At 63.6% G+C, this 111491-nt stretch carries 109 protein-coding genes, 2 tRNA genes and 2 pseudogenes (2 of these 113 only partly in view); 55 read left to right on the top strand and 58 right to left on the bottom strand.

The window, feature by feature from the left end:
- Window positions 1-756: the final stretch of a double-strand break repair helicase AddA gene (gene addA / locus SSA02_RS08740; RefSeq protein ID WP_147093668.1), read on the top strand. Its footprint begins 2802 nt before the window's first position; the window shows 756 of its 3558 coding nt (coding positions 2803-3558); its start codon lies off the left edge, out of view; the stop codon is at window positions 754-756.
- A gap of 82 nt (window positions 757-838) precedes the next feature.
- Here the strand turns inward: addA and SSA02_RS08735 are convergent, their stop codons facing one another.
- Both SSA02_RS08735 and SSA02_RS08730 read right to left on the bottom strand, forming a co-directional pair.
- Window positions 839-1228 (bottom strand): hypothetical protein, encoded by a 390-nt coding sequence (locus SSA02_RS08735; protein WP_147093667.1) that lies wholly within the window; start codon window positions 1226-1228, stop codon window positions 839-841.
- Window positions 1225-2178 (bottom strand): VOC family protein, encoded by a 954-nt coding sequence (locus tag SSA02_RS08730; RefSeq protein WP_147093666.1) that lies wholly within the window; start codon window positions 2176-2178, stop codon window positions 1225-1227. Before SSA02_RS08730 ends, SSA02_RS08735 begins: the two co-directional genes overlap by 4 nt.
- A 211-nt stretch (window positions 2179-2389) precedes the next feature.
- Here SSA02_RS08730 and trxA point away from each other — a divergent pair, with 211 nt between their 5' ends.
- Window positions 2390-2716, top strand: a complete 327-nt coding sequence (trxA, locus tag SSA02_RS08725) for a thioredoxin TrxA (protein ID WP_147093665.1) — start codon at window positions 2390-2392, stop codon at window positions 2714-2716.
- 21 nt (window positions 2717-2737) lie between these two features.
- Here the strand turns inward: trxA and hpnK are convergent, their stop codons facing one another.
- The 4 genes from hpnK to SSA02_RS08705 form a co-directional block, all read right to left on the bottom strand.
- Window positions 2738-3604, bottom strand: a complete 867-nt coding sequence (hpnK, locus tag SSA02_RS08720; protein WP_147093664.1) for a hopanoid biosynthesis-associated protein HpnK — start codon at window positions 3602-3604, stop codon at window positions 2738-2740.
- Window positions 3605-3610: 6 nt separating this feature from the next.
- Window positions 3611-5035: a hopanoid biosynthesis associated radical SAM protein HpnJ gene (gene hpnJ, locus SSA02_RS08715; protein WP_147093663.1), complete on the bottom strand. Its 1425-nt coding sequence runs from the start codon at window positions 5033-5035 to the stop codon at window positions 3611-3613.
- Between the two features lie 112 nt (window positions 5036-5147).
- Window positions 5148-6398 carry a bacteriohopanetetrol glucosamine biosynthesis glycosyltransferase HpnI gene (gene hpnI / locus SSA02_RS08710; RefSeq protein WP_246103757.1) on the bottom strand — a complete coding sequence of 417 codons (1251 nt, stop codon included), beginning with the start codon at window positions 6396-6398 and terminating at the stop codon, window positions 5148-5150.
- 54 nt (window positions 6399-6452) lie between these two features.
- A complete protein-coding gene (locus tag SSA02_RS08705) occupies window positions 6453-7160 on the bottom strand; it encodes an ABC transporter substrate-binding protein (RefSeq protein ID WP_147093662.1) in 708 nt (235 codons plus the stop codon).
- Between the two features lie 530 nt (window positions 7161-7690).
- On the opposite strand from SSA02_RS08705, the gene hpnH reads away from it, so the two are divergent.
- Both hpnH and SSA02_RS08695 read left to right on the top strand, forming a co-directional pair.
- Complete coding sequence (gene hpnH / locus SSA02_RS08700; RefSeq protein WP_147093661.1) at window positions 7691-8878, top strand: adenosyl-hopene transferase HpnH; 1188 nt, start codon at window positions 7691-7693, stop codon at window positions 8876-8878.
- A gap of 182 nt (window positions 8879-9060) precedes the next feature.
- Window positions 9061-10353, top strand: coding sequence for a hemolysin family protein (locus tag SSA02_RS08695; RefSeq protein ID WP_147093660.1), 1293 nt, complete (start codon window positions 9061-9063; stop codon window positions 10351-10353).
- A gap of 118 nt (window positions 10354-10471) precedes the next feature.
- Here SSA02_RS08695 and SSA02_RS08690 read toward each other — a convergent pair whose 3' ends face one another.
- Window positions 10472-11365: an SDR family oxidoreductase gene (locus tag SSA02_RS08690; RefSeq protein WP_147093659.1), complete on the bottom strand. Its 894-nt coding sequence runs from the start codon at window positions 11363-11365 to the stop codon at window positions 10472-10474.
- 94 nt (window positions 11366-11459) lie between these two features.
- Between SSA02_RS08690 and SSA02_RS08685 the strand changes: the two genes are divergently transcribed.
- Window positions 11460-12362: a helix-turn-helix transcriptional regulator gene (locus SSA02_RS08685; RefSeq protein WP_147093658.1), complete on the top strand. Its 903-nt coding sequence runs from the start codon at window positions 11460-11462 to the stop codon at window positions 12360-12362.
- A gap of 95 nt (window positions 12363-12457) precedes the next feature.
- Here the strand turns inward: SSA02_RS08685 and SSA02_RS08680 are convergent, their stop codons facing one another.
- Complete coding sequence (locus SSA02_RS08680; RefSeq protein ID WP_147093657.1) at window positions 12458-14452, bottom strand: lytic transglycosylase domain-containing protein; 1995 nt, start codon at window positions 14450-14452, stop codon at window positions 12458-12460.
- A 241-nt stretch (window positions 14453-14693) separates the two neighbouring features.
- A complete protein-coding gene (locus tag SSA02_RS08675; RefSeq protein ID WP_147093656.1) occupies window positions 14694-15554 on the bottom strand; it encodes a uracil-DNA glycosylase in 861 nt (286 codons plus the stop codon).
- A 51-nt stretch (window positions 15555-15605) separates the two neighbouring features.
- On the opposite strand from SSA02_RS08675, the gene SSA02_RS08670 reads away from it, so the two are divergent.
- Genes SSA02_RS08670 through SSA02_RS08660 form a run of 3 tightly spaced genes read left to right on the top strand, consistent with a single transcriptional unit; the run spans window position 15606 to window position 18861 of the window.
- On the top strand, window positions 15606-17513 hold the full coding sequence (locus tag SSA02_RS08670; RefSeq protein WP_147093655.1) for a tetratricopeptide repeat protein: 1908 nt from the start codon (window positions 15606-15608) through the stop codon (window positions 17511-17513).
- Between the two features lie 8 nt (window positions 17514-17521).
- Complete coding sequence (locus SSA02_RS08665) at window positions 17522-18421, top strand: 4-(cytidine 5'-diphospho)-2-C-methyl-D-erythritol kinase (protein ID WP_147093654.1); 900 nt, start codon at window positions 17522-17524, stop codon at window positions 18419-18421.
- Between the two features lie 53 nt (window positions 18422-18474).
- Window positions 18475-18861 (top strand): hypothetical protein, encoded by a 387-nt coding sequence (locus SSA02_RS08660; protein ID WP_246103756.1) that lies wholly within the window; start codon window positions 18475-18477, stop codon window positions 18859-18861.
- Between the two features lie 91 nt (window positions 18862-18952).
- On the opposite strand, the gene SSA02_RS08655 is transcribed toward SSA02_RS08660, so the two are convergent.
- The 5 genes from SSA02_RS08655 to SSA02_RS08635 form a co-directional block, all read right to left on the bottom strand.
- Complete coding sequence (locus SSA02_RS08655) at window positions 18953-19957, bottom strand: SDR family oxidoreductase (protein ID WP_147093653.1); 1005 nt, start codon at window positions 19955-19957, stop codon at window positions 18953-18955.
- A 20-nt stretch (window positions 19958-19977) separates the two neighbouring features.
- Window positions 19978-20556, bottom strand: a complete 579-nt coding sequence (locus SSA02_RS08650; protein ID WP_147093711.1) for a YqaA family protein — start codon at window positions 20554-20556, stop codon at window positions 19978-19980.
- 191 nt (window positions 20557-20747) lie between these two features.
- On the bottom strand, window positions 20748-22367 hold the full coding sequence (locus SSA02_RS08645; RefSeq protein ID WP_246103755.1) for an ATP-binding protein: 1620 nt from the start codon (window positions 22365-22367) through the stop codon (window positions 20748-20750).
- Window positions 22351-23070 carry a response regulator gene (locus tag SSA02_RS08640; protein WP_147093652.1) on the bottom strand — a complete coding sequence of 240 codons (720 nt, stop codon included), beginning with the start codon at window positions 23068-23070 and terminating at the stop codon, window positions 22351-22353. The genes SSA02_RS08645 and SSA02_RS08640 overlap by 17 nt, the downstream gene beginning before the upstream one ends.
- A gap of 76 nt (window positions 23071-23146) precedes the next feature.
- Window positions 23147-24190, bottom strand: a complete 1044-nt coding sequence (locus tag SSA02_RS08635) for a cysteine synthase A (RefSeq protein WP_147093651.1) — start codon at window positions 24188-24190, stop codon at window positions 23147-23149.
- 72 nt (window positions 24191-24262) lie between these two features.
- On the opposite strand from SSA02_RS08635, the gene SSA02_RS08630 reads away from it, so the two are divergent.
- Window positions 24263-24694, top strand: a complete 432-nt coding sequence (locus SSA02_RS08630) for a rhodanese-like domain-containing protein (RefSeq protein ID WP_222591066.1) — start codon at window positions 24263-24265, stop codon at window positions 24692-24694.
- Window positions 24695-24698: 4 nt separating this feature from the next.
- On the opposite strand, the gene bioD is transcribed toward SSA02_RS08630, so the two are convergent.
- The 5 genes from bioD to SSA02_RS08605 all read right to left on the bottom strand — a co-directional run bounded on the left by bioD (window position 24699) and on the right by SSA02_RS08605 (window position 30184).
- Complete coding sequence (gene bioD, locus SSA02_RS12740) at window positions 24699-26132, bottom strand: dethiobiotin synthase (protein WP_186807736.1); 1434 nt, start codon at window positions 26130-26132, stop codon at window positions 24699-24701.
- Window positions 26129-26809 (bottom strand): alpha/beta fold hydrolase, encoded by a 681-nt coding sequence (locus SSA02_RS08620; protein WP_147093649.1) that lies wholly within the window; start codon window positions 26807-26809, stop codon window positions 26129-26131. The genes bioD and SSA02_RS08620 overlap by 4 nt, the downstream gene beginning before the upstream one ends.
- The gene (locus tag SSA02_RS08615; protein ID WP_147093648.1) at window positions 26806-28002 is read right to left on the bottom strand and encodes an aminotransferase class I/II-fold pyridoxal phosphate-dependent enzyme; all 1197 of its coding nucleotides are present in this window, start codon (window positions 28000-28002) and stop codon (window positions 26806-26808) included. Before SSA02_RS08615 ends, SSA02_RS08620 begins: the two co-directional genes overlap by 4 nt.
- Window positions 28003-28144: 142 nt before the next feature.
- Window positions 28145-28975, bottom strand: a complete 831-nt coding sequence (locus tag SSA02_RS08610; RefSeq protein ID WP_246103753.1) for an SDR family NAD(P)-dependent oxidoreductase — start codon at window positions 28973-28975, stop codon at window positions 28145-28147.
- A 228-nt stretch (window positions 28976-29203) separates the two neighbouring features.
- Window positions 29204-30184 carry a SphA family protein gene (locus tag SSA02_RS08605; protein WP_147093647.1) on the bottom strand — a complete coding sequence of 327 codons (981 nt, stop codon included), beginning with the start codon at window positions 30182-30184 and terminating at the stop codon, window positions 29204-29206.
- Between the two features lie 194 nt (window positions 30185-30378).
- On the opposite strand from SSA02_RS08605, the gene SSA02_RS08600 reads away from it, so the two are divergent.
- The 3 genes from SSA02_RS08600 (at window position 30379) to SSA02_RS08590 (ending at window position 33565) form a co-directional block, all read left to right on the top strand.
- Entirely contained in the window at window positions 30379-31344 is a 966-nt protein-coding gene (locus SSA02_RS08600) for an AraC-like ligand-binding domain-containing protein (protein WP_147093646.1), read from the top strand.
- Window positions 31345-31479: 135 nt separating this feature from the next.
- Window positions 31480-32508 (top strand): carbon-nitrogen hydrolase family protein, encoded by a 1029-nt coding sequence (locus SSA02_RS08595; protein WP_147093645.1) that lies wholly within the window; start codon window positions 31480-31482, stop codon window positions 32506-32508.
- A 4-nt stretch (window positions 32509-32512) separates the two neighbouring features.
- Window positions 32513-33565 (top strand): phenylacetaldoxime dehydratase family protein, encoded by a 1053-nt coding sequence (locus SSA02_RS08590; RefSeq protein WP_147093644.1) that lies wholly within the window; start codon window positions 32513-32515, stop codon window positions 33563-33565.
- 267 nt (window positions 33566-33832) lie between these two features.
- Here SSA02_RS08590 and SSA02_RS08585 read toward each other — a convergent pair whose 3' ends face one another.
- From SSA02_RS08585 to SSA02_RS08575, 3 genes are all read right to left on the bottom strand, one after another.
- The gene (locus tag SSA02_RS08585; RefSeq protein WP_147093643.1) at window positions 33833-34261 is read right to left on the bottom strand and encodes a hypothetical protein; all 429 of its coding nucleotides are present in this window, start codon (window positions 34259-34261) and stop codon (window positions 33833-33835) included.
- Between the two features lie 71 nt (window positions 34262-34332).
- The gene (locus SSA02_RS08580; RefSeq protein WP_246103751.1) at window positions 34333-35409 is read right to left on the bottom strand and encodes a glycosyltransferase family 4 protein; all 1077 of its coding nucleotides are present in this window, start codon (window positions 35407-35409) and stop codon (window positions 34333-34335) included.
- Window positions 35410-35423: 14 nt separating this feature from the next.
- Window positions 35424-36056 carry an NUDIX hydrolase gene (locus SSA02_RS08575; protein WP_147093641.1) on the bottom strand — a complete coding sequence of 211 codons (633 nt, stop codon included), beginning with the start codon at window positions 36054-36056 and terminating at the stop codon, window positions 35424-35426.
- 243 nt (window positions 36057-36299) lie between these two features.
- Here SSA02_RS08575 and mtnA point away from each other — a divergent pair, with 243 nt between their 5' ends.
- The 4 genes from mtnA (at window position 36300) to SSA02_RS08555 (ending at window position 40541) form a co-directional block, all read left to right on the top strand.
- Window positions 36300-37403 carry an S-methyl-5-thioribose-1-phosphate isomerase gene (gene mtnA / locus SSA02_RS08570; RefSeq protein WP_147093640.1) on the top strand — a complete coding sequence of 368 codons (1104 nt, stop codon included), beginning with the start codon at window positions 36300-36302 and terminating at the stop codon, window positions 37401-37403.
- Window positions 37404-37668: 265 nt separating this feature from the next.
- On the top strand, window positions 37669-38532 hold the full coding sequence (locus tag SSA02_RS08565) for a DUF2272 domain-containing protein (RefSeq protein ID WP_246103772.1): 864 nt from the start codon (window positions 37669-37671) through the stop codon (window positions 38530-38532).
- Between the two features lie 159 nt (window positions 38533-38691).
- Window positions 38692-40080, top strand: a complete 1389-nt coding sequence (locus SSA02_RS08560) for an adenosylmethionine--8-amino-7-oxononanoate transaminase (protein ID WP_246103749.1) — start codon at window positions 38692-38694, stop codon at window positions 40078-40080.
- The gene (locus SSA02_RS08555; RefSeq protein WP_147093638.1) at window positions 40077-40541 is read left to right on the top strand and encodes a nuclear transport factor 2 family protein; all 465 of its coding nucleotides are present in this window, start codon (window positions 40077-40079) and stop codon (window positions 40539-40541) included. Before SSA02_RS08560 ends, SSA02_RS08555 begins: the two co-directional genes overlap by 4 nt.
- Before the next feature lie 103 nt (window positions 40542-40644).
- Here SSA02_RS08555 and sodC read toward each other — a convergent pair whose 3' ends face one another.
- The 3 genes from sodC to SSA02_RS08540 form a co-directional block, all read right to left on the bottom strand.
- On the bottom strand, window positions 40645-41184 hold the full coding sequence (gene sodC, locus SSA02_RS08550) for a superoxide dismutase[Cu-Zn] (RefSeq protein WP_147093637.1): 540 nt from the start codon (window positions 41182-41184) through the stop codon (window positions 40645-40647).
- Window positions 41185-41575: 391 nt separating this feature from the next.
- Window positions 41576-42043 carry a hypothetical protein gene (locus SSA02_RS08545; protein WP_147093636.1) on the bottom strand — a complete coding sequence of 156 codons (468 nt, stop codon included), beginning with the start codon at window positions 42041-42043 and terminating at the stop codon, window positions 41576-41578.
- A gap of 218 nt (window positions 42044-42261) precedes the next feature.
- Entirely contained in the window at window positions 42262-43254 is a 993-nt protein-coding gene (locus SSA02_RS08540) for an aldo/keto reductase (protein WP_147093635.1), read from the bottom strand.
- A 238-nt stretch (window positions 43255-43492) separates the two neighbouring features.
- Between SSA02_RS08540 and SSA02_RS08535 the strand changes: the two genes are divergently transcribed.
- Genes SSA02_RS08535 through SSA02_RS08525 form a run of 3 tightly spaced genes read left to right on the top strand, consistent with a single transcriptional unit; the run spans window position 43493 to window position 46886 of the window.
- Window positions 43493-44863 carry an O-antigen ligase family protein gene (locus SSA02_RS08535; protein WP_147093634.1) on the top strand — a complete coding sequence of 457 codons (1371 nt, stop codon included), beginning with the start codon at window positions 43493-43495 and terminating at the stop codon, window positions 44861-44863.
- 17 nt (window positions 44864-44880) lie between these two features.
- Complete coding sequence (locus tag SSA02_RS08530; protein ID WP_147093633.1) at window positions 44881-45843, top strand: CobW family GTP-binding protein; 963 nt, start codon at window positions 44881-44883, stop codon at window positions 45841-45843.
- Complete coding sequence (locus SSA02_RS08525; RefSeq protein WP_371859202.1) at window positions 45840-46886, top strand: WD40 repeat domain-containing protein; 1047 nt, start codon at window positions 45840-45842, stop codon at window positions 46884-46886. The genes SSA02_RS08530 and SSA02_RS08525 overlap by 4 nt, the downstream gene beginning before the upstream one ends.
- A gap of 94 nt (window positions 46887-46980) precedes the next feature.
- On the opposite strand, the gene SSA02_RS08520 is transcribed toward SSA02_RS08525, so the two are convergent.
- From SSA02_RS08520 to SSA02_RS08510, 3 genes are all read right to left on the bottom strand, one after another.
- The gene (locus SSA02_RS08520) at window positions 46981-48303 is read right to left on the bottom strand and encodes a glycosyltransferase family 4 protein (protein ID WP_147093632.1); all 1323 of its coding nucleotides are present in this window, start codon (window positions 48301-48303) and stop codon (window positions 46981-46983) included.
- 96 nt (window positions 48304-48399) lie between these two features.
- Complete coding sequence (locus tag SSA02_RS08515) at window positions 48400-49173, bottom strand: adenosylcobinamide-GDP ribazoletransferase (protein WP_147093631.1); 774 nt, start codon at window positions 49171-49173, stop codon at window positions 48400-48402.
- Window positions 49174-50196, bottom strand: coding sequence for a nicotinate-nucleotide--dimethylbenzimidazole phosphoribosyltransferase (locus SSA02_RS08510; protein WP_246103747.1), 1023 nt, complete (start codon window positions 50194-50196; stop codon window positions 49174-49176).
- 48 nt (window positions 50197-50244) lie between these two features.
- Between SSA02_RS08510 and cobU the strand changes: the two genes are divergently transcribed.
- From cobU to SSA02_RS08495, 3 genes are read left to right on the top strand one after another with little or no spacing between them, the layout of a single operon-like run.
- Window positions 50245-50739 (top strand): bifunctional adenosylcobinamide kinase/adenosylcobinamide-phosphate guanylyltransferase, encoded by a 495-nt coding sequence (gene cobU / locus SSA02_RS08505; RefSeq protein ID WP_147093630.1) that lies wholly within the window; start codon window positions 50245-50247, stop codon window positions 50737-50739.
- Entirely contained in the window at window positions 50736-51338 is a 603-nt protein-coding gene (gene cobO / locus SSA02_RS08500; RefSeq protein WP_147093629.1) for a cob(I)yrinic acid a,c-diamide adenosyltransferase, read from the top strand. The genes cobU and cobO overlap by 4 nt, the downstream gene beginning before the upstream one ends.
- A 14-nt stretch (window positions 51339-51352) precedes the next feature.
- Entirely contained in the window at window positions 51353-52798 is a 1446-nt protein-coding gene (locus SSA02_RS08495) for a cobyric acid synthase (protein WP_147093628.1), read from the top strand.
- A 5-nt stretch (window positions 52799-52803) separates the two neighbouring features.
- On the opposite strand, the gene SSA02_RS08490 is transcribed toward SSA02_RS08495, so the two are convergent.
- Window positions 52804-53280 (bottom strand): hypothetical protein, encoded by a 477-nt coding sequence (locus SSA02_RS08490; protein ID WP_147093627.1) that lies wholly within the window; start codon window positions 53278-53280, stop codon window positions 52804-52806.
- 233 nt (window positions 53281-53513) lie between these two features.
- Here SSA02_RS08490 and SSA02_RS08485 point away from each other — a divergent pair, with 233 nt between their 5' ends.
- Window positions 53514-54491 carry a LysR family transcriptional regulator gene (locus SSA02_RS08485; RefSeq protein WP_147093626.1) on the top strand — a complete coding sequence of 326 codons (978 nt, stop codon included), beginning with the start codon at window positions 53514-53516 and terminating at the stop codon, window positions 54489-54491.
- A 175-nt stretch (window positions 54492-54666) separates the two neighbouring features.
- Here SSA02_RS08485 and bluB read toward each other — a convergent pair whose 3' ends face one another.
- Together bluB and cbiB are read right to left on the bottom strand one after the other, a co-directional pair.
- The gene (gene bluB, locus SSA02_RS08480; RefSeq protein WP_147093625.1) at window positions 54667-55305 is read right to left on the bottom strand and encodes a 5,6-dimethylbenzimidazole synthase; all 639 of its coding nucleotides are present in this window, start codon (window positions 55303-55305) and stop codon (window positions 54667-54669) included.
- Complete coding sequence (cbiB, locus tag SSA02_RS08475) at window positions 55302-56267, bottom strand: adenosylcobinamide-phosphate synthase CbiB (protein ID WP_147093624.1); 966 nt, start codon at window positions 56265-56267, stop codon at window positions 55302-55304. The genes bluB and cbiB overlap by 4 nt, the downstream gene beginning before the upstream one ends.
- Window positions 56268-56593: 326 nt before the next feature.
- Between cbiB and SSA02_RS08470 the strand changes: the two genes are divergently transcribed.
- The 9 genes from SSA02_RS08470 to SSA02_RS08430 all read left to right on the top strand — a co-directional run bounded on the left by SSA02_RS08470 (window position 56594) and on the right by SSA02_RS08430 (window position 67063).
- Window positions 56594-57694, top strand: a complete 1101-nt coding sequence (locus SSA02_RS08470; RefSeq protein WP_186807734.1) for an aminotransferase class I/II-fold pyridoxal phosphate-dependent enzyme — start codon at window positions 56594-56596, stop codon at window positions 57692-57694.
- A 114-nt stretch (window positions 57695-57808) separates the two neighbouring features.
- Window positions 57809-58903 carry a tRNA dihydrouridine synthase DusB gene (gene dusB / locus SSA02_RS08465; protein ID WP_147093622.1) on the top strand — a complete coding sequence of 365 codons (1095 nt, stop codon included), beginning with the start codon at window positions 57809-57811 and terminating at the stop codon, window positions 58901-58903.
- A gap of 62 nt (window positions 58904-58965) precedes the next feature.
- A complete protein-coding gene (locus tag SSA02_RS08460; protein ID WP_147093621.1) occupies window positions 58966-59895 on the top strand; it encodes a helix-turn-helix domain-containing protein in 930 nt (309 codons plus the stop codon).
- Window positions 59892-62291: a sensor histidine kinase NtrY-like gene (locus SSA02_RS08455; RefSeq protein WP_147093620.1), complete on the top strand. Its 2400-nt coding sequence runs from the start codon at window positions 59892-59894 to the stop codon at window positions 62289-62291. The genes SSA02_RS08460 and SSA02_RS08455 overlap by 4 nt, the downstream gene beginning before the upstream one ends.
- A 20-nt stretch (window positions 62292-62311) precedes the next feature.
- Window positions 62312-63697: a nitrogen assimilation response regulator NtrX gene (gene ntrX / locus SSA02_RS08450; protein ID WP_147093619.1), complete on the top strand. Its 1386-nt coding sequence runs from the start codon at window positions 62312-62314 to the stop codon at window positions 63695-63697.
- 291 nt (window positions 63698-63988) lie between these two features.
- Window positions 63989-64219 carry an RNA chaperone Hfq gene (gene hfq / locus SSA02_RS12925; RefSeq protein WP_246103771.1) on the top strand — a complete coding sequence of 77 codons (231 nt, stop codon included), beginning with the start codon at window positions 63989-63991 and terminating at the stop codon, window positions 64217-64219.
- Window positions 64220-64240: 21 nt separating this feature from the next.
- Entirely contained in the window at window positions 64241-65551 is a 1311-nt protein-coding gene (gene hflX / locus SSA02_RS08440) for a GTPase HflX (RefSeq protein WP_147093618.1), read from the top strand.
- 139 nt (window positions 65552-65690) lie between these two features.
- The gene (locus tag SSA02_RS08435; protein WP_147093617.1) at window positions 65691-66560 is read left to right on the top strand and encodes an inositol monophosphatase family protein; all 870 of its coding nucleotides are present in this window, start codon (window positions 65691-65693) and stop codon (window positions 66558-66560) included.
- A gap of 77 nt (window positions 66561-66637) precedes the next feature.
- Window positions 66638-67063, top strand: coding sequence for a host attachment protein (locus SSA02_RS08430; protein ID WP_147093616.1), 426 nt, complete (start codon window positions 66638-66640; stop codon window positions 67061-67063).
- Between the two features lie 218 nt (window positions 67064-67281).
- On the opposite strand, the gene hmpA is transcribed toward SSA02_RS08430, so the two are convergent.
- Window positions 67282-68484: an NO-inducible flavohemoprotein gene (gene hmpA, locus SSA02_RS08425; RefSeq protein ID WP_186807733.1), complete on the bottom strand. Its 1203-nt coding sequence runs from the start codon at window positions 68482-68484 to the stop codon at window positions 67282-67284.
- 145 nt (window positions 68485-68629) lie between these two features.
- Between hmpA and SSA02_RS08420 the strand changes: the two are divergent.
- Window positions 68630-69000: pseudogene (locus SSA02_RS08420) on the top strand (RrF2 family transcriptional regulator); the annotation flags it as partial.
- Here the strand turns inward: SSA02_RS08420 and SSA02_RS08415 are convergent.
- Window positions 69001-70455: a SulP family inorganic anion transporter gene (locus SSA02_RS08415; RefSeq protein ID WP_147093614.1), complete on the bottom strand. Its 1455-nt coding sequence runs from the start codon at window positions 70453-70455 to the stop codon at window positions 69001-69003.
- 249 nt (window positions 70456-70704) lie between these two features.
- Here SSA02_RS08415 and SSA02_RS08410 point away from each other — a divergent pair.
- Window positions 70705-70780: transfer RNA gene (locus SSA02_RS08410), tRNA-His, on the top strand.
- A gap of 69 nt (window positions 70781-70849) precedes the next feature.
- Here SSA02_RS08410 and SSA02_RS08405 read toward each other — a convergent pair.
- The 5 genes from SSA02_RS08405 to SSA02_RS08385 all read right to left on the bottom strand — a co-directional run bounded on the left by SSA02_RS08405 (window position 70850) and on the right by SSA02_RS08385 (window position 76764).
- On the bottom strand, window positions 70850-72301 hold the full coding sequence (locus tag SSA02_RS08405; protein WP_147093613.1) for a mannose-1-phosphate guanylyltransferase/mannose-6-phosphate isomerase: 1452 nt from the start codon (window positions 72299-72301) through the stop codon (window positions 70850-70852).
- 122 nt (window positions 72302-72423) lie between these two features.
- The gene (locus tag SSA02_RS08400; protein WP_147093612.1) at window positions 72424-73890 is read right to left on the bottom strand and encodes a phosphomannomutase; all 1467 of its coding nucleotides are present in this window, start codon (window positions 73888-73890) and stop codon (window positions 72424-72426) included.
- Window positions 73891-73947: 57 nt separating this feature from the next.
- A complete protein-coding gene (locus SSA02_RS08395) occupies window positions 73948-74421 on the bottom strand; it encodes a hypothetical protein (protein WP_147093611.1) in 474 nt (157 codons plus the stop codon).
- A 10-nt stretch (window positions 74422-74431) separates the two neighbouring features.
- Window positions 74432-75331: an NAD(P)H-binding protein gene (locus SSA02_RS08390; RefSeq protein ID WP_246103744.1), complete on the bottom strand. Its 900-nt coding sequence runs from the start codon at window positions 75329-75331 to the stop codon at window positions 74432-74434.
- A complete protein-coding gene (locus SSA02_RS08385; RefSeq protein WP_147093609.1) occupies window positions 75328-76764 on the bottom strand; it encodes a hypothetical protein in 1437 nt (478 codons plus the stop codon). Before SSA02_RS08385 ends, SSA02_RS08390 begins: the two co-directional genes overlap by 4 nt.
- Before the next feature lie 235 nt (window positions 76765-76999).
- Between SSA02_RS08385 and rplM the strand changes: the two genes are divergently transcribed.
- A complete protein-coding gene (gene rplM / locus SSA02_RS08380; protein WP_147093608.1) occupies window positions 77000-77476 on the top strand; it encodes a 50S ribosomal protein L13 in 477 nt (158 codons plus the stop codon).
- Window positions 77477-77481: 5 nt separating this feature from the next.
- Window positions 77482-77967 (top strand): 30S ribosomal protein S9, encoded by a 486-nt coding sequence (gene rpsI, locus SSA02_RS08375; protein WP_147093607.1) that lies wholly within the window; start codon window positions 77482-77484, stop codon window positions 77965-77967.
- Between the two features lie 90 nt (window positions 77968-78057).
- On the opposite strand, the gene SSA02_RS08370 is transcribed toward rpsI, so the two are convergent.
- Entirely contained in the window at window positions 78058-78252 is a 195-nt protein-coding gene (locus SSA02_RS08370; protein WP_147093606.1) for a DUF2256 domain-containing protein, read from the bottom strand.
- 173 nt (window positions 78253-78425) lie between these two features.
- On the opposite strand from SSA02_RS08370, the gene SSA02_RS08365 reads away from it, so the two are divergent.
- Window positions 78426-79235: an alpha/beta fold hydrolase gene (locus tag SSA02_RS08365; protein WP_147093605.1), complete on the top strand. Its 810-nt coding sequence runs from the start codon at window positions 78426-78428 to the stop codon at window positions 79233-79235.
- On the top strand, window positions 79232-80083 hold the full coding sequence (locus tag SSA02_RS08360) for a sugar phosphate isomerase/epimerase family protein (RefSeq protein ID WP_147093604.1): 852 nt from the start codon (window positions 79232-79234) through the stop codon (window positions 80081-80083). The genes SSA02_RS08365 and SSA02_RS08360 overlap by 4 nt, the downstream gene beginning before the upstream one ends.
- 79 nt (window positions 80084-80162) lie before the next feature.
- Here SSA02_RS08360 and SSA02_RS08355 read toward each other — a convergent pair whose 3' ends face one another.
- On the bottom strand, window positions 80163-80918 hold the full coding sequence (locus SSA02_RS08355) for a class I SAM-dependent methyltransferase (RefSeq protein ID WP_147093603.1): 756 nt from the start codon (window positions 80916-80918) through the stop codon (window positions 80163-80165).
- On the opposite strand from SSA02_RS08355, the pseudogene SSA02_RS12920 reads away from it, so the two are divergent.
- Together SSA02_RS12920 and SSA02_RS12915 are read left to right on the top strand one after the other, a co-directional pair.
- Window positions 80917-81294 (top strand): annotated as a pseudogene (locus SSA02_RS12920) (helix-turn-helix domain-containing protein); the annotation flags it as partial. The gene SSA02_RS08355 and the pseudogene SSA02_RS12920 overlap by 2 nt on opposite strands.
- Window positions 81295-81366: 72 nt before the next feature.
- On the top strand, window positions 81367-81834 hold the full coding sequence (locus SSA02_RS12915) for an MmyB family transcriptional regulator (RefSeq protein ID WP_246103770.1): 468 nt from the start codon (window positions 81367-81369) through the stop codon (window positions 81832-81834).
- Window positions 81835-81973: 139 nt separating this feature from the next.
- Here SSA02_RS12915 and arsH read toward each other — a convergent pair whose 3' ends face one another.
- From arsH to SSA02_RS08325, 5 genes are all read right to left on the bottom strand, one after another.
- On the bottom strand, window positions 81974-82666 hold the full coding sequence (arsH, locus tag SSA02_RS08345) for an arsenical resistance protein ArsH (RefSeq protein ID WP_281287515.1): 693 nt from the start codon (window positions 82664-82666) through the stop codon (window positions 81974-81976).
- Window positions 82663-83007: an ArsR/SmtB family transcription factor gene (locus SSA02_RS08340; protein ID WP_147093601.1), complete on the bottom strand. Its 345-nt coding sequence runs from the start codon at window positions 83005-83007 to the stop codon at window positions 82663-82665. The genes arsH and SSA02_RS08340 overlap by 4 nt, the downstream gene beginning before the upstream one ends.
- A gap of 161 nt (window positions 83008-83168) precedes the next feature.
- Window positions 83169-84311, bottom strand: a complete 1143-nt coding sequence (locus SSA02_RS08335; RefSeq protein ID WP_147093600.1) for an acetoin dehydrogenase dihydrolipoyllysine-residue acetyltransferase subunit — start codon at window positions 84309-84311, stop codon at window positions 83169-83171.
- Between the two features lie 3 nt (window positions 84312-84314).
- Window positions 84315-85343: an alpha-ketoacid dehydrogenase subunit beta gene (locus SSA02_RS08330; RefSeq protein WP_147093599.1), complete on the bottom strand. Its 1029-nt coding sequence runs from the start codon at window positions 85341-85343 to the stop codon at window positions 84315-84317.
- Between the two features lie 32 nt (window positions 85344-85375).
- Window positions 85376-86341, bottom strand: coding sequence for a thiamine pyrophosphate-dependent dehydrogenase E1 component subunit alpha (locus SSA02_RS08325; protein ID WP_147093598.1), 966 nt, complete (start codon window positions 86339-86341; stop codon window positions 85376-85378).
- A gap of 243 nt (window positions 86342-86584) precedes the next feature.
- Between SSA02_RS08325 and SSA02_RS08320 the strand changes: the two genes are divergently transcribed.
- Both SSA02_RS08320 and SSA02_RS08315 read left to right on the top strand, forming a co-directional pair.
- Window positions 86585-87580 (top strand): GAF domain-containing protein, encoded by a 996-nt coding sequence (locus tag SSA02_RS08320; RefSeq protein WP_147093597.1) that lies wholly within the window; start codon window positions 86585-86587, stop codon window positions 87578-87580.
- 337 nt (window positions 87581-87917) lie between these two features.
- Complete coding sequence (locus SSA02_RS08315) at window positions 87918-89774, top strand: Hint domain-containing protein (protein WP_147093596.1); 1857 nt, start codon at window positions 87918-87920, stop codon at window positions 89772-89774.
- Window positions 89775-89832: 58 nt separating this feature from the next.
- Here SSA02_RS08315 and SSA02_RS08310 read toward each other — a convergent pair whose 3' ends face one another.
- The 3 genes from SSA02_RS08310 to panB form a co-directional block, all read right to left on the bottom strand.
- On the bottom strand, window positions 89833-90561 hold the full coding sequence (locus SSA02_RS08310) for an SDR family oxidoreductase (protein WP_147093595.1): 729 nt from the start codon (window positions 90559-90561) through the stop codon (window positions 89833-89835).
- An 81-nt stretch (window positions 90562-90642) separates the two neighbouring features.
- Complete coding sequence (gene panC, locus SSA02_RS08305) at window positions 90643-91485, bottom strand: pantoate--beta-alanine ligase (protein WP_147093594.1); 843 nt, start codon at window positions 91483-91485, stop codon at window positions 90643-90645.
- A complete protein-coding gene (panB, locus tag SSA02_RS08300; RefSeq protein WP_147093593.1) occupies window positions 91482-92300 on the bottom strand; it encodes a 3-methyl-2-oxobutanoate hydroxymethyltransferase in 819 nt (272 codons plus the stop codon). The genes panC and panB overlap by 4 nt, the downstream gene beginning before the upstream one ends.
- A 191-nt stretch (window positions 92301-92491) precedes the next feature.
- Between panB and SSA02_RS08295 the strand changes: the two genes are divergently transcribed.
- Window positions 92492-93589, top strand: a complete 1098-nt coding sequence (locus SSA02_RS08295) for a branched-chain amino acid aminotransferase (protein ID WP_147093592.1) — start codon at window positions 92492-92494, stop codon at window positions 93587-93589.
- A 126-nt stretch (window positions 93590-93715) separates the two neighbouring features.
- Here SSA02_RS08295 and SSA02_RS12735 read toward each other — a convergent pair whose 3' ends face one another.
- Window positions 93716-94027: a hypothetical protein gene (locus tag SSA02_RS12735; RefSeq protein WP_186807732.1), complete on the bottom strand. Its 312-nt coding sequence runs from the start codon at window positions 94025-94027 to the stop codon at window positions 93716-93718.
- Between the two features lie 121 nt (window positions 94028-94148).
- On the opposite strand from SSA02_RS12735, the gene folP reads away from it, so the two are divergent.
- The 4 genes from folP (at window position 94149) to SSA02_RS08270 (ending at window position 97915) form a co-directional block, all read left to right on the top strand.
- Window positions 94149-95054: a dihydropteroate synthase gene (gene folP / locus SSA02_RS08285; RefSeq protein WP_222591065.1), complete on the top strand. Its 906-nt coding sequence runs from the start codon at window positions 94149-94151 to the stop codon at window positions 95052-95054.
- Window positions 95051-95968, top strand: coding sequence for a 2-amino-4-hydroxy-6-hydroxymethyldihydropteridine diphosphokinase (gene folK, locus SSA02_RS08280; protein ID WP_246103742.1), 918 nt, complete (start codon window positions 95051-95053; stop codon window positions 95966-95968). The genes folP and folK overlap by 4 nt, the downstream gene beginning before the upstream one ends.
- Entirely contained in the window at window positions 95965-96621 is a 657-nt protein-coding gene (folE, locus tag SSA02_RS08275) for a GTP cyclohydrolase I FolE (protein ID WP_147093591.1), read from the top strand. Before folK ends, folE begins: the two co-directional genes overlap by 4 nt.
- A 67-nt stretch (window positions 96622-96688) precedes the next feature.
- A complete protein-coding gene (locus SSA02_RS08270) occupies window positions 96689-97915 on the top strand; it encodes an SMP-30/gluconolactonase/LRE family protein (RefSeq protein ID WP_147093590.1) in 1227 nt (408 codons plus the stop codon).
- A 312-nt stretch (window positions 97916-98227) separates the two neighbouring features.
- On the opposite strand, the gene SSA02_RS08265 is transcribed toward SSA02_RS08270, so the two are convergent.
- Window positions 98228-98944 carry an MgtC/SapB family protein gene (locus SSA02_RS08265; protein WP_147093589.1) on the bottom strand — a complete coding sequence of 239 codons (717 nt, stop codon included), beginning with the start codon at window positions 98942-98944 and terminating at the stop codon, window positions 98228-98230.
- Window positions 98945-99124: 180 nt separating this feature from the next.
- Between SSA02_RS08265 and SSA02_RS08260 the strand changes: the two genes are divergently transcribed.
- The gene (locus SSA02_RS08260) at window positions 99125-99703 is read left to right on the top strand and encodes a hypothetical protein (protein WP_186807731.1); all 579 of its coding nucleotides are present in this window, start codon (window positions 99125-99127) and stop codon (window positions 99701-99703) included.
- 237 nt (window positions 99704-99940) lie between these two features.
- The gene (locus SSA02_RS08255; RefSeq protein ID WP_147093588.1) at window positions 99941-102307 is read left to right on the top strand and encodes a Hint domain-containing protein; all 2367 of its coding nucleotides are present in this window, start codon (window positions 99941-99943) and stop codon (window positions 102305-102307) included.
- A 74-nt stretch (window positions 102308-102381) separates the two neighbouring features.
- On the opposite strand, the gene SSA02_RS08250 is transcribed toward SSA02_RS08255, so the two are convergent.
- Window positions 102382-103017 (bottom strand): 3'-5' exonuclease, encoded by a 636-nt coding sequence (locus SSA02_RS08250; RefSeq protein ID WP_147093587.1) that lies wholly within the window; start codon window positions 103015-103017, stop codon window positions 102382-102384.
- Window positions 103018-103314: 297 nt separating this feature from the next.
- Between SSA02_RS08250 and SSA02_RS12730 the strand changes: the two genes are divergently transcribed.
- Complete coding sequence (locus SSA02_RS12730) at window positions 103315-103467, top strand: hypothetical protein (RefSeq protein WP_186807730.1); 153 nt, start codon at window positions 103315-103317, stop codon at window positions 103465-103467.
- A 68-nt stretch (window positions 103468-103535) separates the two neighbouring features.
- On the opposite strand, the gene SSA02_RS08245 is transcribed toward SSA02_RS12730, so the two are convergent.
- The 3 genes from SSA02_RS08245 to queE are packed head-to-tail and all read right to left on the bottom strand — an operon-like array spanning window position 103536 to window position 105425.
- On the bottom strand, window positions 103536-104090 hold the full coding sequence (locus SSA02_RS08245; RefSeq protein WP_147093586.1) for a 6-pyruvoyl trahydropterin synthase family protein: 555 nt from the start codon (window positions 104088-104090) through the stop codon (window positions 103536-103538).
- Window positions 104083-104784 (bottom strand): 7-cyano-7-deazaguanine synthase QueC, encoded by a 702-nt coding sequence (gene queC / locus SSA02_RS08240; protein WP_147093585.1) that lies wholly within the window; start codon window positions 104782-104784, stop codon window positions 104083-104085. The genes SSA02_RS08245 and queC overlap by 8 nt, the downstream gene beginning before the upstream one ends.
- Complete coding sequence (gene queE, locus SSA02_RS08235; RefSeq protein WP_147093584.1) at window positions 104784-105425, bottom strand: 7-carboxy-7-deazaguanine synthase; 642 nt, start codon at window positions 105423-105425, stop codon at window positions 104784-104786. The genes queC and queE overlap by 1 nt, the downstream gene beginning before the upstream one ends.
- A gap of 220 nt (window positions 105426-105645) precedes the next feature.
- Between queE and SSA02_RS12725 the strand changes: the two genes are divergently transcribed.
- Together SSA02_RS12725 and SSA02_RS08225 are read left to right on the top strand one after the other, a co-directional pair.
- Window positions 105646-106173: a hypothetical protein gene (locus SSA02_RS12725; RefSeq protein WP_222591064.1), complete on the top strand. Its 528-nt coding sequence runs from the start codon at window positions 105646-105648 to the stop codon at window positions 106171-106173.
- Between the two features lie 5 nt (window positions 106174-106178).
- Window positions 106179-106745, top strand: a complete 567-nt coding sequence (locus SSA02_RS08225; RefSeq protein WP_147093582.1) for a DUF5384 family protein — start codon at window positions 106179-106181, stop codon at window positions 106743-106745.
- A 146-nt stretch (window positions 106746-106891) separates the two neighbouring features.
- On the opposite strand, the gene SSA02_RS08220 is transcribed toward SSA02_RS08225, so the two are convergent.
- Window positions 106892-107902, bottom strand: coding sequence for an aspartyl protease family protein (locus tag SSA02_RS08220; protein WP_186807729.1), 1011 nt, complete (start codon window positions 107900-107902; stop codon window positions 106892-106894).
- Between the two features lie 128 nt (window positions 107903-108030).
- Here SSA02_RS08220 and SSA02_RS08215 point away from each other — a divergent pair, with 128 nt between their 5' ends.
- Entirely contained in the window at window positions 108031-109059 is a 1029-nt protein-coding gene (locus SSA02_RS08215) for an MBL fold metallo-hydrolase (protein ID WP_246103741.1), read from the top strand.
- A 36-nt stretch (window positions 109060-109095) separates the two neighbouring features.
- Here the strand turns inward: SSA02_RS08215 and SSA02_RS12720 are convergent, their stop codons facing one another.
- Complete coding sequence (locus tag SSA02_RS12720) at window positions 109096-109239, bottom strand: hypothetical protein (protein ID WP_186807728.1); 144 nt, start codon at window positions 109237-109239, stop codon at window positions 109096-109098.
- Between the two features lie 180 nt (window positions 109240-109419).
- Between SSA02_RS12720 and SSA02_RS08210 the strand changes: the two genes are divergently transcribed.
- Both SSA02_RS08210 and SSA02_RS08205 read left to right on the top strand, forming a co-directional pair.
- Window positions 109420-110322: an ABC transporter permease gene (locus tag SSA02_RS08210; protein ID WP_147093580.1), complete on the top strand. Its 903-nt coding sequence runs from the start codon at window positions 109420-109422 to the stop codon at window positions 110320-110322.
- A 2-nt stretch (window positions 110323-110324) separates the two neighbouring features.
- Window positions 110325-111089: an ABC transporter ATP-binding protein gene (locus tag SSA02_RS08205; protein ID WP_147093579.1), complete on the top strand. Its 765-nt coding sequence runs from the start codon at window positions 110325-110327 to the stop codon at window positions 111087-111089.
- A 95-nt stretch (window positions 111090-111184) separates the two neighbouring features.
- On the opposite strand, the gene SSA02_RS08200 is transcribed toward SSA02_RS08205, so the two are convergent.
- Window positions 111185-111261: transfer RNA gene (locus tag SSA02_RS08200), tRNA-Asp, on the bottom strand.
- A gap of 176 nt (window positions 111262-111437) precedes the next feature.
- A protein-coding gene (locus SSA02_RS08195) for a phosphatidylinositol-specific phospholipase C1-like protein (RefSeq protein WP_147093578.1) crosses the window boundary here: on the bottom strand, window positions 111438-111491 show its 3' end. 1140 nt of this gene lie beyond the right edge of the window; only the last 54 of its 1194 coding nucleotides appear in the window; the start codon falls outside the window, past its right edge; its stop codon occupies window positions 111438-111440.

The following is a 111491-nucleotide window of genomic DNA, read 5'->3' as shown; positions in this document are numbered from 1 at the left end:
GAACGGGTGCCGTTCGAGGGCGGCTGGCCGGGCGAGATGCTCAAGATCGAAACTCCGCCCGAGCAGCAGGATCTGGTGCGCCCCTCCGCACAGCCGGGCGTGTTCGTCCCCGTCCCCGACTGTTTCGGCAAACCGCCCGCATGGCGCGCGCTTCCGGCACCGCACGAGGATGCCCTGACCCGTCCTCTGGCGCCGAGCCGCCCGGAATCCGCCCGGTTCGGGATCGATCCTCCGGGGGTGTCGCCCCTGCTTCGTCACGCGGGGCAGAACACGCCGCGGGCGCAGGCGCTCGCCCGCGGTACGCTGGTGCATCGTCTGCTGCAATGGCTGCCCGATCGTCCGCCGCAAGCATGGGCAGGCCTTGCGCGCGAATGGCTGATGCGGCCCGCGCATGGGTTCTCCACCGGGGAGGCAGACCGTCTTGCCCGTCAGATCGTCGATCTGCTCACCCTGCCCGCGCTTGCCCCGCTTTTCGAGCCGGGCAGCCTCGCGGAACAACCCGTGACCGGACTGGCGGAAGGGCAGGTTGTTCTGGGGCAGGTGGATCGGATGCGCGTTGCGGCGGATACGGTCTATTTCTGCGATTTCAAGACCAACCAGTCGCCGCCGCGCGGTGGACAGGTCCCTGCGACGTACCGGCGCCAGATGGCGGCTTATGGGGCCGTGCTGGGACAGCTCTATCCCGAACACAGGCGTGTTGCGGTTCTGGTCTGGACGGAGGGGCCTTCGGCGACGATCCTCGAGGGGGAACTCTAGGACGGACCGGCGCGCGATGCCGGGACGACGCCCGGAACGACGTGAGTCGGCATCCCCGGTCGTTCGGTATGCTCCGTCCCTGTCAGGGGCGTATCGGGCGCGCTCCCGCCGGTCCGGCCGGGCGCGGCCCGAGCGGTCTCGTCGGGCGCGGGGTCAGCCTCCGGCGATAGCCCGGGCCACCCCAGCCACGGCCCGTATAATGCGGCCCGACCGTATAGCCCCCGTTCCATCCATGGCGCCCCCAGCCTCCCGGATAGCCGTAATACTGGCCACCATAGGTGCCATAGGGCCCGGCGCAGCCGCTCAGGGACAGGATCGCGCCGAGGCCGAACACGGCCAGCATCCGGCCGAACCCGCTGCGCGACAGCAGCCCGTGAGGGGGCAAAGGTCGATACGCGATCGCCCCTCTTCGGGACGCTTCCTGCCGGGTCGTTTCCTGCCGGGCAGATCCGGGGCGCTCGATGCGGCTCATCGGGATTTTTCCTCCGTTCCGGGTTCGATCGCTCCGAAAACCGCGCCTGTCGGGTCGGAGAAAATGGCGAGCATGGCGCCGTCGCGATCCATATGGGGCGGAACGAGGATCCTCCCGCCCAGACGGGCCACCTGTTCTGCCGTGCTGGCGCAATTGTCGACACGCATGAACTGGACCCAGCGCGCCTTGTCGGGGCGTTCATCGCCCGGCGGAAGCCCGGCGATACCCGCGCGTTCCTGACCCTGCGAGACGAGAAAGAACTGCCCCGGTGCGTTTTCATGCGGGAGAGGACGTCCGATGACGGGGTCGGCGACGCGCTTCACGTCATAGTCGAAGAGGGTCTTGTAGAATGCAGCGGACCGGTCCGGGGCGGGCGACAGAAGGGAAGACCAGGCCCAGTCGCCCGACGTCGTTTCCCCCTCGTCGCCGGGATCGCCGGAGGCGGAGCTGAATGCGGCGAAGAGGCCCTTCTGCGGGTCGGAAATGACCGCTTCCTGACCCAGACCGGGAACGGCGCGCGGACCGAACAGGACCTTCCCTCCCTGTCTGCGTGCCTCCCGGGCGAGCGCCGCCGTGTCGGATGTCGAGAGGAAAGGCAGCCAGAAGGGCGTGTCCCGCTCCGGATGACGCAGGACGCGCGGCACGATCATGCCGATGGGACGACCGCGATGGATGATCTCGAGATTGCCCGAGTCCTTCCTGCCGACGGATCTGAAATGCCAGTCGAACAGTGGCCCGTAGAACGACCGGGCCGATGCTGCATCGGGGGTGACCAGAAGGGCAAAGACGATCTTTCCGGGCAGGATGCGATGCGTCGCGGGTGCGGTGAGAGGCTGGAACGACAATGCGGCAGGTGCGGCGTGGGCCTTCTGCCTCAGTGACTCCGGGAGCGGTGAGGTCGGGGCCAGAGGGGCTACCGAAAGGCCGAGCAGGGCAGCGAGACAGCCCATCCGAGGCCGGAGGATGCGACGAACCGGACGCAATGACACAGGACAGACCCCCTAACACCATGACAACACGACAGAAAACTGTTCACCAGGGTGGGCGTTCCCGCAATGGCAGCGATTCCTCCTTCACCAGCTCTTGAACGTGTCGGCTTTCCTGCTGATATGTCGCTCTCGGGTCGGCCCTGCGGTCGCCCCCCCGATTGAGGAGAGTGAAATGAGCGAAAACACGGTTGCCGTCAGCGACAGCGGCTTCGAAAAGGACGTTCTGAAGGCTGAAGGCCCGGTTCTGGTCGATTTCTGGGCGGAGTGGTGCGGCCCGTGCAAGATGATCGGCCCGGCGCTCGAAGAGATCGGCGGTGAATTCAAGGGACGCCTGACCGTCGCCAAGATCAATATCGACGAGAATCCCGAAGTGCCGACACGATTCGGCGTTCGCAGCATTCCGACACTGATGCTGTTCAGGAATGGCGAGGTCGTCGCGCAGAAGACGGGCGCCCTGCCCAAGAGCCAGCTCAAGGCCTGGGTCGAATCCAGCCTCTGATCCCGGCCCGGGGCCGCAGGTTCAGGCGGCCCTCCCCGGAGGCAGGCTTCTGCCTGACCAGTCCGTCAGGGTAACCCCCGAGGCGCGGACGGCCTCACGCATTTCCGTGCTGACCAGCGCGTCGAATTCCCCACGCTGGTCGTATTCCGGCATGAGACGACGCAGCAGGGTGTTCTGCTCGAGTGCCGGGTGAAAATACATCTCGGACAGACCTTCGGGCAGGGCGCGGACCAGTCCCGCGACACGTCCGGGAAGCATCTGGCCGCTCCAGGCGAGGCCGAAACAGGACTCGTTGGTCGTCATCCCGGCCCGGGCGATCTGGGCCCGCAGGACCGCGCACCAGCGGCGCAGGGCCGCCGCACCGAAAGAATCGAAATGCAGCTCCGCCTCGGATAATGGCCCGGGCGGTTCCATCGGGGTGCGGACGTGACGCAACCCGTAATGCAGCCCCGTTTCGACGAGCATCCTGCCGACGGTCGGGTGCAGATGCATGTGCTTGTGGGCATTGGCGTGATCGAGAGGCAGGCCGGATGAGAGAAAGGCCCGGAACTGGGCCTCGATCTCGCGGGCCAGAGCGCGCCGGGCAGCGGGGCGAAAGAAATAGGAAACGCCCAGACCGAGCTGACTGGTGCCGAAGCGGTCATCGGGTGTCGCAATCGCCGGGATGGTCGCGCCGGGCAGCGCCGAATCCCCTTCGATGACGACGAGATGCAGGCCGACACGCAGATCGGGCAGCTTCTTCGCCCTGCGAACGGCGTCGGCACTGGCGGGACCGGCAACCATGAGGCTGGCCGTCGAGAGCAGCCCGTCGCGATGGGCGATCTCGATGGCCTCGTTCACCTCCTCGCTCAGGCCGAAATCATCGGCCGAGACTATCAGACGACGCATGAAGGATCAGGCGGCGTTGCGGTCTTTGAGGAACTGGAAGAATTCCACGCCCTCGCGCAGGCGACGCTTCATCATCTGCGGGCTGCGAACCATCTCGTTGACGATCGAGGCGATCTTCGGCGCGCGGAAGTAGAACTTGCGATAGAATTCCTCGACCGAGTTGAAGATCTCCTCATGCGACAGATGGGGGTAGTGCAACGGTGCGATCTGCACGCCGTTCTCGTCGATCAGCTCGGCCTCCGCCTCGTTGAACCAGCCATTCTCGGTGGCCTGCTTGTGCAGCGCCGTGCCGGGATAGGGGGCTGCCAGGGATACCTGCAGCGTGTGCGGGTTGATCTCGCGGGCGAACCGGATGGTTTCCTGAATGGTCTCCTTCGTCTCGCCCGGCAGGCCGACGATGAAGGTGCCGTGGATCTTGATGCCCAGCTTGTGGCAGTTCCTGGTGAACTCGCGTGCCACTTCGACGCGCATACCCTTCTTGATGTTGTGAAGGATCTGCTGGTTGCCGCTTTCATAGCCGACCAGAAGCAGGCGCAGCCCGTTTTCCTTCATGATCTTGAGCGTTTCATAGGGCACGTTCGCCTTGGCGTTGCACGACCAGGTGACACCCAGCTTGCCCATTTCACGCGCAATGGCTTCCGCACGGGGCAGATCGTCGGTGAAGGTATCGTCATCGAACATGAACTCCTTCACCTGCGGGAAATACTGCTTGGCGAGGCGGATTTCCGCAGCCACATGCTCGGGGCTGCGCGTGCGGTAGCGATGGCCACCGACCGTCTGCGGCCACAGGCAGAAGGTGCAGCGCGACTTGCAGCCACGGCCCGTATAGATCGAGATATACGGGTGCATCAGATACCCGATGAAGTAGTCCTCGATCTTCAGGTCGCGCTTGTAGACTTCCGTGACGAAGGGCAGGGAGTCCATGTCCTCGATCATGGCGCGATCGCGATTGGCGATGATCTCGCCATCCTTGTTGCGCCAGGTGATGCCGTCCACATCCTTCAGCTCGCGGCCTTCGGCGATTTCCTTGATTGTGAAATCGAATTCGTTGCGGGCGACGAAGTCGATCGGGCTGCCCTTGGCCATCGATTCGTCGGGCTGCACGGCAACCTTCGCGCCGACCATGCCGATCATCAGGTTGGGATTCGCGTCCTTCAGCATCTGCGCCACACGCACGTCGGACGCAAAGGACGGGGTCGAGGTGTGCATCACCACGAGGTCGCGATTCATCACGTCCTTCAGGATCGGCTCCATGCCCATGCCGGCCGGAGGCGCATCGATCAGACGCGAGCCTTCGACCATGGCGGCCGGCTGGGCCAACCAGGTCGGGAACCAGAAGGAACGGATCTCGCGCTTGGCCTGGTAGCGCGAACCGGCGCCGCCGTCGAAACCGTCGAAGGAAGGGGGCTGAAGGAACAGCGTGCGCATCATGGTGAAGTGCTTCCTTGGTCAAAAACCTCCCGGGTCGTTGAACCCGGCAAAGGTGGGAATTCAGGGTGCTCTGGCAGTTTCCGGAGCATATGGGGTCGAAACGTCGAAAAGTCTAATCGCCCGGCTCCACCGGATGGGCCGGAGGGGCAATGCCGGAGGAAGCGCGACGGATATGCAGCGTCTGGCCACGCCATTCCACGCGCTGTCCGCGGGCGCTGCCGACCATGATCGCCGCCGACAGCCATTCGCGCAGGGGGAAGAGACCGTACACGACCGGGGTCACGCGTCCGAGCAGGATATCCACGATCAGGGCCGCTGTCGCGCGTACGGCCCAGATCCCGAGGAAGAACCAGAGCGCCCAGCTGCTCTGCCAGCAGCAGACGAGCGTGACGCTGGCCCAGAACAGGGGAAGCTGGATGGCCGAGAGACCGTAGCCGACGGGTTCGACATTCTTGACCGTCCGTCCCCAGCGGAGCTCGTGCTCGATCATCGCGCGCGCCGAATCTTCCGCAACGGTCGTCCAGGTCATGCAGGGTGCAAGCGCAATGGTCTGCCCGAGGCCACGGACGCGCTGCCCGAGTACGGCATCGTCTGCGACATGATCGGCCAGAGCGGTCAACCCGCCGATACGCGCGAGGGTGGACCGGTGCAGGGCCATGGTGGCGCCCAGACAGTCGCGTCGTCCGAGCAGGCGCGACATCATGACGCCGGGCATGAAATTGTGATTGATCTGACAGGCTGCGAATTGTCGCACGAGCGACGCGCTGGCAGGCAGTCCTGCATAGAGCGTCGTCACGAGGCCGACACCCGGCGTGAGCAGACCCCGGACCACGTCCCGCAAATAATTCGGAGGAACATGGATATCGGAATCGGAGATGACGAACAGATCGTGTCTGGCACGGGGGGCCATGTTGATCAGGTTGGCAACCTTGCGATTCGTGCCATGAGGGGTCGGGTCGATGACCAGATCGATCTGACATGACGGAAAGGCGCCGCGCAGCCTCTCGACGACGGCGATCGCCGGATCGTCCTTGCGCTGCACGCCGCATACGATCTGGAAGGCGGGATAATCCTGCATGCAGAAACTGCGCAGGGCCGCCTCCAGCATCGGTTCGTCGCCGTGAAGCGGCTTGAAGATCGTGACCGGCGGAAGCGTGTCTGCGCCCGTCCCGTTCGTGCCATTCTCGTATGCGCCATTCTCATATGCGCCGGTATTGGGCGCGCCGGTTTCAGGCGCGCGCCTCTCCCGGCGCTCGTTGCGCCGGAACGCGGCGATCAGGGCCGCGCCGATCAGGGACTGCGCACACCCGGCGACGGCGAGCCCGGCCGAGGCATAGCCCAGCCAGCTCAGAATGCCGGGCACGCGTATTCCTCCTCCCCTGTCAGGAAGGAACACTGGAAGGGTCCGGCTGGCATCTCAGTCGTTCAGGAACTTGGCGGTCTTGCGGTTCAGAAGGGTCACCAGACCGTCAACCCCGCCGCGCGCGAGAGTCGAGCTGAAATCGGCACGCTGCGCGGCGACCTGACTGATATGACCGTTGAGAAGAATATCGACGATCCGGTATCCGCCGCCCGACGGCATCATCACGTAATTGATCGTCGTGGCCGAATCACTGCCACCTCCGATCGTGGTGTTGACGATGGTGCTGCCGCCCGTCGGTGCGGGACGGGTCACGGGATTGACCGTGAACCGGGCATCGCCCCCTTTCTTGAAGCTCGAGACATAGCGCGCGACGGTGAATTTCCGGAACGCGGCAAGAAGCTTCGTCTGCTCGTCGGAGGACAGGGTCGTGTACCGCATCCCGATCGAGTTGTGCAGGACGGTCGAGAGATCGAAGATCCGGTCGATCACGGGAGCGACCATGGCGGCGCGGGCATCGGGCGTTCCGCTCGTGGGTGCCTGGATCTGGCGCAGAACGGCATAGAGACTGTCGATCGGTGCAACGGCTGCCGAACTGGCGGCACCGCCCGTCGCGGCACCGGTCTGGGCCATGGCGGGGGAGACGAGGGCGGCAGCCCCCGGCGCCATCAGCGCAGCGAGGGCGAGGGACGCGCACAGGGTCCGTCTTGCGGCGGACCGTCTTTCATTGGTGGCACGCGAAGTTCTGGCGGTAACTGATGTCATGCTGCGTCCTCAAATCTGCCCTGATGCGGGATAGACATATGACTGGAGACCCACCCGGAAAAGTGGGGTGAGTCGCATCCCGACCAGATCATCTCCTGCCCGACCTCGACCGGCACCCCTTTTCGAAGCACCCGGCCTTGTCCGGCATATGTCGGATATAACGCTGAAAAGTGCAAATAGGGTGCCGTAACCGGATGGCGAAGGCAGCGAATGCGCGCATCGCCCCATATGTTGCAACAGATTTCAGCTTAAAAATAGGTTAGTTATCCGAAAGACATGTCACTAAAATGACACAGCCTGTTCGCCGAAAAAGATGCGTTGTTGAGAAGTCGTGCCGCGCCGGTGTATAGGCCACGCTTTATCATCCCGTTTGTGTCATTTTGAGTCTTGCACGCCGAACAGTCTTCCGGTGTTGTTTTCCAGAGATTTTCTGATCAACGGGTCTTACGTTTGACGTCGAGGCGGCCTGTCTGCCGGGCCCGATCTGGCTCCGCGATCGCACGTCATCTGGTGTAGGAGCAAAGAGATACATGGCCGTTCCATTGATGCAGGCCGTCCGTGTCGGACGTTATGTGGTCAAGCAGCATCTTCTGGGTCGCAAGCGCTATCCCCTTGTCCTGATGCTCGAACCGCTGTTCCGCTGCAACCTTGCCTGCGCCGGTTGCGGCAAGATCGACTATCCCGCCCAGATCCTGAACCAGCGTCTGAGCGTGCAGGATTGTCTGGATGCGGATGCCGAAGCCGATGCCCCCGTCATTGCGATCGCAGGCGGTGAGCCGCTCCTTCACAAGGAGATGCCCGAAATCGTCAAGGGTCTGACGGCGCGCAAGAAATACGTCTATCTGTGCACCAACGGGCTCCTGCTCGAGAAGAAGCTCGACGATTACGAGCCCAATCCCTTCTTCTCCTGGGATATCCATCTCGATGGCGACAAGGCGATGCACGATTCGTCCGTCTGCCAGGAAGGTGTGTACGAGCGTGCCGTTTCCGCCATTCGCAAGGCGAAGGAACGCGGATTCCGGGTCTCGATCAACTGCACGCTGTTCGACGGTGCGCAGCCCGAGCGCGTGGCGCGGTTCTTCGACGAGGTCATGGCGCTCGGCGTCGATGGCGTCATGACGGCACCGGGTTACGCCTATGAGCGTGCGCCCGATCAGGAGCACTTCCTGAACCGCCAGAAGACCAAGCAGCTCTTCCGCGACATCTTCCGTCTGGGCAAGGGCAAGAAGTGGCGCTTCACCCAGTCGCCGCTCTTCCTGAACTTCCTCGCGGGCAACGAGAATTATCACTGCACGCCCTGGGGCAAGCCTCTGCGTACCGTGTTCGGCTGGCAGCGTCCCTGCTATCTGCTCGGCGAAGGCTATGCCAAGACGTTCAGGGAGCTGATGGACGACACCGCCTGGGAACAGTACGGCACCGGCGCCTATGAGAAATGCGCCGATTGCATGGTCCATTCGGGTTACGAATCCACGGCCGTCATGGATGCCGTCAAGCGTCCCTGGCATATCGCGAAGGTGGCCCTGTTCGGACCCGAGACCGAAAAGCCGATGGTCCCGGAGATCTCTCTCGAGAACCAGCGTCCCGCAGAATACAAATACGAGACGCAGGTGGCCGAGCAGGTCACGTTGCTCGAATCGCGCAAACCCGCCCGCGGGCCGCGCGTGCGTGTCCACAAGGCCGAGACCAAGACGGTCGAGGTTGCCGACGCAGCCGACTGAGTGCGAAAAATGAGGGGCTTCCTCACCCGATGCGCTTCGCTATGCCCGGTGATCGGGGCATAGCGGTCGATGCGCCCTCCCCGGCCGGGGATGTCAGGTTTTCTGCCGGGGTCGCTCTATTCCGGAAAGGCGGGCATACAATGCGTATGTCCGCCTTTTTCCGTTTCTGAACGAAGGACCTCATGCTCACCCCGATCCTGGTCATCTGTCTTCTGATTGCGCTGAACAGCATCTTCGCCATGGGCGAGATGGCGCTCATCTCGGCCAAGCGCCCGCGGCTGGCCGCGCTGGTGAAGCGTCAGGTCAGGGGTGCCGAGCGGGCCTTGCGTCTTGCCGACGAGCCGCATTCCTTCCTGCCGACCGTGCAGATCGGCATGACGCTCGTCTCGATTCTCGAAGGCGCGTTCGGCGGTAGCCAGATCGAAGAGGACCTTACACATCTGATCGTGCGTGTTTCCTGGCTCAGGCCTTTCGCCAACGAGCTCTCGATCGGGATCGTCGTCGTTGCGATCACCTTCACGATGCTCGTCTTCGGCGAGCTGGTGCCCAAGCAGATCGCGCTCCAGCAGCCGGAAAAGATCGCGGCGCGTCTCTCTTTCGTGTTGCTGGCGCTCCTCACCGTTTCCCGTCCGGTCGTGGCCCTTCTGAGCGGTACGTCATCGATCGTGCTGCGTCTTCTCGGCGTGGGCGGGCTGACGCGCGCTGCGATCACCGAGGAGGAGCTGCGTGCCATGCTGGCCGAAGGCGCGCAGGCCGGTGTGCTCGAGAGTGAGGAGCGCGTCATGATCGAGCGTCTTCTGCGGCTCGCCGATCGTCCCGTGCGCGCCATCATGACGCCGCGAAACGAGCTTTTCTGGGTGGAGCGCCATGCCAGCCGCGATGCGCTGATCGTCAAGCTGCGACAATCCACCTATACGCGCATCCTGGTCTGCGAAGGGGATGTCGATCACCCGGTCGGGGTCGTGCTCGCGAAGGATCTGATGGATCGTCTGCTGCAGGGGCTGCCGATCTCGATCGAGGCGGCGCTCAGACAGCCGATCGTCGTGCCCGACAGTCTGACGGCACAGGACATGATCGAGCGTATGCGGGGCGAACGTCTGGGAATCGCCTTCGTCCTCGATGAATACGGGTCCTTCGAGGGCATCGTGACCCCTTCGGATATCTTCGAGGCGATCGTGGGCGACGAGACCTCGGAAAAGAGCAAGACCGAGCGGGCCGATGCCCGCAGGAAGGACGACTATCTTCTCGATGGCTTCATGCCTGCCGACGAGGTGCGCTCGGTGCTCGATCTGCCGGACCTTCCCGCGGCGGGCAGTTATCACACCCTGGCCGGGGCCATTCTGGCGTTGCTGCGCCGCGTCCCGGCCAAGGGAGACAAGGTCGTCTTCGCAGGATGGCTGTTCGAAGTGGTCGAGATGGAACAGCGCCGCGTCACGAAGGTGCGGGCAAGCCGTCAGGTTCTCGCCGAGAACTGAGGCGTTCCGGCGGGGTGCGCCGACCGGGTGGCGCATGGCCCGGCCGGGTCACGCAAGCGCACGGACACAAGCGCAAGGACAAACGCGCAAGGACAAACGCGAGAGGCAGAGCGACACCTCAGGCCGGCCCGGTCGCAAGCCGGGAAATATCATCGAGCAGACCCGGGCCGTCCGGCGACCATGCCAGACGCTGCCGCGTCTTGTCGCTCGATGCCAGCATGTCTTTCGAGACGAATCCGTAAAGCCATCCGAAATGCGCGATGGCCTCGCTCCGGGGCAGAGCCATGACGGGCAGGTTCAGCCGTTTCCCGATCGCCTCGGCAATCGCGCGTACGCAGACCCCTTCCTCCGATGTTGCATGATAGCGTGCGCCGACCGCCCCTTTTTCCAGAGCGAGACGATAGAGCCGGGTCGTGTCGGAGACATGTGCGGCAGACCAGCGGCGCGGCATGCCCTCGATATAGGCGGAGCATCCCTTCTGCTGTGCGAGCCGGATCAGAAAGCTCACCAGACCCTGACGACAGGTGTCGTGAATCTGCGACAGGCGCAGAAGGGAGACGGACATACCGCGCTCGATCATGGTCATGGCGGCGATTTCGGAAAGGGCGCGGGGATTGGGATGCTCCGGATTGAAGACGTCCTCATCCGCGCGTCGACCCGGAACCGCCTCTCCGAACAACGTCGTGGAGGTGATCACGAAAGGTCGGTCCGAGCCGCGCAGGACCTCGCCCAGGGCCGCGATCGCACGTTCGTCCTGCGCGCAATTGACGGCATAACGGGTGAAATCGTGGTCGAACGCCGTATGAATGACGCCATCGCATTTCTCTGCGCCCTGACGCAGGGTGCGCAGCGCCCCGAGGTCGCCCCGATGCTCCTCGGCTCCGGCGGCACGCAGTTTCTCCGCGCCCGCATCCGAGCGCGTGAGGCCCAGAACGCGATGTCCGGCACCGATGAGTTCGGAGACGAGCCGGGCGCCTATGAACCCGTTCGCCCCGGTAAGAAAAATCCGCATCCCTCACATCTCCCCGATTGTCTTCCTCCCTCTCATGAACCTAGGCTGGTTCCTGTTACAGCAGTGACCTTATCCCGGTATGGAAACCAACAGGATGACTTCGGCCCGCTCGGCATCCCTCGGTGCCTATCTCAGGGACAGGCGATCGCGTCTCGACCCGGTTGCGCTCGGTTTTCCCGCAACCCGTCGGCGTACGCCGGGGCTGCGGCGGGAAGAGGTCGCCCAGCGCGCCAATATAAGCCCGACCTGGTACACCTGGCTCGAGCAGGGGCGGGGCGGGGCGCCGTCTCCGGATGTGCTCGACCGCCTCGCGAAAGGGCTGCTTCTGACCGCGCCCGAACGCGAGCATCTGTTCATGCTCGCACTCGGTCATCCTCCCGAGGTGAAATACAGCGCATCGGAGGGAATCACGGCGCGTCTGCAACGCATGCTCGATGCGCTCGCCTTCAGCCCGGCCATCGTGAAGACGCCTCTGTGGGATGTCGTGGCGTGGAACGACGCGGCCGCAGCGGTCCTGACCGATTACGGTCGGCTGGCACCGGAGCAGCGCAACATTCTCCGGATCGTGTTCTGCACACCCCAGATACGGGAGATGCAGCTCGACTGGCCCCGTATGTCCCGATCTGTGGTTGCCGCCTTCCGGGCCGATGCGGTGCGCGCCGGTGCGCCGGAAGACGTTCATCGGCTGATATCGGAGCTGAGTGCGTGCAGCCCCGAATTTCTCGCCTTGTGGCAGGAGAGCGATGTCGGGTTTCATGGCGAGGGGACAAAACGCCTGAACCATCCGGTCGCCGGTATGATCGCGCTCGAATATTCCGGGTTCACCGTGGAGGGACGACCCGATCTCGGGCTGATCGTCTATAATCCCTCGACCCCGGAAGACCTGCTGCGGATCCAGCGATTGATGGATCCGGAGAGGAGGGACCTGGACGCAGGAGGCCGGGCGTTTACGGGACGGAGATCGACGGGCGGATTACCACCCGAAACCGCCCTGTAGGGCGTTTTCCCGCGACGCGCGCCCCTGCGATGCATTGCGCCCCGGCGAGCCGGACCGGACTGATCCGGTCCGGGTGTCGCCACCCGGATGCGGTTCTAGTGATAGGTGACGGCGTGGGTCGACGCGATGGCCCGTTCGTCGGCGAAGCACGGCCATTCTGCATGAGAGAGCGCGCGCAGCGAAGGCGCCGGGAGATCGAGCTTGTCCGCATAGATCCAGAGATAGGCCAGGGCGTGATGAACATAGTCGCGCGTCTCGCCATTCGGGAGCAGCTCCATGAAGAGCAGCGGATCCCTGATGAGGTCGCTCTCTTTCTGGGAGGCGTTTTCCCAGCGCGCGATCGCACCCGGCCCCGCATTGTACGACGCGAGCGTATGGATCAGATCCCCCCCTCTGGGAGCGGTTTCCGAGCGTTCCGACAGGCCTGCGAGATACTGGACATAGAGCTGGCCGATCTCGAGATTCACGGCCGGATTGTGCAGCCGCCCGATCATGTCGGGGGGCACGTTGATGATGGCAACCCCATGCGCGTCCAGGCTCGGTTTCGGACCGCTGACGAAGCTTGCGGTCAGAGGCCGGATCTGCATGAGACCATGCGCCCCGGCGCTGGACGACGCTTTCGGATCGAAATTGGATTCCAGCCGGGTCAGGGCGTAGACGAGTGCGGGATCCATCTTGAACCCGTGACGCGGCGCGAGATGCGGGGTCGGAAATCCGGCCAGATGGGCCGGGCGTCCGTCGCGTGCTGCCAGAATCGTTGCAATCTGTTCGGAAAGGTCATGCAGACCTGCCGCCGCGGCCACGAGCTGGACAGAGTGACACAGGGCCGGATCGGAGACGATATCGGGCCACATGCGCCGGAGCAGCGCTTCGGCCCGGGCTGCCTCGCCGATCTGGAGCAGGGCGAAAAGCCGTCGCCCCTGCGGGGTTGCGGCGACGGCCTCGACATCGATCTCGCCCATGACGGGAATGGGATTGTTCAGGGCCGTCTCGTCATCGGCAGAGAGTCCACCGGCCATGTCGGCATGTTCGGGGGTGGCGCCGGCATGGCGCACGCCGAGCGTCTGGCGAGCCAGTATACCGTAAAATGTCCCGGTTTCCGAAGCGGCGCGCTGGAACCAGTTTTGCGCAAGACCGTGGCGATCGTCCAGACGACGATGAGCGCGCCCCGCCCAGTAGGAGGCAGCCGCCCTCGTTTCGTTCGTGATCGTGCGTGCCCGCGAGGCCTGTTCGAAAAAGCCGAGCGCTTCCCGGATACGGCCCTGTCGCCAGGCAGCCAGTCCGGCCACATACCCGGCATAGCCGAGCTGATGCTTGCTCCGGATAAAGCCGGTCCGCGCGGTTTCGAGCGCAAAGCCGGCCTCGCCGGTGCTGAGCATGCCCAGCGCGATTTCCGCCCTGAGCTGGGCGGCATAGAGGGGGGTCATGCCGGGTGTGGCATCCACCAGACGGACGGCGCTCTGTCCTCCCTTTAGTCCCCAGGAGATACGCTCGTTGACCGTGCGGTCCAGAAGCGGGTTGCGGTTGAGGATTCTGGCCAGAGGGTCCGGGGCGGCGTGCCAGGGGGTGGCGCCGAAATCGGTCGGGGCCAGAGGGGTGGGGAAATTCTGGGAGGGAACGCTGCCCCGGGGGCTGAGGGATACGAGCAGGGCGTGGATGGCTCCGGCATCTGCCAGACCCGAAAAGGTTTTCAGCCACAGGCGGAGCTGGGCAGGCTGGGGATGGTAGGCCGGGTTGAGATAGCGTTCGGCCAGAAGATCGCCCGTCAGCACGCTGTCATGCGCGCTGCGGGCGCGGGAAATGGCGGTTTCGAAATCGCCGGCGCGCTGGGCGCGGAAGGCCTCCTTGAGGAGGGCGGCATCCGAAGCGGATAGCGGATGGGGAAGGCCGTTCGGACCGCCCGGAGACGCGGAATGCGGCGTTGCAAACGCCGTTTCCTCGCTCTGGGCATTGTCGTGATCGGCAGGGGAGAGCGTCGATTTGCTTTCCTGGGCACGGAGCGGATTGAACGTCGCTCCCGCCACCAGCATGGCACACAGCATGAACGCCCGTGCGCTATTGCTCGACGCGAAATAGGAAATTCCTCGCATGATGGAGTTGCTCCTACCCCCTCCTGCGAAGGAAGGCAAGAGAGGAGGAGGTGCACATAGCTGAGGTGATCGCTATGATAAGAGTATTTTATAAGTTCTACCAGAGGGATATCCGCGGAAAACCGCTTTTTTTATCGAGAAAATCACTTTTTTCCGGCTACGTATTATTCATCTCCGCCCTCACCTCGTTTCCGGATCCGTTTTCCGACTCCGGCGTCGATTTCTGGCCCGGTTCCGACCTTCACTCCGGCCCCGGTTCCGATCCCGTTCCAGGCCCCAATTCACGTGCGGATCCGGGCGCCGGGCCGAGCGCCTCGGCCAGAAGAAGCAGGTCTTTCCACATCTCCCGCCGGGCGCGAGGACTCGTGCGGAGCTGTTCGGGGTGCTGCATCGGCAGCAGCGACACGCGCGAGCCGTCGTCGAGCGTGAGCGCGGTCCATTTTCCGCGCGCGCGGGCAAGCGTCGCCTGCTCTCCGAGAAGAAGCCTCAGAGGGGTGAGACCGAACAGCACGAGACGTGTCGGGCGGGCCTGTCCGATTGCCGAGAGGAGCAGGGGGCGGCAGTCGCGCATCTCCAGCGCGGATACGGCCCGCCCGCCCGGGGGGCGCCAGGGAATGGCCGGCGCCTGCGAAAGCTGCGCCCGTGAGAGGCCGATACTCGGGAGGATCATGTCGAGCAGGCGTCCCGTTTCCCCCGCAAAGACGAGACCCGAACGGTCCTCCTCCGCATCCGGGGCGTCGCCGATCAGCATGAGCGACGCGCCCGGGACGAAAACCGGTCGGACGGTCTGTGTGGCGGTACGGGCGAGGGCGCAATCGGGCAGCGTCTCCACCCCCCAGCTCCGCGCCGCCTCGGGATCGACGGGTGCCGGACGGGAAGCGCCGGGAGAGGTCGTATGGAGGGGCGAAATCTCGCGGGACCGTTGTGCGCCCGATGTGGCCCGCTCCCGGGTGACGGGACGGATGGGCGCCATCCGGTCGAGCCTCGCCGGAGGCGTCTCGTCGAGGCAGCAATCGACTCCCCAGTCCCGGTAGAGGTCCAGCAGGGCGATCAGGGAAGCGCGATCCCGGTCGGAGAGCGAACCGGAGGGGGGGAGGGGCATGATCTCTTATCAGTTTGGTGTCTGAACCGGTTCAGTCTAGATTGCCGGACGATGCAAACCAAGCACTCTCCGTCCCTGTACGCGCTTCTCGTCTGTTCCGTCCTCGCGTCCGGATGGAGCACGGCGCGCGCCGCACCGTCTTCCGATTCTTCGCCTTCCGTTTCCTCCCCGGCCGTTTCCTCCCCTTCCGTTTCCTCCCCTTCCGGCGCCGCCATGCACGGCGCATCGGCGGGCACGCATCCGCACGATGCGGGTTCCGGACATTCCGGCCCGGCAGGCGCGCATTTCGATCCTTCCGCCTATTCCCTGACGGGCGGGCTGCTCGGCAGTATCGTCTCGGTCCAGCGCAACAATATCCCCGATGCGGATCGCGCCCTGTACGGGGTCGTGACCCATGGCTATCGCGCGCCCGACCTCATGCTGATGGCCCTGCGTTATGCGGCCATGGATGCGGGGACGGATGCGGCACGTCGGGCCCGGACGCTCGCGCAGCTCCAGCCGAAGGAGAGCCTTGCGCGTATCGTGCTCGGTGTCGCTGCCTTCCATGCGCGCGCATGGCGCAAGGCGGAGAGGTATTTCTCCCTCCACGCCAAGGCGCCCCAGAGTTTCCTGCGTCTCGCCGGTCAGGGCCTGCGTGACTGGTGCCAGTTCGGGGCACATCCCGGCACGGGCAGGCAGGGTACGGGTCGTCCCGCCCTACCGCATGACGCCGTGGGCTATCTCGCTTTGATGCAGGAGGCCAGGATCGCCTCCCTGCGCGACGAGAAACGGACGGAAAAGCTGTTCGCCCTGCTGGATGCGAACGCGCAGGCGGTTCCGCCGCTGCTGCGACTCCAGACGCTGCAATTCGAAGCCGACTGGCTCGCCGCTCATCGCCACGCGGACGAAGCGAGGCAGAAACTCGCTCAGGCGGGCGCCGTGCTTCCGGCCTTCCAGCTCGTCGCCTCCCGGCTGGTTCCCCAGCAGATCGGCTTGTCCTTCCCGCCCGATCAGGGGCTTGCGGAATTCTTCATCAGCGTCACGGCCCTGCTCGGCGATACCACCCCTCATGAGGGCGGCCCCGGGGAGGAGACGCTCAAGGATGTGCGTCAGCTCAAGATCCTTCTGCTGCGTCAGGCGCTCTATCTCGATCCGCATATGACCCTCGCCCGCATTCTGCTCTCGGAAGAGTTGCGGGCCGACGGACAGCTCGACATGGCGCAATCCGCGCTCGATGGTGTCGAGGAGGCCGATCCCCTTGCGCCGCTTTCCGATCATGCCCAGGCGCAGATCGCCCTCAAGCGCGAGGATGTCAAAGCCGCCCTGCATGCGCTCACCCGGGTGGCGCGGGCCAATCCGGACAATCCCGATATCCTCAGCGAACTCGGCATGACCCAGAACCAGCTCGGTCTTGCGAAAGAGGCGGTCGCGACCTTCACCCGCGCGATCGATCATGTCAGCGTCATGCAGGCCCATATCTGGCCCCTTCTTCTCGGCCGGGCCATGGCCTGGGATCATCTCGGCGCCCGTGCGAAGGCCCAGTCCGATCTCGATCGCGCTCTCGCCCTCGCCCCGTCCGAACCCGTCCTGCTCAACTATGCCGGTTATTCCGATGTCGAGCACGACGAGCGACCGGAACAGGCGCTCGCGCTTCTCGGACATGCTATGGTGCTGGCGCCCGACGATGCCGAGATCCGCGACAGTTATGGCTGGGCGCTCCTGAAGCAGAACGGGGACCTCGCCAAGGCGCTTCCCCTTCTGCTTTCCGCCGTCAATGCAGCGCCCGGCGATGCCGAGATCGCCTATCATCTCGGTGTTGCCTACTGGTACCAGGGGCGCCAGCTCGAGGCGCGGGACCAGTGGAATCAGGCACTCAACAACAAGCCCGAACCTGCGACGAAAGCCCTGATCGAGGCCGCGCTCGCGCATGGTCCCGACCTTCCGGTCATGCGCGGACGGCCTATTCCCGCTGCCAGATGAGACCCGAAATGATATCCACTGCCCCCCCCGATCATGCTCCCGCCCATGCCCATGCCAAAATCAATCTTTTCCTGCATGTAACAGGACGGCGGGCCGACGGTTATCACGAGCTCGACTCGCTGGCGGTTTTCGCGGCGAGCCATGACAGCCTCCGCCCCGAGGAGAGATTTGCCGAAGGCCGCGCCGTGACGCTCGCCATCGAGGGGCCATTCGCAGAAGGTCTGGACGCGGGGGGCGACAATCTCGTTCTCAGGGCTGCGTCGGCGCTTGCGGCGGCGGCGGGCAGGCCCGTGCCGGGAGGGCGGTTGCGTCTGACCAAGTCGCTCCCCGTCGCTTCGGGCATAGGCGGCGGCTCGGCCGATGCGGCGGCGGCCCTGCGTCTTCTTGCGGCGCTGTGGCATCTGCCCGACATCGATCTGCCTGCCCTTGCCGCCACTCTCGGCGCGGACGTGCCTGTCTGCGTCGCGCAGGAAGCACGCCGTATGCAGGGCGTCGGGGAGATCCTGTCTCCCGCACCCCGTATGCCGCCTCTGGCGATGCTGCTGGTCAATCCGGGCATCGCAGTGCCGACGCCTGCCGTGTTTCGCGCCTGGAAGGAATCGGGTGCGGCATTTCGTCCCGCAGCAACACTGCCGCGCGCCTGGAACGATGTGGAATCGCTGGTCGATACGCTTGGGTCGACGTCGAATGATCTGGAGCTTCCGGCGATTGCCCTTTATCCTCTCATCGGTGAGGTCCTGAACGATCTGAGACAGGCCCGGACCTGTCTTTTCGCGCGGATGAGCGGCTCGGGTGCGACCTGTTTCGGTCTCTATCCCGATCTCGATGCCGCCGAGTCGGAAGCCCGGCGCATGCGCGCGCGCGGATACTGGGCGGAAGCCGGCCAGGTCGGATCCGGAGCGGACTGAGGCCGGAGCGGACTGAGAAACGAAAGAAACCCCGACAAGAGGGAGGAGCGGTCATGAGTGCGAGAATGCAGGTGATCCAGAAGGAGGACGGTTCCGGAGCGACGCTGCGCTTTCTCGAGGGGAGCGGCCTCGAGGGAGAGATCGACCTTACCCTCGGGCAGCTGAGCCAGCTTATTGCAAGCCTCGGTCGCGTACGCTTCGCCCTGACGAACAACCAGCCTCAGCCCCCGATCGGCAATGCGCCTTTCCTGCCTGTTTACAGCACGAACTGGGCGCTTCAGATCGATGCCCTGACCGAGGGGTCGACCCTTGCATTCCAGCATCCGGCTTTCGGCCCCGTAGGCGTAGTCTTCCCGCCCGGGGATGTCGAAACCCTGATCAAGGGGCTGAAACAGCATCGTGCGCTCATGGCAGCCAATACCAGCCGCAAACCGAGCTGAAGCCTTTTCCTGCTCCCGGCATGGCCGGTTTGCCGCCCCGCGCGAGGCAGCGCGCGCGGGGGATCAGCGAAGCGGACCGGGCGAAGCGGAATCAGGATCTGCGTGCAGGGCGGTACATGACCGCCATGAGGACGGAGAATGTGATGGCGGCGGCGCCGAGACCGACGCGCAGTTTCTTCGTCAGCAGGAGCGGCTTGCGTCCCTGGTCGCGCAGGGGAATGCCCTCATAGGGCCCATGCGCGGCATAGGCTCCGGTCAGCGTCTCGTCGAGGATATCCGCGTCGTCGGGGGCTGCCGCGTCCTTTGTGAATTGTGCGGCGAAACCGCGTCGCGCCAGAAGGCGATCGCGCAATGTGGGCGTGAAGGCGGAAAGCAGGCTGGACAGGATGGAAGACGCGCCCACCCAGATATCGCGGTGATGCCCGAGCACGGCCTGACATATGGCATGGGCTGCGACCTCGGGTTCGTAGATCCGGCCGGCTGGCTTGAGGGCATGACCCGAACGGTTCCGGCTCCATCCCAGACGCGGCGTATTGATCGAGGGGAGATAGACCATCGTCAGGTCGATCCTGTCCGAAAGCGCCCGGATCTCGGGCCGGACGCTGTCGCAGAATGCGGCAATCGCCGCATGGGCTCCGTTGACGGCCGCCTGCATCGGAAGCCCGCGCAGCGGATAGGCGATCCCCAGATTGACGATGGTGCCGCATCCCCGGCGTCTCATGCAGGCAAGAGCCGCCTGCGTTCCGAAAACCGAGCCGAGATAGGTCACCTCGGTGACGCGTCGCAGCGTGCTCGCGTCGAGAGACAGAACGGGGCCGATCGCTGCGATTCCCGCCGCATTGATCCAGACCGTGATTGCGCCGAGTTCGCGCTCGACGCGTTCTGCCGCGGCAGAGACGGCATCGGCATCGGAGACGTCCAGCTCGACGATCAGCGTTCTGATCCGGCTTTCTTCCAGCTCTGCCGCCGCATCGTGCAATCTCTGCCGGTTCCGCCCCAGAAGGGCGATGTCGAACCCGTAGGAGGCGAGCATACGGACGGTGGCCCGACCGATCCCGGCTCCCGCGCCGGTGACGACGGCAATCTGGTTCGGCATGACACAATCCTCGTTCAGTCTCAGAGATAACGAAGGGCGAGAATGCCAGCGATGACGAGAAAGAGAAAGCCTGTCATCACCAGTGTCAGGCGGCGCTCCAGAAAGTCGCGAATGGAGGCGCCATAGAGACGCAGGAGGCCCGCGACGAGAAAGAACCGCGCCGCGCGCGTGACGAGACAGGCACCGAGAAAGGGCAGGATCGGAAAATGGGACGCGCCTGCCGCAAGCGTGACGATCTTGAAGGGAATGGGCGTCAGTCCCTTCAGAAGAATGATCATCACGCCGTAATGCCGGAATTTTTCCTGCAGGACCGCCAGGCTGTGCTCTGCGTGATAGAACTGGACGATCGGCAAGGCGACATGCATCAGCAGGAACGCCCCGATGATCCAGCCGAAAAGCGCTCCTGCGACCGATCCGGCCGTGCAGATCGTCGCGAGCCTGAAGGCATGTTCGCGCTGCGCCAGCACCATCGGGATCAGGAGCAGATCGACCGGCACGGGAAAGAAGGACGCCTCGGCAAAGGCGATACCGAACAGCCACCAGCCCGCATGGCGCGATGCCGCCAGCGCGAGGGTGCGACGATAAAGCGGCTGGAACACCTGGCGGATCTCCGAGATGGACGAACGCCGCGACAGACGAACGCCCCGATAGACGAATGCCACAGTCCATGACCGATCTCCGCACGCATGTCGAGCGCGCGGGGCGGGAGGTCTGTTCAGGTGACGGTCATCCGTTCTGACATTGTCACCGGTATCGATCCGGGCGCGAACCCGTGATCCAGGCCCGGTCATCAGGCCGGAAGGGTGACGATTGCCCTCAGTCCCTTTCCGGGGCGATTGCGCAACAGGACCTCGCCCCCCTGCCCGCGAATGGTGGAGCGGGCGATGGCCAGACCGAGGCCGGTGCCGCCTGTTTCCCGGTTGCGGCTCGTCTCTGCACGGGTGAAGGGTTCGAACATCCGTTCGAGATCGTCCTCCGGAAGGCCGGGACCGCTGTCATCGACCACGATCCGGATCATGTTCTCGGACTCGCCGCCACGGTCGAACGAGACGCTGATCGTTGCCGAGCCGCCATATTTGAGGGCGTTCATCACAAGATTGGTCAGAGCGCGTTTGAGGGCGAGGGACCGCGCCTTTATCCGTATCGCGCTATCCGGAGCGTGATAGGCGATCCGCTCCGCCAGATCCGGCATGGCCTCCGCGGCTTCGTCTGCGATGGTCTGGAGCAGGGCGCCGAGATCGAGAGCCCCCATGGGTTCCTGCATCGCGCTGTCGCGACCGAAGGCCAGGGTCGCTGCGACCATGGTCTCCATTTCGTCCAGATCGGAAAGAAACTTGAGACGCAGCTCGTCGTCGTCGATGAACTCCGCGCGCAGTTTCAGCCGTGTGATGGGGGTACGCAGATCGTGGCCGATCGCCGTCAGCATAAGCGTACGGTCGGTCACGAAGCGGCGGATACGGGCGGCCATCGTGTTGAAGGCCAATGCGGCCTTGCGGATCTCTGTCGGGCCCGTTTCGGGCAGGGGCTGGGTGTTCACGTCCCGGCCGAGCGCCGTCGCCGCATGAGCGAGGGTCGAGACAGGGGCGATCAGACGATGCGACCCCCAGAGAATCAGCCCTCCTCCGGAAATCGTCATGATCGCGAAGGCAATCAGGAATGTCGGCGAACCCAGAGGGTTGGGCGGCCTGATCTTGAAATGCATCACCAGCCAGCGCCGGTCATCCGGCATCTGGAGGGAAAGCGCATAATGCCGTGTTCCCGGCTTATGTCCCGCAAGGATACGCAGCGGCTTCAGGCGGGGGGGGAACATGCCCATTCCCGAAAAACCCGGCGGCATGAAACCGGGCATCCCGGACGCATCGCGCGGGAAACGGCCTGTTCGTTCTTCCGGTGGCTCGGGAGGGAGCCGTCCGCCGAAACCGAAACCCGGAGGGGGAGGGCGGCCTTCTTCCCCCGGGCCGCCCGGCATCGCGCCGAAAGGGCCGTTTCCGGGGCCATTCTCGGGGCCAACTTCGGGACCGCCCTCTGGACTGCCCTCGGGACCGCCGGGAGGCGGAGGCGCCTCGCGCATCAAAGCCCTGACGCCGAGCGGGACCGGGATGAAGCCGCCCGGATAATGCGTATCGGGTCTCGAGGCGAAACGGGCGGAAAAATGCCCCGGTTTGTCTATCGCGGCCAGTCCGGCATCGCGATCCCCCGGCGGCAGCTCCACCAGAGTGCGATAGATCGAAAAGGCGCGATGCAGGGTCTCGTGCATCTCCGCCCGATCGGCGATATTCAGATGATCGAGCGCATGGATCGTGAGCCCGACGGCCTGGATGACGCAGAGCCCGGCAATCAGAAGCAGGTTCGTACGTGCCCTCAGAGAGCGGGGCAGGACATGCATGATCGCGTCAGAGACGTTCGACATCGGCGGCGAGCACATAGCCTCCGCCGCGGACGGTCTTGATCATCTGGGCATTGCGTCCGTCGTCCTCGAGCTTGCGTCTCAGACGGCTGACCGCCACGTCGATGGCACGATCGAAGGGACCTGCCTGACGCCCCCGGAGCAGCTCGAGCAGCATGTCGCGCGTAAGCACGCGGTTCGCGCGCTCCAGAAAGGCGAGCAGCATGTCGTATTCCCCGCCCGTCAGGGACACTTCGGTCCCGTCGGGATTGGTCAGACGGCGCCGGGCGGGTTCGAGCAACCAGCCTGAAAAACGGATCATGCGCGTATCGGAGGCGAACTTCTTTTCGGTGCTGTCCGCGGTGCGACGGAGAACGGCGCGGATGCGCGCCAGCAGCTCGCGCGGATTGAAGGGCTTGGCCACATAGTCATCCGCACCGAATTCGAGACCGATGATCCGGTCCGTCTCGTCGCTCATCGCGGTCAGCATGATGATGGGGACATTGTCCTGGCTGCGCAGCCAGCGCGCGATATCGAGACCGCTTTCTCCCGGCAGCATCAGATCGAGCACGACCAGCTGATAATGCCCCGCCGACCAGGCGCGACGGGCTTCGCGCCCGTCGCGTGCCGAGGTCACGCGGAAATGGTTGCGTTCGAGAAAGCGGCTGAGCAGCTCGCGGATTTCTCGATCATCGTCAACGATGAGAAGATGCGGGGTCGTTTCCATGAATGTAACAATGGTCCGGATCTTCTTCGCGCTTCAAGAGGATGTTTCACTCCGTTGCAAGTTGCGATGCAGCGTCTCAATCCAGCCAGGGAGGTGTCGGCAGGCCCTTTCCTTGCAGAAAGGCCGGATTGAAGAGCTTCGACTGATATCGTGCCCCGCCATCGCAGAGGATCGTTACAATCCGGTGCCCCGGCCCGAGCCGTTTGGCGATGCGAATCGCTGCGGCGACGTTGATCCCCGCCGATCCGCCGAGCGAGATACCCTCGCGATCCTGCAGGGCGAAGATCTGTTCGAGGGCCTCGGCATCCGGAATGCGCTCGGCATCGTCGATGGCGATCCCCTCGAGATTGCCGGTCACGCGCGACTGGCCGATCCCTTCCGTGATCGAACTGCCGGACACGCTCAGATCATTGGCTTTCACCCAGCCATACAGACCCGATCCCTCCGGATCGGCAAGCACGATCTCGGGGCGTGCGCGTCCGTCGCGCGCGGCGCATTCCCCGAGCCCCATCGCAACCCCTGCCAGGGTGCCGCCCGTACCGCAGGCACAGGTGAAGGCATCAACCCGCCCGTCGAGCTGGCTCCAGATCTCCCGTGCCGTCGTGGTGCGATGCCCTTCGCGATTGGCCGTGTTGTCGAACTGGTTTGCCCAGACGGCATTTTCGGTCTCTTCCGCCAGACGGCGCGAGACATGGACATAATTGCCCGGATCGCGAAAGGGTTTGGCCGGGACGAGGCGCAGATCCGCGCCGATCATGCGCAGGAAATCGATCTTTTCCCGGCTCTGCGTCTCGGGCATGACGATGATCGTGCGATAGCCGCGTGCCTTGGCGACGAGGGTGAGGCCGATTCCCGTATTGCCCGCCGTGCCCTCGACGATCGTCCCTCCGGGGCGCAGGGTGCCGCGCCGCTCCGCATCGAGAATGATCGCAAGCGCCGCGCGGTCCTTGACCGAACCGCCCGGATTCATGAACTCGGCCTTGCCGTAGATCGCGCATCCGGTTGCGTCCGACGCTTCGCGCAGACGGATCAGCGGCGTGCCTCCGATCGCGCCGATCATGCCTTCGGAAGGGGTTTGCCAGCCGGTCGGCGATGAGGCTTGCGTGTTCTGGTCGGTCATCTGCATTCCATCCTATACGTCCGGGTTTTGCGAGTTTAACGTCCTTCGATGCAGGATAAAGGAGGAAAAACGATGGTGGAATGTATTTCGGCGCGCGATGCCTGGACGCGTCTCGCCTCCGACCCGCGCGCCATCCTGATCGATGTCCGGACGGAAGGAGAATGGCAGGCCGTCGGTCTGCCCGATCTTTCGACACTGGGTCGCGTCGTCATGGCCCTGAGCTGGGATCCCTACGATGCGCAGGGTTTCGCCGATCGCCTCCGGGCCGAGGTCCCGCAACGGGATATCCCGCTCCTGTTCCTGTGTCGGTCCGGAATGCGTTCTCAGCAGACAGCGGAGCTTGCCGCCCATCTCGGTTATACGCAGAGCGCCAATATCGTCGAAGGCTATGAGGGGCCGCCCGATTCCAGCGGTCGTCGCGGGCGTGTCTGCGGCTGGCAGTTCGAGGCCCTCCCCTGCACCACGCCGGCAGAACGCGCAGGCGCGCAGCCCGGGGAGAAATGAGCGGTCAGAAGCCGAGACCGGTCAGGGTATGGGCGAGCTGGCGCGCCTGAGCGGCCACCCAGGCCGGGTCGGGTGTCGGGACTTCGGGAATCTCGGCCAGGACCGGAATGCCTGACAGGCGTGTCAGGGTCTCGCGGTTATCCGGATTGGGCGGCCCGTTCAGCACCAGTCCCGCAACCCGTATGTTGCGGCTGGCAAGGGCTTCGAGGCTGAGCAGGGTGTGATTGAGCGTCCCCAGCCCGCTCCGCGCGACCAGCAGCACCGGCAGCCCAAGCGTGCGCAGCCAGTCGATCAGGAGAAGATCGCCTGCTAGCGGCACCATGAGTCCGCCCGCGCCCTCGACCACGAGCGGCGCATTGCATTCCGGCAGGGTTACGGTGGCAATATCGATCTGCCTGCCCTCGCGCCGTGCCGCGGCATCGGGAGAGAGCGGCGCCCGGAGCGCATAGGCCGGTGCGACGATGCGCGTGTCATCCAGCGCGGCAAGGGTCCTCACCGTGTCGGTATCGCCGGTTTCATCGGCAAGCCCGGTCTGGAAAGGCTTCCAGTAGTGGGCATCGAGCGCCCGGACAACGATGGCCGAAACCAGGGTCTTGCCGATCCCCGTATCGGTACCGGCCACGAAGAGCCCGCGTGATTTTTGCGCCGCGCCGAAGGCGATCTCATAGGTCATGCTGTTCGCGTTCCTGTCGAAGGTTTCGATCGCCCGCCGGAGGGCGGCGGGCGTTGCGGGGCGGATGTCCGCGGTGCGTGCCGTCGCACCGATCGTCTTGAGGCCGCGCAGGAAATCGCGGCCCGAACCCACCGGATCGTGCAGGGTTTCGCACTGCCACTGCCCGGCGAGGGAGACCGGCCAGTCCTGTTGCAGTCTGTCCGGTCCGGGATAGTCGGGAATGGCGCAGGGCAGGTCCGTCTCGGCGCAGGCGGCACGCCATTCGGCAAAGCTGCCCCGGGCGAGGGTGGTGATCTCCATGCGTCCGTCAGGCACGAGGCAATGCGCCAGCCGGGCGAAGGCCGCCTTGCGGTTCGAGAACCACTGGATGCAGAAATTCGAGCAGATGAGATCGAAGGACTCGTCGAGGGTCGGCCGCTCCGCATCCATGACATGGAAGATCGCATCCGGAACGCGCGCCCGGGCCCGGGCGATCATGCGCGGAGACAGATCGATCGCCACGATCCGCGCCTCGGGATATCTGTCTCTCAGACAGGCGGTCAGCAGGCCGGTGCCGCAACCGAGCTCCAGAATGCGCCTCGGTGCGTCGTCCCGGGAGAAGCGTCCGGCCAGAACGAGGTCCAGACGACGGGCCGCGATCTGCTGCATGCGGGCGGCTTCGTCGTAATGCGATGCCCGATCGAAGGCGGACCCGATCCGGTGTCCGATCGTACGCCCGCGCGTCCCGCGCTTTCCGGTTCTGCGGCCCGTTTCGCCCCCGGTCATGACACGCGATCCAGCGTATCGCGGATGATTCTGGCGCAGGATTCCGGATCGGTCAGGGGCAGGAGATGCCCTCCCGGCAGGATCCTGCGGTCTGCCTCGGGGAACGCCTCGTCGCGCATCGCTGCGCAGAGGAGGGGATCCTCCTCTCCCTCGACGGAGACGAGGCGTCTGCCCAGTGAGCGGGCCGCCGGACGTCCGTCATGCTCCAGAAGCCCCTGCAATCCGGCGCGCAGCGCATCCGGAGCGGGTTCGGGAAGGGGGAAGAGAGGGCACATGATGCTTTTCCTGAAACGCCTCACCGTTGCCGCCGGATCGCTGTCGAGCTGACGGATCATCCGTTCGACGAGCCGGGGTTCGATTCCGTTCTCGAAATCGGGCGCTTTGCAGAAGCGGGAAAAGCCGTTGATCGCGACCACTCCCCGGCATTGCGGGGCTGCGCGGTTGAGGAACCACAACGCGCCGGCGGAATGGCCGACCGCGAGAAAAGGCTCATCCGGAATCCGGTCGGGACATGGCGCGTCCATGTGACTGGGATTCGTCTGACTGGGATCTGTGTGAGCGAGATCCGTGTGACCGAGATCGAGAAACACGGCGCCGTCCGGGTCGGGAAGTGCTTCGCGCACGGATGCCCAGACCCCGCTATCGTAGCTCCACCCGTGCAGGAAAACGGTTTTCACAGGCCCGGCCCGGCGGGATCGGCGGCCCGGCCAGAAGCGAGGCTCGCGGTCAGACGCGCGAGCGCCTCCTGCCCGTGTGCGGCGCTCAGGGCCAGACGCAGCCGTGCCGTGCCCGACGGGACGGTCGGGGGCCGGATCGCCACGGTCAGGATTCCGTCACGCTCGAGTTCTTGTGCGGCCTCGAGCGTCGCTTCCGTATCGCCGAGTATGACGGGCACGATCTGGGTGGAAGACGGACCGACATCCAGCCCCGCGGCGGTCAGGGCGCTGCGCAGGGTTGCGGCGCTCTGCAGGAGATATTGCCGCTCTGCGGCCATGCCGGGCACGAGCTCGAGCGCGGCATCGATGGCGCCGAGCATCGGCGGAGACGGCGCGGTGCTGTAGATGAAGCCCGAGCAGGCAGTCACGATCCAGTCGCACAACGCGCGCGAGCCCGCGATATAGGCTCCCATGCTCCCCAGCCCCTTGCTGAAGGTTCCCATCACGCAATCGACCGCGTGACCGTGCGACAGACCGCGCCCCTGCGGTCCCAGAACGCCGGTTGCATGCGCCTCGTCGAGATAGAGAAAAGCCCCGTGACGCCGGGCGAGCGCATCGAGTGCCGCGATGTCGGCGCGGTCGCCATCCATGGAGAAGACGCTCTCCGTCACGATGAAGCGCATGCCGGGATTCTCCGCATGACGGAGGAGCAGGGAGTCGAGATGGTCCAGATCGTTGTGTCGGAAGCGGATCTGCGTGACACCGGCAGCGGCACAGCCGTGATGCATGCTCGCATGGTTGAGCCGGTCGGTGAAGACGAGAGGTGTCGCACCGTCATGATCTTTCGCCATGCGGAACAGGGCAGGCAGGACCGCGGCATTTGCCTGCCAGCCCGAGGCGAAGACGAGCGCGGCCTCGGTGCCCTTGAAGGCGGCGAGACGGGCCTCGACCTGCTCGTGCAGATCGAGCGTGCCGGAGACGAGCCGGGAAGCGCAGGCGCCCGCACCATAGGACATGGCCCAGTCTGCGGCACGCTCCCGCAACAGGGGATGACCGGAGAGACCCAGATAGTCGTTCGACGAGAAATCGAGCATGTCCTGCCCGTTGCGACGGACGACGCCCGATGCGCGGCGAACGGGACGCAGGGTGCGACGCAGGGATTTCGCGGCCAGACGGTCGAGTGAATCCTGGAAGAATGGGTCGAAACGCGTCATGAGCTGTCCCTGCCGCCGGGCGCGGGGCTTGTCAATGATCCCGGTTCCCTCGTGTCCCGGTCCCTGTGGTTCGGCCCCCTCCTGTACCGGCCCCTGTTACCGGCCCCTGTGGTCCGGACAGGATTTCCGGTTCGTCGGGGGTCTAGAGGCGGCGTGTCGCCCTGCGATAGCCCCTGCGCCCCAGAAAGGTCAGAAGCGGCAGCGTGTAATGCAGAAGACGGGGCGACAACATGCAGAGCCGCCCGAACACACCGTCGATCGCGGGCAGGAAACGCTCCGCACGCGGCCGTGCCAGCAGGCGGATCACGGCGTCGGCCACGCATTCCGGCGCAAGCGGCGTGCTGACGAAATTGAGCATGGAGCCGCCTTCCTCCATCTCACGCTGTAACATGCCGGTCTGGACGGCGCCCGGAAATACGGAGCAGACCGCGATGTTCTCGCTCTGGAGTTCCTGGGCGAGAGAAAGGGCGAAACTGCGCAGCCCTGCCTTGGTCGCGGCATAGACGCTGCTCCCCGCGAGAGGCATGGCGGCTGCCATCGAATTGACGAAGACGAGCCGTGCTCCGTCACGCCGGTTCCTCATGAGCGGCAGCATCCGGCGGGTCAGCAGCATCGGGGCTTCGAGATTGACCGCGATCTGTCGGGAAATTGCCCTGTCGCATGAGGCGGAGAGGGGAGAGGGGACGATGGTCCCCGCGCAATGGATCACGGCATAGATCGAAGGACAGGCGTCTTCTATCGTCGCACAGGCTTCGGCGAGCGCCCCTGTCTCTCCCAGATCGCAGGCAACATGTCTCAGATCGGGAGATTCGAAGGGCGGCGGCGTACGGCACAGGGCGACGACGATATGATTCTGAGCGACGAGACGCTGTGCGATCAGGGCGCCGATCCCCCCCGATGCGCCGGTCAGGATCACGATCTTCCGGGATGCATCGCGGGAAGGGGGCATCGATGAGGGGGATGAAGACGTCATGAGACCGTCTTAACCCCGTTGCCGGGCGCGCCCTAGACGGATTTGCATTTTTCTCGAATCTCCATGTCTCGGGGTCGGGCAGCTGGCACTCCCTTGGCAAGGGGTGTGGAGGGGGGAGTCTCTTCGAGGACGTGGCCGCCGCATGAGCAATGCTTCCAGGCAATGCTTCCATTGCGGCCATGTCCTCAAATCATCCCGCTCACTGAAAGTGCCAAAGTGGTGCCAGGCTCACAGCGGTATCTGGAACTGGACCCAGTACCGGTCGCCGCGTGTGCTGTTCTGCACGCCCATCTCGTGCTGCCATTTGAAGGCAACCGCGTAAGGTGATTTGAAGAACCAGATAAGCTGTGGGCCAAGACCGTATTTGGCCAGTCGGTTGCCATCGCCGACTCGCCGCCCGTTCTGCACGTCATTGGTGAATTGCGACGTCACGAAGCCGTTCAGTCCGAGGCGAAGCCGGGGCAGGGCGGGGGTGAGCATGTAATTCGCGCCGAAATCGATATCGATCACATTGCCTGATTTGTAATCGGTGGTCCCGTTCTTGGCATTTATCTGCAATTGGCCCGCGGCTGAGACATCGAAGCGCTTCGTAGGCATCCAGGTCAGGGCGGCCTCATGACAGAAGGTGAAGACATGGGTCGATTCACTGACGACATCGGTCTTGCTGAAGGAGCCGATGGGAAGAAACGCTCCTTCACCGAGATAAACATGCAGCTTGGGCGTGTGCCATGAGAGATAGAGCGGCGCGAGATAGAACCAGTTGGCGCCGAAAGCCGTGCCGCCTCGTCCCTCCGCGCGCAGTGTCAGGCTGTTGACCGCCAGAATGGCGCTGCTCGAGATCGTGGCGCCAAGAAGCTTGCCGTGCCAGCTGTGAAACAGCCGGGCGGCATTGGCGATGGCGGTTGCCCGGAAGCCCGGCACGGCAGATTTCCGGCGTGTGCCCGAATAGGCGCCGTTCGGATTGACCACAAAGTAATCCTGCCACAGCGTCTGACCGGGCGCTGGTGTCAGGGCAGGATAGATTGTCTGTACGCCGGAGGCCCAGTTTGTCTGACCGCCTTCAGTTGCGGTCGCTTGCGTCACGATGCCCGGACAGAAGGCGCCAATGGAGAGCACGGCTGCGGCAAGCGTGCCTGTGGAGAATGTCGACCAGGAAAGCGCCTTCAGACGGAGTGTGAGGGCCACGCCGGTTTTCAGAATCTGTTGCATCTCATCCCCGCTTGAAATCGAGCGGAAATGTCAGCATGTCGGAGGCAAGCAACTCTTGTCCGGGCGAGAGTTTTCTTTTGTCCGGAGGCTCCGGATTGTTTCAGTGCGGAACAATAACGATACCGCAATGTTCGGCGCTGTGCTAACCGCTGGGTCACGCGGTCGGATGACAGCATTGACGGAGGCAGGATGACATGCCGCTTGTACTGCAGAGCTACGATATTGCCGGTCTTCCGCCTCGGGCGGGGGTCGAGTTCTGGCACGATATCGTCTGCCGGTCTTTTGTGCCGCTTGAGTGCAAGCCGGAGCAGGCCGGGTTTCAGGGGGCTGTCACACGTCTGGCGCTCGACAACTGCAGTGTCTCGACCGTGCGTTCCAGCGCGCAGTCGGTATCGCGCACGCGCCGCCTGATCAGCGCGTCAGAGAAGACCCATTATCTGCTGAGCCTCGGCGTCAGTGGCAGGGGGCAGGTATTGCAGGATGGCCGTGAGGCCATCGTCCAGCCGGGTACGTTTGCGCTCTATCACACGAACCGCCCCTATACGCTGCGTTTCGACCGGGATTTCGAGCAGATCGTCTTCATGCTTCCTACCGATGCCCTGGACGAGCGCTTCGGTCATGCCGAATATCTTACCGCGACCCTGATCGATACTTCCAACCCGCTCGCAGATCTGACCCGTCATTTCCTGACGGGGTTGATGGCCACGACGCGGACCATGCCTGACATGCTCGTATCCAGGCTCACCGCCCAGGCCGCCGAACTGGTGGCGACCATGCTGATCGCCTCAGGCAATCGCTCAGGGGCGCCGACATCCCATCGCATGGCCATGGGGTTACAGATACGCAACGCCATCGAGATGCGCCTGCGCGACCCGGATCTCGGGCGCAGGACGCTTGCCGAACAATTCCGTATCTCCACGCGCCATCTCGATGATCTCTTTGCCGATGGGGGCATGGGGGTGGCGGAATATATCATGAAACGTCGACTCGAATGGGCGCGGGATGCGCTGTCTGACCCGAGCCGTGACCGTTACCAGATCGGCGAGATTGCGCGCATGAGCGGCTTTGTCAGCCAGGCCCATTTCAGTCGGGTTTTTTCTGCGGCCCATGGCTGCGCGCCTCGCGACTATCGCAACAACCGCCAGGACAGGCGCGTCTGAGGGTTCTGCGACGGAGAAACGAGGCAGGCATGTTTTGCTTCCCTCCCGGACAAGACGGAAATCCGTTCGGACCTAAGATCGATGTCGTTCCGGGCATTTCCCGCCCGATCAGACATCAACGGACGGAGCAGGCAAGTGAGTCTCACGCACCCCCGATACAAGGTCGCTGTCGTGCAGGCAGCCCCGGTCTTTCTTGACCTCGATGCCACCATCGACAAGACGATTGCCCTGATCAGGGAAGCCGCCGCCTCGGGCGCCGCGCTGATCGCTTTTCCCGAAACCTTCATTCCCGGCTATCCGTGGCATGTCTGGCTCGACAGTCCGGCCTGGTCGATCGGCAGGGGCTTCACCAGCCGCTACTTCGACAATTCGCTCGCTTATGACAGCCCCGAAGCCGACCGTCTGCGCAAGGCCGTCAGAGAGGCAGGCATCACGGCTGTGCTGGGGCTGTCGGAGCGTTTCGAAGGCTCGCTCTATATCGCCCAGTGGATTCTCGGCCCCGATGGCGAAACCATCGCCACCCGTCGCAAGCTGCGCGTCACCCATGTGGAGCGCACTGTCTATGGCGAGGGGGATGGCAGCGATCTTGCCGTGCATGACGTGCCGGGCCTTGGCCGGGTCGGAGCGCTCTGTTGCTGGGAGCATATCCAGCCCCTGACGAAATACGCGATGTATGCCCAGAACGAGCAGGTGCATGTCGGCGCCTGGCCCAGCTTCTCGCTCTACGAGCCTTTTGCCCATGCGTTGAGCGCCGAGGTCAATACGGCGGCGTCACGCGTGTATGCGGTCGAGGGCGGATGCTTCGTGCTGGCGCCATGCGCCATCGTTTCCGAAACCATGCTCGACGAACTGTGCGACACGCCGAACAAGCGCGAGCTTTTGCGTGCAGGTGGCGCTGCGGCGCGCATTTTCGGCCCGGATGGGCGCGAACTGGCGGCACCGCTCGCACCGGATGAAGAGGGACTGCTTTACGCAGAGATCGATCTAGCGGCGATTCCGATCGCCAAGGCTTCGGCCGATCCGGTCGGACATTATTCGCGCCCCGATGTCACCCGTCTTCTGTTCAACCCGACCAGGGCGCGACGCGTGGAGTATGTGCGACCGGCCGAGCCTGAGCCGGTGGAAAGCGCCTCCTTCTCCTTCCCGCTCTCCGGCGAGGTCTGAGTCCATGGAAAGCGCCATTGCTCCCCATCTCCGCTGCCCGCGAACCCGGGAACGGCGGAGTGCCGATGACTTTCAGCCGGCCTTTCCTGCCTGGACCGCACGCGACAACACAGGGTCTTCCCAGCTCGTCATGGGGTATTTCGGGGTGCAATGGCGCGGGGATGCCGAGGAGGAAAAGGCGGAGGCGCTCCTGTCTGAACTCGTCAGGCAACTCGGCACGGGTGTGTCGGCCCGGAATGTCGAGCGCGCCACGTTCGTGGATGGTGCAGGCTGGGACAATGAGGTGGCCATCGGCTACTGGCCGGATGAGGCCGCCTATCGCGCCTGGTGGCAGCAGCATCAGGCCTGGTGGGCCGATCCGGCACGGGAGAATGATGGGGTCGGATTATATCGCGAGATCTTCCTGCCACGCATGACCCATCTCGAAACGCTGTTCAGTGCCTCCGACCGGCTGGAAGGCGTCGGTGTCATGTTCGGAGAGAGAAGCGCCGAGCCGATACGGGAACATGGCTACTGGGGCGGGATGCGCGATCGTCTGCCTGCCAGTCAGACAGAGGCTCTTGCCTCGTCCGGCGCAAGAAAAGTCGTTTCGGAGACACCCCGACGGCGATGTGTGATCAGCCATGAAGGGGTGGCCCTGATCCGATCCGGTCAGGACTGGACCGATGTCACAGGGGAGGAGCTGGCTCTTTATCAGGACCGTATCGAACCGACGCTGCGTGCCGGCATGGACTTCCTGCGAGATGAAGGTCTTGCCACAGGCTGTCATTTCAATCGCTATATGCATGTCAGTATGGCAGATGGCGGCAAGTCCTGTCGCAGTTTCGGCATGAGTGCCTGGCGCGATCTGGCCGCCATGGAGAGCTGGGCCGAGCATCACCCGACCCATAAGGCCATTTTCGGCGATTTCCTGCAGGTGGTGCAGGCCTTGCAGGGGCGGCTCGATCTGCGCCTGTTTCATGAGGTCGCGGTGTTGCAGGCCGATGCCCAGATTTTCGAATATATCGGCTGCCACGACCGGACCGGCATGTTGAACGGCGCGGTCCAGCATTGCTGAAGGTGATCGCTGATTCACCGGAGGCTGGTTTTGGCTGAGCCGGTTTTGACGGGGCTGGCGATGGACGGGGGCTGGATAAAAACCATTACCGGCCCACCGCTCCAGCCCGGTCCGCCAGCTGTGTTCGCCCGGCCCGGGGCAATCCGGCCCTCGCGACAAACGCGATTGCGTCCCGTCTGTCCGGACCACCGGTCCCGCCGGCGGTCACATCCGGGCCGTATCCTCCGGGTGGTTACGCGCCGGTCATGTCCTGACCGGCTGCGATTCTCACTGGCCGTTACGGAAATTGGTGAAGTCCTGACGCGTCTTGTCCGAGAGGGACTTCAGGCGGTTCTTCTGGTCCTGCTGCTTGTTCCGCCACTGGTCGAGCTTGTCGGTCTGGTTCTTCCTCATCTCCGCAAGCTTGTTCTTCTGGTTGTCGATCTTGTCCTGGATTTTCTGACGCTCGCGCGCCGGGGCATTCGCATATTTGTCGCGCAGGTCGTCGATCTTCTTCTGGCGGGCCTCCTGCGAAGCCTTGTTTTTTTCCTGCCAGGCCTTCATGCGGTCGTTGACGCAGTTTTCGCTATTTGCAAGACGACCGATCATATCGGTCCCGGAAGTATTCTTGTTGCAACCGGAAGTCTGCGCATGGGCGATCGGCGCTGCGAGCAGTGTCGCGAGGGCAAAGGCGGGCACAAAACGGATCTTGGACATATCTTCTCTCGATCGAATACTGATGATCACACTTAGAGATACATAATGTGTCGAGAGTGCGGCGGGTTCCCCTATCTGCGGATATTTCCTGTTTTCGCCGATTTCTCCCGTGCCATGCGCAAGGCGGCTTTCGCCTGGCCGAGCTCGAATTTCCGGGCCTGTCTGAAACCCCGTTCGACGCATTCCGCGCGAAGCGCCGCATCCTCTATGAGGGACAGGAGCGCCTTCTCGAGTGCGCCCGGCGCGTCCGGCAGGGCGAGAAGGGCAGCCTCCCCGACGACCTCGGGCAATCCGCCGCGTGGGGAGGCGATAACCGCAGCGCCGCTCGCCATGGCCTCGAGGGCAGTCAGACCGAAAGGCTCCGGCCACCGGCTCGGAACGACGACGATGGAGGCGCGCGCCATGGCTTCGAGCACCTGCTCGTGCATCTGGTAGCCGCACAGCGTGATTCCTGCCGCATTGGCCGCGGTTTCCACCCGGTCGAGAAAGGTGGTACGCGGCGAGTCGAAACGGAACCGGTCGGCACCGATCATCGCGGCATGCCAGCCGGGCGCCTTCTGGCTGACGGCCGCCCAGGCCCTGACGAAGGCATCCGCGCCCTTGTCGGCCACCATGCGTCCGGCAAAGAGAACGAGCTTCGCTTTCTCCCCGGGGCGCGGGGGCAGGGAGGAAAGATCGAGACAGTTCGGCATGACCGTGACCGGGCCGTCATCGAGATCCTCGAGGAACCGGCGTCTCAGCCAGAAAGAAACGGTGAACACCTTCAGATGCTGCATCAGCGCCAGACGCTGGCGTGGACGCCGCGCACCGTACATGTCCTGCGGATCGTTATGCAGGATCAGATGTACGGGAACGCCACAGCGCGCGAGAGCTTTTGCCAGAGCGGGCCTGTTATGAACCTCGATGAGATCGGGCCGGTGACGCCGGATCTCGCGCTGGCATGCGATACGATAGCGCGTGCCCTCCCGGCGCCAGCGATGAAGTCCGCCCGGCTCGCTCACGGCGACGAATCGCCCCCCCGGCAGCGGGTTTCCCTCGATTTGCGTGCCCAGCACGATGTCTTCCGGCTCGGCAAGCCGCGAGACGAGCAGGGCGATCGCCCCCGCCCGGTCGGGCGCATAGCCCTCGCGACGGGGAAGGATGGTCATGACCTTCATGGGAGTCAGTCGTAATCGGTCGGAAGGCCGGGTCTGTCGTAATGGTCGAACATCCGGCGAAGCTGTGAGGGAAGAAGGCGCGTGAGCGACAGATCGACCGGCAGGCTGTCCCGGTCGAACCAGCCCGTTCCCGATGTTTCCGTCGTTTGCTCATGCGCGACGCCGCCGGTCAGGGTGCAGAGATAGAAAACCTTGGCGCAGCTGAATACATCGGGCGGATGACCCTGACGGGTCCGGTCCCATAATGCCGCCAGCTTGACGATCTCCGCGCGATATCCGCTTTCCTCGAAAATCTCCTTCAGCGTGTTCTCTGCCGTGGTGAGATTCACGTCGGCCCAGCCGCCGGGCAGGGTCCAGCGTCCCTGATCGATGGTCTCGCGGACCATGAGGATCTGCCCCTGCGCGTTGAAGACGGCGCCGCGAACGTCGATCTTGGGGGTCGCATAGCCCATCTCCCCCGCAAACAGGGCCTCGACCGTGGCGGGTTCGGTCTCTCCCAGCGCGCCCATCATCCGCGCGGAAAGGGCACGAAGCTGCTCGTAACGCTCGCGGTCATAGGGGTTGTGGCAGAAGGTGAGGCCATTCTGGGCGATAGCCTGCACATCCCGCGCCCAGGTCAGCCATTGCGGTTCGCTCATTCTCGGGTCCTTCTGCTGGTCGCGAGCATAAACCGGATCGGCCCGGAGGGAAAAGGGAGCCGCACGCGCCTCTGCCCATCACGCGTCTTTATCCATCGTATGTCTCTCGTGCGTCTCTGGTCACCATGTGCTCTGGCCATCATGTGCCATCGACCGGTGCGCGCCGTTGTCCGGTCTTGAGTCCGGGATGCGGATTTGCCACATGATAGCCAGTTTCTTGACGCTCGGAAGACGGATCCTCACGTGAAAATCAATGGTACGCCCTATCGCAGCGTCTGGCGCGACGCTCAGGACCCGAATCTGGTCCATATATTCGACCAGACGAAGCTGCCCTGGACCCTCGATATCCTGGGCCTGAGGGACGAGGCGCAGGTAGCGCACGCCATTCGTACCATGCAGGTGCGCGGCGCGCCGCTGATCGGCGCCGTAGCCGCCTATGGTCTGGCCTTCGCGCTCCGGAAGGATGCCAGCGATCCGGGACTGACGGAGTCCGCCGCCATGCTGGTGGAGACGCGCCCGACCGCAATCAATCTGCGCTGGGCCATCGAGCGCATGGTCGCGCATCTGCGCCCGCTCGCGCCGGAGATGCGGGTCGAGGCCGCCTATCGCGAGGCGGATGCGATCTGCGATGAGGACGTGCAGGTCAATGAATCGATCGGCCGCCACGGTCTCGCCCTGTTGCGCGAACTCTGGGAGAAGCGGCGTCCCGGGCAGGAGCGTCTGAATATCCTGACCCATTGCAATGCCGGATGGATTGCCACGGTGGATTGGGGCACGGCGCTCGCGCCGATCTATATGGCGCACGATTCCGGATTGCCCGTGCATGTCTGGGTGGACGAGACGCGCCCGCGCAACCAGGGCGCCCTGCTGACCGCGTGGGAGCTGGGCGCGCATGGCGTGCCGCATACGCTTGTCGCCGATAATGCGGGCGGGCATCTCATGCAGCATGGCGATGTCGATCTCGTGATCGTGGGAACCGACCGGGTGACGCGCCAGGGCGATGTCGCCAACAAGATCGGCACCTATCTCAAGGCACTCGCCGCGCAGGATAACGATGTTCCCTTCTGGGTGGCGCTTCCCTCCTCGACCATCGACTGGCGCGTGACCGACGGGGTGCAGGAAATCCCGATCGAGGAGCGGGCGGGTGACGAGGTCACCCATGTGCACGGTCTCGACGATCAGGGACAGGCGACGCGTCTGAGGGTGACGCCCCACGCGACCCAGGCGGCGAATCCGGCTTTCGACGTTACGCCCGCACGCCTCGTTTCGGGGCTGATTACCGAGCGCGGGTGCTGTGCGGCCAATGCCGGATCGCTCTCGGCGCTTTTTCCCGATCTGGCGGACTGACCGCCCCCTTTCAGGCGTTTCACGAAGTCCGGCCCGGGTCGTGCGGGCCTGACCGTGCGGGCAGGAACATTTCAGCCTCTTGACCGGAGGCCCGCTCTCGTTCCTATCTCGTTACCATAAAACCGGCGCTGTTCGGCGCCCGTTACGACGCGCAAGGGAGAAAGACCACGTCATGGGCGCCGAACCGTACTCACCAATATCGAACCCTGTGAGCCGAATCGGGCGCATGACCGCCGCGCCGCTTGCGGCCTTCGGGGCAGCGGCGATGCTCGCCGGTTGCACGCCGGCTCCGGTATCCGGGCAGGCTCCCGCCCGTACGCCAGTGGCGCAATATGCCAACGGCGCGACCGGCCCCTACGGTTATGACAGTCATGTTCCCGATTTTGCGACACGCAATTTCGTGCCCTTCAACCGTCAGGATGTCGTGGCCATCGCCATGCGGGAATGGCGCATGTTCGGCAGCCCGGTCAGCGACGACGACCCGGAGGACAGGCCGGAAGCGAGCACGCCAGCCCTCAAGCCGGAACGTTTCCCCGGGCTGTGGCAACGGGTGGGAGAATACTGGTGGATCGGTCAGGACCCCTACGAAACCGAAATCGCCTGGAGCGGGAAATACAACGCGGAAGGCAGGCTGTTCCGCCCGGAGAATGACGGGCATTACGCATGGTCGGCCGCCTTCATTTCCTATGTGATGCGTGTGGCTGGTGCGAACAGCCGTTTTCCGTACTCGCCCAACCATTCCACCTATATCAATGCCGCTGCGTCGGGTCAGTCTTCCGGCCTGCGGGCGCGCGATCCGAAAAGCTATCATCCCCGTATCGGCGATCTGCTCTGCGTCGGGCGCGGCAGAAGCCGCAGCGTGACATTCGCGATGCTGCCGACCTCTTACGGGTTTCCCTCCCATTGCGGGATCGTCGTGGCCACGAACCAGAATGCAGCGCCTTTCGGCCATGAGCTGAGCATCATCGGCGGCAATGTGGACGATTCCGTTTCGCTCACCCATGTGCCGACCGATGCCTCGGGCGCGCTCGCCACGCCCGAGGGGCAGTTCTACGATACGCGTTATCCCTGGTGCGCCGTGCTCGAGGTTCTCTACGATGCCGATCGCGAACCCGATAGCGGACAATAGGTTCGGCCCGGTCATGGCCTTCTCGTTTCAGGAAGCGGTCGCACAGGGGCGCGGTGCGAAGAATACCGGTGAGGGCCTCGTCGTGACGTTCGGTCGGGCATGAGCGGGATGCAGGACGATCCGCCTGCACAGGGTTTCTCACCTGCGCAGGATCTTTCCATGCGGGACCGTTCCGGTCGGGCCATGCGGGACCGCTCCGGTCGGGAGCCATCGACGGTATGGCTCCCCTATACCCAGATGCAGACGGCATCGCCTCCTCTGGTGGCCGCCTCGACCCGGGGGACGCGCATTTTGCTCGAGGACGGACGCGCGCTCGTCGATGGCTGTGCATCCTGGTGGACGGCCTGTCACGGCTACAATCATCCTCACATACGCCAGCGCGTGGCCGGGCAGCTCGACCGGATGCCGCACGTCATGCTGGGTGGCCTCGTCCATGCTCCGGTGCTGGAACTTTCCTCCCGGCTCGCGGCCCTGCTGCCGGGCGATCTCGATCACTGCTTCTTCACCGATAGCGGTTCCGTCGCCGTCGAGGTGGGCATCAAGATGGCCATCCAGTACTGGCTCAATCGCGGTGTGAGCGGGCGTACGCGGCTTCTCGCCTTCAGGGGCGGCTATCACGGGGACACGCTTGCGACCATGTCGGTCTGCGATCCCGAGGAGGGGATGCATCATCTCTTCGCCGGTGTCTTTCCCGAGCAGGTGATCGCAGATCTGCCGACGGACGAGGCGCGCACCGCCGCGCTCGATGCGGTTCTCTCGGCCCGGCGCAACGAGATCGCGGCAATCGTGATGGAGCCTCTGGTTCAGGGGGCCGGTGGAATGATCTTCCATATGCCGGAGGTCGTCGCGCGTGTCAGGGATCTTGCCGACAAACACGGCGTTCTGCTGATCCTCGATGAGATCTTTACCGGGTTCGGACGCACCGGAACGATGTTCGCCTGCGAGCAGGCCGGAATCGTGCCCGATATCGTCACCCTGTCCAAGGCACTCACCGGCGGCACCATGGCGCTCGCTGCGACCGTTGCCCGGCGTCACGTCTATGAGGCGTTCTTGTCCGAATCTCCGCGTCATGCGCTGATGCACGGACCCACTTTCATGGCAAATCCGCTGGCCTGCGCGGCGGCCTGCGCATCGCTGGACCTGTTCGAGACCGAGCCGAGACTGGAACAGGTCGCCGCCCTGTCGGGCTGGCTGGCAGAGGGGCTCGAACCCTGCCGCGCCATGCCGGGCGTACGCGACGTGCGCGTGCTGGGAGCGATCGGCGTCGTCGAACTCGATCGTATCGAGGATATGGCCCGCCTCAAGGCGGCTCTGGTGGCCTGCGGCGTATGGGTGCGGCCTTTCCGGACCATTCTCTACCTGACCCCGGCCCTGACCATCACGCGCGAGGATCTCGGGGTCCTGACCGGTGCGATCCGGCGCGTGATCCGTGAGGGGGCCTTTGCTGCCCGCCCCGCCCCGACGGCGATTCCGACGGCGACTCCGACGGCGCCCACGGTTGAGGCACGACCGGCAGTCGATTCAGAGACAGGAGCAACCGGAAAATGACGAGGCCGCCTCTCCCCCCGTTCACCCGCGAAACCGCCCGGCTCAAGACCCGCAGCGCGGAAGATGCGTGGAACACGCGCGACCCGCATGCCGTATCTCTTGCCTATAGTGTCGATAGTCTGTGGCGGAACCGGGACGAGCATTTTCAGGGGCGGGACCGGATCGTGGCGTTTCTCGCGCGTAAATGGGCAAGGGAGCACGAATATCGTCTGATCAAGGAGATGTTCCTGTTCGGCGACAATCGGATAGCCGTCCGTTTTGCCTATGAATGGCATGACGATGCCGGGCAATGGTTCCGTTCCCTCGGTAACGAGAACTGGGAGTTCGACAGCCAGGGCCTGATGTGCCGGCGTATGGCATCGATCAACGATATGGCCATTGCCGGGTCGGACAGGCTCTTTTTCTGGCCTCAGGGCAGACGACCGGACGATCATCCTTCCCTGAGCGCGCTCGGTCTCTGACGCGCGCACCGCTCTCTTGGGCAACAGGCGTCATCGCCCGCGGCTGCCACATCTGCAGAGGCTCTCCCCGGAGGCTTTGCGTTTTTCGTACAGCGCTGCGAGCTTATTGTCCCTTGAGCACCGCGCAGGCGATACGTCCGGCCGAACCGCCGATGGGCTGGGTGGTATAATCGTCGGGGCGCGCATGGATCACCAGAGCCGAGCCATCCGCATCCTCCAGCGCAGGACGCCCATCGGTCCCGTGCAGGGAGACGAGGGTCGAATAGAGCTCGACCGTCGCAGCGCCATTCCTGTCCACATGGAGATTCGGCAGGTCGCCGTCATCCGTCGCATGGGGTGTCATGAATCCGTGAATGACGGGGGTGACATGATGAACATGCCCCTTGGCGCTGGTAAAGCCGGGTGGGGTGCACGCACCCGTTTCGTGAAAATGCATTCCGTGCCAGCCGGGAGGCAGCCCCTCTGCCACGACGCGCACGATGACGCCGCGAGGGGCCTCGGTTACGGTCACCGTTCCATGAGGCTTGCCTTCCGGTCCGATCAGCGTTCCGTGCACGGAGTCCGCGGCTTGCGCCACGGACAGGCCGGTCACCGCGCCTGAGAGAAGAAGAAGCGTCGTCATCACGGGAAGAGCGAAGCGCATGGGGGAATCCTCGGCAGGTCTGAGAGAAGCGGAAGACAGGTAACGCGCAGGATGCGGCATGGGCGGCAGACAAGGCCCGGCATACAGGCGAGCATGCCGGGGTTGCGAGCGTCTCGCAACGGTTTCGATGCGGATTCGCATGGTTTCACGACGATGGCGAGCCGCAGGCGCGCATCGCCGGTCTGTCTTCCGGATCGGGTTCGACGGTACCGGATCAGGAAGTGCCGGATCCGGCAGTATCGGATCCGGCGCTGTTGCAGCGATCGATACGAAAAAAGCGGCCCGGGGGCCGCTTCATCCGTTGGTCGACCCGTAGCCGCCCCCTGATCTGCCAGCCTCCCGGCTGACAGCATGAGGGCCGCCAGCCTCCGGACCGCCAGCCTCGGGCCGGTCAGTTCTCGAGCTGGAAGGACAGGCCCTGTCCGCCCGCAGCGAGATGGGCGCCGCGTGTCGCGGTCGTGATCTTGATCTTCACGCCGTTGCTGTTGCTGAGAATGGCTCCGCCGATACCGCGATCGAGCGTGGCATCCCCGTTCAGGGCACCGTAACCGCCGTCGAAATCGTGCAGGTTCTTCAGGTTATAGACCTTGCCCGTCGCTTCGATCTTGGAGAAGCCGACCGCCGCAATATTGCCGCCCGTCACCTTGAAGCGATAGGTCTTGTGATCGTAGGTCAGGGTGCCTTCGCCCCAGGTATAGCCGATGCCCACATCGGCCGACTTGGCCGTGAGCGTGACTTCACCGACCGCCTTGCCAAGCGCGTCGGGGGTTTTCGTCTTGGCATGGGCTGCGGGAAGGACAGCGAGAGTCGCTGCGGCGAATGTCGAGGCGGCGAGGGCCCTGCGGGTAAATGCGCGCATTGTTCTTGTTCCTTTCAGAAAGGGAATGCATTGCACGGCGTTAACTCTCGGGCCGGGGGTTCGTTCCAAACTATTTCCAGAACGTCCCAACCGCCCCGGAGCGGTCCGTTCCGCCGCCTGATCGTCCATCCTGCGGCGTTCCGGATCCTTCACGATCGCCCCCCTCCGGAGGGCGATACCTTTTGCATTCAGTCCCCCTGCATTCAGTCCCCCTGCGTTCAGTCCCTCTGCGGGGGTGCCATGAAATCGGGCTGGATCGGATCGGGGACGTGGCGCTTGAGGATCGCATCGATCTCCTTCCGGTCGTCCTCGCCGAGACTCCAGCCGAAAGCCTCGCTGATCCCCTCGATCTGCTGCGGTTTGCGGGCTCCCCAGAGGGCGATCGTCGGCCCCTGGTCGAGCACCCAGCGTATGGCCAGAGCGAGAATGCTCCTGTTGTGACGTGCAGCGAGTTTTTTCAGATCCTCGACGGCAGCGAGATAACGGGCGAAGGCGGGGGGCTGGAATTTCGGATCGCTGCTGCGCAGATCATTTTCGGGAAAGCGGGTCTCGCTGTTCATCTTGCCTGCGAGCAGGCCGCGACAAAGGGCGCCGTACGCCAGTGCGACCGCATCGTGCTTCCTCGCAAACGGCAGGACATCGCGCTCGGCAGTAACCCGCTCGAACAGGTTGTAGGGCGGCTGGATCGTGCTGAGAGGCGCGACCGATGCGAAGGCCTCCATATCGGCGACAGAGAAATTGCTCACCCCGATGGCACGGATCTTGCCTTCCTTGCGCAGCTCCTCGAGGGCATGCGCCGTTTCCTCGACGGGCGTCTTCCCGTCCGGCCAGTGAACCTGTTCGAGATCGAGCACATCCGTCTTCAGGCGGCGCAGCGAATCCTCGACCTCCTTGCGGACGCGCTCGGGCCTGCTGTCTCGATAGACCTTCTCGTCGTCGGTCCAGGCCAGACCGAGTTTCGTCGCAAGCACGACCTTTTCGCGTTTTCCGCCTTCCAGGGCGCGGCCGATGACCTCCTCGCTATGGCCGAAACCGTAGACCGGTGCCGTGTCGATGAAGTTGATGCCTTCATCGAGAGCACGATGGATCGTCCGTATGGCATTGTCGTCATCCGGGCCGCCCCACATCCAGCCTCCGATCGCCCATGTACCGAGGGCGATGCGGCTGACGGGTCGATCGATATTCCTGATGGTCATGGTGTCGGTCGTCATGAGTATGTCCTTTCCTGCCGGAGTCCGGATCCGGGCATGTCTGGGGTATTCGCCGGTCCGGTCTCCCTTCGTTTTCCGCGATGCGAAATCCCCGGGCCATGAAATCCCCGGGCTGTGAAATCACCGGGCCATGGGATCCCCGGGCTGTGAGAGTCTTACGAATGAAACTGCGAAGCGTTGCGTCGATACGTCCTCCGCGCCTTGCACGCGTCGCGTCGAGCGGGCATCACCGTTTTCCATGACATCCAGCCAGAAACTCACCACCGTGCTCGACCGCACCGGTCAGGCGCTGACCCTTCTGCTGCCGATCTTCCTGACCCATGGGCGGCTTTTCTCCGAGATCTGCATGGACGGTCTCGCGCTGGGGCTGCTCCTGCGCTCGACTAACGGTCTGGGCTGGCACTGGAGTCACGGTCTGTGGTTTCGCATGGCGCTGCTCTGGTGGGGATGGCAGATCGTCTGTTCCCTGCCCGGCATCGGACTCGGCTCGGGTCAGGCCCTCACACAGGCATGTCTTGCCATACGGTTTCCCCTCATGGCGGCGGCGCTCGAAAGCTGGACCCTGCGCGACGAGGTGACCCGTCGCCGCATGGTCCGTGTGCTTGTGGCGTGTTGTCTCTATTTCGCGTTCCAGTTCGTCCTTCAGGCAACGACCGGTCGCAACCTGTTCGGTTATCCGCGTTTCATCGACGGGACGCTGACCGGACCTTATGCCCATCCGCGTGCGGCGGCGCCGTTCTCGCGCCTCGTCCTTCCGGTGATGATGCTCGCCTGTGCCTGGCTCGTGGCGCGCAGCACCCCGGTTTCATCCAGCCGGACCGCCGGCGGTGAAAGCACCCCGGGGCATACTGGGCATTCCGGCCGCTTCGGCCGGATCGGCGCGTTCGTGGGCATGAGTCTGCTCGCCCTTGCCGTCATCGCGCTCATGATCCTTGCCGGGCAGCGCATCCCGATGGCGCTGACCCTGCTCGGGATCGGCATCTGTGCCCTGTTCTACCGGCCGTTGCGTCCTGCGGCATGGGTCGGGTTATGCGGCCTCCCCGTTCTGGTGCTGCTTGCGCGCATGGTGTCGCCCGGCAGCTTCCATCATCTCGTGATTCTCGCCCGGTTCCAGCTTACCCATTTCTGGCAGTCCCATTACGGATTGCTCTTCACGCGCGCCGTGGTGATGGCACAGGCGCACCCCCTGACCGGTCTGGGCTACGATGCCTTTCGTCATGCCTGCGCGGACCCGCTCTACCGGCACGGCCTCTCATGGATGAGCACGGCGCCCGACGGAGGCGGTACCGTCATCTGTGTCCAGCACGCCCATAATCATCTCCTCCAGGCCGTCACCAATGCCGGTCTGCCCGGTCTCGTCCTGTTCATCGCCCTGGTGCTCGCCTGTCTGCGGGCGCTCTGGCCTGTGAAGGGCCCGCGCCATGCCTGGCGCATAGGGCTGTTCGCCGCATTCTTCGTGCAGGAATGGCCCCTCGCATCGGCCAGCGACTTCCTCAATCTTCCTCTTGGCGGATGGGCGTTCATGCTTCTGGGCGTGGGGCTTGCCGAGGCCGCCTCTGTTCGTCACACCGATGCCGTCCTATATCCTCAGGCGACGTCCATGAACTGACAGGATCCGGAGCGCCGATGTCCGAGACTAAGATACCCGTCACCGTCCTCACCGGTTTTCTCGGTGCCGGCAAGACCACATTGCTCAACCATATCCTTTCCGCCGGGCATGGGCGGAAATATGCCGTTCTCGTCAACGAGTTCGGAGAGCTCGGGGTGGATGGCGATCTGGTCGTCGATGCCGATGAGGAGGTTTTCGAGACCAATAACGGCTGCATCTGCTGCACGGTGCGCGGCGACCTCATCCGTATTCTCGGCAGTCTTCTGCGTCGGCGAAACAAATTCGACGGTATTATCGTCGAGACGACCGGCCTGGCCGATCCCGCACCGGTCGCGCAGACGTTCTTCGTCGATGACAATCTGCGCGAAAAGGCGCGTCTCGACGCCGTGGTGACGGTGGTCGATGCGTTCAACGTGTCCCGGACGCTCGATGAGAGCCACGAAGCCGTCAGCCAGATCGCCTTTGCGGATGTGATCGTCCTGAACAAGACCGATCTGCTGGACGAGGCGGCACTCGAGGCGGTCGAAGCCCGGCTGCGCGGCATCAATGCCAGCGTGAAGATCCATCGTGCCTGCCATGGCAAGATCGCTCTTGAAAACGTGCTCGACCGCGGTGGTTTCGATCTGGCGCGCGCGCTCGAGACCATGCCCGATTTTCTCGAGAACAACGAGCATACCCATGAAGAGGGCGTGACCAGCATGTCCTTCTCGGTTTCCGAGCCGCTCGACGAACAACGTTTCCAGGCCTGGATCGGCGCGCTGCTTCAGGAGCGCGGCGCGGATATCCTGCGCGCGAAGGGCATACTTCATTTTGCCGGACAGAAGGAGCGCTTCGCCTTCCAGGCTGTCCATATGATGGCCGATGGCGATTATATCGGCCCGGCCAGAGCAGAGGAGGGGCAGGAATCCCGGATCGTGTTCATCGGGCGCGACCTCAATCGCCCGCAGCTTCGTCGCGGGTTCGAAAGCTGCCGGGCATGAGCGCGGTTGCGGGAGAGATGACCGAGCTTCTCGCAACGCGCGGCGCGGAAAAGGTATTCGGTTCTGCCGTTACCGCCGCCTCCTGCGCGCGGGACGGGCAGACATTCGCACTGGGGACCGTCGATGGCGACATCGTCCTGGTTCCGGTGGCCGGGCTGAAGCATCCGGAGACCTGGACGCGTGTCGAGGCGCATGACGGGGCGGTGCTCTGCCTCGCGCCCGATACGGGGAAAGAGGGTTTCCTCACGGGAGGCGAGGACAACCGTCTGTGCCGCATCGGACCCGACGGGACGGTGACGGAACTGCACAAGGGGCGACGCTGGGTGGAGTGCGTGGCATCCACGCCGGGTCATATCGCCTTCTCGGCGGGCAAGCAGCTCGAGATCCGCGATTCTTCGGGAGAGACGACGCTCAAGACGCTGGAGCATCCCTCCACCGTCACCGGTATCGTATTCGATACCAAGGGCAAGCGGGTTGCCGCCTCCCATTACAACGGCGTTTCGGTATGGTTCGTGCAGGCCCGGGTCGATACGGTGCGTCCGCTGGAGTGGAAGGGAAGTCATACCGCCATCGCAATTCATCCCGGTGGAGAGGCGATCGTCACGGCCATGCAGGAGAACGACCTGCATGGATGGCGTCTTTCGGACGGGCATAACATGCGCATGAGCGGCTATCCCAGGCGCGTCTCTTCCCTGTCCTTCACCAGAAACGGCCGCTGGCTCGCGACTTCCGGTGCCGATGCGATCGTCCTGTGGCCGTTTTTCGGCGGCGGGCCGATGGGCAAGCCGCCCACGGAGCTGGCGCGCCTTCCCGGGGTCTTCTGTTCGGCGGTCTGCGCCCATCCGAAGAGCGATATCATCGCGGCGGGGTTCGAGGATGGATCGGTCCTTCTCGCCGAGACAGGATCGGAGCGCGTTCTCCCGATCTGCCTCGGCAAGCGGGGCAGGGTCTCCACACTCTGCTTCTCGCCCTTCGGCGGCATGATGGTCTTCGGAACGGAAGACGGATGTGTCGCCGCGATCGATCTCTCGGCCTCGGACTGACCGGCCGTCTTCTTGCCCCGTCTCTCGTTCCCGCTCCCCTCTGCGGGGAAAGGCGGCGCCCGGAGAGACCGGGGTTCGCGCTGGCGGAGAGGGGTCAGCCCCGCCTGGGAGGCGTGTCGAGAACCGCGCGATACATCTCTGACAGACGGGCCTCGTAGGTGGTCATGTCGAATTTGCGGGCCTGCGCCTCGCCCCGGCTGCGAAGCATCCGGACGTGTTCGGGATTGTTCTCGAGTTCGACGATTCCCCGGGCAATGTCGTCCGTGTCATAGGCGTCGACATACAGGCATGCCTCTCCGCCGACTTCGGGAAGCGACGCCTCACGCGAAGTGATGACGGGTGTGCCGAAAGACAGCGCCTCCAGGACCGGCAGACCGAATCCTTCCGTGAGAGAGGGAAACAGGACGGCGAAGGCATGACGTATGAGGGCCTGCAGAGCCTTGAGGGGCAGATACTGCAACTGCACGATACGTCCGCTATCGAGTCCCTTCTGCAGGAAACGCAGTTCGTTTTCCGACTTCCAGGCCATGGCCCCTACGAGAACGAGCTTTTTCTGCGAATGCGTGCTCAGGAAGGCCGAGATGATCCGGCCGATATTCTTCTTCGGTTCGAGTGAGCCGAAAAACAGGTAATAGCTCTCGCCCTCGAGGCCGAACAGGGAGGATATCTCCTCCAGGCTCTGCGCGTGCGGTCGCTCGAACGCCGTCTGGTCCGGCGTGAAGGACTGATAGGTATTGACGATCTTGCTGGCGGCGGCCGGAAAGAAGGAGAGGATTTCCGACCGGGCGAATTCCGAGACAGTACAGATCCCGTCGCTGTTCTCGACGATGCTTCTGATCAGCCGGTAATGATAGTTCTTGTTGTCGAGAGTCGTGTGCGGCATCGTCAGCGGGACGAGATCGTGCACGGTATAGATGTTTTTGCTTCCCGCCATCCGGATCGGCAGGGGATAGGTCCAGTGCATGATATCCGGCGGATTCGGGCTGGTCACGGTCAGGAAGCGCCCCGTGGTCCGGAAGAATCCGGCCGCCGCGCGAAACAGGGCAGGCACGTTCTGTATACGGTCGTATGCGGGCATTCTTCCTGCGAAATCCCGCAGATTGACGCGCCCGCTGATCGGCACGTCGACGACTTCATGTCCAAGGAAATGACGCTTGGTCGCCTTGAACCAGCGCGGGCGCAGCAGTTTGGGGAGACGGGGCGCCTTTTCCTCTCCGAGCTCGTCCGCGAAAATGACCTCGCGCAGATCGCTGGGCGTATGATGGTGGATGTTCATCCCGTAGAGAACATCGATTTCATAGCCGAGATCCCGGAGTGCGAAGCTCAGCGTGCGGGCATAGGAAGCAACGCCCGTCCCCCGGCTCAGGGAGAGATTGAAGCCGTCTATGCCGACGCGCAATGTCGTGGATGAACTCATCGAAACGTCTTTACTCGCGAACTGCCTGAAAACGCCGAGGTTAGCCCAGGCCGTGTCCCTGCACCACCCGCAGCCCTGCAGATCGCCCCGACCGGGTCAGAACGGGAGTCGGCCGAAACCGCTGAGGCTGGCGCCTGTCAGGACGGTCAGTTCGGCCGCAATCGCCGTAGCGCCGAGAACGTCGCCGGTATATCCCCCGACAAGACGATGGGCCAGCCGCGAAATGCCGAGCGCGGCAAGGCAGGCCACGAGGAAAAGGGACAATGCGCCGAGAGCGGAGAGCGAGTCGGCGATGAGGCCCGTCATGCAGATGGCGATCAGGAGACTTCTCGCGGGAAGATGGCGCAGCTGATGGGCGAGCCCGTCGGGGCGTGCCGGCCCGAGCCACAGGACCGGCAACATCAGCGCAAGCCGGGAAAAGGCTCCGGCAGTCATCAGGACCGAGATGACGTGAACCGGGGCGCTGGCCAGCGTTGTCATGGTGCCGGCACGAAGGAGAAGCACAACCCCGAGGGCGAGGGCGCCATAGCTTCCGACCCGGCTGTCGCGCATGATCTCGAGGCGTCGCTCCACGCTGCGCCCGCCGAACATGCCATCGACGCTGTCGGCGAAGCCATCCTCGTGCAGCGCGCCGGTCAGGAGAAGCTGGAAGGTGATGGCCCAGCCCGCGGCAACGATCGGCGGCATGCCGAGCGCGATGCAGCCCACCAGAACGAGACCGGTCGCAGCGCCGATCGCCCCGCCGATCAGGGGCCAGCACCAGCTCGAGCGCGCCAGATTGAAGCGCGCGTCATGCGTGTAGAACCATCCTGTCGGAAGCCGGGTGAGCAGGCTGACTCCTGCGGCGAGATCGGCGCGAATAGGCAGCATCTATCTGGCGGATATCCGGTTGGTTCCGTCGGCGATGGCAACATCGTCGAAAGAGGCCATGCCAGTGTGGCAGGCGATGGCAGCCCGCACAAGAGGAATGGCGAGCGCTGCTCCGGAGCCTTCGCCGAGCCGCAATGCGAGGTCCAGCAACGGCGAAAGGCCGAGCTTCGCGGAAAGGCTCCGGTGACCCTGCTCGTTGGAGTAATGGGCGATACGGACGTGAGCGAGACCATCCTCAGCGCAGAGGGCCAGCGGCGCGACGGCAGCGGTCACGACGAACCCGTCGAGCAGGACGGGGATGCGGCGATGTCTCGCGGCCAGGGCAGCCCCGAGCAGCGCGGCGAGTTCCCATCCGCCGTAGAGGCGCGCCAGGGTGAGCGGGTCGTGATCGCGCCCGTGCAGGGCGAGGGCACGATCGATGGCGCTGATCTTCCGCCTGATGCCGCTCTCGTCCAGACCCGCGCCCAGACCCGCCCAGTCGCGCCCCTCACCCCCGAACAGGGCGGCAGACAGAGCAGCGGCGACCGTGGTGTTTCCGATACCCATTTCACCCAGAGCGAGCAGGTCGCATGTTTCGGGTACGGCATCGTATCCGAGAGAGACCGCCTCCAGAAACTGGGCTTCGGACAAGGCAGGCGCGCGGGTGATGTCGTTCGTCGCCTTCAGCCCGTTGACGGGGATCACGTGGAGAGCGGCATCGGCACAGCGTGCAAGCTGGTTGATGGCCGCACCGCCGCGATCGAAATTGCCGACCATCGATGCGGTCACGCTTCCCGGCCAGGACGAGACGCCCTGGGCCAGAACGCCGTGATTGCCCGCGAAGACGCACAGGGCCGCTGTGTCCAGGCTCAGGGGGCGCCAGGAGCCGAACCAGGCAACCAGATCCTCGAGGGTCCCGAGACTGCCCTGGGGTTTGGTAAGAATCGCCTCGCGCGCCCGAATCGCGGCGCGCGCACCGTTATCGGGTTGGGGCAGGTTGTGGCAGGCATGCGAAAGCGCATCCATGGAGCGAAAACGTGACATTGCGCCTTTCTGTTGGGATAACCGCTGTCCTGCAAGAGGAACCCTGTCATGAACTGCATTCTTGTGCTCGGAGGGGCACGCTCTGGCAAGAGTCGTCACGCCGAATCGCTGGTCACCGCCGAACCCGGACCGTGGCGCTACGTGGCGACCGGCCGCGCCTGGGACGACGAGATGCGTCTGCGTATCGATGCGCATCGCAGCCAGCGTGGAACGGGATGGAATACGGTCGAGGCGCCTGTCGATCTTGTTTCTCCCCTGCAATGTCCGGAACCGGTTCTGATAGATTGCACGACCTTATGGCTCACCAATTTAATTTTGAATGAAGATGACGTCGCCTCGGCAACGGATCGTCTTCTCGAGGCCCTCTTCAGACGCTCGGCCCTGACCGTTCTGGTCGGCAACGAAGTCGGCTCGGGAATCGTCCCGGAAAACGCTCTTGCACGACGATTTCGTGACGAGGCGGGCCTTCTCCATCAGAAACTCGCGCGGCACGCACGGCGCGTTCTTTTCGTCGTGGCCGGCTATGCACTGGATATGAAATGACTGACGAGGCAGACAGACACCGGGAAAAGATGAAGCGCCGCAAGAGTGTGCAGGATGCCGAAGTCGCGGAAAAGACGATCGAGAAAGGCGTTCTCGCCGTTCATACCGGGCCGGGAAAGGGCAAATCGACCGCCGCTTTCGGTCTGGCCCTGAGGATGCTCGGCTACGGTCGCAAGGTCGCGATCGTGCAGTTCATCAAGGGGGCGTGGGATACGGGCGAGAGACGGGCGCTCGAGGCCTTCGGTCCGCTGGTGTCGTTCCAGGCGCTCGGCGAGGGGTTCACCTGGGAAACGCAGGATCGCGCCCGTGACATGGAGGCCTGTCGCAGGGCGTGGGACCAGGCGCGGACGATGCTGGCCCGGGAGGATGTCGCGCTCGTGATTCTCGACGAGCTCAATATCGCCCTCCGCTATGGCTATCTGGACGAAGAGACGGTCATGCCGCCCCTCGTTGCGCGGCCTTTCCGCCAGCATGTGGTGATTACGGGTCGTAATGCCCCGTCATGGCTTGTCGAGGCGGCGGATCTGGTTACGGAAATGACCCTCGTCAAACATCATTTTCGCGCAGGCGTCCGGGCGCAGCAGGGGTTCGAGTTTTGAGCGCTGCGGGGCTGATGTTCCAGGGGACCGGCTCGAATGTCGGAAAATCCGTGCTGGTGGCCGGGCTTGCGCGTGCGCTGACCCGCCGGGGGTACCGGGTGCGCCCCTTCAAGCCCCAGAACATGTCGAACAACGCCGCAGTCACGGCGGATGGCGGAGAGATCGGGCGGGCACAGGCTCTTCAGGCGCAGGCCTGCGGCGTTGCGCCGAGTGTCCACATGAACCCCGTGCTTCTCAAGCCGGTCTCGGAACAGGGCGCACAGATCGTCGTTCAGGGGCGGGTCTGGGGGCAGAGCCGTGCGCGCGCCTATCAGACGACCAAACCCTTGCTCATGCCCTATGTGAAAGAGAGCTACGAGCGGTTGCGCGCCGAGTGCGATATCGTGCTCGTCGAAGGGGCGGGCTCCGCCTCCGAGGTCAATCTGCGTTGCAACGACATCGCGAATATGGGGTTTGCCGAAGCGGTCGATCTTCCGGTCATCCTGATCGGCGATATCGACCGGGGCGGCGTTATCGCGAGCCTTGTCGGGACCTCCGCGGTCCTGACGCCCGGAGACGCGTCACGGATACGCGGGTTCATCGTCAACCGGATGCGGGGGGACCCGGCTCTTTTCGAGAGCGGGATGAGCTTCATAGCCGGGCGGACAGGCTGGACGCCTTTCGGTCTCGTTCCTTTCCTGCCGCATCTTGGCGCGTTGCCTGCCGAGGATACGGGGGATCTGACGCCGGGATGGCAGGGCGAGGGTGCGTTCCGGATCGTCGTCCCCCTCATGCCCATGATCTCCAATTTCGACGATCTGGACCCGTTGCGCACGGAGGCGGGTATTTCCTTTGCCTTCATTCCCCCGGGAACGGCATTGCCACCTTGCGACCTCGTGATCCTGCCGGGTTCGAAGGCGACGATCGCCGATCTGGATTTCCTGCGCGCACAGGGCTGGGATATCGATCTGAAGGCCCATCATCGCAGGGGCGGGCGTATTCTCGGTATTTGCGGCGGGTTCCAGATGCTGGGGCAGCGTATTGCAGATCCGGAGGGAATAGAGGGCCACGCGACCTCCCGCCCCGGGCTCGGCTATCTGGATATGGAGACGCGCCTGACGGGTGCAAAAACCGTCCGGTCGGTCGAGGCCTGTCTTCTTCCCGGGCGACAACGTCTCGGCGGATATGAAATCCATGCAGGGGTCACGCAGGGCCCCGCCTTGTCGCGGCCGGTCATGCAATTCGATGACGGCCGTCTCGATGGGGCGATATCGGAAGACGGCCGGGTTGCCGGAACCTATCTTCACGGTGTCTTCAGCCTCGCCTCATCCCGGCAGGCGCTGTTGGGAGACGCGATCTCCGCTTCGCAGGATACACCGGATCACGCAATGCGCGTCGATCTGGCGCTCGACTGTCTCGCCGATCATCTCGAGCAGCATGTCGGTATCGACCGGATGATCGACGCCTTCCTCCCCGTCTGAACCCGTCAGGATATCCGGCTTTCCGGGGCCTCGTCCGGGAGCAGCATGCGCACGTAATTCGAGGTGTCGAGCATCACGCCGAACTCGCGAACGCCGTATGGGTCGCCTTTCACCGAGAGGCACATGGGAGCATTTACGCTGGCGCGATGGCCGTTCGGGAGGAAAACACGACTGATGTCTTCGGTCTGGTTCCAGACGACGCGGATCGACACGGGCTTTTCCGGTTCCTGCGTGAGAAGGGAGGTATCGGCCCGCAGGAAAGAAATGGCGTCTCCGACACAATCGGGTTCATTCCGGCCAGGAGGGTTATTCGCGCATTCCTGATGAAATGCCCGATCCTCGAATACGAACTTGGACTCATAATATTCGTTCCTGCCGGACGATATGTTGCTTGCGAAGACAGAGCGTTCGCAATCTGAATTCCAGCAATTAGCGTTCGATTCGGATGTATGAAACGTATCATTGTAATCGTGCATGTCCATCTCCCATCTTCGCCAAAAATATGGATGCCGCTCTCCGGGGACTTCTATGAATACATGAAAAACTATGACGGCACCATGCTTGTATAACGATGTGTAACGAAAACCAACTTGGAGTGTTTCGTGATTGATAATTTTTTTACGAAGGCGAGAATTCGCCGAATGGGCGAGCGAACGCAAGCGAAGATTCTGCAACGAACTGTTCGTTTTTCCCGAACGAGGCAAGAGTCGTTTTCATGAGAAAAAAGATAAACTTCAATAGTATAACCTACTTTATGTCGGTCGTTGACGCAGGGTCGATCACGGGTGCCGCCCGTACCCTCGGGGTGTCAAAAAGCGTGATAAGCAAACAGATCAGCGATCTGGAGGCGCTCTTACAAACCAATCTCCTGATCCGGACACCGAAACAGCTGTTACCCTCCCGGGCGGGAGAGGCGTTCTATCGCCGGTGTCTGGCGGGGGTCGAAGCCATCGAGTCGGCTTATCTCGATGCGCAGGATCACGGATCGATCCCGCAGGGAGAACTCAGGATCCTCGCCAATTCTGCCTATGGGAAATATGTGCTCCTGCCGGTGGTCCATGCCTTCTCGGCGCGTTATCCCGCCTGTACGGTCCGGTTTGTGCTTTCGGACGATCTGTCGGAACAGGAGCAGACCTGGTTCGACCTCGCGATAAGAACGCGCCCCCTCGACGATCCTTCGCTTCACGTAAGGCGGATCGACAGCTTCGAACGGCGTCTCGTCGTTGCCGCAGCCCATGTCGAGCGGTTCGGATGCGTCGATGGTTTCGAGCGTCTGGCGGAGCTCCCCTTCATCGGATATGTGAACCATCTCGGTCAGGCGGGGTGGAGTTTCACCAACGGGACCGATCAGCGTCATCTCGTTCTCGAGCCTGCTCTCTCCGTCTCCCCGGTCAGCGTGGTGCTCGACAGCCTTCTCGAGGGCTATGGCTATTCGATCCTGCCGAGCTTCATTTACGATCACCCGGCCTTTCGCCCGAAACTGCGCCTCATTCTTCCGGAATGGTCGGCAGAGACGGGAAGTGTCTACGCTTATACCTATCCTTCACGACAACGTTCCGCTGCGGTGAAGGTCTTTCTCGAATGGGTCGCCTGCGCCGTCCAGGGGCTTCCCTTTCCGGACCCGCCGACGAATGCGATCCGGACAGGCAACGCCTTGCGCGTGAACCCATCCGCCCCTCATGCCGACATCTGAATTGTTTGCATGACGCGCTCGTTCGGGGCGATCATGCGCGGCGATTCCCTGAAAAAAACGACGCGCGTCCGTTGAAGATGAGGTCCGGACATATCTCCATCACGGAGCGGTTGAGCGAGCGCAGAGAGGCTTGTGCTTCGTGCGGCTAGCCCCGCCCGCCCGCGAAGGCCGGGTCCTAGCGTCTGATCCAGTGGCGACGTTCCGCACAGCGTTGTTCCCACCCGCGTCGCTCGAGTTCGGGTGTGCCGTGATCCTGCTCCGGATAACCGACACAGAGATAGGCCATGAACTGCCATTCGGGTTCGGCCTCGAGAATGGTCTTCATCCGGTCCGGATCGAGGATCGAAACCCAGCCAAGACCGACATTCTGCGCCTGTGCGGCGAGCCAGAAGCTGTGAATCGCCATGACGGCGGACCAGTGCACCGTCTCGGGCATGGTCAGACGTCCGAGGCCGCGCCCCTGGGCAGGATCGGGGTCGCAGAAGACGGCGACGTGGTGGGGCGCATCGTCGAGCCCGGCAAGCTTCAGCCTGGCATAAGCCGCGCTGTCGCCTTCGTCCCGACGGGCCAGGGCTTCGGCATTGCAGCGCGTGAATTCCGCCTTGACCGCCTCGCGGCGTCCTGCGTCATCGACCCGCATGAATCGCCAGGGCTGGCTGAGCCCGACCGAAGGCGTGGCGCAGGTCAGGTCGAGCAGGTGATCGAGAACCGGCTCCGGCACGGGGTCGCGTCGGAAATGGCGCACGTCGCGCCGCCAGAGGAAGAGCTCGTCGAGTTTCTTGCGGAATTCCGGATCGAATACTGGAGCAGTCATGCGCGCATTCCTATCAGCAAGCCGAGAAGGCAGGCTCCCAGTATCACGCATGCGAGGCGGTAGAGCACCAGAGCTCCGGCGAGATCCTCGGGCCTCGCCTCGGATCGTCCGCACCCCATCCAGGAATCGGGAACCACGACACCACCATAATGCCGGGGACCCGCCAGACGCAAAACAAGGGCCCCTGCCATGGCTGCCTCGGGCCAACCGGCATTGGGCGAGCGATGGCGGCGCGCGTCGCGCCACACGGACCGAATCGCACCGGGTGCCGAATACCGGCACAGGAAAGCGGCCAGTATCAGCAGGAGGGCGGTCAGACGCGATGCCGGAATGTTGACGCAATCGTCGCACAGCGCCGCTGCCCGCCCGAAATCGGCATGGCGTGGCGTGAGATGGCCGATCATGCTGTCTGCGGTATTGATCGCCTTGTAGGCGACGATACCGGGGAGCCCCAGAACGGCGAGCCAGAAGACCGGGGCGACCACGCCATCGGAGAAATTCTCGGCCAGACTCTCGATCGCAGCCCTGATCACGCCCGCCTCGTCGAGCGTTTCCGGATCTCTCCCCACGATCTGCGAGACGGCCCTGCGCCCGCCCTCCAGCCCAGCCGATCGCAGGGCGGTCCATACCGCCCGCACATGGGTGTAAAGGGATCTCTGGGCGATCAGTGTGCTGGCGGCCATGGCTTCGATCAGGAGGCAGACCGGCTCGGGCAGCGCGGCGTGCAGAACGGTCCGGGCGGCCATCGTCATCGTGACGGGCAGGGCGACGATCAGGACCAGCGCGATGAGCCCCGCCATACGGGAGGCAGGCACGCTGGCCTGTCGGTTGAGTCTGCGATCGAGAAGCGCGATCCAGCGACCCATCCAGGTGACGGGATGGCCGATTGCGGAAAACAGCCGTCCGGGATAGCCGAACAGGCTTTCGATACATACGGCACACAGGGTCAGGAGAGGGAACATCGATTTCAATGACGGCCAGAAAGGATAAAACCAGTAGGGATAAAACCGGACGGGACAGAAGCAGGAAGGATGAAACGGAAGGCGTGCCGGAGGACAGAGCCGGGAACGGGCCCCGGAACAGGCCCCGGAACAGGCCCCGGATCTCGTCGGGTGCCTCGCCCCGGGACATGAAGGAGGACGCGGCGCGCGATGAGCGGAGCGCTGTGCCGGGCCAGCTATCGGATAGGATCCGGGATACGGCAACGGAGGATTTCGCGGATAACGGGTCGGGTGGCGCGATGACGGGTGAGGCGGGTCGGAGGAAGCAGGACGAGGGAGACGATAGCATGACGCCCTGGCCCGTCCATGGCGGAAGGCTCAGCGATCTGGCCCGGTTCTATCCGCAGGCACCCCAGCCATGGATCGATCTGTCGACCGGGATCAATCCCCATGCCTATCCGTTCTCGCCGCTTCCTTCCTCTGCGTTCCGGCGACTTCCGGATCCACGCGAGGAGGCACGGCTCATAGGGGAGGCCGCGCGGTGTTACGGTGTCGAGCCGTCCTGCGTTCTGGCCGGGCCGGGCACGCAATGCCTCATCGGCATGCTCGCGCGTATTCTGGCAGAAAATCCGGCGTCACGCATGATCCGTATCGTCGAGCCGACCTATAGCGGACACGCGGAAGCATGGCGTGCGGCAGGCGCCCGGGTTGCCGCTCTGGCCTGGGGGGACGACCTGTCTCCCGGCGAGAAGGGGGCGATCACCGTTCTCTGTTCCCCCAATAATCCGACAGGTCATGCGCTCGACCTGTCTGCCGTCAGGACGCTGGCCGATGCCCATGGCCGCCTCGACGGTCTCCTGATCGTCGATGAGGCGTTTGCCGATTTCGAACCGCAGAGCGCCGCATCGCTTCTTCCCCATCCGGCCCTCATCGTCTGTCGGTCGTTCGGCAAGGCCTATGGGCTGGCCGGTCTGCGTCTGGGGTTTCTGCTCGGCAGTCATCCCGCGATCGGGGTGCTGCGCAGGATGATGGGCCCGTGGGCGGTCAACACCCCGGCCTGCCTGATCGCAAGCGAGGCGCTTGCAGACACGGCGTGGCGCGAAACCATGAAACGGCGCGTCGAAACCGAGATGACGGCCCTGTGCGCCGTGATGCGCGCGGCGGGACTGGTCCATATCGGCGGCACCTCGCTTTTTGCGCTTTTCCGCTGCACCGACGCGCCCGGGGGAATGCGCCCGGAAACGCATGACGAGACGAGCGGGAAGACGGCCGGGAAGACGACCGGAGAGACGACCGCAGAGACTTCGGGAGCGGCATTCCGGCTCTGGTCGCATCTTGCCTCAGCCGGGATTCTGGTCCGTCGTTTCGCGTGGGACGAGACCGTTCTGCGCTTCGGCCTTCCCGAGGACGCCGCCGCACTCGACCGTCTCCGGGTGGCGCTGGGCTGACCGGGCGGCGCACGTTCCGTCTCCCTTCCGGGTCGCGTTTCCGGGCTGCGTTTCCGGGCGCTGCGCGATCTTCGATTGCACCGGGCTTCTCGCCCCGGTATCCTGCGGGGCATCATGACCAGTCCCGTTTCCCCCGCTCCGGCCAAGGCGAGTCGCGCTTTGCCACTCCCTTCGCTCGATCTGGGCAATGGCGTGGTGATCGACACGCCTGTCATCCTCGCGCCGATGTCAGGCGTCACGGATCTGCCGTTCCGCCAGCTCGCCCGCGAGCTCGGCGCCGGTCTCGTCGTCTCGGAAATGATCGCCTCCTGGGCGATGGTCCGCGAGAACGAGAACACCCTGCGCATGGCCCGGAATGCGGAGAACGGGCCGAACTCCGTCCAGCTTGCCGGATGCGACCCCGAGGCGATGGCGCAGGCGGCGCGGATCGCGGTCGATCAGGGCGCGGATATCATCGACATCAATTTCGGCTGCCCCGTAAAGAAAGTGGCCGTGGGTCAGTCGGCGGGCTCGGCCCTCATGAGAGACGAGCGCAAGGCCGCGGCGCTGCTCGAGGCCACGGTCAGGGCCGTTCCGGTGCCGGTAACGCTCAAGATGCGCATGGGGTGGGACCATGAGTCCCTCAATGCCCCCGTTCTGGCGAAGATTGCCGAGGATGTGGGGATCCGCATGGTGACGGTCCATGGTCGGACCCGCCAGATGTTCTATAACGGCACCGCGGACTGGCATTTCGTGCGCCAGGTCAAGGACAGCGTTCGTATTCCCGTCATCGTCAATGGCGATATCGTGGCCATTCGCCATGCCCGTGCGGCGCTCGAGGCCTCCGGCGCCGATGGGGTGATGATCGGTCGCGGCTGTTACGGTCGTCCCTGGTTTCTCGCACAGGTTGCCCGGTCGCTGCGTTCGGGTGTCGACATGCCGGACCCCGATCTGGCGACCGAGAAGGAAATCGTCCTGCGTCATTACCGGATGATGCTCGACCATTTCGGCGAGCGCCCGGGGCTGCGTCTCGCCCGCAAGCATGTCTCATGGTATTCCCATGGCCTGCCCGGCTCGGCTGCATTCAGGGCCGCCATCAATCGCATGGACCGGGCAGAAGACGTGATCGACCATCTCGTCGCCTTCTACGACCGGGCCGTGGAAGAGGGCGTTGTGCGCAATCGTGAGGCGGCTCATGATCCTGCCGGCTCCCTGGGCGAAGCGGCCTGAATGACGGGTCCTATCCCGGCCCCCCGCCCGCGCGCCATCCGTCGCGACCGGCGACGGCAGGCGTGACGCATCGCGGATCCGTCTCCCGCGATTTCGACGGGGCGTCAGATGCCATTCGTGCGTTCCGGAAGGCCGTTCTCCTCCGGTGCCGTCGGGAAACGGTGCATGGATTCATCGGCGAGACCGGCACCGGAAAAACCCGGGCCGCACGGATGCTCTGGACCTGCTCCGGACATTCCGGCCGTCTCGTTCCGGTTGCCGACCGGGACGGCCTCGACGAGGCGCTGTCCGATCCGGAAACGGGCGGTATCCTGCTCGACGAGATCGGGACGCACGATCCGGCGCTTCGCCTCCGGCTCCGTGCCTTTCTTCATGCAGAGGGGGCCGATCCCGCTGCGGACAGAACCCCGGTGCTGATCGTCACGAGTTCCTGGCCTCTTTCCCGCCTCGTGCAGGATGGCCGTCTCGAGGCGGGTCTCGCGCGCCGGATTGCGCCGCATTGCCTGTCTCTTCCGACCGTGGGAGAGCGGCAGGAGGATATGGCCGCCCTGTGCAGCGACTGGCTGGGGCAGGACGGGACGGGGTGTCGCCTCGACGAGGCCTGTCTCGCCTGGATCGGCGCCCAGGACTGGCCCGGAAATTTCCGCCAGATCCGGCAGCTTCTCTATCAGGCGGCCCAGATGGAGCCCGATACGGTGATTCCGGTCTCGCGGCTCGCCGCGCTGCATCGCATCGGGGCAGGCGCCGAATGCGTCTCCTTCCAGGGGTTGATGGCGCGTTTCCTGCCCTCCATGCTCGATCTGGAGAGCGGCACGCAGGGCACCCTGCATGCCCGTGTCCTCGCCGAGGTGGAACGTCCCCTTTTCAGCCTCGTTCTCAAGGCGACCGATGGCAACCAGCTTCGGGCTGCGGCACTTCTGGGTCTCAACAGGAATACGCTGCGCAAACGTCTCCAGCTTCTCGGAATCGAAACGGGCCGGTCCAGATCATGACAAGTGACGTTTCCTCTGCGACCGGTTTGCGGTCCCTCTTCCGGCGGCTCGTCCGGCGTGTCAGTCGGCTCAAGACGGCCATGATCCTGATCTGCGCCGCGCTGGTGCTCGTTTTCACGACCTTCGTCGTTCTCGCGGGGGGGCTTTCTCTCGCCTATCGTCCCCAGATCGAGGCGATCGTCTTCCTGCTCGATTTTCTCGTGCTGATGCTGCTCGGGGCTGCCGTCATCATCCGCGTGGGGCGGATGCTGGCCGAGCGGCGCACGGGTCTGGCCGGGGCGCGGCTGCATGTGCGGCTCATCACCCTGTTCGGTGTCGTCGCCGTTGCCCCCACGGTGATCATCGGCGCGCTTGCAGCGCTGTTCTTCCATTTCGGGATCCAGATATGGTTCTCCAACCGGGTGAACACCGCGCTGACCGAGGCGCGCGACGTGGCCGCGGGCTATCTGCAGGAGCATAACGACAATATCCGCACCGAGGCCTTCGCGCTCGCCAACATCATCATCACGGCAGAAAACGACGAGATGTACCGGCACGGGATCGATCTGATGCGTGAGCCGGCCCAGCTCTCGATGATGCTGGATGTCGAGGCGACAGAGCGCGGGCTGAACGAGGCGGTCGTCTTCGACTCCTATACCAACAAGGTCGTCGCTTCCGGCGGCCTGGCGGCGCTCCAGGGCAAGCAGCTCGCCCTGCCGCCGAAGGATGCGACGACTCTGGCCCGGACCAACGATGTGGCCATTCTCGACTCCCCGGACGAGAAGACCGTGCGTGCGGTTGTCAGCCTCGGGCCGAGTTCGGGGCTGATGCTGGTCATCACCCGGCCGGTGGACGCGAAAATTCTCGAGCACATGCATCATACCGATGCGGTGGTGTCGGAATATCAGAGGCTGAACGCGCATCGTTCGGCCATCCAGATCAGCTTCGTGCTCATTTTCGCGCTGCTCGGAATGCTGGTTCTCAGCGTCGGCATGTTGACGGGGCTTGTTCTGGCCAACCAGATCACCCAGCCGCTGGGTCTTCTCATCCTGGCCGCGCGGCGTGTCAGCGAGGGGGATCTCAGCGTCCGGGTTCCCGAGGCGCGCGGACGCAATTCCTTCCGCGACGACGAGGTCGGCACCCTGTCCCGGGCCTTCAACCGCATGACGGATCAGCTCTCCACCCAGCGCAAGGAGCTGATGGTGGCGTACGAGCAGATCGACGAGCGGCGGCGTTTTACCGAAACGGTTCTGTCCGGTGTCTCTGCCGGGGTGATCGGGCTCGATCCGGCCCAGCGGGTCGAGCTGCCCAACCGGGCGGCCTCCCGGTTGCTCCAGCGCGATCTGGAATCCTGTGGCGGCGAGCCCCTGCGCGATCTGGTCCCGGAATTTGCGCAGATGCTCGATCTCGCCCGCGTGGAGCCCGGCCAGGCCCATACGGCCGAGATCCAGATCGACGCGCCGGAGAAAGCCGGTGTTCTGGGTGACGGGCCGAGCGTCGGGACATCGGGTCGCACCTTGCTCGTTCGTGTCGTTGGCGAGCAGGGAAGCGATACGGCGCCCGGCTATGTGGTCACCTTCGACGACATCACGGCGCTGCTTGCCGCACAGAGAAAGGCAGCCTGGGCCGATGTGGCGCGTCGTATCGCGCATGAGATCAAGAACCCCCTGACACCGATCCAGCTTTCGGCCGAGCGTCTCAAGCGGCGTTTCCTGCGCGAGATCGGATCGGATCCCGAGACGTTCAGCCAGTGCGTCGATACGATCGTCCGGCATGTGGGCGATATCGGTCGCATGGTGGACGAGTTCTCGTCTTTCGCCCGGATGCCGCAGCCCGTGCTGCGCGACGAGGATCTCTCGCGGCTCGTGCGCGAGGCGCTCGTCCTCCAGCGCAACGCACATCCGGAAATCGTCTATGTGACGGAGGGGCTCCCCGCCCAGGGGCCTGTGGTGCGCTGCGATCGCCGGTTGATGGGACAGGCCCTGACGAATCTCCTGCAGAATGCGGCGGATGCCATCGCGATGCGGGCACGGGAGACGGAGGGCGACCCCGGACCGGATACGGGCGAGGGCGAATCCGCAGAGACGCTGGGCCGGATCCTCGTCTCGCTCGTCATCCAGGGGGAGGAGGCCGTCGTGCAGGTCATCGATGACGGGATCGGTTTGCCTTCCATCGACAGGCATCGCTTGACGGAACCGTATATCACGCACAAACCGAAGGGCACGGGGCTCGGGCTCGCAATCGTCAAGAAGATCATGGAGGATCATGCAGGTGGCATCAGGCTGGAGGACCGACCTGACGGACGGGGTACCGTCTCGACGCTCACCCTGCCTGTGCGTGAGCACGTCGCCGGTCAGGGTACCGGGCGAAGTGCCGGGCAGGCGGTCGGGCGGACGGATGCAGACGAGAGGCAATGAAACGCAGGTGAGGGGTGCGCATGGAGCATGAAATCCTGATCGTCGATGACGAGCCGGATATCCGGCTTCTCATCGAAGGGCTCCTTCGCGACGAGGGATACGAAACGCGCGTCGCCGCCAATTCGGATCAGGCGCTCGCCGCGTTCCGGGCACGTCGCCCCTCGCTCGTCATTCTCGATATCTGGCTCCAGGGCTCGCGTCTTGACGGAATCGATCTGCTCAAGGCGATCAAGGCCGAGGAGCCGGGCCTCCCCGTGGTCATGATCTCGGGGCATGGCACGATCGAAACGGCGGTTTCGAGCCTGCAACACGGGGCTTACGACTTCATCGAGAAGCCGTTCCAGACCGATCGTCTCATCGTGGTCGCCCAGCGCGCACTCGAGGCGGCGCGGCTCGAGAGGGAAAATGCGGAGCTGCGTCTCCGCTCCGGCGCGGAGACCGCCCTTTTCGGTGACGGGCCGGGCATCAGCGCCGTGCGCAACCAGATCGATCGCGTCGCACCGACGAATTCCCGGGTGCTCATCACCGGTCCCGCAGGGTCGGGAAAGGAAATCGCCGCACGCATGGTCCATGCGCGTTCCCGTCGGGCGAGCGGTCCTTTCATCGCGCTCAACTGCGCGACCCTCGCTCCCAACCGGTTCGAGGAGGAGCTTTTCGGAATCGAGGGACAGGCCGAGGGCGTGATGCGGCGCACCGGCGTTCTGGAACGGGCGCACAAGGGCACGCTTCTCCTCGACGAGGTGGCCGACATGCCTCTCGAGACCCAGGGCAAGATCGTCCGGGCGCTTCAGGACCAGACCTTCGAGCGTCTGGGCGGTTCGACACGGGTGAAGGTCGATGTGCGGGTGATTGCCAGCACGAACCGGGATCTCCAGGGTGAAATCTCGCTCGGGCGGTTCCGGGAAGACCTCTATTACCGGCTGGCGGTCGTGCCGCTGCGTCTGCCCTCACTGCGCGAGCGGCGGGAGGACATACCGGCTCTGGCGCAGCATTTCCTCCAGCGTTGCGCGGAAAATGCCGGGCTTGCGCCGCGCGAGCTGTCCGTGGACGCCCTGGCCGCGCTTCAGTCCTATGAATGGCCCGGAAATATCCGCGAGTTGCGCAATCTGATGGAGCGTCTGCTCATCATGATGCCCAACGGGCAGGATCTGATCCGGGCGGACATGCTGCCCAGCACCGTGAGTCAGGGCGCACCGTCCATGACGCGGCTCGATGCCGGTGCCGATGTCATGGCGCTCCCATTGCGCGAGGCCCGGGATCTGTTCGAGACGCAGTATCTCCAGGTTCAGCTCCTGCGTTTCGGCGGCAATATCAGCCGAACCGCCAATTTCGTGGGAATGGAGCGCAGTGCCCTGCATCGCAAACTCAAGCAGCTGGGCGTCACGCCGGAAGATCGGACCCTCTAGCGCCCGCAGCACCCGCACGGCGCCCGGGACCGGGCGTGCCGGAAGTTCGAAGCGAAAACCCGATTTCAACGAAACTGTGTCAGAAGAAGGGAGCCGGAGAAAGGTCTCGTGCGTTTCTCTCCCGGCCCCCCGATGCGGGGATCCGTCGAAACCGCAAAACAAAGAAGATCAATCTTGGCCAGAGCGAACCCCTCCTCACCCGATCAGCTTTCTCCCGGCCCGTCCTCCCGGGCCTCGTCCGTCGGAAGCGCGGCTTCAGCATCTTTTCCCGAATGCGCATCGGAGGATAGCGTGCAGGATCTCTTTCTCCGTCATCTCCAGCATCACGGCTTCCCCGTGACGGTGTTTCTCGTCAACGGCGTCAAGTTGCAGGGCGTGATCCCGCGCTTCGACAACGATACGATCATCCTGAGGCGTGACGGCCATACGCAGCTCGTCTACAAACATGCGGTGAGCACGATCATGCCGGTCGCACCGCTTGCGCTTTTCGCGCAGGACGGCGACGAGCCGATCGAGAACTGAGAGCGAGAGTATAGTCCCCACGTGTCCGTTACGACCAGTACGACTCCCCCCGCCACACGCGCGGCCGTCATCCTCCCTTGGGAGCGCCCGACCCCGCAGGACGAGTTCCGGGCCGCCGAGGCCCGGCTCGAGGAGGCGGTCGGACTTGCCTCCTCCATCGGTCTCGTTGTCGTAAGGCAGGCGGTTCTGGCCATACGTGCGGTGAGACCGGCGACCCTGTTCGGCAAGGGGCAGGTCGAACAGATCGCGGAGATGGTGGCGCAGGACAGCGTCAAGGTCGTGATCGTCGATGCGCGACTCTCCCCGGGGCAGCAGAGAAATCTCGAGAAGGCGCTGAACTGCAAGGTTCTGGACCGCACGGGCCTCATTCTCGATATCTTCGGCGCCCGTGCGGCGACACGCGAGGGCGTGCTTCAGGTCGAGCTCGCCCATCTGGAATACCAGCGGTCGCGTCTCGTTCGTCTGTGGACCCATCTCGAGCGTCAGCGCGGCGGTTTCGGCTTTCTCGGCGGCCCCGGAGAGACGCAGATCGAGGCCGACCGGCGCATGATCGGCGAACGACTCGTTCGCCTGCGCAAGGAGCTGGATCAGGTACGGCGGACCCGCGGCTTGCACCGCTCGGCGCGCAAGAAGGTTCCTTTTCCCGTGGTGGCGCTCGTGGGCTATACCAATGCGGGCAAATCGACCCTGTTCAATGCCCTGACCGGTTCTGCCGTTCACGCCCAGGACCAGCTCTTCGCCACGCTCGATCCGACGATGCGCGGCCTGCGTCTGCCTTCGGGGCGACGGGTGATACTCTCCGACACAGTGGGCTTCATCAGCGAACTGCCGACCGAACTCGTTGCCGCCTTCCGTGCGACGCTCGAGGAAGTGGCCGAGGCGGATATCATCCTTCACGTTCGCGATGTCGCCCATCCCGACAGCGCGGCGCAGCGTGCCGACGTGATCAATGTTCTCGACAGTATGGTGCGGGACGGCATGCTGGACGAGGACTGGCCGCGCCGTACCATCGAGGTGCTGAACAAGGCCGATCTGCTGGGCGGTATCGAGGCTGTACCCCGTCATCCCGATACCGTGGCGATATCGGCGATCACGGGAGAGGGTATTCCCAATCTCTTCTCCCGGCTCGATCAGCACATGACGGCATCCATGTCGCTTGTGCGGGTCAATCTCGACAGCAGCGACGGTGCGGCGCTCGCCTGGTTGTACGAACATGGTGAAGTGCTGGAGCGACTCGATCAGGACACGGGGATCACGGTCGATGTGCGCCTTTTCGAGCAGGATCGCTCACGGTTCGGACAACTCTACCCGGATTGCCTTGTCTCTGCCTGAAAGCTTTCCGATATTTCCCCTGTGACCGGATACCTGTGTCCGGATACCTGTGTCCGGATACCTGTGGCCGGACGTCTGTGTAAGGGCGTGTGCGACAGGACGCCGGAGGGTCGGCACGAGGGAAAGAGGGGAGAGATCGGTGAGGGTCGAAGACCGGGAGGATAGTCTCGAGGAGGCCCGTGCTGGCAGGGCCTTGCTTTCCGATCTGACGGATATCGCCCGCGAGGCGGCTTCCCGGATCATCATGCCGCGTTTCGGCTGCCTTTCCGCGACGGATATCCGGACCAAATCCTCCCCGTCCGATCTCGTCACCATCGCCGATGTTCTGGCCGAACGATACATCACCGAGCGTCTCGCCCTGCTCCTGCCCGGTGTCCTCGTCATCGGCGAGGAGCGATGCAGCACGGAGCCGCATCTTCCCGGTCTGGCGGCACAGGCCCCATGCGCCGTCACGATCGACCCGATAGACGGAACGGCCAATTTCGCCGCCGGTCTCCCTCTTTTCGGCGTGATGATCGCGGTGCTGTCCCATGGCAAACCGGTGGCCAGCGTCATTCTCGACCCTGTGGCCGGAACGGCGGCACTTGCGGCCCGGGGAGAAGGGGCCTGGATGGAGGACGCGACGGGAGGCATTCATGCCCTGCGCGTTGCGGCGCCGGTCGATCGACTCGATGCCGCCGCCGGGAAGATCTCCTGGCGCAGCCTTCCCTGGTGCGATCAGGCCCAGGCCAACAGGACGATGCGCAGCATGACGGGGTTATGCGATCTGCGCTGCGCCGCACATGAATATCGTCTCATGGCGGGTGGCCACGCGCATGTGCTTGCTTATGGGCGCACCTGTTTGTGGGATCACTGTCCCGGATGGCTTCTGATCCGCGAAGCAGGCGGATTCGGCGCGCGTCTCAACGGCGTTCCGTTTCATCCCGGGCTTCCGGGAACGGGGTTGCTCTATGCCTCGGACGAGCGCGCATGGCAGCGTTTTCACAAGGCGCTTTCCTTGCCCGACTGAGGCGGCGCGAACCAGTGCCCATCGCAACTCCTCTGATGCTACAGCGTTGTCATTGCAGGTAAAAAAGGAGAAAGCCCATGCCTAATCAGGATCCGGTCCTCTATGCGATCTGCGATGGAGAGAAGGCACGATTTCTGCGCTATGACGGTCAGCAGATGCGCACGATCCAGAGATTCGGGGCCCATGACAGGAATACGGATGCAGAGGGCGAGGTCGCATCCATCAAGGAGCCGCGTTCCGACCCCAAGGTGCAGGTCAAGGAGCGTTTCGCGCGCCAGATCGCCGAGGAAATCGATGCGGCGCTGAAAGCCAACCCCGCGCTCGAGGGGCTCGTTCTCGCTGCTGCGCCTCATGTCCTGCACGATATCAGGGAACATCTCTCGAAGGCGACGAGCAGGAAGCTGATCAAGAGCGAGAGCAAGGATCTGACCAATATCCCGGATCCGGAGCTCCTGTCGCATTTCGACCGCCCGGCGACAGGGTGGCAGATCCCGCGTAGCTGAGTCCTATCGCCCGGGGACGTCCGGGGGCGCCCGGATGGCACCCCATTCGTATTTCCCCTCCCGCCTTCATTGCGTCGATATGGCCGATGACGCGGATTGTCCGGGCGTTTCATCGTCCGGGCGTTCTGACGGGAATGGCAGTGTCTTCCGCCGCGGCCCACTCCCGCCAGAAAGGACCTCCCAGCAGGCGTACCCGCCGGGAGGCCGGGCCTGCCCGCTCAGGCGGCGAGCAGGGATTCGTCCGGTCCGTAGAACTCGTGATGCAGTCGCGATTCCGGAATGCCCAGTTTCGTCAGCGCGCTGAAGAGGTCGCGCTGGAAGCCGCGCGGTCCGCAGAAATAGAGATGGCCTTCGTTGCCGAGCTGTTCCGCCAGCCATTCGGCCGATACATGCCCTTCATGGACGCGCAGAGAGGTGTCGGGATGGGCGTTCTCGTCTTTCGTGCTGAAGAGATCGATCTCCGGCGCAGCTTCGGTTTTCTGGAGCGAGGCCAGCTCGGCGAGGAAGGGCATATGATCGAGAGACGGCGTGGTATGAACGAGATGCATTGGCCGTCCCGGGTTTTTCTCCTCCTGCTCCGGAAGCATGCTCATGAAGGGCGTGATACCGCTGCCTCCACTGACAAGGAGAACGGGCGCCGATCCTGAAGCTTCGAGCGTGAACTGGCCTGCTGGCGGTGCAACTTCGAGAATGCCGTTTTCATGCAGATTGGCGTGCAGCCAGCTCGAGACCATGCCATGCGGGTCGCGCTTGACCGAGATACGGTAGGCGTGCGTGCTGGGCGCGCTCGAGATGCTGTAGCAGCGTCGGGTGTTGAGTCCGTCCTGCTCGAGGGCGAGAGCGAGATATTGTCCGGGCACATGTTTCAGGACCGGTTTGCCATCGACCGGCTCGAGCCAGAACGACACCATGTCCGGGCTTTCCTGGACGCGTTTCGCTACCCTGAAGCTGCGCCATCCGCGCCATCCGCCCGGCTCTGTCTCCCGGGTGTGGGTCAAAGCGGTCTCGCGCGAAATGAGCACATCGGCAAGGAAGCGATAGGCTTCCGCCCAGGCATCGATGATCTCCGGCGTTGCCGCCTCGCCGAGAACGGTCCCGATGGCCGTCAACAGCGCCTCGCCGACGACGGGATACTGCTCGGGCGTAACCGAGAGCGCCACATGCTTCTCGACGATCAGGCCGAGAGTGTTCTCCAGGGCCGAGGGGTCGTCGATATGCTTTGCATAGGCGAGCACGGCCGCTGCCAGTGCCCGGGGCTGGCGCCCTGTGGCCTGATCCGTCTGATTGAACATCGCTGCGATCGCAGGATCCTGCATCAGCTTTTCGTACATCGTTTTCGTAATGGTGACCCCGTGCGCCTCGAGGGCGGGGATAGTAGCCTTGATGATCGGCGCCGCGCCGGGCTTGAGTGGCTTGATCATGGTGTACTTCCTGTGAGGTGTGTGATGAGCCCACCTTACCGGGATCGCGTCTATCACGCAAACGTTATACATATTTTACACACAGAACATTGTATATCCAATATAATTTCGACCCCATTTTTATTTCGTATTCGGATATACTTGCCGCGTTCCTGTCAGGGAAATTGCCGAGCGCTACGCCATCTCGGATAACCACCTCGTCAAGGTCGTGCATCGTCTCGGTCAGGGGGGATTCGTCAGGACGATGCGGGGCCGGGGCGGAGGGTTGATCCTCGGACGACCGCCTGAGGAGATCGTCATCGGCGATGTCGTGCAATTCACCGAGGAGGATATGTGCCTCGTCGCGTGTTTCCAGGTTTCCGGCGGGGGGCAGGGTGTCGGCTTTCCGGCGCCTGCCGTCTGCAGCACGTTCCCGGAGAGGCGCTGGGCGCATTCATGACCGTGCTCGACGGTCAGACACTCGCCGATCTGCTCGCGCCGCCCGGGCTGGAGGCCATGGCGGCGCGGATCGGATGATCACATCGAAAGAAGCGGCTCGTCCGACTGCTCGGCGATCAGCTTGTGGCGACGGGTCTGCAGACCTTCGACGACGACGTCGATTCCGCGGGTCTGGAGTTTGGTGACGATTTTCTCGAGAATGTTGATTGCGGTGATATCCCAGAACGTCGCATCGGCAACGGATATCTTCACATGCTTGGCCTTGGTGTGAAAATTGACCGCATCGAAGAGGGTCTCCGAAGAGACGAAGAAAACCTGACCGTGCACGATATAGAAATCGGTATCGCCCTCGGTTTTCGTCTCGACGCGGAGCATCTTCATCGCACCCCATGCGAAGAACACGCCGCTCAGAAGCACGCCCACGGCAACACCCGCGGCGAGATCGCTGGTCGTGACCGTGACGACGACCGTGCAGAGCATGACCAGGCTCGACAGTTTCGGATGGCGCAGCAGATCGCGCAGCGATCCCCATGCGAATGTGCTGATCGAGACCATGATCATGATCGCGACGAGGGCCGCCATCGGCACCTGGGCGACGTAATCGTGCAGCAGCACCATCAGAATGAGCAGGAAGGCGCCCGCAGTGAAGGTGGAGAGACGCCCCTGACCGCCATAGCGGAGATTGCCGACCGTCTGGCCGACCATGCCGCATCCACCGATGCCGCCGAAGAGACCGACCAGAATATTGGAAATGCCGAGCCCGGTGCATTCCATCCGTCTGTCACCATGGGTGTCGGTCTGGTCATCGACGACGCCAGCCGTCATGAGGGATTCGAGAAGTCCGACCGAAGCCATGGCGAGCGCATAGGGCAGAACGATCTCGAAGGTTTCGAGCGTGAAGGGGACATGCGGCCAGACGAGGGACGGCAGACCTGTCGGCAGGGCGCCGAGATCGGCCACCTTGTGCACCGGCATGGGAATCCAGGTGACGAGAAGCGTCAGCACGACGATGCAGATCAGAGGCGACGGAATGACCGTCGTCACGCGGGGCAGGAGATAGATGATCGCCAGACCCAGCGCGATGAGCGCATAGGTATGCCAGGTCACATGCATCATCTGGGGCACCTGCGCCGAGAAGATGAGGATCGCGAGTGCGTTGACGAACCCGGTCTCGATCTCCTTCGACACGAACCGCATCAGAACCTGAAGGCGCAGCAATCCGAACACGATCTGCATGGCGCCTGCGAGCAGGGTCGCGAGGAACATGTACTGGACGCCGTGATTGTGAACGAGGGCAGCGACCACCAGGGCGACCGACCCGGCCGCTCCGGAAATCATGCCCGGGCGACCGCCGGTGATCGAGATCGCGATGCTGATGACGAACGAGGCATAGAGGGAAACGGAAGGCGATACGCCGGCCACATAGGAAAAGGCGATGACTTCCGGGATGAGCGCAAACGTACCGACCATGCCGGCCAGCACCTCGCGCAGCGGGCTGTACGCCCACTGTGCGCGATAGGTAGAGAGATTCAAGAGACAGCTCCTCGGGTCTGAAAACGAAAAAAACCTGTTTCGTCGTATTCTGGCCCGACGCGGCAATGGCACACCCAAGGTAGAAACATCGGACCCGGGCTGCAAGGGGAGAGTGACCGGGGAAAAGAGAGAGACGGCGACAATACAGCCATGCGAGAGCGATATGTCGGGGCGCGGCAACGGGAAAAGAATCTGGAAAGGGGGCTAGACGGCGGCCTCGCATTTCTCTAAATCGGGCTTCGCTGTGTGGCGGATGTAGCTCAGTTGGTAGAGCGCCGGTTTGTGGTACCGGTGGTCGCGGGTTCGAGTCCCGTCATTCGCCCCAGCATTTTCCCACAAAGAAATACGTTTCGCGGTTTCCCTGCCCTTACGGGCAGAAAAACCGATGGTCGTTCTATGACCGATGGCGAGCGTAATTATCGTCGAAACGGACGATATCGTCTTCGCCCAGATAGGGCCCGGATTGCACCTCGATGAGGGTCAATGCGATTTTTCCCGGATTGGACAGGCGGTGTACGCAGCCCAGAGGGAGATAGACGCTCTCATTCTCCCGAACCATGATCTCGTCCTGATCCCGGGTGACGATGGCCGTACCGGCGACGACGACCCAGTGCTCGGCCCGATGAAAATGCTTCTGCAGGGACAGGCTGTGTCCGGGATCGACATGGATGCGCTTGACCTGGAAGCGATCGCCCTGGATGAGGCTCTCGTAGAAGCCCCATGGGCGATACATCCGGTTGTGATTTCTGGCTTCGGTCCGTCCGGCTTGCGTGAGTCGGGCGACCATCTTCTTGACGTCCTGCGCCCGATCGCGATGTGACACCATCACGGCGTCATCCGTCACCACGACAATCAGGTCCTCGACCCCTGTCACGGTCGCGACGACACCGTCTGACCGGACATAGCAATTCCTTGCACCGTCGAGAAACACGTCTCCGAATGTCGCATTGCCCTGGTCGTCCTTGGGGCTGATTTCCCAAAGGGCATCCCAGCTGCCGATATCCGACCAGCCGAAGGTCGCCGGAACGACGGCGGCACGTTCCGTGCGCTCTGCGACGGCGTAGTCGATGGAGATGTCGGGGGACTGGCTGAACGCATCCTCGGCCAGACGTTCGAAATCCATGTCCGAAAGCCGCGCCTCGACGGAACGGCCGACATTGGCGTGAAGGTCGGGCTCGAAGCGTTCGATCTCGCCGAGAAGAATATCGGCCCGTGCCACGAACATGCCCGAGTTCCAGGAAAATTCCCGGCTGGAAAGAAAGGTCTGGGCCTGCGCGAGATCGGGCTTTTCCCGGAATCGGGATACGTGAAAGGCTCCGGGGGCCGTATCGATCGGGGCCCCGCGTTCGATATAGCCATATCCCGTTTCCGGTTTGGTCGGTGTGATTCCGAACGTCGCGATATAGCCTTGCCGCGCTGCCGTCGCTGCGATCTCGAGCGTTCCGTAAAGCGCTTCGGGATTGTCGATCGCGGCATCGGCGGCCATGACCCACAGGACGGCCCCCGGGTCCTGCTCGGCGACGATGAACGCCGCAGCCGCGATCGCAGGAGCGGAATTGCGTGCCGAGGGTTCGAGAACGATCCGTGCGTTATCGACACCGATCTCGCGGAGCTGCTCGGCGATGATGAAACGATGCGCCTCGTTGCAGACGACGATCGGCGCGCCGAAATCCGGTCGCAAACCGCGAAGCGCCGTTTCCTGCAGAAGCGTCCTGTCAGAGAGAAGGGGCCAGAACTGCTTCGGAAAGCTGCTGCGCGAAACGGGCCAGAGGCGGCTTCCCGATCCACCCGAAAGGATGACGGGGATGATGGTTCCCTCTCCGGGGCGGGACTCTGAGAGTGACATTTTTCTTTCCTGCAAAGATCGCGGCATCCCGGCGTGAGATGCGCTTTCGAAGGTCGCCTGACATGGGTGGCATGACCGGTTCGTACAGCCCGGTGCGTGACGGCAGCGTCACGGCGTTCATGTCACGAGGCTGGCGCCACGAGGGCCCGGGCCTCCTCGAGGAGGGAGAAAGCGCGCTCGGGCGCGCTGGCTTCCACATAGATCCTGAGTTCGGGCGCATTGCCCGACGGGCGCAGATGGAGAATGTCTCCCCCCGAAAGGAAGAGACGAAGACCGTCGGTCTCGTCGACCGACAGGACGCGATTCCGCTCCGCGCCCAGACCGGGCACGAGTGTCGTCTCCTCTATCCGTTCCCGCAATCCCCTGATCGTCTCGAGACTGACTGCGGATGGAAGGGGGGCCACCCGATCGCTCAGGGTGAATCGCTGGGGCAAGGCCTGCTGCAGACGCCGGAGACTTCCCCCCTGCTCCCTGGCAGCGAGCAGAACGGAAAGGATCGGCAGCACGGCATCGCGCGTCGGCAGAGGCGAGAGGACATGTCCGTCCCGCTCGACCGGGCTCGCAAGAAGAAATCCGCCATTGGCCTCGTAACCGACGGAGGGACGGATACCGTCGTTTTCGGCACGCATCATATCCTGGATCACGAAGGGCGATCCGATACGTGTCCGGTTTATCCTCCGGGCGAATGCCGCCGCCTCGAGGGCCGTGTTGCTGTTGACCGGGGTCGTGACCGCTCCTGCGCCCAGAAACCGGGCCGTGACGAGGCCAAGAATGTCGCCACGCAGCCAGGCCCCCGATTCATCGGCGACGAGCGGCCTGTCTGCGTCTCCGTCGGTCGTGACGATCGCATCGATCTCGTGGGTTTGTGCCCATTCCCGGGCCAGCCTGTGGTCGGCCTCGCGAACGGCTTCGGTATCCACGGGAACGAATTGCGCGGAACGACCGAGAACCAGGACTTCCGCGCCGAGCGCCTCGAGCAGACCGGGCAGGAAATCCCGCCCCACGCCGGAATGCTGATAGAAGGCGATCCGGAAACCCGAAAGCGCCTCCCTCCCGAAGAAACCGACATAACGTTCGAGATATCCTGTCAGGACATCGGTCGGTTCGGGGAGCGGAGGCGGCTCGAGAAGAGCGCCGGCCCGGTCGAAGATTTCCGCAGGGATCGCGACATCGATCCCGAGCATCCCGGCCTCGTCGGACTTCATGAATTCGCCATCGAGCCTGTTGAACTTGATGCCGTTGCGATCGTCGGGAATGTGGCTGCCCGTCACCATCAGGGACGGGATCCGTCGCGAGAAGGCGAAGACGCAGAGCGCCGGCGTCGGGACATGGCCGCAATAGATCGGCGTCCCTCCCATGAAGAGGATCGCCGCGAGGCAGGCGCGCATGATCCGGGGCGTGCTCGGCCTGAGATCTCCCGCCAGGGCGACCGACGTGCCGGGCCCGAACTCCCCGCATCGTTCGAGATGTCTGAGATAGCCGACGGTGTAGGCGAAGCAGACCGAATCCGTCATTGACGAGACGAGACCGCGTGCGCCGCTCGTGCCGAAGCCGACTGCCGAGCGATCCATCCAGTGCGATATTTTCATGTGACCGAGATGCCCTGGTGCGTTTGAAGACGTGACCCCTGACCCGGACGGGATGGTTTACACACGGCCATAGCCGAAACTGTTCCGGGCACGGGGGGCGAGGCGGCAGCAGATCCAGCCGCCCTCGCCCATATCCGGGGTGTTGTTGTCCAGCGCGGGGGTAAGAAAGCCGTTGGGCAGAAGGACATAATGGCTGGTGTGCAGTTCCGGGCCGTGAAGGAAGACGTTCTTCCAGATCTTGCCGTCAACTGTGTAGTCCTTCTGCGTCCAGGTTCCGTCCAGCGTGTCCGAGCGGTTGAACATCATGTCTTCCGCCCAGTAGGACTGACGATGCAACCTGTATCGACCGGACGTTGCCGTCGGAGACCCATCGAGGACCAGCTCGATCGCGACATTGCCTTGTGGGGTCGGGAGCGGATTGAAGCCGAACCAGTCGCCGAATACCGGGCCGGTGGGACTGGTGCATCCCCCGGCGGTCAGTGCGAGGAACAGGAGGCCGAGGCGTGGAAGCGACCGGATCAGGGGGGTCATGTAGATACTCTCAGTCTGCCGGGGCAATATTGCGTGCGGCGACGCGATCATCCGCATCGAAGAGCTGCCGCAGACCATTCTGCAGGGAAACCGGATCGAAGCCCAGACGGGCGCGCATCGGGGCGGAATCGAAAGCCTTGTCTTCCATCAGACGCCGGACCTCGTCACGCCCTATTTCCGGAAAGCCGGGCAGCCGCGAGACGAGAGGGGCCAGATATTCGAGCAGGCGCCCGGGGATGGAGACAATCGGGCGCTGCCGCATGGCCGAGGCATGCAGGATCGCCCTGATGAAATCGCGATAGGCGACCGGATCCGGCCCGGCGATGACAAGCGTTTCCGGTCCGGCGATGGCGCCGCTGGCCGCGAGATCGAGCGCCGCAACCAGCGCGCGGGTGACATCGTCCTGATAGATGGGTTGAACGCGTGCCCTGCCTCCGTTCGGAAGGGGGACAAGGGGCAGGCGCCGCAGCAGGGCTGCCAGACGCTGCACATTGTCCTCTCCGCGCGCGCCGTAGATCATCGTCGGATGAAGGAGCAGCCCCGGGCGCCCGGACTTCAGAAGAGCGGTCTCGCCAGCCAGGACACCTCTTCCATGCGCGTCGGGCCAGTTGGTGAATTTGCGCGTGCTTCCGAGACCGATGAGCACCGTATCGGCGGAGGTCGCTTCGAGAATGGCCGGGATGTACCGCGCATGGGCCGTCGAGACGACCCGCTTCGCATCGGCGAGCGCCTTTTTCAGGGCGGCAGGATCCTCGAGTTCCGCCTGTCTCGTCTCGTTGAAAGCCTCATCGGAAACCGGACGTCGCGTGACCGCGATGACCGTATCTCCGCGCGCATGGAGCGCGCGGCACAGGGCGCGACCGGAGCGACCCGATGCGCCGATGACATGGATCGGTGCGACGGACCTCACTGCAAGCTCGTGGTCAGGACCGGGGGAGACAACCATCGCTGCCGCATCGCGCTGTCGGCCTTGAGTCGTGCGCCGAGGCTGCGCAGCATGTCCAGCGTGAGAGGTTCGGGCGGATGGAGCGCAAAGACGAGGGTATGACCCTGGGCATTCTCGAGAAAGCCCGGCAGGGCACTCAGCCCCGGTGTCGTCTGGATCATGATTGCCATAGGCAGGATGAGCCGCGCCTTGAGCTGGGCGAGCGGCACGTTCTGGCTGTCGGCAATACGCTGGAGCAGCGTGTCCACGGTATTGCCCTCATCCCGGTAACTGATCTGCAGGGAGTCGATCAGAGGTCCTTCAGACGCCCGCCGGGTTTGGTTCGGCAGAGGCACGAAATTCGCGCCAGACATGCCGAACTCCAGGGAAAAGACGCCCGGCGTACTGGCGGTCAGGGCGGTCTCGCCATGGCCGGATTTCATATTGAGATGCAGGCGCTGGACGAGATGGGCCACCCGTATCCCGTCAGGCAGGAAACGCGTGGCCTGAGGGGGAAGCCCTGTCACGACGACATCGCGCATGTCGGTTTCCTTCTTGAGGAATCCGCCCTCTATCCGACTGCCCATCTCAGAGGTATCGATCGTCAGACGCAGCCCTGCGAGCGAGGCTGCGATCTTGCCGCTCTCGAAGGTCGCCGGCGCCTCCCATAGATCCGGTTCGGCCTTCAGGCCCGGGAGAAGAGGCTTCCGGGCGCCCGAATCGATCAGCGCGACCATCCGTGCGAGCCGGAACCCCTTCTCGTGAAGTGTGCCGATCCCGGCCTGTATCGGGGCAAGCTTCAGCCGGGACCGGCGGGAGAGCAGAAGCGCTTGCGGGCTGTCGGTATCGCAGACCGCGGAGAGATCGTGCAATTCTCCGCCATTGCCGTCATCATGGCCGTAATTGTCCAGAATCGCCTCCCGGAGCCGAAAACGGCAACCGGGCGTTGCGGTCTTCAGATCCAGGCGATGGATCTGGCCATGACGGAAGCGGATCTCCGAGGCAGGAGGGAGGGACGTGATGTCCTTCTTGTCCCGGCTCATCGGGGGCAGGCGCAATCTGTTGAGGGTGAGGTCGTCGATGGTGCCCGATACGGGGCCGTCGACAGTCACGCCCTCGGCGCGGATGCGCGAGAATCCGAGGCCGCTGACCAGAAAGCCGGTCGGGTTGTTGACCGTGAGATGGCGCGCGGCAAGCCGGACGGAGCCGCGGGTGAAGCGGGCGTTTTCGAAGCCCGCGCCACGCGCGAGAATCCGGGGATAGGCGCGATCGTATTCGAAACGGGCATCGGGGGGCAGATTGGCCCGGAAGCTGGCGAGCGCCCGTTGCAGCTCTGCCTTCGATTCATGGCGCGCGCCGACCCAGCCCAGCCCGACGATCACGCTGCACAGACCAAAGAAAAGCAAGGGTCTCTTCACGTCACTCTCTTTCCCGGATCGGCCATATCGTTAACCAGGCATAATGTTACCCCGATGCGCGGGCAACTCCAAATCCGGCATGGCGATATGTGGTATCATGATACCTCAACCCCGGAAAGCCCGGAAAACCGCCACGAAACGCGGGAAGGGAATCGCGAAAAAGCTTGACGCGCTTCCCTGCGGCCCGCATAAGGCGCGCCCAATACCAACACATGTTGCTGGATCAGTCTGAATCATGAAGACCACACCTTCGTTGAAGCCCGCAGAGGTGACGAAAGGCTGGACCCTGATCGACGCCGAAGGGCTCGTTCTCGGCCGCCTCGCCACCATCATCGCGACCCGCCTGCGCGGCAAGCACAAGCCGCAATTCACCCCGCATGTCGATTGCGGCGACAATATCGTCGTGATCAACGCCGAGAAGATCGTCCTGACCGGCAACAAGGTCGGGCAGAAGCTCTTCCATTACCACACGGGTCATCCCGGTGGCATCAAGGAGCGCACCATCACGCAGCGCCTCGAGGGCAAGAACCCCGGCAGCGTGATCGAGAAGGCTGTCGAGCGCATGATCACGCGCGGCCCGCTTCAGCGCGCCCAGATGAAGCACCTGTATGTCTATGCCGGTGACAAGCATCCGCATGAAGGCCAGCAGCCGGTCAAGCTGGATGTTGCGTCCATGAACCGCAAGAACACCCTCAATGTGATCGAGGCCTGAGAGATATGTCTGAAACTCAAGAGCGCACGGGTACGCTTCAGGACCTCGCCGGTATCGCGCCCGCCACGCAGGCTGCACCGGTTCACGAAGTCAAGCGCGACGCACAGGGCCGTTCCTATGCGACGGGTCGCCGCAAGGACGCAACCGCCCGCGTCTGGGTCAAGCCGGGCAAGGGCGACATCATCGTCAATGGCCGCCCGGTCACGACCTATTTCGCACGTCCGGTCCTGCGTATGCTCATCACGCAGCCCTTCCTGCTGACCGACAGCTACAACAAGTTCGACGTCTATTGCACGGTCAAGGGCGGCGGTCTGTCCGGCCAGGCCGGCGCCGTGCGTCATGGCATCTCGCGTGCCCTGACCCATTACGATCCCGCCCTGCGCGGTATCCTCAAGGTTGCCGGGTTCCTCACCCGTGACAGCCGCGTCGTCGAGCGCAAGAAGTACGGCCGCGCCAAGGCACGTCGTTCCTTCCAGTTCTCGAAGCGCTGATTCTTCTTCCGGGGAGGCAGGTCTTCGGATCTCCCTCCCGGAAGGATCGCTTACGGAAAAACCCCGTTCTCTTGCGAGAGCGGGGTTTTTTCATGCCTGCGCGGCAGACGGGTCGCGCTCCGTCGTGCCGGCCCGTCGGCATCTTTCCGAGCAATAGCGCACGGAATCCCATTCTCTCGCCCATTTTCTGCGCCATCGAAACGGCCTCAGACAGACAGGGCAGAGCTTTTCCGGAAGATCGGCTTTGGCGGGTTTCGACGCAACGCGCCCTTTTCCTCGTGCCATGGCGTAGGCCTCCTCCGGCGGTTTCCTGCATCCCGGGCCAGGGCCAGGGGCTCGGGGCTCGGGGCTTCGTCATGTCCCGCTCCGCAGCGTATGACGAAGCCTTCATGGAACTGCCGCCCCTCCCGGACGCTTGCGAGAGAACTCCTGATTCGTTCACATAGTTGCGAGGGACCATGCCCCATATCATCGCCAGCGACGGCACGAAGCTTCATTACCGGGAGCAGGGGCACGGGAGACCACTGGTCATGCTGCATGGCTGGACGTTCTCCGGCCGGTTTTTTCATCGCAACGTGCCGGTCCTGTCGGAGAAGGCGCGTGTCATAACCGTCGACCTGCGTGGGCATGGCGAGTCGGACAAGCCGGATCACTCCTACCGGATCGCGCGGCTTGCCGCGGATCTGCGGGATCTCCTCGAAGCGCTCGAACTCGAGGACGTGACCGTGCTCGGCTGGTCCATCGGATGTCCCATCATCTGGTCCTATCTCGAGCTTTTCGGGAAGGCGCGGCTGCGCGATGCCATTTTCGTCCAGCAGACGCCGCGTCAATATTACTCCTCCAGCTGGAAATCCGGTCATGCTGCCTGTTACGATCAGGCCGGACTGAGCGAGACCATCCAGAAACTGACGCTCGATCCGGAAGGATTCGACCGTCAGAACCTGTCGGATTGTCTTGCGACCACGCTGGGAGAAGACGAGCGCGCCATGCTCCTTTCCGAGATGGCGAAGTCTCCTGCCCATGCGCGTGCCGCGATGATGGCCGATCATACGACACAGGACTGGCGCGACGTTCTGCCCCATCTTGACCTGCCATCGCTCATGATGATCGCGGAAAAAGACGCGGTACTCGTCCCCGAGGGCCCGGCCTGGGTGGCGGACAACATGCCCAACTGTACCGCGCTGCGTTTTTCGGAGAGTTCGCACATGATCTTCCTGGACGAGACGGATAAATTCAACAGGGCGGTAGAGGAGTTCATCGGTCGATGACGCGGCTTCCCTTCCGTTTCGGGGTGAACGAGTTCACCACCCAGCCATGGTCCTTCGAGGAGGACGTGGCCCGTTATGCCGCACTCGGTGTCGATGCGATCGAGATCTGTGAGGCGAAACTGGATCGGGACCGCGCTCCGGAACAGATCCAGATGGCCATCGATGCCGGTCTGGGGATCAGTGCCGTCCAGCCTGGCATACGAACCGTGTTCGACAGCCGCATGGCGCCCGAGCCCGAGGGCGTGCCTGCCCGTATGACCGCCTTTGCGGAAAGTCTGAAGCGTCTGGCGCCGATGACGCCGGGGGCGTCTTTCGTCATGAATACCGGTGCGCCCCCCGAAGGGAACATGCAGCGCGCGATCGACGAGACCGCGCGTCAGATGCGCGTGCTTGCGCCGCTTGCCGCCGATCTGGGCGTGACCCTGGCGATCGAGCCGCTCAATCCGACATCGATGAATATCGAGACCGCGATCTGGACCATCGACCAGGCACTTGATCTGCTCGATGCGACCGGTCACGGATCCTGCGGTCTGTGTCTCGATTACTGGAATATCTGGCAGCAACCCGAATGCTGTGCCGCTATCCGGCGCGCGGGAAAGCGGATCTTCGTCGTTCAGGCGAGCGACTGGCGCGTGCCGCGCTCGACCATGGATCGCCTCGTGCCGGGAGAGGGGGTCATTCCGCTCGGCGCCCTGCTCCATGCAACGCATGATGCCGGTTACGAGGGTGTCTGCACCGTCGAGATCTTCTCGTCCGGTGTCGAAGACAGCCTGTACGAGCGCGACCTCGAAACGGTGATCCTCCAGAGCAGGACGGGTCTGGAAGAGGCCTGGCAAACGCCGCGCTGAATCCTCCTGTCCGAAGCAGGACGTGCCGCAGATCGGGCGAAGGGCCAGCGGAGGCCCGGGGATACATCCCGACCCTCTTTCATATTCGTACGACAACATATCTGTGTACATCGACGGTGAAGCTGCCATCGGGTTCGATCACGAGCGTGTCGCGCACGATCTCCGGGGCGGCTTCCTGCAGTGACCGGATCGCCTCGATCCGGACGGGCGGTGCGCCGGTGCGTGCAACCCAGCTCGCGAATTCCATGCGCAGCTTGTGAGCATGTTTTCCGATGATGGAAAGCCCGGCATCATCCAGCATTTTCTCCCATTCCGCGCAACTGTAATCACGAACGTGGGATACATCGCGCAACAGCTCGAGTGTCTGAAGCCAGCTATCGACCATCGGCGATACCGGTGCGGTCACGTCGATGAACGTGGCGAGGCCTCCGGGGACGAGAACGCGGCGCGCCTCGCATAGCCCCGCACGGGGGTTCTCCCAGTGATGTGTCGTAAAGCGGCAGAAGATGGCGTCGAACGATGCATCGCCCAACGGAAGGTTTTCGGCCGGCGCGCAGAGGGTCACGACGTTGGGCAGGCTCCTCTGAGCGGCTTCCCGGGCGATCGCATCGAGCATATTCGGCGTAATATCGCAGGCAAGGACCGTTTCGACATGAGGGGCGAGGCAATAGGCGACATGGCCGCCCCCGGATCCCAGATCGAGGACATGCCCGAAGCTGCTCTCCGCAGCCAGAGCGCCGATGGCGTCCAGATCGTCACCGTGGCGATGCACGTCGCTTGTCACATAGCGCTCGGCACGGGATGCGTAATGCCGGGCTATAAAAGGCTCGTTCATGAGATCATCTCCGGTCGTTTTCCTGAACCGGCAGGGAGAAGCGCCGATCCGGACAGCGGCTACGATGACGTTCTGCCGAAGAGGGTATAAGTTCGAATTTTATCCCGGTATTGAAAATACCATGACATGGCGTGACCCAGATCGGGCTCGAGATATAGGTATTTTTCTGCGCACCCGGCGTGAGGCTCTCACTCCGGCCGATGTGGGATTGCAGCCGGGGTCAGGTCGCCGCCGGGTGTCCGGCCTGCGTCGGGAGGAGGCGGCTCAACTCTGCGGGATCAGTACGACCTGGTACACATGGCTCGAGCAGGGGAGAGACATTTCATGCTCGGCGTCGGCGCTGGGGCGCATTGCCTCTTCGTTGCGTCTGTCGCCCGCGGAACGTGAATATGTTTTCGCATTGGCAGAGCTCAGGGATCCGGACGGATCCCGTTCCGCCAGTGATGAGATGCCGTCCCCTGTGGCCGGGATGCCCGATCTCCTGAAGGTGCCGTGCTACGTTCTCGATGCGTTATGGAATATACGTGTCGCCAATGAGGCGGCATGCACCTTGTTCGGTGCCTGGTTCGGGGCGGGGGACCGCAATCTTCTCGATTACGTGTTTCTCGATCCTGAAGCGCGGCGTTTCATGGACCGGTGGGAGCATAATGCGCAGCGGGTTCTGGCTGAATTCCGGTCGGACAGCCTGCATGGTGAAACGGAGAAAGTGGGCGCTCTGGTATCCAGATTGCGAGCCGCGAGTCGGGATTTCGAGCGTCTCTGGCATCAGCAGGCGGTGACGACGCGAGAGGGAGGGCCTCGCCGGTTTCATCATCCCGCCGACGGCGTACTCGATTTCGAGCAGACCACGCTCGGGTTCACCACATGGCCGCAATATCGCATGGTGGTCCTCAGGCCTGTCGCCGGGCTCCGATAGATGCAGTCAGAATCGTCGGTCACTGCCCGCTCGCTATCGGTTCTCCCGACGGCGATCCTGTCTTGCAGGAAGACGGCCATGCCAGGGAAACGGTTATGTCGGGGAGATGGCTTCGGGACGTACCTGTCGGGACGATGCGCTAGAGCGCATCCGGCAGGGGGATGCGTGCCTTTCGTTCGCTGAAACGATCCACGAGATAATCCGCACGGTCACGCGTGAGACGCGTGAATTTCACCAGCTCCTCCATGACATCGACCACCCGGTCGTAAAGCGTCGAGGGAAGCATACGGTCGTTCTCGTCGAATTGTCTGTATGCCATCGGAACGCTGGACTGGTTCGGGATCGTGATCATGCGCATCCATCGTCCGAGGACCCGAAGGGCATTGACTGTGTTGAAGCTCTGCGATCCTCCGCAAACCTGCATCACAGCCAGGGTTCTGCCCTGGGTGGGGCGTACCGCAGCGGTTTCGAGCGGCAGCCAGTCGATCTGGTTCTTGAAGATCGATGTCATCGTGCCGTGGCGTTCGGGGCTGCACCAGACCTGACCCTCCGACCAGCGGGAAAGGTCGCGCAATTCCTGCACTTTCGGGTGATCGTCTCCCGTCGAGTCCAGCAGGGGAAGACCGGCCGGATCGAAGACGCGCGTTTCCGCGCCGAGCTGTCGGAGGATCCGCTCGGCTTCGAGAGTCAGCAGGCGGCTGAAGGAGCGCGGACGGAGCGAACCGTAGAGCAGAAGAATCCGGGGAGGGTGGTCCGCGCGGCGGGCGGGTTCCAGCCGGTCCTCCTCGATCGGGAAAAGCAGGGAAAGGTCATGGGGTGAGGGTGCGTTCAAGACTGTGTCTCCTCTCGATGAGCCGGACGGGGCGGACACGATCCGCCCTGTGCGGCATTTTCCGCGCAGCATTCCGCAAGGAGAAAGGCGGCGAGCGCTTCCACCTGCGACGGCTCGGCACGACAGGAGACGAACCGCCCGTTCCGGGTGGTGGAGACCAGCCCCGCGCGCTGGAGAATCGCGAGATGGGCCGAGATCGTGTTCTGCGGCTGAACGAGATGACGGGCCACCTCCCCGGCGGCGAGCCCTTGCGGCTCGTGGCGTACGAGAAGGCGGAAAATCGCGAGCCGGCTCGGCTGGGAGAGGGCCGAGAGAACCGGAAGAGCGGTTTCAGTATCCATATATCCAGAAATATGGATATGTTACGTCCCTGTCAATGATGATCTCTTCCCCCAACGGGACGCCGATGAGGATGGAGAGAGAGGCGTCTCTCCATCCGTCACCCTGACCGGAAGCACCATGACCGGGTCTCACCCGTTGCTGCGGGTTTATCCGGGCGGAATCAGCTTCGGTTCCCGGTCGCCGCGCGTATGGCACGCACGACCTCCTCGGCCTGCTCGAGCTGGGGCATATGGCCTGTCTCGGGCAGAATCCGGCATGCGATGTTTCCGGATAGGCCCTGCGTCGCTGTCACGGGCAGGATCTCGTCGTCCTCACCCCAGAGGAGGGTTGTTCGCCCTTCGAAACCGGCCAGCGCGCCTCTCAGGGAGTGTATCTGGCGTGTCCCGTCGAAATTCGTCCGGGCCAGGGTCTCGAGCCCGTGAAGCGCCCCGTCGAGACGTTTGAAGCGAATCATATCCTCGACCATCTGACGCGTGATGAGATTCCTGTTCCGTACGAGCATCGCGAGAACCGGCTCGAGCGTCCGGCGCCGATCTGCGGTGAGGATTCCCTCGATGAAGGCGGCGTTGATGGTCTCTCCCAGACCGACCGGGGCGATCAGGGTCAGGCTCGCGACGCGTGCGGGATGATGTGCAGCCAGGGCGATGGCAATCGCCCCACCCAGGGAGTGACCGACGACATGGACATGGTCGATTCCCCGTTCCGCCAGAAGCGCCGCCGTGACGGCTGCTAGGTGATCGATCGAACCGTCCCCCACGGATTTGGAGGATTCTCCATGTCCGGGAAGGTCGAATGCGATGACACGATCCGTTGCGGCCAGAGCGTTTTCCACGAGCGTCCAGTTCTCGAGCGCACCGGCAAAACCATGGATCAGCAGGACCGGCGCTCCGGTCGGCGTCTCCGGATCGGCTGGCGGGTTGCTCTCACGGATTCTCAGACGCAGATCCCCGATCTCGACGATACGGGTCTCGGGCGCGTGGGTCTCCGCCGCCATGTCCTGCTCGGGTGCTGTCTTCCATGCGGCCAGATAGGACTCGATCGCGTCTTCGGGGACGTCATCGGGCGCAAGAACGCCGATGAGGGCTCCTACAGGAAGCGTGTCCCCCGGCGCGGCGAGACATCGCCGCAGCGTTCCGGCGGCGGGACTTTCGTAGACATTGGTGATCTTCGTCGTTTCGATCTCTGCCAGGTCCTGCCCGGCGGCGAGTGTCGCGCCGGGCTCGGCCAGCCAGCCGACGAGGGTTCCCTCGGTCATGGCGAGGCCGAATTTCGGCATGGTGACGGGCGTGATCCCTTCATGCATCGCTCAGGCCTCCTGTCTCGCGCCATAGCCCATGACGGCCCGGGCGGCGGCTTCGATCTTCTCCGGGTCCGGCATGTAATGCCGCTCGAGCGCTGCGGAGAACGGTACGGGCGTATGGGGCGGTGTCACGCGGCGTATCGGCGCGCGCAGGGTGTCGAACCCTTCTTCGGCAACGAGAGCGGCTATGTCGGTCGCCATGTTGCAGCGCGGGCTCGATTCGTCGACGATGACGAGGCGACCCGTTTCCGCCACGCAGTCGAGGATCGTGCCCGTATCGAGCGGAGAGGTCGTCCGGGGATCGAGAACGGTGCAGGCGATACCGTCCTTCTTCAGGCGGTCCGCTGCGCTATTTGCGAAGCCCACCATGCGCCCGAAAGCGACGATGGTGACGTCCTTTCCTTCCCGGGTGAGGTTCGCCTCTCCGAACGGAATGGTATAGGCCTCGTCCGGGACGTCTTCCTCCTCGTCGTACATCAGCTTGTTCTCGAGAAAGATCACCGGATCGTCGTCGCGGATCGCCTCGATGAGCAGCCCCTTTGCCTCGTAGGGGGATGATGGAATGACCACCTTGAGCCCCGGAATATGGGTGAAGAGGGGGTACAGCGCCTGGCTGTGCTGGGCGGCGGCAGAGAGCCCTGCGCCATACATCGTACGGATGACCAGAGGCGTGCGGGCCTTCCCGCCGAACATATAGCGGAACTTGGCCGCCTGGTTCATGATCTGATCGAGACAGCAGCCGACGAAATCGACGAACATCAGTTCGGCCACCGGGCGCAGACCCGTGGCCGCAGCGCCGGCGGCTGCGCCGATATAGGAGGCTTCGGAAATCGGCGTATCGAGCACGCGATCCGGGCCGAATTCGGTGTAGAGGCCTTTCGTCACGCCGAGTACGCCGCCCCAGGCTTCCTCGACACCCGAGCTGCCGCCTTTTCCTCCGGCAATGTCCTCACCCATCAGGATCACACGCTCATCGCGGCGCATTTCCTGTCGCAGGGCCTCGTTGATGGCCTGACGGTAGCTTTTTCTGCTCATGGTCCTGTCCTCCCTGTCTGGCGGCGGAGCGTTCAGTAGGTCACGTAGACGTTTTCGATCAGGTCCTGCGGCGACGGGACGGGATCGGCCTTGGCCTGGCGCACGGCTGCCTCGATCTCCGCGCGGATTTCCGCATCGATACGATCGAGTGCCTCTTTCTCGACGGTGCTGATCTGCATGACGCGCTCGCGGAAGGAGGAGAGACAATCCCGCTCCGCGCGGAGCTTCGCGACCTCGTCGCTCCTGCGATAGCTCGCGGCATCGCCTTCGAAATGGCCGTACCAGCGCGCGAGATGCACATGCATCATGACGGGGCCCTTGCCGGATCGGGCGTGGTCGATGGCTTCTCCGGCCGTCTCGTAGACGGAAAAGAAATCGGAGCCGTCGCATTCGAGATAGGGCATCCCGAATCCTTCCGCCCGGGCCTTCTGCGACCCGGCACAGGCGTAGGACGCGCCGGTCGCCTCCCCGTAGCCGTTATCCTCGAGAACGAAGACCGCCGGCAGGTGCCAGACCGAGGCGAGATTCAGGCTTTCGAGCGTCGTGCCCTCGTTGGAGGCACCGTCGCCATAAAAGGCAACGGCAACGCCATTATCGCGCAGGAGCTTGTGGGAGAGAGCCGCCCCGCAGATCAGCGGCGGCCCCCCGCCGACGATCCCGTTGGCGCCGAGCATGCCGCGCGAGAGATCGGCGATGTGCATCGATCCGCCCTTGCCCTCGCAGACACCGCTCTTCTTTCCGTAGATCTCGGCCATCATGCCATCGACGGCGACACCTTTCGCGATGCAGTGCCCGTGGCCGCGATGGGTGCTCGCAATCGAGTCGGTCTCGTTCAGATGGGCGCAGATGCCGACAGCCGAGGCTTCCTCGCCGCAATAAAGATGGACGAAACCAGGGATTTCACCTGTGGCGAATTCCACATGGAGTCTTTCCTCGAACTCCCGGATCGTGCGCATCGCGCGATAGGAGCTCAGAAGCGTGTCATGGGGGATTTGCATGTGAGACCGTCCAGCTGGCGCGCCGGACCGGCGCGCGGGGTTGTGCGGAAATGCGTCTGTCGCCCGGCCTGAAAAGAGAAGGACTCCGCTCGAGGAGGCGACAGACCAGATCTGCGCACTCCTGCGCTGCCGTCAGAACATTATAATGTGACGAATAACAGACATGTGTTCGTATCAGGTCCGAACTGTCGCAGTTCCGAGACAGTTTTTCCGGCAGAGACAATTCAATACAGGACAATATTCATGGCAGGACCAGCAGCAGGGCGGGATTCGCTTCGCAGCGATGGACACAATGCCGCGTCCCCCGGAATATGGTCCGGCGGATTGCCCGAGTCCTGGTTGTACGAGTCCTGGGCGCGGTGTCAGGTACAGCATTGCCTTCCGGCACCTGCGCGCGTCATCGGTCCCGTTCTCTGTCAGGCGGAACTCCGTCAGGCAAAGCAGAGAATGGGGCGCATGTTGGGCGTGGCGCTCGAAGTTCTGGAGCATCTCTCCGGTCTGGTCGTTCCGTTCGGTTATGTCGCCCTCCTGTGCGATGCCGACGGTGTCGTTCTGGCGCATCGCGCTCCCGCGTCGCTGGAACGGCGCTGCCGACGATGGAATCTTCATGCCGGGGCGATCTGGTCCGAGGATCTCGTCGGCACCAACGGTGTGGGGACCTGTCTGGTGGAAGGGCGGCCGGTCACGGTGCACGAGGTTCAGCACTGGAGCGCCGCACTCCATCGCCTGACCTGTTGCGCTGCGCCGTTTTACGGTGCCGATGGCAGGATCGCAGGCGCTTTCAACGTTACCATGCCGCATCCCGGCGCCCGGCTTGCCGAGTGCCGCGTGCTGGAAGCCCTGCTGGCGGAGGCAGCGCGTCGGTTCGAGATGACGACATTCTGTTCCGTTCACGAGGGGAGAGACATAACGCTGCTCGCTGCGGCACAACGCCTGTCGACTCCCATGATCGCAAGAGATTCCTCCGGGCGGATCGTGGGAGCGAGCTACGCCGCACGCCATCATCCGTCTCCCGGGGAGAGGGACGTTGCAGCCGGATCGTCCGACCGGCTCGCCCTGAGCGCCCCTGATGTCCGCCTTCCGGATTTCGACCGGGCGGCGCGTGCCGTGATCCGGGATGCGCTTGCGATGAGTTCAGGCAAGGTGGCGCCTGCCGCGCGTCTGCTCGGGATCAGCCGTGCCACCCTGTATCGCCGCATGAGCGCCCTCGAACTCGGGCGGAACCACGAGGGCGGGTAGGGAGACGAAATAATCCGGTCTCTTTCCCCGGTCGGACGAAAAAAAACAGGGTTTTCTCCTGATGGGGCGGATCGCGAGGAAAATGAATAAAACCTCTCCGGTTTCCCGGCCTGAAGCTGGAGGATTCATATGGCAGACCTGATAATTCAGGTAATTCTCCTCTCGTTACCCAATGAAATTTAACGATAATTAACAAAGATGAGAAATAAACAGGAAATCGTTAAAGATTATCACGAAATAGTCATATTTTCATTCCTGAACCGTATGATAGCTCTGAACAAGGGACGAAATATAATGATTAATTAACGATGAAAAGTCGCTCGCAAGGAGAAACGAGATGCCATCCGATACCGTTACGAATACGACATCATCGGGCGTTACCTATCGCGTCACGACGAATACGAATTTCCTCGGCATGACGACGTCATGGGATGTCGTCATTACCGGTCCGGATGGATCGACTTCGTACGATGGCCGAATCTATCCGGTAAGCGGGCAGGTCATTACCGGCAGCGACTTCAGCTTCACCCTGGCCAATCTTCTCGTAGGGGGGACATATGTCGTGCCCCCCGGCGCTTCGGGAGAGGTCAATATCGCCGTCCAGCTCGGAACGGCCTTTCCGACGACGATGTATATCGGTGGCGAGGCCACGATCACGACAGGGCTTTCCGGATTGAGCGGCCTCGATATCTCGGTGGATGGCGGAACCGCCACGCTTGCAAGCGGCATCGTCGGATCGGCCCTGAACGGCACCACCGTGACCATCTCCCATGGCGGGCGCTTCGCAAACGGGAACTCGCTCATCAATGCCCTGACGGGGACGCGCATTGCATTCGGCCCCGGTGGCGGAACATTGACGCTCAATGCGGGCGGTGCGGTACTCGAGCTGACGAGCACGACCATCACCGGCTACAATCCCAGCGAGACGGTTATCGAATTGCAGAATTCCGTGGCGCCGGTGGCGCAATACACGATTTCAGGGTCGGGCACCTCGCGCGTGATCACGCTGATCGGCAGCGATGGAAACACGATATCGCGCTATGCGGTGAACATGGCCGACGGTGTCTCTCTTCCGACCGGGAGTTTCGTGCCCGGGTCGTCGCAAAGCAATCCGCTCCGGATCACCTATAGCGATGGCAATACCTATGTCGGCGTCTGTTTTCTCGCCGGCGCACTCATCGGCACCCCTCAGGGGCCGAGAGCGGTCGAGACCCTTTGTGTCGGAGACGATGTTTTCGTCTTTCGCGGTACGGAGAGGCTGATCCGCAAGATCCGCTGGACCGGATGCGCGACGACGCAGGTGGACCGCGATCGGCCCGACGATCTCGCAGGATATCCGGTGCGGATCTGCCGCGACGCGCTGGCCGAGGGGACACCCTCGCGCGATCTGCTCGTCACTCCCGATCATGCCCTGTTTTTCGAGGGGGTTCTCATTCCTGCACGGATGCTCGTCAATGGACGGAGTATCTATTTCGACAGGACGATCACCCAATATTCCTATTTTCACATCGAGACGGACGATCATGCGGTGATCATGGCCAACGATCTCCTGACGGAGAGCTATCTCGACACCGGAAATCGTCATGTGTTCCGGCAGAAAGGAAAGGTCGCGACCCTTCCCGGTCGGAAGAAAAGCTGGTCGGAGGACGCTGCGGCGCGGCTTGCCACCGAGCGCGCCCTGGTCGAGCCGGTCCATGAACGGCTCCGCCTGCGCGCCGAGGCGCTGGACTTTGTGCTGCAGGTCCGGGAACGCGAGCGAACCGACGATCCGGATCTGCATCTGGTCGATGAGCGCGGACGAAAGATCCGTCAGGCGCGGCGGACCGGCCGTCAGAGCGTCTTCATGATTCCCGACCGGGTGCGCTTCGTTCGCCTCATGTCACGCACGATGCGCCCCAGCGAGACGGAAGGGCCTTTCGTCGATGACCGGCGCAGGCTCGGCGTTCTGGTGGGGCGGATCGGTTTTTTCGATGCGGGGGGATCCGTCGAGCTGACTGCACATCTCGGCAACGCTGCCCTGCCCGGATGGGAAAGCCCGGAAAACGCTTCATGCCGCTGGACCAGGGGAGAGGCGCTGCTCGATCTGGGTGTCAGGGAACGGAACAGCATCGGTGTGCTCTCGATCGAGATTCTCTCGAGCCAGCACTATCCGGTTACGGAGGATGCGCATACCGACATGGTCAGGATCGCCTGAGTCCTGCATTCCCCGGCCCGACCGGGCCGGGGAATCGTCCGTCGAGGAGTGCGGCAGATCAGATATCGAAGCCTTCCGGGAGGAGGACCAGATCGCGCACGACGGTGCCCTTGCGGCGCGTCAGCATGAAGATCAGCGCCTCGGCCACATCCGAAGGCTGCATCATTCCGCCGCCCTCGAGCGCGGCCTTGCGACGATCCGGATCCCAGTCATCGATGAGCGGGGTCACGACCGGGCCGGGCTGGATGGCGCCGATACGCACGCCGTGCGGCGCCAGCTGACGGCGGCAGGTATGGGTGAAGGCCTGGATCGCATGTTTCGAGCCGGTATAGATCGGCTCCGCGACGATCGGCACGACGCCTGCGACCGAGCTCGTGATGACGATATCGCCGCTGCCCTGTCTGATCATCGGGACCATCGCGACCCGTGCGGAATGGAAGGCGGCGTTGATGTTGAGGTTCAGCATCCGGTCCCAGCTATCCGGGTCGCCTTCCCAGGCATTGCCACCGACATAGGACCCGGCATTGGCGAACATGATGTCGAGGCGCCCCTCGGCATCCAGAACCGTATCGACGGCCTGCTGGATGCTCGCATGACGGAAGAGATCGACCTCGACGGCGTGAACCCTGTCGCCCAGTTCGGCCCGCGCCCTTTCCATCGCGGCCTTGTCCCGGTCGAGAATATAGACAATGGCGCCTGCGGCCACGAGCTGGCGCACGCATTCCAGTCCGATGCCCGATGCACCGCCTGTGACGGCGGCGATCCTGTTCTGGAGGGAGAGAGACATGCCTGACTACCTTATCCGGATGAGGCAGGTCCGGACGAACCTGCCACGACCGCGCGATCATGGCACGCGATTTAGCCTTTGCTAAATAACGATATTGTCAATGAGTCTCACCGATCCGAGAGATGCGGCTGCCAGAAGGCGCAGGGCTCTGCCCTCCTGCTTCGCGGGTTCGGAAGGCGCGAGTGTCTCCGCATCGGCGCATACGAGATAGTCGATCCCTGTAAAGCCGGCTGTCCCGAGCGCCCTGCGGGCCGTTTCGAGGCATTCATCGGCCCGGTCTCCCGCTCTCAGGGCCCTGGCGCAATCCTGCATGATCGCGTGCAGCCGGGGCGCGATCGCGCGAGCTTCCGGCGAAAGGCGACGATTGCGCGAAGACAGGGCGAGGCCGTCGGCCTCGCGCAGGGTCGGGCAGGGAACGATCCCGACCGGCAGATCGAGATCGGCGACGAGCCGTCTGACGATCTGGAGTTGCTGCCAGTCCTTCTCTCCGAAAAAGGCCAGATCGGCGCCGGAAATCCCGAAGAGTTTCGTCACCACCGTCGCCATGCCATCGAAGTGACCCGGACGATGAACGCCCTCGAGACGATCCGCGAGGCCGCGAACCTGCACCTGGCTCGAAAATCCCGATGGATACATGACCTCGACCGAAGGAATGAAAACCGCGTCGGCTCCGGCGAGCAAAGCGATATCCTCCGCTTCGGTGCGGGGATAGGCAGCGAGATCGGTCTTGCTGTCGAACTGCGTGGGGTTGACGAAAATCGAGACGACAACCCGATCGCACCGGCGTCGCGCTTCGTCGACGAGGCTCAGATGGCCTTCATGCAGGGCACCCATCGTCGGTACGAGCCCGATACGGACCTGCTTGCTGTCCGCGCGCCAGGATGAGATCGTGTTTCTGATCGAGGCGATGTCGCGATGGATCACGAGGCAGCTCCGAAACTGTGTTCCTGTGCCGGGAAGCGCCCTGTGCGGACCTCCTCGGCATAGGCGTGAATGGCGGCGCCTGCATCCTCGGCAAGGGTCGCGAAGCGCTTGACGAATTTGGGCCGGAAGTCGGCAAACAGACCGAGCATATCGTCCACGACGAGAATCTGTCCGTCGCAGGCAGGGCCGGCTCCGATCCCGATTGTCGGAACCGGAACCTCGTTCGTGATCGTCGCGGCAAGGGCGCTGGGCAGTTTCTCGAGCACCACGGCAAAGGCGCCTGCATCGGCGACGGCGTGTGCATCGGCCAGAACCCGTCCTGCATCGGCGTCGCGACCCTGGACTTTGTATCCCCCCAGCGTGTTGACCGATTGCGGGGTCAGGCCGACATGCCCCATGACGGGAATGCCGCGCGCGACCAGAAACGAAATCGTCTCCTTCATGTGAAGGCCGCCTTCGAGCTTGACGGCTGCGGCCCCTGTCTCGGCAAGGAGACGGGCCGCATGACGAAAGGCCTGGGCCGGAGATTCCTCATAGCTTCCAAACGGCATGTCCACGACGCACAGGGCGCGTCCGAGCCCCCTCATGACGGCCTTGCCGTGCATGATCATCATCTCGAGCGTCACGCCGAGCGTGGAGGGCAGGCCGTGCAGCACCATGCCGACACTGTCGCCCACCAGGACGATATCGCATTCCGGGTCCACCAGCTTCGCGACCGGGGTGGTATAGGCGGTCAGACAGACAAGCGGAGTGTCTCCCTTCCGGGCCATGACGGCAGCGGGGGTCAGTGCCCTGACCGGGGTCGATACGCTCATGAGAGCCCTTTCACTTTCTGCTTTCAGCCCGTGCGCATGAGGCCGCAATGTTGCGCGCCGCAACCGTGTCGCGACATATCACGAAAAGGTCAGACGCGCGGCCCGTTCTTCTCTCCCTCTGTCAAAGGGTGTCAAGATGGGGGGAACCGGATAAGATGCCGCCAGAGCTTCTTGAAACAATGGAACAGATCATGGCTTCCGAAAGCGTTGCGCTGCCCTTCACCATAGAGCCCACGACCGCGCCGACCCCGGCAGATCATCGTGCGGATCTGATTGCCAACCCTGCATTCGGACGGGTGTTTTCGGATCATATGGCCATGGTCCGGTACAGCGAGGGGCGCGGCTGGCACGATGCGCGGATCACGGCCCGGAAACCGTTTCCGATCGATCCGGCAGCCGCAGTGCTGCATTACGGTCAGGAGGTTTTCGAGGGCATGAAGGCCTACAGGCTCGAGAGCGGGGGGATTGCAACATTCCGGCCCGAGGAAAATGCCCGTCGCTTCCAGGCCTCCGCCGCACGCATGGCCATGGCCGCCCTGCCGCAGGACATCTTCATGACCGCCGTGGATGAGCTGGTCAGGATCGATCGTGACTGGGTGCCGACGGGGGAGGGCAAGAGCCTCTATCTTCGTCCGTTCATGATCGCTACCGAAGTGTTCCTCGGGGTGAAGCCCGCCTCGGAATATCTCTTCATGGTCATCGCCTGCCCGGTCGCCGGGTATTTCGGAAGCGGCTGCGTTTCCGTCTGGGTGTCGGACGCCTATACGCGCGCCGCTCCGGGGGGGACGGGTGCTGCGAAATGCGGTGGCAATTATGCGGCCAGCCTGATCGCACAGCGGGATTCCCAGACCCATGGCTGCGATCAGGTTCTGTTCCTCGACAGTCGCGAGCAGCGTTATGTCGAGGAAATGGGCGGCATGAACGTCATGTTCCTGCGCGACGACAACACGCTGGTTACGCCGCCGCTCACCGGGACCATCCTGCCCGGCATCACGCGCGATGCCATTCTGCGTCTGGCACGCGATCAGGGTCTGACCGTCGAAGAGGCGCCGGTCGCCATCGACGAGGTTTTCGAAGGGGCGGCGACCGGGCGGTATCGCGAAGCCTTCGCTTGCGGGACGGCCGCTGTCATCAGCCCGATAGGGAGTTTCAGGCGCACGCAGGGGGAAGCCGTATTCGGTGACGGCAAGACGCCCGGACCGGTCACGCTCGCGCTCAAGAAAACCCTTACGGATATCCAGGCAGGCCGGACGAACGACCCGCATGGATGGGTACACATGATCGGCTGAACATCAACCATCATCCGGAGGGAGAGGGGCCGGTCCTGTCTCTCTCCGACAATGTCTCCTCCGTCTTCTCCGGCACAGCCCTTTCTTGCACAGCCCTCTACGGCACTGTTCCGGAGCGTTCCGTTTTCAGTAGTTTTCGTCGATCGCCTCGGGTGGCGGTGCGTGACGTGACGGTTCCATCGTGCGGGTCATCGCAGCGACTTCCGCATCGCTTGCAACCGGAGGCGGTGCCGTTCCTTCCCTGTCGGTCCGTCGCTCGAGCAGGACCGATTCCAGCGCCTGCGGATCCGCGGCTTCGGCCTGTCGGAAGAGCTGGGCGGCCTTTTCGCGATCTCCTTCCTCCTCTGCCCGGAATGCCGCTTCTGCCAGAGCGCGGGCGCTGTGATGCTTGTTGTCCTCGCCGTCGAAGGCAGGCGCATCGAACTGATCATTGGCCATGAAACATCTCCTTGCTTCGTAACCAACACCGCGCGCGGGACGGGGTTGCCGTTTTTCTGGACCTCTCTGCTCCCGTACTCTAAGAGCTTCTCTCCTCGCAGACATGACATGAACGGGTGACATGCAGGCCGTCAGCACCTCCGCCGCCGCAATCGCCGGATGGCACCGGCAACGCGATCGCCTCGCGGCTTCGATCTGGCGCGCGCATGAGGAGCGTGTCCCGCTCGTGATGGGGATCGTGAACGTCACGCCGGATTCCTTTTCCGATGGCGGGCAACACGACTCTCCCGGATCCGCGATCGCCCATGCGCGTCGTCTGGCCGACGAAGGGGCCGCCCTGCTCGATATCGGCGGAGAATCCACCCGTCCGGGTGCGCCCTTCATCGCTGCGGAAGAGGAGGCAGGACGCGTTCTGCCCGTGTTGCAGGCACTGGGCGGAGAAGAAACACCGCTCTCGATCGATACATACAAGGCCGATGTCGCCCGGCAGGCGCTCGCCGCAGGTGCCGTCATGGTCAATGACGTATGGGCCATGCAGCGGGACCCGGACATGGCGCCCCTTCTCGCCGAGACGGGGGCTCTGGCTGTTCTCATGCATAACCGGGCGGAGATCGATCCGGCGCTCGATCTTCGTGACGGGTTCCGACGCTGGTTCGACACGGTTCTCGCCCATGCCGGGAGAGCCGGTATCGAAAGAGGGCGGATCGTGCTCGATCCAGGGATCGGGTTCGGCAAGACGGATGCCCAGAATCTGGAAAGCATCCGTCTCATCCCCATGCTGCGCGAGACCTATGGCCTGCCGGTGCTTCTCGGGCTCTCGCGCAAATCCCTGTTCGGGCGTCTCCTCGGACGCGCCGTCGACGCGCGTCTCGCCGCGACGCTTGCCGCCGATCTCTACGGTGCGCGTGCGGGTGCCGCGCTCCTGCGGGTTCATGACGTGGCGGCCCACAGGGATGCCCTCGCCGTCACGACCCTGCTTGCCTGTCCTTCCTCCGGGCATCTTCCGGCCGGGAGGGCATCGTCATGAGCGCGTTCAGGGAAGAGGGACCGGAAGGGGAAATGACGGGCCAGTCCATCATCCGGGTCGAGCGTCTCTGCGTTTACGGGCATCACGGCGTCCTGCCGGAGGAAACCCGGCTCGGGCAACGGTTCGTGATCGATCTCGAGATCTGTGCCGATACGCGGGACGCGGTCGAGGGCGACGATTACACACAGGCGGTCTGCTATGCCGCTCTTTGCGAGCGTGTCGTGGCTCTGGTTTCCGGGCCTCCTGTCAGACTCATCGAGACGCTCGCAGACAGGATCGCCCGCGATCTTCTCGGGGCTTTTCCGACCATCGCCCGGGCCCGCATCCGCGTCGGCAAGCCCGGCGCCCCGATCGCTCATGGTTTCGACACGGTCAGCGTCGAGACCACCCTTTGGCGCCAGCGGAGCGTCGGGTTTTCTCTCGGATGCAATATGGGCGACCGGGCGGCGGCGCTCAGGATGGCGGTGACCTGGCTCGGTCTGGCGCCGGGTCTCGAGATCGAAGCGGTCTCGGGTCTCTACCGGACGGCGCCCTGGGGTGTGACCGATCAGCCGGATTTCTACAATCTGTGCGTGACGGGGCGCACCAGTCTTGCCCCTCATGCCCTGCTGCGTCTGTGCAAGGAGATCGAGACCCGTCTCGGTCGTACGCCCGGGATGCGCTGGGGGGCGCGCGCCATGGATGTCGATCTGCTCTATCTCGACGACTGTGCGGTTTCCGATTCCGTTCTCACCCTGCCGCATCCCCACATGACCGGGCGGGCCTTCGTTCTCGTTCCTCTGGCCGAGATCGCTCCGGCACAGAAAATCAGTGGACAATCCGTTTCGGACATGTTGGACAGGCTGCCCCGCGCGGCCGATGACGCCGTGCCCTGCACGGACGCCCCATTTTGCTTGACCGAGGACCAGACATGACGAAACCCGCAGCCGATCTCGTGGCGCTGGATGCCGCTCGCCACAAGGGGCAGGGCGGGGAGCGACCGATCGCGCCGATCGCCCTGCCGGAAGACGCGCAGGTCCGTATCGCGGCAGCGATGAGGGAAATCCTCCTCGCGCTGGGAGAGGATCCGGATCGCGAGGGATTGTTCGAGACACCGGATCGCGTGGCGCGGATGTATCTCGATGTTCTGGGCGGCCTGCATGAGGATCCGCGCGTACATCTGCACAAGCAGTTTCTCGCCGATCAGCACGAGGGTGCGGTGATCGTGCGCGATATCGGTTTTCACTCGATGTGCGAGCATCATCTTCTTCCGTTCTTCGGCAAGGCGCATGTGGCCTATCTTCCGGAAGCGGGACGGCTGACCGGGCTCAGCAAGATCGCGCGCGTGGTCAATGTGCTGGCCCGTCGGCCGCAGCTTCAGGAGCGCCTGACCGATCAGATCGCTGCCTCGATCATCGAGGTGCTCGAGCCCAAGGCGGTCATGGTGCTCGTGGAGGCGGAGCATATGTGCATGGCCATGCGCGGGATCCGCAATGTCGGCAGCCGTACCGTGACGACGGTCGTGCGCGGTGTCTGGCAGCGCGACACGGCGGCACGGGCGGAGATCATGGCGCTTCTCAAGGGCTGAGGATAACGTGTCCGTGTTTTGACGCTTCATCCATCGTGACGGATACGCGCCGGGAGGAGAGGGACCCATGAGATATTCCCACGCGCTATATCGTCTCGCGCTGCTTGTCCTGGTTCTGGCTTCCACCTCCCCCGGCAATGCTCTGGCGGAGTCGCCCGATAGCGTATCCGGTCCCGCCTCCGGTATCCCGCAAGGAACGACGCCCGGGGCGGAGGCAGGGCAAGGCGTTCCGCTGGTCAGGGACAGCGTGGATGCAGGATATGCGCCTTCGGGCAATGTCGAGGTGATCGGCCGTTTCTGGCAGGCCCAGCCCTCGGGGATCGCCCGTCTGCCCGATGGGCGCCTCGTTCTCGGATTTCCCCGGAGCCTGCGGGATCACGACGGCCCGCGCCTCGCGCTGTTCTGCAAGGGCGCGCTGACCCCCTATCCCGATCGCGAAAGCCAGAGCCGGTTCGTCTCGCCTCTGGGCATGACCGTGGATGCGCACGGCCAGCTCTGGGTGCTCGATGAAGGCATTCTCGCCGGCAAGGGGACCATTCCCGGCGCGGCGCGGCTCTTCCATATCGATCCCGGTGCGGGGCGGATCGTCGAGGAGATCCGCCTCTCCGCCCCGGCGATACGCTCGGACAGTCACCCCAACGATCTCCGGATCGATCTGACCCACGGTGAGAGGGGAACGGCTTTCATCACCGATTCCTCTCTCACCGTTCATCCTGCTCTTATCGTGGTCGATATCGCGACCGGCACCCAGAGGCGTATCCTGGCCGATACAGGCCCGGTCATGCCCCGTTACGGCTTTCTCGCCGTTCTCGACGGACAGGCATCGCGTTACGATCCGGATCACCCGACCATGGCGCAGGCAGGCGCGAACGGGATCGGACTGAGTGCGGACCAGCAGACCCTGTTCTGGCAACCGCTGACCGGTCGCACGCTCTATTCCGCACCTACGGCAACCCTCGCCGATCCGAGGGCGACGGAGACGGAGATCGAGTTCAGCGTCAAGGATGAGGGAGAGGCAGGGATGGGAGATGGCATGGCCACCGCACCCGATGGCCGTCTGTTCCTGACGGATATCGAGCGTCACGCCATCTTCCAGCGTATGCCCGACGGTCGGATCTCCGTCGTCGCGCACGATCCCCGCATGATCGCCCCGGACGGTCTCGCCTATGGCGATGACCATCTCTATGCGACGATCGGCCAATGGTCGCGTCAACCGGCTTTCCATGACGGCGAGGACAGGCAGCGCCTCCCCTATCTCCTTGTCCGGATCGCGCTTCCGCGAATCTCTCCCTGAAAATCGCAAGACTGCAGGAGGGCAAGACGGCGAGACTGAAAGACGGCGAGTTCGTGAGTTTGCGAGATCGTGAACGCCGCCGGCGGGGATCGAGCGTTCAGCACCGCCCAATCAGGACCGCCCAATCAGGACCGCCCGATCAGCATCGCCCGATCAGCATCGCCCGTTCGGAATCTCCTGCCCGGAATCGCTCCGGCCACCGCGCAGACGGTCTTTTCCCGGAGGTGCCCCGCCCGGAATGTCCGGCCAAGAATGCCCTGCCCGCAATGCCCTGCCTCGGGTCAATCCGTGCGGGGTATCCGGGTCGGGCGGTCAGCTGTCGTTGTTGAGCGACCACGATGCCGCGGCGACGCGCGTATCCGCCATGAGGAGGGCGACAAGACCTTCGAGATCGGACGGGTCGTTCGCAGAAACCATCAGCGAGACACAGATGGCGGCCTGTTCGTCATCCTCCTCGCTGATCGACAGCTTGCCGATCGTGTAATCCGCGTCTTCCAGCCGGGTTTTCAGGATCGCCGTCATGTCCTGCACGGATTGACGGCAGGTCAGGACGCGAAGCGCATAGCCCGCTTCCATCGATTTGGCCTGGAGCGGGATACGGTCGATGGCCCGCACGACCGGACGCAACAGGGTATTGCCCGCAATGATGAAAAAGGTGAGCAGGAACCCCTCGGCCAGCATGTCGCTGCCGACGCAGGCGCCGACTGCCGCCGAACACCAGAGCGTGGCCGCCGTGTTCAGACCGCGCACCGTCGCGCCTTCCTTGATGATCGACCCTGCGCCGAGAAAGCCGATTCCCGAAACCACATAGGCGATGACCCGGAGCGATTCGACATCGCCTGCGATGCGTTGTGCGAGATCGACGAAGGCGGCGCCGCCGAGGGCGACGAGCGCATTGGTACGTACCCCGGCCGTTCTCTGGCGATATTGCCGCTCCGCCCCGATCAGGGTTCCGAATACGAAGGCGCTGAGCAGGCTGATGCTCGTATCGGTGAAGGAGTGGAGATCGAAGGTCTCGAGAAAGCGCACGGTAGGTCCAGTCTTGAAAGGGCGGGCCGGCTGAGCCGTGTGTAACGCCAATAGGCGGGTTCAGCCAGAGTGCTCCGGTTATGTCGAGCGCTCCGGTTATGTCCGGCCTTGCACAATTTCTCCTCCTGACGAACGCTGCGTGCGTCTTGCGACTGACAACGATCATCGAGGAGCGGAGAGATGTCGAACCTCGCCCGGATACGGATGCGCTTTCCGGCCTTCGGGGCAATTCATTTCAGCGAGCGGCACGATCGGGTGATCGATGCCGGAGCGGCGGCCGTTCTGGATGCCGTCGGGACGCTTCAGGTCACGGAGGATCCGCTGATCCGGGCGTTTCTGGCGCTGAGAGAGCTGCCCGCGCGGATAAAAGGCGGAAAGCCGGTGACGCCCTTCGGTCTGGATCGTTTCACGCCCCTCGGACGGGAGGGGAATGAATGCCTGTGGTACGGTCTGGCGGGGGATTTCTGGAAGACGGATTTCGGGCTCAGGAACCGCGATATCGTCGCCGGGCTCTTTCATGGCCGTTCCGTGGATTGCCCGCTTCTTCTGCTGGAGTTCACGACGGAAGCGCTTTCTCCCGGGCGCTGTCGTCTCGTGACCCGAACGCGGATTTTCTGTCCCGACCCGCGCGCCAGACGGTTCATGACGCTTTACTGGTTCTGTATACGTCCGGCCAGCGGCCTCATCAGGCGCCGGATTCTGAAGCAGATCGCGCGTCGGGCTGAGACGGACGGGGCGGGAGGGTGTTTCTCGCGCTGATCGGGTTTGCGCTGATCGGGGCGGTCAGAAAAACGAGCGAACTGAGGATCTTGTCTCTAAATTCAGCAAATGAACCAAAAAAGACGAAAATTAATAAAGCGGTAGCGCCTTTTTTATTTTTGAAATCTTCCGACATAATTGATATCACGGAAACGTGAGCGATCTCCTGCAGGCCGGTATCGTCCGTGTGCGGGGGCGATCGCATGCGTGACGTCGACACGACTGCGGGAGACAGGAATGCCGATCAGGCGGAGAGGTACGCGATATACCGTCACGAGCGGTGCGACGCATTATGTCGGGACGAATTCCGTCACGTCCGGCGATCTGGTTTACGGCTTCGGGGCCGGTGGAACCGATCAGCCCGCGCTCGATCTCGCATCGGGTGGCAGCATCGTCGATGCGACCGTGAGTTCCGGAGGTGTCGTGGGCGCCGCGGCCTATGGCACGACCTTCGGCGGTACCGCGCTCGAAAGCGGGTCCTTCGCTGCGCTCAACGAAGGGACCGTGGTCAGCGCGACCGTGACGTCGCGTGCGGGCATCGCCGTGGGGACGCTTTCCGGCTATCAGGGGGGAGGCGGCCGCGCGATCGCCCCGCATCTGCTCGATGGCGGACAGGCGATCGTCGGTGGCGGCTATACCATCAAGGGACAGACATTCATCGGCTCGGGCATCATATCGGGCGGTACGTTCGATGTCGGATCGACGGAACAGCTGACCAGCGGTGGCACGGATAGCGGCAGTCTCTTCGGCGGCACCCAGATCGTCTCTGCGGGGGGGACCGCCCTGAACGATATCTTCAGCGCGGGCGTGCAGATCATCTCGGGTGGTCTCGCTTCCGCCACGGTCGTTTCTGCAGGCGGTACGGTCATGGTGGATCGGGGCGGTACGATCCGCCAGGTCACGGTCGGAAGCAAGGGTCTGGCGGTCGTGAGCGGCGGGGGTGTCGCCTATGGAGCGGTCGTTCAGGCCGGAGGCGGTGTCGTCATCGAGTCCGGAGGGACCGTGAGCGGAAGCGAGATCGCCTCCGGAGGATCGGAGATCGTGGAATCCGGCGGCGTCCTGAGCGGCGCGACGATCGATTCGGGCGGCACGCAGATGGTCGAGCCCGGTGCGACCGTGCGGGACACGATCGTTTCTGCGGGTGGATCCATGGTGATCGCCTCCGGCGCGACCGTGCTGCAGACCGTGGTCTCGGGTGCCCCCGGAGAGGATGGCCCTGCGGGATTGCTTATTGTCGAGCCGGGCGCGGTCCTGAGCAATACATCGGTCGGCTGGAAGGGGCGGATCGACATCGATGGACTGAAATACAGCTCCGGTGGCGCGATCCGCATCAACAACAACGTGCTCACCGTCACGCTGCCCGATGGGTCGAGCTGGTCGACGGTCCTGACCGGAAGCTACCGCGCCAGCGATTTTCATCTCGAGGCGGATCGCGACGGCAGCACGGTTCTTTCCTATGACAAGTGCTTTCTCGAAGGGACGCTCATCCGCACCCCCGAGGGATCGCGTGCGGTCGAGACGCTCTCCGTGGGGGATCGCGTTTCCGTTCTCGTTTCGCAAGACGGTGCGGCAGACGGTGCAGCAGACGGTGCGGGAGACGGGCGGGGGCAAACCCGGTCGGTCGTCTGGGTCGGCGCTACGGAGATCACGGCCGATCCGACTCTCAGGCCGGAGGAGGCGGGCTACCCGATCCGTTTCCGGGCCGGTTCGCTCGCCGAGCATGTGCCGGAGCGCGATCTCGTGGTGACGCCGGAACATTGCCTTCATATCGACGGGGCGCTCGTTCCGGCCCGGATGCTCGTCAATGGCGAGAGCATTGCATATGATCTCTCGCTCGGGACCTACCGGGTTCATCATTTCCGGACCGAGTCCCATGCGGTGATCTGGGCCAATGCCTGCCCCGCCGAGACATTGCTCGACGATGTGGGGACCGCGCAGCCGAGCGACGCCGATGGTTCCATGAGCTGGACGCGGGATGCGGCGGCGCCGCTCCGGGTCGACCGCGCCTTCGTCGAGCCTGTGTACCGGCGTCTTGCCGCGCGTGCCGGGCGCGATCGCCTGTCGGTCGATGCGGCCCCTGCGCCCCGCCCGGAGAGGCCCGACTACGAGACGCCCGGCTTCGAAACGTCCAGCCCGGAACAGCGCGGCTCCGATTGCCCGAATCCGGAGCTGACGAATCCGGAACTGCAGATCCCGGGGGCACCCGACGCCGAAAGCGCCGCCCCGGGCGTGTATCTCGAGGGCTCGGACGGAAACCTCTATCATGCCGCACGTCAGGTGAATGACATGATCGTCTTCCGTATCCCGACGGAGCTCGATGCGGTCCGGATCCGATCGGATGTCGCCAGGCCGTCCGAGACCGTCGGTCCGTTCCTCGACGATCGGCGCGATCTGGGGGTCCTGATCGGCGATATCCATCTCTGGGACACCCATCAGTCGCGCGACATAGACATTCATCTGACGAGCGACTCCCTCGATGGCTGGCACGATACCGAGGCCGGGCCTCTGCGCTGGACCCGGGGTAACGGATTGCTGCCTCTCGGGAAGCGGCCGCAGGGCGCTCCCGGGATGCTCGGCCTGACCGTGAAAGCGCGCGCCGCCTGACGCAGCGTGACCCTGTTACCGGCGGTTGAAGGCGGTCCCGGCGCTTCCGCGTGCCGGCGCCCTTTTCCTCGCGTTCAATCCTCGTTCCGGGCGAAGAGACGCGGCTGTTCGGTGTTCATCGCGCGTCCGGAGCGCAGGGCCGCGCCGCGGCGTACATGTCGTGCGCGCGTGAGTTCGAGCAGGGTTTCGGGCGGTGCGGTTTCGAGCTGTCTCATCAGGATATGAGCCGTCACATAGGCATCCGGCGCGGCTCTGTGCGCGGGTGACGCCAGAGTGCGATCGAGATCGAGGCGCAGCCAGTAGCGCAGGATCTGGTTCGTGTGACGCGGTGCGTCGGGCCAGAGTTTCTGGGCGATGCGCAACGTGCAGAGCCAGGGCAGCGCATCCGTGACCGCATCGGTCAGGAAGTGGCGCTCGAAGGCGATATGATGGGCGACCAGCATGTCGGGTCTGGGCGCGCGCAACACCATTTCACGCAAGATCTGCGGTGTCGCGGAGGGCGATCCGGGAGTGAAATCCGCGTCCGTCAGATGGTGGACGGCCTGGGTTTCCGGTGTGAGCGGCCCCGTGGGAGGAAAAAGACGGCTCGTGATCGCGCCGGTCTGCCAGGAGCCGTCATTCAGCGATACGTCGACCGAACCGAATTCGATGACCTCCGATGTCTGGGGATGGGCGCCGGTTGTTTCGAGATCGATGACACGCAGAAGCATGATCTATCAAGACCACGCTTGTGGCCGATATGACCAGCCCCGTTCTCCCATCCCGACAGGGTTTTGCGCGGTCGCGTCGAAATCCCCGCTTGAGGCGCGCATATGAACGGCAGAATGCCCGGGCGAGGGAAAGGCCGGAAACTTTACGCACGCAATACGTTGAGACCGATGCAGCAACGACATCGTCAGCGGATGCCCCATTCCATTATCGCCCCATTCTGTCATGGCCCCATTTTATCATGGCGACGCCGGATTGAGGCCATGTTTCCCTGTTGGTGTGTCGTAAAGGAGATGGTTATGAGCAAGACGTCGACATCCCCCCAGGACAAGAGCCATATCAGGGACACGCGATCCGATCGTGCTGCGCAATCCGAGATCAAATCGGACGATCACGGCGCATTTCGCGTGCATGTCCAGCTTCTCGGTCCGGAGTGGCCGCAGACGGCCTGAGTCATGGCGCATCCGGATGTTTTCCTGATGCGTCTTCCGCTGCGTGACGTCCGGCCAGATATTCCGGCTTATAGTTCCGTACCGAGATCGGAGATCGTCATGTCGGCCCTGTGCCACCAGACGGAGCGATCGGCCCCGGTTGCGGCTTCGGTCGTAACCGGAAGATAGGGCTCGGGCCCTCCGCTCAGCGTGACCGTGTTCGTCGGGGTCTCCTCAAGGCTCAGGCAGGTGCATCTCAGGATATCTCCGTCGTCGCGCAGGAATGCGGCCAGCTTCGCGTAGAGAAGGGCGGCCATGAGCTCGGTCGTCGGATCGCCCGGGGTGATCACGAGCCGGGTCATGCGTTCCGGCTCCCTCGTGCGGAACCAGTCCAGAAGCGGATCCTGCGACGAGATCTGGAAAGCGTGATCCAGCCGGGTATCGACGAAATCGTGCCAGCGCCTCTTTGCGTCCGCGAAAGGGACGATCACGTTCCCGGCGCCGTCGAGACGGGACGGGCGCGTCGCCTGCAGCGTGACGGTCACGAACTCATTATGCCCGTGAGGGATCGCACAGCGTTCCGAACTGCCGGAAATCAGCCGGTGTCCCATGCTGAAACGTCGGGTAAAACTCAGCTCAAGCATCGATATACTCCGACCATCCCCGGGCGCGCAGTTCGCAGGCCGGACAGGTGCCGCATCCGTAGCCCCAGTCATGCCGGTGGGTCCGGTCGCCGAGATAGCAGCTGTGGCTCTCTTCGTTGATGGCCCGTACCAGAGGCGCCCCCCCCAGAGTGGCGGCGAGGTTCCAGGTCTGGGCCTTGTCGAGCCACATGAGCGGCGTATGCAGCACGAAACGCTCTTCCATCCCCAGATTGAGCGCGACCTGAAGCGCCTTGATCGTGTCGTCGCGGCAATCGGGATAACCCGAATAATCCGTCTCGCACACGCCCGTGACGATGTGACGGGCATGACGTCGCACGGCAAGTGTCGCAGCGAAGGTGAGGAACAGCAGGTTGCGACCCGGTACGAATGTCGTCGGCAATCCGCTATCGCTCATCCGGATCTCGGCCTCGCGCGTGAGCGACGTCTCGGAGATCTCGCCGAGAATGCCGAGATCGAGCGTATGATCGGCCCCCAGACGCGGCGCCCATTCGGGCATCGCCTCGATCATCGTCTCCCGCAGGCGGTCGCGGCAGGCGAGCTCGACGGCGTGGCGCTGGCCATAGGCAAAACCCAGCGTTTCCACGCGCGAAAACCGTGAAAGTGCCCAGGCGAGGCAGGTCGCCGAATCCTGGCCGCCGGAAAAGAGAACGAGTGCGGTCTCGTCTGAAAGCATCAGGGTATTCCGATCAGCTTGTGTGTCTGCAGGGAGAGGCGCCATCGCGGGTTCTTCTGGCAGTAGGCCACGGCAGCCGCCGTGTTGGCGGCGCGATCGGGGCCATCCATCGGCTGCAACCAGAACTGCGAGAAATCCCATGAGTCGAACGTCGAGGGAGGAAGGGACTCCTGGGGAAAGACCAGTTTAAGCTCATGGCCCGAGCGCTGCACGATGCGGCTCGAGGGTTTCGGGCTGACGCAGATCCAGTCGATCCCCTCCGGGGCCTCGAGCGTTCCGTTGCTCTCTATCGCGATCTCGAAGCCCCGGGCATGGACGGCGGCAATCAGGGGCGGATCGACCTGAAGCAGTGGTTCACCGCCGGTGAAGACCACATAGCGCCCCTCCGACTCGCCCGCCGCTTCGTACCATCTGAGCGCCAGAGCGTCAGCCAGGGCTTCCGGCGTTTCGAAACGCGCGCCGCCGGGTCCGTCCGTACCGAGAAAATCCGTATCGCAGAAGGTACAGGCCGCCTTGTGCCGATCCTGTTCCCGACCGGACCAGAGATTGCACCCCGTAAAGCGACAGAAGATCGAGGCGCGGCCGGTATGGGCGCCTTCTCCCTGGAGTGTCGCGAACATTTCCTTCACAGCGTATGGCATCCACCGCATGTCGTCGAGCCGGAAGCAGGATGCAAGCGAAAAAATGCCCGGCTCTGCGCGGGATGCGAAAAGCCATGACGGACCGCAGAAGCGGCGTGGCGGGGAGACCGGGCAAAGGAAAAATAATTAATACGATATAAAAAATAATAGATATGGACGAATTGTGTATTTGATGAATCTTTATTCGAACATATCAGATTTCGCAGCAACAACATCTGAAATGGCCGTCCCCAACATGAAGTTCCGTCTGGTTCTCTGCGTCTCGTCTGTTCTCGCCCTGTCCGCCTGTGCGACCCCGGGAGAGGAAAACCGTGCCGATTCCTATACGGCCGATCAGGTCAACTCGCGGCAGGAAGCCAAGGTCGTCAATATTCTCGCGATTCTGCCCGCCAAGGTGCAGGTCAGCAACGCCCAGAACCAGCGCGCCGCGCAGATCGGCGGGGCCCTTCTCGGTGCGGGTCTGGGTGCAGGACTCGGCGCGGGTGTCGGTGGAACGGCGGGTCTCGGCGCTCTGGCCGGAATTGGCGGTGCCGGTGTCGGCGCCGGTGCCGGATCTCTCGTTCCCGGCAAGGTCATGGTGGCCGGTGTCTCGCTGACCTACACGCAGGACGGTCATACCTTCAACTCCGCACAGGTCGGCAAGATCTGCGAGTTCAAGCTCGGTCAGGCGATCATGGTGCAGACCGCGCCCGACGTCACGCGGATCCAGCCCAATGCGACCTGTCCGACCGGCAAGAACGCGGGCTGATCTCCATGCGGCAGCCCTGGAAAAATCTCGGTCTGGTCGTCGGCTTCGGGGTGCTCTGCGGCGCCGGGCTTATCGCTGGTGCTGCTCCGGGACAGGCTCAGACCGCGCTCGACGCACAGATCGGCGCGGTGGCCAATGCCGAACATGAGGAGCAGGAACGGTATCGGCGTGCCTATGAAGCGCAGGTCAATGCCTACAAGCAGGAAAAGGCAGCCCGGGAGAAACGTGCGGCGGCCCGACAGAGATCGGCAGACGCCCGCGCGCGGGAGGCGGCCGCTGCGGCGGCGGCAGACAAGAAACGCGATCAGGGTTACGAAGACCAGATGCGTGCCCTCGCCCTGGAGGAGCGCCGTCTGAAGCTTCAGGCGGCCAAGACCCGTATCGCCCGGGAAAACGAGTTCATCGATCGGGAACTGCACGAAAAGGATGCGGAAACCGACGTGATCAAATCCCATGCGGATGCCGCTCGCAATCTCAGCGCCGGCAGCAAGACCCTTCTCGAGAAGAAAGGGGAGCAGGCTGTGCTCGAGGGTCAGGCGGCCGTCAAGAAGGAATCCGGCTGGTTCCACTGAGGACCGGCTCCAACGGAGCGGCGTCTCCCCGTCTCCCCTGTCTCAATCGTTCCTTTCCCCGGACAGGGGCCCTGTGAGCTGGCCTTCTCGACTGTCCTGTTCGGATAACCCCGTCCGGATACCCCGTTCAGCCACGCAACAAGGCCTCAGGGATGTGCGGCGCCTGGGGGTGCGCGCATCTCCGAAACATGCTGGACGTACATGGCACCCTTGTAACTGATCCAGACCCGGGTGCTCTTCAGGAAATTGGCGCCGAACAAGGCGTAATCCAGCGTGTCTTCCTCCAGTATGGAGACGCGAGCATGATTGATGACGAAATCGCCGAGCGTTACCGCATCGAATATGTGATGATAGCTCGTAAGCTCTCCGTTCCCGATCGCATGGACGTCGGTATTCTTCCTGTCTCCGGCAATATCCTTGCGCGATAACCCCAGCTTCTGGCGGGCGAGATAGAAGGGAACGACCGTCGTCGAGGCCCCCGTGTCGAAAATGGCCGGAATGTCCTTGCTTCCGTCGATCCTGAAAGTGAGATGGATCTTGTTGTCGTCCCTGTCCAGCGTGATCGGAATGCTGTGGACCGTACCGCCCCAGAAGGGGGTGATGTAAGGACAGCGTTTCATGCCGAGGAGCTGCATCTCGTGATGCGGCATGTCGATCACCAGATCCGAAGACAGGAGGATCTCGGCGCCGAGCAGTCCGACGAGAGGAGGGAGGGGCGGCCTGGTCGAATGGAGCGACGATCGCGACAGGGCGAAATAGTGACCGGTATCCTTCCCGGTTCCGAGATCGAGCGTATCGACCAGAACGATCTGCTGGGTTTCATGGCCGCGCGCGCCGGTGGCGTCGATAAATTTTCCCGTGTAATCCAGTCCGATATCCCTGGTCGCATCCAGATACAGGACCGAACTGAAAGCGCCGGTATCGACCATGAACAGAACGGGTTTCCCATTCAGTCTCGCCTCGACCACGGGAATATTGTCCAGGCTGCGCAGAGGCATGCGCCCGATCGTCTCGACGACACAGTGCCCGTCCGGTGTCGGGGGCGTTGCGTCGCAGCCGCCAAGACCGGACAACGCGACGATGAAGGTCAGGAGGCGACGGATCGCGCAATGGGGCAGCGGATTGCCTGACCGGCTCTTGCCCATAACGGGCGTCATGTTGCTCCTGACATGTGCGCAACGGGGCGCCATGACGGTTCGGGAGGGCAGGGCCTTCATGATCCGGTCCTGTCGGCGGCGTTCATTCCATGGATATCCTCATTGCCACGGGGAAGAGAGAGAATAACATGAACAATAAATACACGCGATACAGACCGATGGAATTATTCCTGCTGCGTTCGATCAATATTTTTATCCTGTTCTTCGGCATATGTTTCTCTTCTCCGGCAATGGCGCAGGATTTCACCGTGACCGTTCTCGGCGCACGAGGCGGTCTGGATGAGAGCAATCTGAGTGCCTATCTGGTCCGCAGGACGGGTTCGTCCCGGGGGGTTCTTCTCGATGCCGGAACGGTTTTTCACGGGCTCGCCATCGCCGATCGGCGCCATGCCTTCGACGATGTGGCCCTCGCTCCGGCTCCCGGCACTGCGCGCACCCTCGCTTTGCTGCATCAGCTCGTCGGAGCCTATCTGATCAGCCATGCCCATCTCGATCACGTTGCCGGGCTCCTTGCCGTCTCTCCTGAGGATCCGGGCAAGACGATCTATGCCTTGCCGTCGGTCCTTTCCGTCTTCCGTGACGATCTGTTCAATCACAGGGTCTGGCCCAATCTGGCGGATCAGGGCGCGGCTCCGGCGCTCGGCCTTCTGCATTACCATCCGCTCGCCACAGGCAGGCGCCAGTCCCTGCCCGGAACGGGGTTGAGCGTCACGCCCTATCCGCTCAGTCATGCCGGGGTGGAATCGACGGCGTTTCTGCTCCGGTCGGGAGAGGACGCATTGCTCTATCTCGGCGATACGGGTCCGGATCGCGACAAGGGGGAAAACAGGCTCGCAGCATTATGGGACGAAGTCGCGCCGCTTCTGCGAACGCATCGTCTGAAAGGGATCGTCATCGAATGTTCCTATGACAATTCCCGACCGGACGGGGCATTGTTCGGTCATCTGACGCCACGCTGGCTGCTGCAATCGCTCTCGATGCTGGAGGAACGATCGGGCGTTTCGCTCAGGGGGTTTCCGGTTCTGGTCTCGCATATCAAGCCCTCGACGATACGGGACGGGGCGGAGACCGACCGGATCGCGTCGGAGCTGGAACAGGGCAATCGCTCCGGCATCGTCTTCACCCTTGCCGAACAGGGCATGACGATCCGGTTCTGAGATTACGCCCCCGACCGCCCGGAACGCGGTTTCGCCCTAGCGCTTTTCCCGGCCCTGATGCTCCTCCTGCTCGAACAGATCGGATCTGTTGATCCGCCTGACGAGAAAGGCAGCGAGGAGGGGGCCGGTCGCATAGGCGACGATCACGAAGGCGATCATGAAATAGTCGGCAGCGTGCATGATCTGGTCCTGCCGTCGGTTCGAAAGGGGAGTATAGTCCCGGAGCGGCCCTTAAATCCATCCCGATCGTGTCTGTCCGCGTCGCCGCGGGCGGATGGCTATTGTGGACATCCCTCTTGGAGGCCCCGGTCTGTCGGGCTAGAGCTGCAAAATGGAACGGATCAGCGAAGAGCGGGGGATATGAAGGCGACATCTGACGCAGAGATACCTGATGCCGGGGCATCCGGCGCGCAGGCACGCAGCGTGACGACATCCGGTTCCGGCGGCGCGGTGCTCGATCTCGCGCCGCTCTCGTTTGCCGGTGGCCTGCGTGCTGCCGGGCGGGATGTGAGAGACGGGCTGCGTCTCCTGCCGCTCGCATTTGCGCTGGGCTGGCTCGATATCAGGATGCGCTATCGCGGCTCCATGCTCGGCCCGTTCTGGCTGACCATCTCCACTGCCGTCATGGTCGCAGCGCTCGGCTTTCTCTATGCCACGCTGTTTCATATGACCTTGCGCGACTATCTGCCCTTTCTCTCGCTCTCGCTCGTGCTCTGGTCGTTCCTCTCCACGGTCATCAGCGAAAGCGCAGGGGTTTTCGTTCAGGAAAGCAGGCTGATTCAGGCCAGCAGAATGCCTTTTTCCGTCTATGCCTGCCGTGCCCTTATCCGCAATGCCCTGATCCTGCTGCATAATGCGGCCGTGGTCGTCGTCGTTCTGCTGATTTTCCGTGTGGTTCCGGGCGATCTGTGGCTTCTCGTGCCTGCTACGGCGCTCTGGATCGTGGACTGCATGGCGATCATGCTCTGTCTGGGCCTTCTGGGCGCGCGATTTCGCGACATCCCGCCGATCGTGGCCTCTCTGATTCAGGTCTTCTTCTTCATCACGCCGATCATCTGGCGCCCGGAGCTGGTCGGCCCCATGCGGCGCTGGCTTCTGCTCGATCCGTTTTATCCCCTGCTCTCGATCATGCGTACACCGCTTCTGGGGGAGAGTGCGGGTCTGATGGTGTGGGGGGCCGCTCTGGCGCATAGCGCCCTTCTCCTCATCTGCGCTTCGCTCGTCTTTGCCCGTTTCCGGGCGCGCATCGCCTACTGGATCTGACCATGAGCCGCATTCTCGTCGATCGCCTGAGCATCGACTTTCCGGTCTATCATGCCGATAATCGCACCCTGAAGAGATCGATGGCCGCGGCGGTCGGAGGGCGCACCCAGAAAAGGGCGGGAAGTGCCCTGATCGAGGACGATCGTCACCGGGTCACGGTATCGGTCCTGCGCGATATCGGTTTTTCGATGCAGGATGGCGAGCGTCTCGGGCTGATCGGCGGCAATGGCGCGGGCAAGACCACGCTGCTCAGGGCGCTGGCCGGGATCTACGAGCCTGTCTCGGGGCGCGTGCGTGTCGAAGGGACGATAGGCACCCTGCTCGATACCCAGCTTGGCATGAACATGGAGCTGACCGGCGTGGAGAACGTGCGTCTGCGGTGCCTGTTTCACGGGCTGGGGCGTCGCGCCTCGCGCGAGGTTCTCGAGGATGTCTCGCAGTTTGCCGGGCTTGGCGACTTCATGGCCATGCCGGTCAAGACCTATAGTGCTGGTATGCTCGTTCGTCTGGCGTTCGGCCTGGCTACGGCAATCACCCCCGATGTTCTGATCATGGATGAATGGTTCATGGCGGGCGACATCACGTTCCTGGCCAAAGCGGAAAAGCGGCTCGAGGCGCTGGTCGCCCGCTCGGACGCAATGGTGATGTCGTCCCATCAGCCGGAGATCATGCGGCAATGGTGCACGCGGCTGATCTGGCTCGATAACGGGCGGATCCGGATGGATGGGTCAACCGGTGAGGTGCTGGACGCCTATCTGGCGGGCTGAAAGCCGGGTCGCGCGTATCACTCGGGCGCGCGACAGGAAACCGCATTGTGGCGGCATGACGAGCCGTGTTTTTCCGTTTTGCTTTTCAGGAAAAGTGGCGCGAGTGACGGGGCTCGAACCCGCGACCTCCGGCGTGACAGGCCGGCGCTCTAACCAACTGAGCTACACCCGCATGAGGCACCTTTCGGCGTCCTGCGACCGTTTCGGAGGGAGATATTCGCCCTCGCCTTCGGTGAAGGGGGAACTACCAGTCCTGGTTTCCTTTGGCAACAGCCAGGAGGAAAATTTTTCCATTTTTTCTTCCTGGCCGCTTGTCCTGCATGACGTATGACGGGAAATGCTGGTTGATCAGCGTGTTGCAGGCTCGAGCAACGCGTCGCGGCAGCTCGCCGGTGCATTGAC

It is taken from the genome of Swaminathania salitolerans (assembly GCF_007988945.1).
Taxonomy (GTDB): domain Bacteria; phylum Pseudomonadota; class Alphaproteobacteria; order Acetobacterales; family Acetobacteraceae; genus Swaminathania; species Swaminathania salitolerans.
The sequence above is the reverse complement of the archived record's forward strand: the minus strand, read 5'-3'. Positions and strand labels throughout refer to the sequence as shown.

What these genes read in the sequence shown, in the direction of transcription:
- SSA02_RS08735 (WP_147093667.1), bottom strand. Translation starts at nt 1,228, where the DNA reads ATGAGCCGCATCGAGCGCCCCGGATCTGCCCGGCAGGAAACGACCCGG.
- SSA02_RS08730 (WP_147093666.1), bottom strand. Translation starts at nt 2,178, where the DNA reads ATGGGCTGTCTCGCTGCCCTGCTCGGCCTTTCGGTAGCCCCTCTGGCC.
- trxA (WP_147093665.1), top strand. Translation starts at nt 2,390, where the DNA reads ATGAGCGAAAACACGGTTGCCGTCAGCGACAGCGGCTTCGAAAAGGAC.
- hpnK (WP_147093664.1), bottom strand. Translation starts at nt 3,604, where the DNA reads ATGCGTCGTCTGATAGTCTCGGCCGATGATTTCGGCCTGAGCGAGGAG.
- hpnJ (WP_147093663.1), bottom strand. Translation starts at nt 5,035, where the DNA reads ATGATGCGCACGCTGTTCCTTCAGCCCCCTTCCTTCGACGGTTTCGAC.
- SSA02_RS08705 (WP_147093662.1), bottom strand. Translation starts at nt 7,160, where the DNA reads ATGACATCAGTTACCGCCAGAACTTCGCGTGCCACCAATGAAAGACGG.
- hpnH (WP_147093661.1), top strand. Translation starts at nt 7,691, where the DNA reads ATGGCCGTTCCATTGATGCAGGCCGTCCGTGTCGGACGTTATGTGGTC.
- SSA02_RS08695 (WP_147093660.1), top strand. Translation starts at nt 9,061, where the DNA reads ATGCTCACCCCGATCCTGGTCATCTGTCTTCTGATTGCGCTGAACAGC.
- SSA02_RS08690 (WP_147093659.1), bottom strand. Translation starts at nt 11,365, where the DNA reads ATGCGGATTTTTCTTACCGGGGCGAACGGGTTCATAGGCGCCCGGCTC.
- SSA02_RS08685 (WP_147093658.1), top strand. Translation starts at nt 11,460, where the DNA reads ATGACTTCGGCCCGCTCGGCATCCCTCGGTGCCTATCTCAGGGACAGG.
- SSA02_RS08680 (WP_147093657.1), bottom strand. Translation starts at nt 14,452, where the DNA reads ATGCGAGGAATTTCCTATTTCGCGTCGAGCAATAGCGCACGGGCGTTC.
- SSA02_RS08675 (WP_147093656.1), bottom strand. Translation starts at nt 15,554, where the DNA reads ATGCCCCTCCCCCCCTCCGGTTCGCTCTCCGACCGGGATCGCGCTTCC.
- SSA02_RS08670 (WP_147093655.1), top strand. Translation starts at nt 15,606, where the DNA reads ATGCAAACCAAGCACTCTCCGTCCCTGTACGCGCTTCTCGTCTGTTCC.
- SSA02_RS08665 (WP_147093654.1), top strand. Translation starts at nt 17,522, where the DNA reads ATGATATCCACTGCCCCCCCCGATCATGCTCCCGCCCATGCCCATGCC.
- SSA02_RS08660 (WP_246103756.1), top strand. Translation starts at nt 18,475, where the DNA reads ATGAGTGCGAGAATGCAGGTGATCCAGAAGGAGGACGGTTCCGGAGCG.
- SSA02_RS08655 (WP_147093653.1), bottom strand. Translation starts at nt 19,957, where the DNA reads ATGCCGAACCAGATTGCCGTCGTCACCGGCGCGGGAGCCGGGATCGGT.
- SSA02_RS08645 (WP_246103755.1), bottom strand. Translation starts at nt 22,367, where the DNA reads ATGTCGAACGTCTCTGACGCGATCATGCATGTCCTGCCCCGCTCTCTG.
- SSA02_RS08640 (WP_147093652.1), bottom strand. Translation starts at nt 23,070, where the DNA reads ATGGAAACGACCCCGCATCTTCTCATCGTTGACGATGATCGAGAAATC.
- SSA02_RS08635 (WP_147093651.1), bottom strand. Translation starts at nt 24,190, where the DNA reads ATGACCGACCAGAACACGCAAGCCTCATCGCCGACCGGCTGGCAAACC.
- SSA02_RS08630 (WP_222591066.1), top strand. Translation starts at nt 24,263, where the DNA reads ATGGTGGAATGTATTTCGGCGCGCGATGCCTGGACGCGTCTCGCCTCC.
- bioD (WP_186807736.1), bottom strand. Translation starts at nt 26,132, where the DNA reads ATGACCGGGGGCGAAACGGGCCGCAGAACCGGAAAGCGCGGGACGCGC.
- SSA02_RS08615 (WP_147093648.1), bottom strand. Translation starts at nt 28,002, where the DNA reads ATGACGCGTTTCGACCCATTCTTCCAGGATTCACTCGACCGTCTGGCC.
- SSA02_RS08610 (WP_246103753.1), bottom strand. Translation starts at nt 28,975, where the DNA reads ATGACGTCTTCATCCCCCTCATCGATGCCCCCTTCCCGCGATGCATCC.
- SSA02_RS08605 (WP_147093647.1), bottom strand. Translation starts at nt 30,184, where the DNA reads ATGCAACAGATTCTGAAAACCGGCGTGGCCCTCACACTCCGTCTGAAG.
- SSA02_RS08600 (WP_147093646.1), top strand. Translation starts at nt 30,379, where the DNA reads ATGCCGCTTGTACTGCAGAGCTACGATATTGCCGGTCTTCCGCCTCGG.
- SSA02_RS08590 (WP_147093644.1), top strand. Translation starts at nt 32,513, where the DNA reads ATGGAAAGCGCCATTGCTCCCCATCTCCGCTGCCCGCGAACCCGGGAA.
- SSA02_RS08585 (WP_147093643.1), bottom strand. Translation starts at nt 34,261, where the DNA reads ATGTCCAAGATCCGTTTTGTGCCCGCCTTTGCCCTCGCGACACTGCTC.
- SSA02_RS08580 (WP_246103751.1), bottom strand. Translation starts at nt 35,409, where the DNA reads ATGACCATCCTTCCCCGTCGCGAGGGCTATGCGCCCGACCGGGCGGGG.
- SSA02_RS08575 (WP_147093641.1), bottom strand. Translation starts at nt 36,056, where the DNA reads ATGAGCGAACCGCAATGGCTGACCTGGGCGCGGGATGTGCAGGCTATC.
- SSA02_RS08565 (WP_246103772.1), top strand. Translation starts at nt 37,669, where the DNA reads ATGCTCGCCGGTTGCACGCCGGCTCCGGTATCCGGGCAGGCTCCCGCC.
- SSA02_RS08560 (WP_246103749.1), top strand. Translation starts at nt 38,692, where the DNA reads ATGCGGGACCGTTCCGGTCGGGCCATGCGGGACCGCTCCGGTCGGGAG.
- SSA02_RS08555 (WP_147093638.1), top strand. Translation starts at nt 40,077, where the DNA reads ATGACGAGGCCGCCTCTCCCCCCGTTCACCCGCGAAACCGCCCGGCTC.
- sodC (WP_147093637.1), bottom strand. Translation starts at nt 41,184, where the DNA reads ATGCGCTTCGCTCTTCCCGTGATGACGACGCTTCTTCTTCTCTCAGGC.
- SSA02_RS08545 (WP_147093636.1), bottom strand. Translation starts at nt 42,043, where the DNA reads ATGCGCGCATTTACCCGCAGGGCCCTCGCCGCCTCGACATTCGCCGCA.
- SSA02_RS08540 (WP_147093635.1), bottom strand. Translation starts at nt 43,254, where the DNA reads ATGACGACCGACACCATGACCATCAGGAATATCGATCGACCCGTCAGC.
- SSA02_RS08535 (WP_147093634.1), top strand. Translation starts at nt 43,493, where the DNA reads ATGACATCCAGCCAGAAACTCACCACCGTGCTCGACCGCACCGGTCAG.
- SSA02_RS08530 (WP_147093633.1), top strand. Translation starts at nt 44,881, where the DNA reads ATGTCCGAGACTAAGATACCCGTCACCGTCCTCACCGGTTTTCTCGGT.
- SSA02_RS08525 (WP_371859202.1), top strand. Translation starts at nt 45,840, where the DNA reads ATGAGCGCGGTTGCGGGAGAGATGACCGAGCTTCTCGCAACGCGCGGC.
- SSA02_RS08520 (WP_147093632.1), bottom strand. Translation starts at nt 48,303, where the DNA reads ATGAGTTCATCCACGACATTGCGCGTCGGCATAGACGGCTTCAATCTC.
- SSA02_RS08515 (WP_147093631.1), bottom strand. Translation starts at nt 49,173, where the DNA reads ATGCTGCCTATTCGCGCCGATCTCGCCGCAGGAGTCAGCCTGCTCACC.
- SSA02_RS08510 (WP_246103747.1), bottom strand. Translation starts at nt 50,196, where the DNA reads ATGTCACGTTTTCGCTCCATGGATGCGCTTTCGCATGCCTGCCACAAC.
- cobU (WP_147093630.1), top strand. Translation starts at nt 50,245, where the DNA reads ATGAACTGCATTCTTGTGCTCGGAGGGGCACGCTCTGGCAAGAGTCGT.
- cobO (WP_147093629.1), top strand. Translation starts at nt 50,736, where the DNA reads ATGACTGACGAGGCAGACAGACACCGGGAAAAGATGAAGCGCCGCAAG.
- SSA02_RS08495 (WP_147093628.1), top strand. Translation starts at nt 51,353, where the DNA reads ATGTTCCAGGGGACCGGCTCGAATGTCGGAAAATCCGTGCTGGTGGCC.
- SSA02_RS08490 (WP_147093627.1), bottom strand. Translation starts at nt 53,280, where the DNA reads ATGGACATGCACGATTACAATGATACGTTTCATACATCCGAATCGAAC.
- SSA02_RS08485 (WP_147093626.1), top strand. Translation starts at nt 53,514, where the DNA reads ATGAGAAAAAAGATAAACTTCAATAGTATAACCTACTTTATGTCGGTC.
- bluB (WP_147093625.1), bottom strand. Translation starts at nt 55,305, where the DNA reads ATGACTGCTCCAGTATTCGATCCGGAATTCCGCAAGAAACTCGACGAG.
- cbiB (WP_147093624.1), bottom strand. Translation starts at nt 56,267, where the DNA reads ATGTTCCCTCTCCTGACCCTGTGTGCCGTATGTATCGAAAGCCTGTTC.
- SSA02_RS08470 (WP_186807734.1), top strand. Translation starts at nt 56,594, where the DNA reads ATGACGCCCTGGCCCGTCCATGGCGGAAGGCTCAGCGATCTGGCCCGG.
- dusB (WP_147093622.1), top strand. Translation starts at nt 57,809, where the DNA reads ATGACCAGTCCCGTTTCCCCCGCTCCGGCCAAGGCGAGTCGCGCTTTG.
- SSA02_RS08455 (WP_147093620.1), top strand. Translation starts at nt 59,892, where the DNA reads ATGACAAGTGACGTTTCCTCTGCGACCGGTTTGCGGTCCCTCTTCCGG.
- ntrX (WP_147093619.1), top strand. Translation starts at nt 62,312, where the DNA reads ATGGAGCATGAAATCCTGATCGTCGATGACGAGCCGGATATCCGGCTT.
- SSA02_RS08430 (WP_147093616.1), top strand. Translation starts at nt 66,638, where the DNA reads ATGCCTAATCAGGATCCGGTCCTCTATGCGATCTGCGATGGAGAGAAG.
- hmpA (WP_186807733.1), bottom strand. Translation starts at nt 68,484, where the DNA reads ATGATCAAGCCACTCAAGCCCGGCGCGGCGCCGATCATCAAGGCTACT.
- SSA02_RS08405 (WP_147093613.1), bottom strand. Translation starts at nt 72,301, where the DNA reads ATGTCACTCTCAGAGTCCCGCCCCGGAGAGGGAACCATCATCCCCGTC.
- SSA02_RS08400 (WP_147093612.1), bottom strand. Translation starts at nt 73,890, where the DNA reads ATGAAAATATCGCACTGGATGGATCGCTCGGCAGTCGGCTTCGGCACG.
- SSA02_RS08395 (WP_147093611.1), bottom strand. Translation starts at nt 74,421, where the DNA reads ATGACCCCCCTGATCCGGTCGCTTCCACGCCTCGGCCTCCTGTTCCTC.
- rplM (WP_147093608.1), top strand. Translation starts at nt 77,000, where the DNA reads ATGAAGACCACACCTTCGTTGAAGCCCGCAGAGGTGACGAAAGGCTGG.
- rpsI (WP_147093607.1), top strand. Translation starts at nt 77,482, where the DNA reads ATGTCTGAAACTCAAGAGCGCACGGGTACGCTTCAGGACCTCGCCGGT.
- SSA02_RS08370 (WP_147093606.1), bottom strand. Translation starts at nt 78,252, where the DNA reads ATGGCACGAGGAAAAGGGCGCGTTGCGTCGAAACCCGCCAAAGCCGAT.
- SSA02_RS08365 (WP_147093605.1), top strand. Translation starts at nt 78,426, where the DNA reads ATGCCCCATATCATCGCCAGCGACGGCACGAAGCTTCATTACCGGGAG.
- SSA02_RS08360 (WP_147093604.1), top strand. Translation starts at nt 79,232, where the DNA reads ATGACGCGGCTTCCCTTCCGTTTCGGGGTGAACGAGTTCACCACCCAG.
- SSA02_RS08355 (WP_147093603.1), bottom strand. Translation starts at nt 80,918, where the DNA reads ATGAACGAGCCTTTTATAGCCCGGCATTACGCATCCCGTGCCGAGCGC.
- SSA02_RS12915 (WP_246103770.1), top strand. Translation starts at nt 81,367, where the DNA reads ATGCCGTCCCCTGTGGCCGGGATGCCCGATCTCCTGAAGGTGCCGTGC.
- SSA02_RS08340 (WP_147093601.1), bottom strand. Translation starts at nt 83,007, where the DNA reads ATGGATACTGAAACCGCTCTTCCGGTTCTCTCGGCCCTCTCCCAGCCG.
- SSA02_RS08335 (WP_147093600.1), bottom strand. Translation starts at nt 84,311, where the DNA reads ATGCATGAAGGGATCACGCCCGTCACCATGCCGAAATTCGGCCTCGCC.
- SSA02_RS08330 (WP_147093599.1), bottom strand. Translation starts at nt 85,343, where the DNA reads ATGAGCAGAAAAAGCTACCGTCAGGCCATCAACGAGGCCCTGCGACAG.
- SSA02_RS08325 (WP_147093598.1), bottom strand. Translation starts at nt 86,341, where the DNA reads ATGCAAATCCCCCATGACACGCTTCTGAGCTCCTATCGCGCGATGCGC.
- SSA02_RS08320 (WP_147093597.1), top strand. Translation starts at nt 86,585, where the DNA reads ATGGCAGGACCAGCAGCAGGGCGGGATTCGCTTCGCAGCGATGGACAC.
- SSA02_RS08315 (WP_147093596.1), top strand. Translation starts at nt 87,918, where the DNA reads ATGCCATCCGATACCGTTACGAATACGACATCATCGGGCGTTACCTAT.
- SSA02_RS08310 (WP_147093595.1), bottom strand. Translation starts at nt 90,561, where the DNA reads ATGTCTCTCTCCCTCCAGAACAGGATCGCCGCCGTCACAGGCGGTGCA.
- panB (WP_147093593.1), bottom strand. Translation starts at nt 92,300, where the DNA reads ATGAGCGTATCGACCCCGGTCAGGGCACTGACCCCCGCTGCCGTCATG.
- SSA02_RS08295 (WP_147093592.1), top strand. Translation starts at nt 92,492, where the DNA reads ATGGCTTCCGAAAGCGTTGCGCTGCCCTTCACCATAGAGCCCACGACC.
- SSA02_RS12735 (WP_186807732.1), bottom strand. Translation starts at nt 94,027, where the DNA reads ATGGCCAATGATCAGTTCGATGCGCCTGCCTTCGACGGCGAGGACAAC.
- folP (WP_222591065.1), top strand. Translation starts at nt 94,149, where the DNA reads ATGCAGGCCGTCAGCACCTCCGCCGCCGCAATCGCCGGATGGCACCGG.
- folK (WP_246103742.1), top strand. Translation starts at nt 95,051, where the DNA reads ATGAGCGCGTTCAGGGAAGAGGGACCGGAAGGGGAAATGACGGGCCAG.
- folE (WP_147093591.1), top strand. Translation starts at nt 95,965, where the DNA reads ATGACGAAACCCGCAGCCGATCTCGTGGCGCTGGATGCCGCTCGCCAC.
- SSA02_RS08270 (WP_147093590.1), top strand. Translation starts at nt 96,689, where the DNA reads ATGAGATATTCCCACGCGCTATATCGTCTCGCGCTGCTTGTCCTGGTT.
- SSA02_RS08260 (WP_186807731.1), top strand. Translation starts at nt 99,125, where the DNA reads ATGTCGAACCTCGCCCGGATACGGATGCGCTTTCCGGCCTTCGGGGCA.
- SSA02_RS08255 (WP_147093588.1), top strand. Translation starts at nt 99,941, where the DNA reads ATGCCGATCAGGCGGAGAGGTACGCGATATACCGTCACGAGCGGTGCG.
- SSA02_RS08250 (WP_147093587.1), bottom strand. Translation starts at nt 103,017, where the DNA reads ATGCTTCTGCGTGTCATCGATCTCGAAACAACCGGCGCCCATCCCCAG.
- SSA02_RS12730 (WP_186807730.1), top strand. Translation starts at nt 103,315, where the DNA reads ATGAGCAAGACGTCGACATCCCCCCAGGACAAGAGCCATATCAGGGAC.
- SSA02_RS08245 (WP_147093586.1), bottom strand. Translation starts at nt 104,090, where the DNA reads ATGCTTGAGCTGAGTTTTACCCGACGTTTCAGCATGGGACACCGGCTG.
- queC (WP_147093585.1), bottom strand. Translation starts at nt 104,784, where the DNA reads ATGCTTTCAGACGAGACCGCACTCGTTCTCTTTTCCGGCGGCCAGGAT.
- queE (WP_147093584.1), bottom strand. Translation starts at nt 105,425, where the DNA reads ATGCCATACGCTGTGAAGGAAATGTTCGCGACACTCCAGGGAGAAGGC.
- SSA02_RS12725 (WP_222591064.1), top strand. Translation starts at nt 105,646, where the DNA reads ATGGCCGTCCCCAACATGAAGTTCCGTCTGGTTCTCTGCGTCTCGTCT.
- SSA02_RS08225 (WP_147093582.1), top strand. Translation starts at nt 106,179, where the DNA reads ATGCGGCAGCCCTGGAAAAATCTCGGTCTGGTCGTCGGCTTCGGGGTG.
- SSA02_RS08220 (WP_186807729.1), bottom strand. Translation starts at nt 107,902, where the DNA reads ATGACGCCCGTTATGGGCAAGAGCCGGTCAGGCAATCCGCTGCCCCAT.
- SSA02_RS08215 (WP_246103741.1), top strand. Translation starts at nt 108,031, where the DNA reads ATGAACAATAAATACACGCGATACAGACCGATGGAATTATTCCTGCTG.
- SSA02_RS12720 (WP_186807728.1), bottom strand. Translation starts at nt 109,239, where the DNA reads ATGCACGCTGCCGACTATTTCATGATCGCCTTCGTGATCGTCGCCTAT.
- SSA02_RS08210 (WP_147093580.1), top strand. Translation starts at nt 109,420, where the DNA reads ATGAAGGCGACATCTGACGCAGAGATACCTGATGCCGGGGCATCCGGC.
- SSA02_RS08205 (WP_147093579.1), top strand. Translation starts at nt 110,325, where the DNA reads ATGAGCCGCATTCTCGTCGATCGCCTGAGCATCGACTTTCCGGTCTAT.